The 104,487-nt window shown below is 60.7% G+C and carries 99 protein-coding genes, 5 tRNA genes and 1 pseudogene; 64 read left to right on the top strand and 41 right to left on the bottom strand.

The genetic code is table 11. The features are described from left to right. A pseudogene (locus tag LKD23_RS04220) lies at positions 1 to 435 on the top strand (TPM domain-containing protein); the annotation flags it as partial. A gap of 193 nt (positions 436 to 628) precedes the next feature. Here the strand turns inward: LKD23_RS04220 and LKD23_RS04215 are convergent. The 4 genes from LKD23_RS04215 to LKD23_RS04200 all read right to left on the bottom strand — a co-directional run bounded on the left by LKD23_RS04215 (position 629) and on the right by LKD23_RS04200 (position 4,149). Further along, the gene (locus LKD23_RS04215; protein WP_330221117.1) at positions 629 to 1,393 is read right to left on the bottom strand and encodes an amino acid ABC transporter ATP-binding protein; all 765 of its coding nucleotides are present in this window, start codon (positions 1,391 to 1,393) and stop codon (positions 629 to 631) included. Next, positions 1,383 to 2,147, bottom strand: coding sequence for an amino acid ABC transporter permease (locus LKD23_RS04210; protein WP_227620553.1), 765 nt, complete (start codon positions 2,145 to 2,147; stop codon positions 1,383 to 1,385). The genes LKD23_RS04215 and LKD23_RS04210 overlap by 11 nt, the downstream gene beginning before the upstream one ends. A gap of 108 nt (positions 2,148 to 2,255) precedes the next feature. Further along, positions 2,256 to 3,098 (bottom strand): amino acid ABC transporter substrate-binding protein, encoded by an 843-nt coding sequence (locus LKD23_RS04205; RefSeq protein WP_227620552.1) that lies wholly within the window; start codon positions 3,096 to 3,098, stop codon positions 2,256 to 2,258. 475 nt (positions 3,099 to 3,573) lie between these two features. Further along, the gene (locus tag LKD23_RS04200; RefSeq protein WP_227620551.1) at positions 3,574 to 4,149 is read right to left on the bottom strand and encodes a nitroreductase family protein; all 576 of its coding nucleotides are present in this window, start codon (positions 4,147 to 4,149) and stop codon (positions 3,574 to 3,576) included. Positions 4,150 to 4,454: 305 nt separating this feature from the next. Here LKD23_RS04200 and LKD23_RS04195 point away from each other — a divergent pair, with 305 nt between their 5' ends. Beyond that, on the top strand, positions 4,455 to 4,814 hold the full coding sequence (locus tag LKD23_RS04195; protein ID WP_227620550.1) for a twin-arginine translocation signal domain-containing protein: 360 nt from the start codon (positions 4,455 to 4,457) through the stop codon (positions 4,812 to 4,814). A gap of 102 nt (positions 4,815 to 4,916) precedes the next feature. Here LKD23_RS04195 and LKD23_RS04190 read toward each other — a convergent pair whose 3' ends face one another. Then, complete coding sequence (locus LKD23_RS04190) at positions 4,917 to 5,378, bottom strand: threonine/serine exporter family protein (protein WP_227620555.1); 462 nt, start codon at positions 5,376 to 5,378, stop codon at positions 4,917 to 4,919. Continuing rightward, entirely contained in the window at positions 5,378 to 6,169 is a 792-nt protein-coding gene (locus tag LKD23_RS04185; RefSeq protein ID WP_227620549.1) for a threonine/serine exporter family protein, read from the bottom strand. Before LKD23_RS04185 ends, LKD23_RS04190 begins: the two co-directional genes overlap by 1 nt. Before the next feature lie 183 nt (positions 6,170 to 6,352). Between LKD23_RS04185 and LKD23_RS04180 the strand changes: the two genes are divergently transcribed. The 6 genes from LKD23_RS04180 to rfbB all read left to right on the top strand — a co-directional run bounded on the left by LKD23_RS04180 (position 6,353) and on the right by rfbB (position 14,456). Then, the gene (locus tag LKD23_RS04180; RefSeq protein ID WP_227620548.1) at positions 6,353 to 7,432 is read left to right on the top strand and encodes a SpoIID/LytB domain-containing protein; all 1,080 of its coding nucleotides are present in this window, start codon (positions 6,353 to 6,355) and stop codon (positions 7,430 to 7,432) included. Between the two features lie 149 nt (positions 7,433 to 7,581). Then, positions 7,582 to 10,008, top strand: a complete 2,427-nt coding sequence (locus LKD23_RS04175) for a glycosyltransferase family 2 protein (RefSeq protein WP_227620547.1) — start codon at positions 7,582 to 7,584, stop codon at positions 10,006 to 10,008. A 213-nt stretch (positions 10,009 to 10,221) separates the two neighbouring features. Then, the gene (locus LKD23_RS04170; protein ID WP_227620546.1) at positions 10,222 to 11,013 is read left to right on the top strand and encodes a glycosyltransferase; all 792 of its coding nucleotides are present in this window, start codon (positions 10,222 to 10,224) and stop codon (positions 11,011 to 11,013) included. A gap of 260 nt (positions 11,014 to 11,273) precedes the next feature. Continuing rightward, the gene (gene rfbA, locus LKD23_RS04165) at positions 11,274 to 12,161 is read left to right on the top strand and encodes a glucose-1-phosphate thymidylyltransferase RfbA (RefSeq protein WP_227620545.1); all 888 of its coding nucleotides are present in this window, start codon (positions 11,274 to 11,276) and stop codon (positions 12,159 to 12,161) included. 16 nt (positions 12,162 to 12,177) lie between these two features. Next, positions 12,178 to 13,092: a dTDP-4-dehydrorhamnose reductase gene (rfbD, locus tag LKD23_RS04160; protein ID WP_227620544.1), complete on the top strand. Its 915-nt coding sequence runs from the start codon at positions 12,178 to 12,180 to the stop codon at positions 13,090 to 13,092. Positions 13,093 to 13,391: 299 nt separating this feature from the next. Beyond that, positions 13,392 to 14,456 carry a dTDP-glucose 4,6-dehydratase gene (gene rfbB / locus LKD23_RS04155; RefSeq protein ID WP_158395064.1) on the top strand — a complete coding sequence of 355 codons (1,065 nt, stop codon included), beginning with the start codon at positions 13,392 to 13,394 and terminating at the stop codon, positions 14,454 to 14,456. 87 nt (positions 14,457 to 14,543) lie between these two features. On the opposite strand, the gene LKD23_RS04150 is transcribed toward rfbB, so the two are convergent. Next, entirely contained in the window at positions 14,544 to 14,888 is a 345-nt protein-coding gene (locus LKD23_RS04150; protein ID WP_227620543.1) for a hypothetical protein, read from the bottom strand. A gap of 12 nt (positions 14,889 to 14,900) precedes the next feature. Continuing rightward, positions 14,901 to 15,581, bottom strand: a complete 681-nt coding sequence (locus LKD23_RS04145; RefSeq protein ID WP_227620542.1) for a hypothetical protein — start codon at positions 15,579 to 15,581, stop codon at positions 14,901 to 14,903. A 136-nt stretch (positions 15,582 to 15,717) separates the two neighbouring features. On the opposite strand from LKD23_RS04145, the gene LKD23_RS04140 reads away from it, so the two are divergent. Next, positions 15,718 to 16,038, top strand: a complete 321-nt coding sequence (locus LKD23_RS04140) for a helix-turn-helix domain-containing protein (protein WP_431834209.1) — start codon at positions 15,718 to 15,720, stop codon at positions 16,036 to 16,038. Positions 16,039 to 16,091: 53 nt separating this feature from the next. On the opposite strand, the gene LKD23_RS04135 is transcribed toward LKD23_RS04140, so the two are convergent. Beyond that, positions 16,092 to 16,928 (bottom strand): Rpn family recombination-promoting nuclease/putative transposase, encoded by an 837-nt coding sequence (locus LKD23_RS04135; protein ID WP_227620540.1) that lies wholly within the window; start codon positions 16,926 to 16,928, stop codon positions 16,092 to 16,094. A gap of 134 nt (positions 16,929 to 17,062) precedes the next feature. After that, positions 17,063 to 18,142 carry a 6-phosphofructokinase gene (locus LKD23_RS04130; RefSeq protein ID WP_227620539.1) on the bottom strand — a complete coding sequence of 360 codons (1,080 nt, stop codon included), beginning with the start codon at positions 18,140 to 18,142 and terminating at the stop codon, positions 17,063 to 17,065. A 235-nt stretch (positions 18,143 to 18,377) separates the two neighbouring features. Between LKD23_RS04130 and LKD23_RS04125 the strand changes: the two genes are divergently transcribed. The 3 genes from LKD23_RS04125 (at position 18,378) to LKD23_RS04115 (ending at position 19,682) form a co-directional block, all read left to right on the top strand. Further along, positions 18,378 to 18,451: transfer RNA gene (locus LKD23_RS04125), tRNA-Gln, on the top strand. Positions 18,452 to 18,480: 29 nt separating this feature from the next. Then, positions 18,481 to 18,553 (top strand) — tRNA-Pro (locus LKD23_RS04120). A gap of 283 nt (positions 18,554 to 18,836) precedes the next feature. Continuing rightward, positions 18,837 to 19,682 (top strand): CPBP family intramembrane glutamic endopeptidase, encoded by an 846-nt coding sequence (locus LKD23_RS04115; protein WP_227620538.1) that lies wholly within the window; start codon positions 18,837 to 18,839, stop codon positions 19,680 to 19,682. Positions 19,683 to 19,719: 37 nt separating this feature from the next. Here LKD23_RS04115 and tsaD read toward each other — a convergent pair whose 3' ends face one another. From tsaD to LKD23_RS04100, 3 genes are all read right to left on the bottom strand, one after another. After that, positions 19,720 to 20,727 (bottom strand): tRNA (adenosine(37)-N6)-threonylcarbamoyltransferase complex transferase subunit TsaD, encoded by a 1,008-nt coding sequence (tsaD, locus tag LKD23_RS04110; protein WP_227620537.1) that lies wholly within the window; start codon positions 20,725 to 20,727, stop codon positions 19,720 to 19,722. A 4-nt stretch (positions 20,728 to 20,731) separates the two neighbouring features. Continuing rightward, complete coding sequence (gene polA, locus LKD23_RS04105; protein WP_227620536.1) at positions 20,732 to 23,317, bottom strand: DNA polymerase I; 2,586 nt, start codon at positions 23,315 to 23,317, stop codon at positions 20,732 to 20,734. A 281-nt stretch (positions 23,318 to 23,598) separates the two neighbouring features. Beyond that, positions 23,599 to 23,784, bottom strand: a complete 186-nt coding sequence (locus LKD23_RS04100; protein WP_227620535.1) for a ferredoxin — start codon at positions 23,782 to 23,784, stop codon at positions 23,599 to 23,601. A gap of 137 nt (positions 23,785 to 23,921) precedes the next feature. On the opposite strand from LKD23_RS04100, the gene LKD23_RS04095 reads away from it, so the two are divergent. The 4 genes from LKD23_RS04095 to LKD23_RS04080 all read left to right on the top strand — a co-directional run bounded on the left by LKD23_RS04095 (position 23,922) and on the right by LKD23_RS04080 (position 26,610). After that, positions 23,922 to 24,263, top strand: a complete 342-nt coding sequence (locus LKD23_RS04095; protein WP_227620534.1) for an arsenate reductase family protein — start codon at positions 23,922 to 23,924, stop codon at positions 24,261 to 24,263. Positions 24,264 to 24,532: 269 nt separating this feature from the next. Next, a complete protein-coding gene (locus LKD23_RS04090; protein WP_227620533.1) occupies positions 24,533 to 25,405 on the top strand; it encodes an Ice-structuring protein in 873 nt (290 codons plus the stop codon). Positions 25,406 to 25,625: 220 nt separating this feature from the next. Continuing rightward, positions 25,626 to 25,979, top strand: coding sequence for a dihydropteridine reductase (locus tag LKD23_RS04085; RefSeq protein ID WP_227620532.1), 354 nt, complete (start codon positions 25,626 to 25,628; stop codon positions 25,977 to 25,979). Positions 25,980 to 26,046: 67 nt separating this feature from the next. Next, on the top strand, positions 26,047 to 26,610 hold the full coding sequence (locus tag LKD23_RS04080) for a TetR/AcrR family transcriptional regulator (RefSeq protein WP_227620530.1): 564 nt from the start codon (positions 26,047 to 26,049) through the stop codon (positions 26,608 to 26,610). A 65-nt stretch (positions 26,611 to 26,675) separates the two neighbouring features. On the opposite strand, the gene LKD23_RS04075 is transcribed toward LKD23_RS04080, so the two are convergent. Further along, complete coding sequence (locus LKD23_RS04075) at positions 26,676 to 27,674, bottom strand: glycosyltransferase family 2 protein (RefSeq protein ID WP_227620528.1); 999 nt, start codon at positions 27,672 to 27,674, stop codon at positions 26,676 to 26,678. A 150-nt stretch (positions 27,675 to 27,824) separates the two neighbouring features. On the opposite strand from LKD23_RS04075, the gene LKD23_RS04070 reads away from it, so the two are divergent. From LKD23_RS04070 to LKD23_RS04045, 6 genes are all read left to right on the top strand, one after another. Continuing rightward, the gene (locus LKD23_RS04070; RefSeq protein WP_227620526.1) at positions 27,825 to 28,205 is read left to right on the top strand and encodes a GntR family transcriptional regulator; all 381 of its coding nucleotides are present in this window, start codon (positions 27,825 to 27,827) and stop codon (positions 28,203 to 28,205) included. Then, the gene (locus LKD23_RS04065) at positions 28,198 to 28,899 is read left to right on the top strand and encodes an ABC transporter ATP-binding protein (protein WP_227620525.1); all 702 of its coding nucleotides are present in this window, start codon (positions 28,198 to 28,200) and stop codon (positions 28,897 to 28,899) included. The genes LKD23_RS04070 and LKD23_RS04065 overlap by 8 nt, the downstream gene beginning before the upstream one ends. Further along, a complete protein-coding gene (locus tag LKD23_RS04060) occupies positions 28,893 to 29,726 on the top strand; it encodes a hypothetical protein (protein WP_227620523.1) in 834 nt (277 codons plus the stop codon). The genes LKD23_RS04065 and LKD23_RS04060 overlap by 7 nt, the downstream gene beginning before the upstream one ends. A gap of 449 nt (positions 29,727 to 30,175) precedes the next feature. After that, the gene (locus LKD23_RS04055; RefSeq protein ID WP_227620521.1) at positions 30,176 to 31,273 is read left to right on the top strand and encodes an ABC transporter substrate-binding protein; all 1,098 of its coding nucleotides are present in this window, start codon (positions 30,176 to 30,178) and stop codon (positions 31,271 to 31,273) included. 30 nt (positions 31,274 to 31,303) lie between these two features. After that, positions 31,304 to 32,233, top strand: a complete 930-nt coding sequence (locus LKD23_RS04050) for an ABC transporter permease (protein WP_227620519.1) — start codon at positions 31,304 to 31,306, stop codon at positions 32,231 to 32,233. A 7-nt stretch (positions 32,234 to 32,240) separates the two neighbouring features. Continuing rightward, the gene (locus tag LKD23_RS04045) at positions 32,241 to 33,059 is read left to right on the top strand and encodes an ABC transporter ATP-binding protein (RefSeq protein WP_304999964.1); all 819 of its coding nucleotides are present in this window, start codon (positions 32,241 to 32,243) and stop codon (positions 33,057 to 33,059) included. 51 nt (positions 33,060 to 33,110) lie between these two features. Here the strand turns inward: LKD23_RS04045 and LKD23_RS04040 are convergent, their stop codons facing one another. Both LKD23_RS04040 and LKD23_RS04035 read right to left on the bottom strand, forming a co-directional pair. Beyond that, positions 33,111 to 34,439, bottom strand: coding sequence for an MATE family efflux transporter (locus LKD23_RS04040; protein ID WP_227620515.1), 1,329 nt, complete (start codon positions 34,437 to 34,439; stop codon positions 33,111 to 33,113). Positions 34,440 to 34,471: 32 nt separating this feature from the next. Next, complete coding sequence (locus LKD23_RS04035) at positions 34,472 to 35,380, bottom strand: pyridoxal-phosphate dependent enzyme (RefSeq protein ID WP_227620513.1); 909 nt, start codon at positions 35,378 to 35,380, stop codon at positions 34,472 to 34,474. Positions 35,381 to 35,605: 225 nt separating this feature from the next. Between LKD23_RS04035 and LKD23_RS04030 the strand changes: the two genes are divergently transcribed. The 16 genes from LKD23_RS04030 (at position 35,606) to LKD23_RS03955 (ending at position 50,346) form a co-directional block, all read left to right on the top strand. Then, entirely contained in the window at positions 35,606 to 35,989 is a 384-nt protein-coding gene (locus LKD23_RS04030; RefSeq protein WP_227620511.1) for a sigma factor-like helix-turn-helix DNA-binding protein, read from the top strand. 27 nt (positions 35,990 to 36,016) lie between these two features. Further along, positions 36,017 to 37,372: a signal recognition particle protein gene (gene ffh, locus LKD23_RS04025; RefSeq protein ID WP_227620509.1), complete on the top strand. Its 1,356-nt coding sequence runs from the start codon at positions 36,017 to 36,019 to the stop codon at positions 37,370 to 37,372. An 86-nt stretch (positions 37,373 to 37,458) separates the two neighbouring features. Next, complete coding sequence (rpsP, locus tag LKD23_RS04020; RefSeq protein ID WP_015565585.1) at positions 37,459 to 37,701, top strand: 30S ribosomal protein S16; 243 nt, start codon at positions 37,459 to 37,461, stop codon at positions 37,699 to 37,701. Positions 37,702 to 37,717: 16 nt separating this feature from the next. Next, positions 37,718 to 37,951 (top strand): KH domain-containing protein, encoded by a 234-nt coding sequence (locus LKD23_RS04015; protein ID WP_015565586.1) that lies wholly within the window; start codon positions 37,718 to 37,720, stop codon positions 37,949 to 37,951. A gap of 181 nt (positions 37,952 to 38,132) precedes the next feature. Further along, positions 38,133 to 38,669, top strand: a complete 537-nt coding sequence (rimM, locus tag LKD23_RS04010) for a ribosome maturation factor RimM (RefSeq protein WP_227620507.1) — start codon at positions 38,133 to 38,135, stop codon at positions 38,667 to 38,669. 3 nt (positions 38,670 to 38,672) lie between these two features. After that, positions 38,673 to 39,908, top strand: coding sequence for a tRNA (guanosine(37)-N1)-methyltransferase TrmD (gene trmD / locus LKD23_RS04005; protein ID WP_227620506.1), 1,236 nt, complete (start codon positions 38,673 to 38,675; stop codon positions 39,906 to 39,908). A 282-nt stretch (positions 39,909 to 40,190) separates the two neighbouring features. Continuing rightward, positions 40,191 to 40,454, top strand: a complete 264-nt coding sequence (locus tag LKD23_RS04000) for an HPr family phosphocarrier protein (protein ID WP_005920365.1) — start codon at positions 40,191 to 40,193, stop codon at positions 40,452 to 40,454. An 84-nt stretch (positions 40,455 to 40,538) separates the two neighbouring features. Next, the gene (locus LKD23_RS03995; protein ID WP_227620504.1) at positions 40,539 to 40,781 is read left to right on the top strand and encodes a hypothetical protein; all 243 of its coding nucleotides are present in this window, start codon (positions 40,539 to 40,541) and stop codon (positions 40,779 to 40,781) included. Beyond that, complete coding sequence (gene uvrC / locus LKD23_RS03990) at positions 40,778 to 42,631, top strand: excinuclease ABC subunit UvrC (RefSeq protein WP_227620502.1); 1,854 nt, start codon at positions 40,778 to 40,780, stop codon at positions 42,629 to 42,631. The genes LKD23_RS03995 and uvrC overlap by 4 nt, the downstream gene beginning before the upstream one ends. 64 nt (positions 42,632 to 42,695) lie before the next feature. Next, positions 42,696 to 42,923 (top strand): DUF1653 domain-containing protein, encoded by a 228-nt coding sequence (locus LKD23_RS03985; protein WP_227620500.1) that lies wholly within the window; start codon positions 42,696 to 42,698, stop codon positions 42,921 to 42,923. Positions 42,924 to 43,040: 117 nt separating this feature from the next. After that, positions 43,041 to 44,522 carry a C69 family dipeptidase gene (locus LKD23_RS03980; RefSeq protein ID WP_227620499.1) on the top strand — a complete coding sequence of 494 codons (1,482 nt, stop codon included), beginning with the start codon at positions 43,041 to 43,043 and terminating at the stop codon, positions 44,520 to 44,522. A 419-nt stretch (positions 44,523 to 44,941) separates the two neighbouring features. Next, positions 44,942 to 45,697, top strand: a complete 756-nt coding sequence (locus LKD23_RS03975) for a DeoR/GlpR family DNA-binding transcription regulator (RefSeq protein ID WP_227620497.1) — start codon at positions 44,942 to 44,944, stop codon at positions 45,695 to 45,697. Continuing rightward, on the top strand, positions 45,694 to 46,599 hold the full coding sequence (pfkB, locus tag LKD23_RS03970) for a 1-phosphofructokinase (RefSeq protein ID WP_227620495.1): 906 nt from the start codon (positions 45,694 to 45,696) through the stop codon (positions 46,597 to 46,599). The genes LKD23_RS03975 and pfkB overlap by 4 nt, the downstream gene beginning before the upstream one ends. Before the next feature lie 22 nt (positions 46,600 to 46,621). Further along, on the top strand, positions 46,622 to 48,541 hold the full coding sequence (locus LKD23_RS03965) for a PTS fructose transporter subunit IIABC (RefSeq protein WP_227620493.1): 1,920 nt from the start codon (positions 46,622 to 46,624) through the stop codon (positions 48,539 to 48,541). Positions 48,542 to 49,211: 670 nt separating this feature from the next. Further along, positions 49,212 to 49,652, top strand: coding sequence for an Lrp/AsnC family transcriptional regulator (locus tag LKD23_RS03960; protein ID WP_227620491.1), 441 nt, complete (start codon positions 49,212 to 49,214; stop codon positions 49,650 to 49,652). A 136-nt stretch (positions 49,653 to 49,788) separates the two neighbouring features. Then, positions 49,789 to 50,346, top strand: a complete 558-nt coding sequence (locus LKD23_RS03955) for a DUF4358 domain-containing protein (protein WP_227620489.1) — start codon at positions 49,789 to 49,791, stop codon at positions 50,344 to 50,346. Positions 50,347 to 50,410: 64 nt separating this feature from the next. Here LKD23_RS03955 and LKD23_RS03950 read toward each other — a convergent pair whose 3' ends face one another. From LKD23_RS03950 to glgB, 11 genes are all read right to left on the bottom strand, one after another. Beyond that, positions 50,411 to 51,523 carry an SGNH/GDSL hydrolase family protein gene (locus LKD23_RS03950; protein WP_227620487.1) on the bottom strand — a complete coding sequence of 371 codons (1,113 nt, stop codon included), beginning with the start codon at positions 51,521 to 51,523 and terminating at the stop codon, positions 50,411 to 50,413. A gap of 23 nt (positions 51,524 to 51,546) precedes the next feature. Next, the gene (locus LKD23_RS03945) at positions 51,547 to 53,274 is read right to left on the bottom strand and encodes a class I adenylate-forming enzyme family protein (RefSeq protein ID WP_227620485.1); all 1,728 of its coding nucleotides are present in this window, start codon (positions 53,272 to 53,274) and stop codon (positions 51,547 to 51,549) included. A 144-nt stretch (positions 53,275 to 53,418) separates the two neighbouring features. Next, entirely contained in the window at positions 53,419 to 54,351 is a 933-nt protein-coding gene (locus tag LKD23_RS03940) for an ATP-binding cassette domain-containing protein (protein WP_227620483.1), read from the bottom strand. 1 nt (position 54,352) lies between these two features. Continuing rightward, positions 54,353 to 55,405 (bottom strand): ABC transporter ATP-binding protein, encoded by a 1,053-nt coding sequence (locus LKD23_RS03935; RefSeq protein ID WP_227620481.1) that lies wholly within the window; start codon positions 55,403 to 55,405, stop codon positions 54,353 to 54,355. Between the two features lie 12 nt (positions 55,406 to 55,417). Beyond that, complete coding sequence (locus tag LKD23_RS03930; protein ID WP_368670620.1) at positions 55,418 to 56,437, bottom strand: ABC transporter permease subunit; 1,020 nt, start codon at positions 56,435 to 56,437, stop codon at positions 55,418 to 55,420. An 11-nt stretch (positions 56,438 to 56,448) separates the two neighbouring features. Then, positions 56,449 to 57,390: an ABC transporter permease gene (locus LKD23_RS03925; RefSeq protein WP_227620478.1), complete on the bottom strand. Its 942-nt coding sequence runs from the start codon at positions 57,388 to 57,390 to the stop codon at positions 56,449 to 56,451. A gap of 183 nt (positions 57,391 to 57,573) precedes the next feature. Beyond that, positions 57,574 to 59,604, bottom strand: a complete 2,031-nt coding sequence (locus LKD23_RS03920) for an ABC transporter substrate-binding protein (protein ID WP_227620476.1) — start codon at positions 59,602 to 59,604, stop codon at positions 57,574 to 57,576. A gap of 195 nt (positions 59,605 to 59,799) precedes the next feature. Beyond that, positions 59,800 to 61,083: a 4Fe-4S dicluster domain-containing protein gene (locus LKD23_RS03915; RefSeq protein WP_227620474.1), complete on the bottom strand. Its 1,284-nt coding sequence runs from the start codon at positions 61,081 to 61,083 to the stop codon at positions 59,800 to 59,802. Between the two features lie 7 nt (positions 61,084 to 61,090). Continuing rightward, positions 61,091 to 62,074 carry a trigger factor gene (gene tig / locus LKD23_RS03910; RefSeq protein ID WP_227620472.1) on the bottom strand — a complete coding sequence of 328 codons (984 nt, stop codon included), beginning with the start codon at positions 62,072 to 62,074 and terminating at the stop codon, positions 61,091 to 61,093. Positions 62,075 to 62,173: 99 nt separating this feature from the next. Beyond that, complete coding sequence (locus tag LKD23_RS03905; RefSeq protein ID WP_227620470.1) at positions 62,174 to 64,096, bottom strand: hypothetical protein; 1,923 nt, start codon at positions 64,094 to 64,096, stop codon at positions 62,174 to 62,176. Between the two features lie 161 nt (positions 64,097 to 64,257). Next, positions 64,258 to 66,222 (bottom strand): 1,4-alpha-glucan branching protein GlgB, encoded by a 1,965-nt coding sequence (gene glgB / locus LKD23_RS03900; RefSeq protein WP_227620468.1) that lies wholly within the window; start codon positions 66,220 to 66,222, stop codon positions 64,258 to 64,260. Between the two features lie 174 nt (positions 66,223 to 66,396). Here glgB and LKD23_RS03895 point away from each other — a divergent pair, with 174 nt between their 5' ends. From LKD23_RS03895 to LKD23_RS03885, 3 genes are all read left to right on the top strand, one after another. Continuing rightward, on the top strand, positions 66,397 to 67,752 hold the full coding sequence (locus LKD23_RS03895; protein WP_227620466.1) for an alpha-amylase family glycosyl hydrolase: 1,356 nt from the start codon (positions 66,397 to 66,399) through the stop codon (positions 67,750 to 67,752). Positions 67,753 to 67,770: 18 nt separating this feature from the next. Next, positions 67,771 to 68,292 carry a transcription repressor NadR gene (locus LKD23_RS03890; RefSeq protein WP_227620464.1) on the top strand — a complete coding sequence of 174 codons (522 nt, stop codon included), beginning with the start codon at positions 67,771 to 67,773 and terminating at the stop codon, positions 68,290 to 68,292. A 98-nt stretch (positions 68,293 to 68,390) separates the two neighbouring features. Continuing rightward, positions 68,391 to 68,933, top strand: a complete 543-nt coding sequence (locus LKD23_RS03885) for a TetR/AcrR family transcriptional regulator (protein WP_227620463.1) — start codon at positions 68,391 to 68,393, stop codon at positions 68,931 to 68,933. 77 nt (positions 68,934 to 69,010) lie between these two features. On the opposite strand, the gene LKD23_RS03880 is transcribed toward LKD23_RS03885, so the two are convergent. Then, positions 69,011 to 69,922, bottom strand: coding sequence for a LysR family transcriptional regulator (locus tag LKD23_RS03880; protein WP_227620461.1), 912 nt, complete (start codon positions 69,920 to 69,922; stop codon positions 69,011 to 69,013). A 197-nt stretch (positions 69,923 to 70,119) separates the two neighbouring features. On the opposite strand from LKD23_RS03880, the gene LKD23_RS03875 reads away from it, so the two are divergent. Together LKD23_RS03875 and pyrB are read left to right on the top strand one after the other, a co-directional pair. After that, positions 70,120 to 71,421: an adenylosuccinate synthase gene (locus LKD23_RS03875; protein ID WP_227620459.1), complete on the top strand. Its 1,302-nt coding sequence runs from the start codon at positions 70,120 to 70,122 to the stop codon at positions 71,419 to 71,421. Continuing rightward, positions 71,412 to 72,362 carry an aspartate carbamoyltransferase gene (gene pyrB / locus LKD23_RS03870; protein WP_227620458.1) on the top strand — a complete coding sequence of 317 codons (951 nt, stop codon included), beginning with the start codon at positions 71,412 to 71,414 and terminating at the stop codon, positions 72,360 to 72,362. The genes LKD23_RS03875 and pyrB overlap by 10 nt, the downstream gene beginning before the upstream one ends. 87 nt (positions 72,363 to 72,449) lie before the next feature. On the opposite strand, the gene LKD23_RS12855 is transcribed toward pyrB, so the two are convergent. After that, entirely contained in the window at positions 72,450 to 72,572 is a 123-nt protein-coding gene (locus tag LKD23_RS12855) for a hypothetical protein (RefSeq protein ID WP_255668090.1), read from the bottom strand. 80 nt (positions 72,573 to 72,652) lie between these two features. Here LKD23_RS12855 and LKD23_RS03865 point away from each other — a divergent pair, with 80 nt between their 5' ends. Further along, on the top strand, positions 72,653 to 73,885 hold the full coding sequence (locus LKD23_RS03865; protein WP_227620456.1) for a glycerate kinase type-2 family protein: 1,233 nt from the start codon (positions 72,653 to 72,655) through the stop codon (positions 73,883 to 73,885). 46 nt (positions 73,886 to 73,931) lie between these two features. Here LKD23_RS03865 and LKD23_RS03860 read toward each other — a convergent pair whose 3' ends face one another. From LKD23_RS03860 to LKD23_RS03850, 3 genes are all read right to left on the bottom strand, one after another. After that, positions 73,932 to 74,747 carry a transporter substrate-binding domain-containing protein gene (locus LKD23_RS03860; RefSeq protein ID WP_227620454.1) on the bottom strand — a complete coding sequence of 272 codons (816 nt, stop codon included), beginning with the start codon at positions 74,745 to 74,747 and terminating at the stop codon, positions 73,932 to 73,934. Positions 74,748 to 74,969: 222 nt separating this feature from the next. Next, positions 74,970 to 75,779: an amino acid ABC transporter ATP-binding protein gene (locus tag LKD23_RS03855; RefSeq protein WP_227620452.1), complete on the bottom strand. Its 810-nt coding sequence runs from the start codon at positions 75,777 to 75,779 to the stop codon at positions 74,970 to 74,972. An 18-nt stretch (positions 75,780 to 75,797) separates the two neighbouring features. Then, the gene (locus LKD23_RS03850; protein ID WP_227620451.1) at positions 75,798 to 76,481 is read right to left on the bottom strand and encodes an amino acid ABC transporter permease; all 684 of its coding nucleotides are present in this window, start codon (positions 76,479 to 76,481) and stop codon (positions 75,798 to 75,800) included. Positions 76,482 to 76,870: 389 nt separating this feature from the next. Here LKD23_RS03850 and LKD23_RS03845 point away from each other — a divergent pair, with 389 nt between their 5' ends. The 15 genes from LKD23_RS03845 (at position 76,871) to LKD23_RS03775 (ending at position 93,878) form a co-directional block, all read left to right on the top strand. Further along, positions 76,871 to 77,896 (top strand): NAD(P)H-dependent glycerol-3-phosphate dehydrogenase, encoded by a 1,026-nt coding sequence (locus LKD23_RS03845; protein ID WP_227620449.1) that lies wholly within the window; start codon positions 76,871 to 76,873, stop codon positions 77,894 to 77,896. Positions 77,897 to 77,914: 18 nt separating this feature from the next. Then, positions 77,915 to 78,700, top strand: coding sequence for a zinc dependent phospholipase C family protein (locus tag LKD23_RS03840; protein ID WP_227620447.1), 786 nt, complete (start codon positions 77,915 to 77,917; stop codon positions 78,698 to 78,700). A gap of 12 nt (positions 78,701 to 78,712) precedes the next feature. Continuing rightward, entirely contained in the window at positions 78,713 to 79,966 is a 1,254-nt protein-coding gene (locus tag LKD23_RS03835) for an MFS transporter (RefSeq protein ID WP_227620445.1), read from the top strand. Positions 79,967 to 80,300: 334 nt separating this feature from the next. Further along, entirely contained in the window at positions 80,301 to 80,897 is a 597-nt protein-coding gene (locus LKD23_RS03830; protein ID WP_227620444.1) for a twin-arginine translocation signal domain-containing protein, read from the top strand. A gap of 189 nt (positions 80,898 to 81,086) precedes the next feature. Further along, on the top strand, positions 81,087 to 83,843 hold the full coding sequence (locus tag LKD23_RS03825; protein ID WP_227620442.1) for an insulinase family protein: 2,757 nt from the start codon (positions 81,087 to 81,089) through the stop codon (positions 83,841 to 83,843). Positions 83,844 to 84,101: 258 nt separating this feature from the next. Then, the gene (locus LKD23_RS03820; protein ID WP_227620440.1) at positions 84,102 to 84,353 is read left to right on the top strand and encodes a chemotaxis protein; all 252 of its coding nucleotides are present in this window, start codon (positions 84,102 to 84,104) and stop codon (positions 84,351 to 84,353) included. Next, positions 84,350 to 85,798 carry a phage terminase large subunit gene (locus LKD23_RS03815; protein ID WP_431834208.1) on the top strand — a complete coding sequence of 483 codons (1,449 nt, stop codon included), beginning with the start codon at positions 84,350 to 84,352 and terminating at the stop codon, positions 85,796 to 85,798. The genes LKD23_RS03820 and LKD23_RS03815 overlap by 4 nt, the downstream gene beginning before the upstream one ends. A gap of 113 nt (positions 85,799 to 85,911) precedes the next feature. Beyond that, the gene (locus tag LKD23_RS03810) at positions 85,912 to 87,678 is read left to right on the top strand and encodes a portal protein (protein WP_227620438.1); all 1,767 of its coding nucleotides are present in this window, start codon (positions 85,912 to 85,914) and stop codon (positions 87,676 to 87,678) included. Next, positions 87,675 to 88,610, top strand: a complete 936-nt coding sequence (locus LKD23_RS03805) for a ribosomal-processing cysteine protease Prp (RefSeq protein WP_227620436.1) — start codon at positions 87,675 to 87,677, stop codon at positions 88,608 to 88,610. The genes LKD23_RS03810 and LKD23_RS03805 overlap by 4 nt, the downstream gene beginning before the upstream one ends. A 57-nt stretch (positions 88,611 to 88,667) precedes the next feature. Next, positions 88,668 to 89,687 carry a N4-gp56 family major capsid protein gene (locus LKD23_RS03800; RefSeq protein ID WP_227620434.1) on the top strand — a complete coding sequence of 340 codons (1,020 nt, stop codon included), beginning with the start codon at positions 88,668 to 88,670 and terminating at the stop codon, positions 89,685 to 89,687. A gap of 111 nt (positions 89,688 to 89,798) precedes the next feature. Beyond that, a complete protein-coding gene (locus LKD23_RS03795; protein ID WP_227620432.1) occupies positions 89,799 to 90,014 on the top strand; it encodes a hypothetical protein in 216 nt (71 codons plus the stop codon). Positions 90,015 to 90,094: 80 nt separating this feature from the next. Further along, a complete protein-coding gene (locus LKD23_RS03790; RefSeq protein ID WP_227620430.1) occupies positions 90,095 to 90,478 on the top strand; it encodes a hypothetical protein in 384 nt (127 codons plus the stop codon). Between the two features lie 14 nt (positions 90,479 to 90,492). After that, positions 90,493 to 92,376 carry a hypothetical protein gene (locus LKD23_RS03785; protein ID WP_227620428.1) on the top strand — a complete coding sequence of 628 codons (1,884 nt, stop codon included), beginning with the start codon at positions 90,493 to 90,495 and terminating at the stop codon, positions 92,374 to 92,376. 1 nt (position 92,377) lies between these two features. Next, a complete protein-coding gene (locus LKD23_RS03780; protein WP_227620426.1) occupies positions 92,378 to 92,566 on the top strand; it encodes a hypothetical protein in 189 nt (62 codons plus the stop codon). A gap of 13 nt (positions 92,567 to 92,579) precedes the next feature. Further along, a complete protein-coding gene (locus LKD23_RS03775) occupies positions 92,580 to 93,878 on the top strand; it encodes a cell envelope biogenesis protein TolA (RefSeq protein WP_227620424.1) in 1,299 nt (432 codons plus the stop codon). A gap of 377 nt (positions 93,879 to 94,255) precedes the next feature. On the opposite strand, the gene LKD23_RS03770 is transcribed toward LKD23_RS03775, so the two are convergent. From LKD23_RS03770 to LKD23_RS03755, 4 genes are all read right to left on the bottom strand, one after another. Next, positions 94,256 to 94,332: transfer RNA gene (locus LKD23_RS03770), tRNA-His, on the bottom strand. A gap of 8 nt (positions 94,333 to 94,340) precedes the next feature. Beyond that, a tRNA-Arg gene (locus LKD23_RS03765) sits at positions 94,341 to 94,414 on the bottom strand. A gap of 135 nt (positions 94,415 to 94,549) precedes the next feature. Continuing rightward, positions 94,550 to 95,089 (bottom strand): phosphatase PAP2 family protein, encoded by a 540-nt coding sequence (locus LKD23_RS03760; RefSeq protein ID WP_227620422.1) that lies wholly within the window; start codon positions 95,087 to 95,089, stop codon positions 94,550 to 94,552. A gap of 21 nt (positions 95,090 to 95,110) precedes the next feature. Then, positions 95,111 to 95,677, bottom strand: a complete 567-nt coding sequence (locus tag LKD23_RS03755; RefSeq protein ID WP_227620420.1) for a DUF1643 domain-containing protein — start codon at positions 95,675 to 95,677, stop codon at positions 95,111 to 95,113. Between the two features lie 165 nt (positions 95,678 to 95,842). On the opposite strand from LKD23_RS03755, the gene LKD23_RS03750 reads away from it, so the two are divergent. The 3 genes from LKD23_RS03750 to LKD23_RS03740 are packed head-to-tail and all read left to right on the top strand — an operon-like array spanning position 95,843 to position 99,955. Then, positions 95,843 to 97,765, top strand: coding sequence for a BMP family ABC transporter substrate-binding protein (locus LKD23_RS03750; RefSeq protein WP_227620418.1), 1,923 nt, complete (start codon positions 95,843 to 95,845; stop codon positions 97,763 to 97,765). Between the two features lie 42 nt (positions 97,766 to 97,807). Further along, positions 97,808 to 98,446: a metallophosphoesterase family protein gene (locus tag LKD23_RS03745; RefSeq protein ID WP_227620416.1), complete on the top strand. Its 639-nt coding sequence runs from the start codon at positions 97,808 to 97,810 to the stop codon at positions 98,444 to 98,446. 12 nt (positions 98,447 to 98,458) lie between these two features. Continuing rightward, positions 98,459 to 99,955, top strand: coding sequence for a carboxypeptidase M32 (locus tag LKD23_RS03740; RefSeq protein ID WP_227620414.1), 1,497 nt, complete (start codon positions 98,459 to 98,461; stop codon positions 99,953 to 99,955). Between the two features lie 60 nt (positions 99,956 to 100,015). On the opposite strand, the gene LKD23_RS03735 is transcribed toward LKD23_RS03740, so the two are convergent. After that, positions 100,016 to 100,351 (bottom strand): DUF6465 family protein, encoded by a 336-nt coding sequence (locus LKD23_RS03735; protein ID WP_255668086.1) that lies wholly within the window; start codon positions 100,349 to 100,351, stop codon positions 100,016 to 100,018. Positions 100,352 to 100,364: 13 nt separating this feature from the next. Between LKD23_RS03735 and LKD23_RS03730 the strand changes: the two genes are divergently transcribed. Together LKD23_RS03730 and LKD23_RS03725 are read left to right on the top strand one after the other, a co-directional pair. Next, on the top strand, positions 100,365 to 100,652 hold the full coding sequence (locus LKD23_RS03730) for a hypothetical protein (protein WP_227620412.1): 288 nt from the start codon (positions 100,365 to 100,367) through the stop codon (positions 100,650 to 100,652). Between the two features lie 424 nt (positions 100,653 to 101,076). Beyond that, positions 101,077 to 101,155 (top strand) — tRNA-Leu (locus LKD23_RS03725). A 62-nt stretch (positions 101,156 to 101,217) separates the two neighbouring features. Here the strand turns inward: LKD23_RS03725 and LKD23_RS03720 are convergent. From LKD23_RS03720 to LKD23_RS03705, 4 genes are all read right to left on the bottom strand, one after another. Beyond that, entirely contained in the window at positions 101,218 to 102,714 is a 1,497-nt protein-coding gene (locus tag LKD23_RS03720; RefSeq protein ID WP_097775163.1) for a tyrosine-type recombinase/integrase, read from the bottom strand. 2 nt (positions 102,715 to 102,716) lie between these two features. Then, positions 102,717 to 103,082: a helix-turn-helix domain-containing protein gene (locus tag LKD23_RS03715; RefSeq protein WP_113993110.1), complete on the bottom strand. Its 366-nt coding sequence runs from the start codon at positions 103,080 to 103,082 to the stop codon at positions 102,717 to 102,719. A gap of 113 nt (positions 103,083 to 103,195) precedes the next feature. After that, complete coding sequence (locus tag LKD23_RS03710) at positions 103,196 to 104,005, bottom strand: DUF6551 family protein (protein ID WP_097775162.1); 810 nt, start codon at positions 104,003 to 104,005, stop codon at positions 103,196 to 103,198. Next, on the bottom strand, positions 103,996 to 104,487 hold a 492-nt coding region (locus LKD23_RS03705), incomplete at its 5' end, for a type II toxin-antitoxin system PemK/MazF family toxin (RefSeq protein ID WP_227620410.1). The genes LKD23_RS03705 and LKD23_RS03710, both read right to left, overlap by 10 nt.

Below are 104,487 nucleotides of genomic sequence, written 5' to 3'. Positions count from 1 at the left end.
ACCGCCTTTACCGACTACCGCATCGAGCAGCAGGAGGACGAGATCGTCCCGCTGCTCTCCGATGAGGAGTGGGAGGATGCGGCAGATACCTACATTGAGATGTGCGATGAGGCGCTGGACTACTACGCCGACCATGGCGAACCCATCGACATAGACAATGACGTCGAGCTGGGAGACCTGCTCGTTGCCATGCTCTTTCCCCTCGGCATCTCGGCCATTATTTGCTTTGTCCTGTACAGCCAGATGAAGACGGCCAAGCGGAAGACCCGGGCCGATGAGTATATGCCCGGCTTCGCCCTGCGGGTCAAGCGCGACCGCTACACCCACACCACCCGGGAGCGGGTCTATGACCCGCCCAAGAAGGAGTCAAGCTCCTCCGGCGGCTCGTCCACCGACTCCGATGGCTTCGGCGGCTCGTCGGGAGGGTCGTTCTGAAATAACCTCTCAGTCTCGCATTCGCTCGACAGCTCCCCTACCGAGGGGAGCCTCTGGCGAAGAGATGAAGCTTTCCGCCATGCCAAGGCCTCCCCTCGATAGGGGAGGTGGCACGCCGTCAGGCGTGACGGAGAGGTTTAACAAAAAAGCACCATGCTGCGTCATGCGGCATGGTGCTTTTTCGATCTCGGATTTACAGCATCTTGGAAAGGAATGCCTTCAGGCGGGGATGCTTGGGGTTGGTGAACAGCTCCTGCGGCGGCTCATCCTCCTGAATGCGGCCCTCGTCGATGAAGATGACGCGGTTGGAGACTTCGCGGGCGAAGCCCATCTCGTGGGTGACCACCAGCATGGTGATGCCGGTATGGGCCAGCTCTTTCATCAGCTCGAGAACCTCACCGACCATCTCGGGGTCGAGGGCGCTGGTCGGCTCATCGAAGAGGATGACGTCCGGGTCCATCGCCAGCGCACGGGCGATGGCGATGCGCTGCTGCTGGCCGCCGGACAGGCTCTTGGGGTAGGCGTTGGCCTTGTCGGCCAGACCCACGCGAGCCAGAAGCTCGTCGGCGCGGGCAGAGATGGCCTCTTTGTCCTTGAGCTTGAGCAGGCTGGGGGCCAGCTCGAGGTTCTTCTTGACGGTCAGGTGGGGGAAGAGGTTGAAGTGCTGGAACACCATGCCCATCTTCTGGCGGACGGCGTCGATGTGGTCATCGTCCACCTCCACGCCCTCAAACTTGATGCTGCCGCCGGTGGGGATCTCCAGCCGGTTCAGGCAGCGCAGGAAGGTGGACTTGCCGCAGCCCGAGGGGCCGATGAGGCAGACCACGTCGCCGCGGTAGATGTCGATGTCGATGCCCTTCAGCACGTCGAGGGTGGGGGTGGGCTGCTTTGCGCCCTTCCGCTTTTCGCCGCCGTAGGTCTTGGTCAGACCGCGGACTTCAAGGATCTTATCGGTCACTTTGTGCCAGCCTCCTCTCAAACTTTGCGAGCAGCCATGTGAACAGCATCACCAGCACCAGATAGATGAGGGCGACGCCGCACAGGGGGAACATGGCCTCGTAGGTGCGGTTCATGATGCCCTGTGCCGCATACAGCAGCTCTTTGCCGCCGATGACGGTGATGAGGGACGTATCCTTCAGCAGCATGATGAACTCGTTGCCGAGGGCGGGAAGCACGGCGCGGATGGCCTGCGGGATGATGATGACCACCATCGTGGTTATGTAGTTGAGGCCGAGGCTGCGGCCGGCCTCCATCTGGCCGGGGTCAACGGCCATCAGGCCGCCGCGGATGATCTCGGAGACATAGGCGCCCGAGTTGATGCCCAGCGCCAACGCGCCGACCATCGTGAAGTTGCGGCTGTTGGCAAAGATGACCATGCTCATGATGAGCAGCTGCACCATCATAGGCGTGCCGCGGATGATGGTGGTGTACACCTGACACACCGCGTTGAAGAAGCCCAGCACCGGATTCATGCGGCCGGTGCGCTGCTGGTCGTGGGCCACACGCACCAGCGCCACCACGCTGCCCAGCGCGACGCCCATCGCCAGCGCGATGGCTGTGACCAGCAGGGTGGTGCCCACGCCGTTGATGTACTGGAGCCAGCGGTCCTTCAGGATGAATGCCTGATAAAACTTAAAGAAAATGTTCTGCCCGAAGCTGAGCGGCGTCCCGCTGTTGAGAAGCTCTTTCAGCAGCTCGTATTGTGCGGCCATTCGCATCCTCGCCTTTCTTTTTGTAAAAATTTTGTAACCGGTGGATTTCAAAAAAGGGGAGGAGCCTTTTCAGGCCGCCTCCCCCTGACGCGGAAAGAAACGCGCTGATTATTCAGCGGTGATGTACTTGTCCACGATGGACTGCAGGGTGCCGTCTGCCTTCAGCTCTTCCAGAGCAGCGTTGACAGCGTCTTCCAGAGCGGTGTTGCCCTTGGCCATGCCGATGGCGTAGTCCTCCTCGGCGTAGCTGGTGTCCAGAAGGACCAGACCGGGGTTGGCAGCGACGAACTCCTTGGCGGGGGCATTGTCGATGACGACAGCGTCCACCTGACCGTTGTTCAGAGCCTGCACAGCGGTCAGACCATCGTCGTAAGCCACGACTGCATTGTCGCCGAAGTCATCGGAGCAGTAGATGTAGCCAGTGGTGCCGCGCTGGGTGCCGATCATCTTGCCGGCCAGATCGTCGGGAGAAGCGATGTCAGAACCCTCGGGCACGATGATGGACTGGATGCCGGTAGCGTAGCTGTCGGAGAAATCCATGACGTTCTTGCGCTCGTCGGTGACGGTGACGCCAGCCATGGCGATGTCGGCCTTGCCCTGCTGGACGCTCAGAAGAGCAGCGTCAAAGTCCATGTCGTCGATCTGCAGCTCGAGGCCCAGCTTGTCGGCGATGGCCTGAGCGGTATCGATATCAATGCCCTCAAATGCGCCTGCATCGGTGGTCATCTCGTACGGAGGGAAGGCGGCGTTGGTGGCCATGGTCAGCTTGCCAGCCTCAACGGTGGTCAGCTCAGCAGCGGCAGCGCTGGTGGAAGCAGCCTCGGAAGAAGCAGCCACAGAGCTTGCAGCGGAAGAAGCGGTGGAGGCAGAGCCGCCGCAGGCGGTCAGAGCCAGAGCAGCAATGGTCAGGCCGGAAGCAGCGAGAAAGCTGCGGCGAGAGATCTTTTTCATATTCAAACACTCCTCTTTATGTGCATATCATTTGCAGTTCTCTGCTGCGATGCGATTCATCGAAAAATCAGAGAGCGTGTTTAGTATAGGTTGTACAATTTGAAAAGTCAAGTGTTGTGCAAAAATTCCATCAAATTGAAACCGAATTGCAAACAATTATGCAGAATATTGAGGATGAAGTATGAATATATGCAAAACCTCTCCGTCACGGCTTCGCCGTGCCCCTGCCCGGGTTGCGGCTCCCAGCGTCTGCTTCGCTGCCGCTTGCATCCTGCTGGCCGCTGCCCCAACAGCGATTCCCTGTTTCCGCCACTGGCGGCGGTCGTCGCCGTTGCCTACCGAGGAGAGGCCTTGGCATTCCGTAAAGCTTCATCTCTTCGCCAGAGGCTCCCCTACAAGGGGAGCTGTCTGCGAAGCAGACTGAGAGGTTGTACGAAGGAGCGCCTGCCCTACGCCGTCAGGCGTGACGGAGCGGTTAAATCTCTCGCGCCAGCTCCTCCCTGCTCCGCTTGGGCACACAGTAGTTGCGGTCCTCGTCCAGATAATATTTGATGCCCGTCTCTTCGGTCATGGGCACGACCTTGGCGGTGTGGGCGGGGTAGCCAAGCGCCACCATGAAGGCCAGCTTGTCCGGCTCGGCGATGCCCAACAGCTCGCTCAGGGCAGGCTTGTTGATGGCACCCATGATGCAGCTGCCCACGCCCTTGTCCCACGCGGCAAGGGTGATGTTGGCCAGCGCGATGCCGGTGTCGGTGTTGAGGTCGCCGGGGATGGCGCTGTCCTGCACGACGGCCAGATACATCACCGGCTGCTTGTCGGCTTTGGGCGTGCCCTGCTCCGGCGGCAGATAACCGGCCCACTTGACCAGCGGGTGGACTTTCACCACCATCTCAGGGCTTTGCACCACCACCAGCTTCACGGCCTGACGGTTCGCGCCGCAGGACGAAAGGCGCAAAGCCTCGACCATATCCTCCACCACATCCTGCGGCACCGGCTTCTGGGCGAAGCGGCGGTAGGTGCGGCGGGCGGCAAGCGTTTCCATAATAGACATCAGCGGACACTCCTTTACTATATAAGTACAGCCTGATTATAGCATAGGCGCAGGCGCAGTGCAAGGAATTTGGATGCGGCAGAAAACACGGACAAGACACGTCTGCGAGATGAAGAAATGAGAGAAAAATCCATAAATCTGAGATAAAAAATGATGATATAATGTTAATGAACGCTAACATACTGGAAAAATATTGACAAAAAGCAGGAGATGACCTATCATTAGTTATAGCAAACTAACCTCCTTTTGCGGAGACGCGCAAAGGAAAACAAGAAGAAACAAAACAGTTTATGAGGTGCAAGAAAATGACTAATATGACTCGTCGTAATTTCCTGAAGAGCGCTGGTGTGATGGCTCTGGCCGTGGCAGCAGCGGGTGTTCTCTCTGGCTGCGATAGCAGCAAAAATCCTGTGATGGCAGATGTTGAAGTCCAGTACTGGTATGAAAGCGCTCTTTTTGGTCAGAAGCAGGTTGACGACGGCTCGTATACAGAAACCGTCAGTGTCGTAAAGGGCGGCAATGTCAAGAAGGAGCAGATCGAGGAGACTCTGAAAAAGATTCGTACAAATCAAGGCTTTAAGCTGAAGAACGAGGGGCTGACAGAGTTTGACGTTGACTGGACGGCAGAAAAGCCAGTTGCGAAAATTGAGATGGTCCTTGCATAATTGAAACTGCGCGATAAAACGCATTTTTGAACAAAGAAACACCCGTAGCACGTTTCCATATCATGGGGAAACAGCACTGTGGGTGCTTTTTGTTGTTACAGCTTATTTGCTCTTCCACCCATGCCCCTTTGGCATGGGCAGGCCCAGAACCAGCGCGATGCCCACGGCCAGCGCGACGGCGACCTTGAAGGTAGAGATGCCGTTGGCCAGTGAGAGGGCGTTTTCGCCTTGGATGAAGTAGTAGGCCGTGTAGTAGATGCCTGCGCCGGGCACGAGGGGGAAGATGCCGGTGAGCAGAAAGACCGTTACCGGCGTTTTGAGCAGGATGGCGAAGAGCCGGGACACCAGCGTCAGCGGGATGACCGCGATGAGGGAAGCCGCCGCGGCATCGGCTCCGTATAAGACCGCCAGCTCATAGACGAACCAGCCCGCTGCGCCCACCAGTGCGCAGCAGGGGAGGGTGCGCCGGGGGCAGGCGAAGAGGATGGCGAAGCTCAGCGTCCCCGCCCCGGCCAGAAAGAACTGAGCCACCAGCTGGCCGATCTGGGCATTTGTCAGCGTCATCATACCACCGTCACCCCCGTCAGGATCGAAGTAAGGCTCAGCACGAGACCGGTGCCGATGGCGATGCTGGCTGCGATCAGCAGGGCGTCGATCATCCGGATGGTCCCCGAGAGGTAGTCGCCCTGCACGAAGTCCCGGATGCCCATGGTGAAGGCGATGCCGGGGGTCAGGATCATCAGGGTGCCGATGATGGCATGGCTGGACTCGATGCCCAGCAGGGAGCACCCGACGATGCAGACCAGCGTGATAAGGGCCGCCGCCGAGATCTTGCGGAAGCCGCTGGATAACCCCTTTTTCTCGCAGAGCAGCAGATAGCCGCTGACGAGGAAGCCGGCCACAGCCGCTGCCAGCGCCGAGCGCACCGTGCCGCCGAAGATGAGGGCGAAGCAGGCTGCGCCGCTCATCCCGGCCAGAAGCTGGGTCCGGCCCTTGGGAAAGGGGATGCGCCGGGCCTCGGCCAGACGGCACTCAGCCTCGTCCAGCGTGACGCCCCCGGCGGCGATCTGACGGGAAAGGGCGTTCACCGCCACCACCCGGCCCAAGTGGGTCGTCCGCACCGGTACGTTCCGCACCTCGGCGATCTCCGCCGTGCCTGCGCTGGCGAAGATGCCGTTGGTCAGCACATAGACGTGAAACTCCCGCAGATGGAAGCTGCGGGCCATGATCTCCATCGTCTGCTCCACCCGAAAGACCTCCGCTCCGTTTTCCAGCAGCGTCTCGCCTGCCGCCATGATGAAATCCATGATGCGGCGGCGCTGCTCGTCGGTGGGGTATAACTCTCTGCTGTCCATTCCGGCCCTCCTTGTCCTGCCTGTCAGAGGCGGACCTGTTCTCTCCTGCTATACTTTATCACAATTCCCGGAGCTTGCAAAGGCGTCTTTTCACATTTTCGCACAACTTCCGTCCTTGCCGTCGGGGGCGCAGTGTGTTACACTGATACTGACTATGAAAATGTCGAAAACGACAGGAGGAAAATGACTGTGAAGCAGAGTCTGAGTTTCGCGCGCCGTCTGGCGGCGCTGGTGCTGGCAGCGGTGATGCTGTGTGTGGCTGTCCCGGCGGTGTTTGCCGAGGATGCCGCGCCCGGGGCCACCACCATCGGCGGCGCAAACACCACCCTCGTCCCGGGGGAAGAAGAAAATTGTCTGAGCTGGCTCTTCGGCTCCAAAGATAAGATCACCATGCCCTATCTGAACATCAAGGGCAAGGGCCTGCGCAGGAACGTGACCCTCGACCTCGTGGACTGCCTCGTGGGCATCACCTACACCGAGCTTGGCTCCATCGGCAGCTATGTCAGCGCCAGCGCGGCGCAGGAGGCGTGGAAAGCGCAGGCCGTGGCCATCCACTCCTACCTCGAGTACCACAAGCAGTACGGCTCTTCGGCCAACGCCCTCATCTATACCCCGGTGGAGGACATCCCCGCCTCGGCCCGCTCGGCCATTCGTAAGGCGGTGGAGTCGGTGAAGGATGAGGTGCTGACCTACAACGGCAGCGTCATCGATGCCGTCTGGTCGGCCAGCGCGGGCTATAACACCCAGACCGGCGTTTACGGCACCTGTTCCAGCCTCGATGCGTGGGGTTCGGATGTGCCTTACCTCAAGAGCGTCGAAAGCCCCTACGAGCGCCAGTATCATGAAAAGCTCCGCCGCGTCATCGGCAAGGACTACGACTACATCGAGTACAAGGACAGCCGCACCGGTGAGCCTTACCAGAGCGCCGATACCACCCACAAAGACCTCGGCGGCTTCGTCCAGTACAACACGCTGGTGTCCAACGGCCGCAGCTACCGCTACATCAACCAGTTCGTGTCCTCCCGCTACTGCTTCGATTTCAGCGCAGATGCTGCGGGCGTGCCCTGCATGAACTACTATGGCTTCGGCCACGGCGTGGGCATGAGCCAGTGCGGCGCGGTGGGCTATGCTGCCGAGGAGGGGATGGGCTACCGCGACATCCTCAAGCACTACTACTCCGGCGTTTCCATCCGGACGGTGGGCAGCGGCAGCTCTTCCGGCGGCGGACTGTTCAGCTGGCTGCGCCGCCTGCTCGGGATGTAAAAAACGAAAGGAATTGCGCAAAATACTTCTCAAATGAGGCGCGATTTGGTATACTGTACACGTTTGTACTCAAGAAACGGCTCTTTTGCGCTTCACGTCCCGAAATCGCTGGGACGATACGATAAATGATATTAGGTGGAGAGAACGGAATGCAGTTGGAGAAGGAAAAGAAAGAAAAGCAGGAGCGGGAGCGCTGCCGTGCACTGGCGCAGCGCATCGCGGAGGAGGCGGCTGCCGCCTCGGCGGCCCTGCTGGGAGAGCAGAGCCTTCTGCTGACCAAGGCGCTGCGCCGGGCAGGCGTAGCGGCAGAGGCGTGGGCGGAAGGCTCGGAGGCAGAGCTTCTGGTCGTGGTGGACCCGGCCTATGAGACGCTGCCGGAGAAGCTGCCCGCCCGGGTGCTGCTGGTGAGCAGTGAGAGCACCGTCATGGCGGGCTGGGCCGAGCAGCTGGCGCAGAGGGGATATTTCCGCGACTTCGGCTGGCGCAGCAAGGGCCGCGCCCAGCAGTCCGCCCTCTTCTGTGTCTCCCAGCCCACCGGGTATAAGATGGTGCGGGGCTATGAGCTGGAAATGGACATCCTGCGCGACCGGATGGTGCGCGCCGAGCGCACCTGCGGCGAGGAAGCCGAGCTGATCGCCCGGCTGCGCAGCGACCTTTCCCTCAGCCGCAGCCACGAGCAGCAGCTGGAAAAGACGCTGGCCGAAGTGACCGGCTCGACCTTCTGGAAGATGACATGGCCCATGCGCTACGCCGTCAGCAAGAGCCGCCAGCTCTGGCACACCCTGCCCCTCTTCGTCCTGCTGCGGGAGCTGCGCCGGGGCGGGATCGAGGGCGTGCGGGAGCAGGCCCGTGCCCGCCGCGAGTATGCCGCCCTCTTCCCGGGCAGGGTCATGCGCGCGGACCGCTTCGCCTCGGCGGAGCTGCTGGTGCATCAGGCGGAAGATCAGCCCGCAGGCCCCAAGATCAGCATCGTGGTGCCCCTGTACAACACCCCGCTGGACTTCCTCGAGGAGCTGCTGGACTCGGTCGTGAACCAGACCTACCGGAACTGGGAGCTTTGCTGTGTAGACGCCGGCACCGCCCCGGGCGTGGGGGAGATGGTCCGGCAGCGTGCCGCCGCAGACCCCCGCATCCGCTACCAGAAGCTGGAAAAGAACGAGCTGATCCCCGGCAACACCAATCAGGGCATCGAGATGGCCACCGGCGACTTCATCGCTCTGCTGGACCACGACGACATCCTCCACCCCTGCGCCCTCTGGTATGCCGCCAAGGCCATCGCCGAGCAGGGGGCCGACTTCGTCTATACCGACGAGGCGACCTTCGAGGGCAAGGTGGAGAATGTGGTGCTCTACCACTTCAAGCCCGATTTCATGCTGGACAACCTCCGCTCCAACAACTATATCTGCCACCTGACCCTCTTCAGCCGTCGGCTGATGGACGCCGCAGGCGGCCCCGAGCGGATGGAGTACAACGGCAGTCAGGACTACGAGCTGTTCCTCCGCCTGACGGAAAAGGCGAGGAAGATCGTCCACATCCCCCATGCCCTCTATTACTGGCGCTCCAGCCCCGGCAGCACGGCCAGCGACATCTCCGCCAAGACCTACTGCATCGACGCGGGCATCGCGGCCCTCAAGGCCCATTATGCCCGCTGCGGCGTGGCCGTGGACGATGTCTCCCTCATCCCGGGTACGCCGGGCTATTACAAGACCGACTACACCATCGCCCATCCGGGCCGGGTGAGCATCCTCATCCCTACCTGCGATCATATCCACGATCTGGAGACCTGCGTGGAGTCCATTTATGCCCGCACGACCTATCCGGATCTTGAGATCATCCTCATCGAAAACAACAGCAAGGCCCCCGAGACCTTCCGGGCCTACGAGCGGATGCAGAAAGAACACCCCGACACCCTCAAGGTCGTCACGTGGGAGGGCAAGGGCTTCAATTACAGCGCCCTGAACAACTTCGGCGAGAAGTTCGCCACCGGCGAATATCTGCTGCTCCTCAACAACGACACTGAGGTCATCACGGCCGCATGGCTGGAAGAGATGGTCATGTACGCCCAGCAGAAGCGGGTGGGCTGCGTGGGCGCAAAACTGCTCTACCCGGACGATACCATCCAGCACGCCGGCGTCGGCTTCGGCATCGGCGGCGTGGCGGGCCATCTGCACAAGTATTATCCCGCCAGCTCCGACGGCTATATGGGACGGCTGAACTATGTACAGGACGTCTACGCCGACACTGCCGCCTGTCTGCTCATCCGCAAGGAGATCTACGACGAGGTGGGCGGTCTGGATGAGAGCTATGCCGTGGCCTTCAACGATGTGGACTTCTGCGTCCGCGTTCGTCAGGCAGGCTACACCAACGTCTTCACCCCCTTCGCCCAGCTCTACCACTACGAGAGCAAGAGCCGCGGCGTGGAGGACAACCCCGAAAAGCAGAAGCGCTTTCAGGGCGAGGTGCTGCGTTTTCAGGCCCGCTGGGGCGACCTGCTGGCTGCAGGCGACCCCTGCACCAACCCCAACTTCGACATCCAGCGCGAGGATTTCAGCCTGAAGATCCTGCCGCTGGAATAAACAAAAGAGGAACAACCTCTCAGTCTCACTTCGCTCGCCAAGGCCGGGTTGCGGCTCCCAGCATCCGCGGCGCTTCGCTCGCGTCTTGCTGGCCGCTGCCCCAACAATGACTCCCTGTTTCCGCCACTGGCGGCGGTCGTCATTGTTGCCCCATCGAGGGGGAGCCTTTGGCATGGCGGAAAGGTCTGAGCCATAAAACAAGGAGCATAAAACTTGGAACTCTCTGCTTGCATCGTTGTTTATAACGGCTGCGACGAAGCCCTCCGGGCGGCGCAGACGGTGCTGCAATATACCCGCCGCCACCCGCTGACCCTCTATCTGGTGGACAACGCTAGCCCCGACGGCAGCGGTGCACGGCTGGAAGCCGCCGTCCGGAGCGGCGCTCTGAGCACCCTGCCGGGCCAGCGGGTGGAGGTGCGCTGCCGGAAGGAGAACGGCGGCTTCGGCACCGGCCACAACACCATCCTGCCCGAGCTGACGAGCGATTATCACTTCATCCTGAACCCCGACATCCAGCTCACCGCCGACACCCTCAGCGATCTGGCCGACTGGATGGCCGCCCACCCGGATGCTGTGATGGCCCGGCCGGGGCTGTGCTTCCCGGACGGTCGCACCCAGCATCTGCCCCTGCGGCGCTGCGCCCTCCGGCCGATGGTCTACCGCCAGCTGCCGTTCCTGAAATTCTGGGAGAAATATAACCGCGCCTATCTCATGGAAGGGGAAGACCTGTCAGCCCCTGTGGAGATCGAGTTCTGCACCGGCAGCTTCTCAGCGGTGCGGACGGCAGAGTTCAAGGCCGTGGGCGGCTTTGATGAGCATTACTTCATGTATGTGGAGGATGCGGACCTGACCCAGAAGATGCGCACCAAGGGAAAGGCTTATCTCGTGCCCCAGTACACCGCCATCCATGCGTGGCACCGTGCGGCCCACCGCAGCCTCAGGCCCTTTCTGTGGCAGACCGGGAGCCTGCTGCGGTATTTCTGTAAATGGGGGTTCAAGTTCTGAGTCCCTGCCGCTGCGAAACAAGAGAGCGCCCGCCACAAAATTTTTGAGGCGGGCGCTCTTTCCTTGCTTTTTTTTCGATTTGATAGTAGAATAAGGTGTAATACTATCGCAAGCCTGCACGGTGAGCAGAGTGTATTGCGCAACATTGTTTACAGCGGACGCAGCTCCGCTTTGAATCCATACAGGGCAGGGCGGACACGCCGCCGTGCCTTGTACAAGCTGCACAACTTTTTTATTTCATAATATAAGGAGTGCACAAAATGAAAGGTATCATTCTGGCCGGCGGTGCCGGCACCCGGCTTTATCCGCTTACGATGGTCACCAGCAAGCAGCTGTTGCCCGTCTACGACAAGCCGATGATCTACTATCCTCTGTCCACCCTCATGCTGGCGGGCATTCAGGACATCCTCATCATCTCTACCCCCACCGACACGCCCCGCTTCGAGGCGCTGCTGGGCGATGGCAGCCAGTACGGCATCCATCTGCAATATAAGGTCCAGCCGTCTCCGGACGGTCTGGCGCAGGCCTTTATCCTCGGCGAGGAGTTCATCGGCGACGACTGCTGCGCCATGATCCTCGGTGACAACATCTTCTACGGCAACGGTTTCTCCAAAATCCTGAAGACCGCCGTGGCTAACGCGGAGAACAAGGGCCGCTGCACCGTCTTCGGCTACTATGTGCCGGACCCCGAGCGCTTCGGCATCGTGGAGTTCGACGGAAACGGCAAGGTGCTCAGCGTCGAAGAAAAGCCCCAGCACCCCAAGAGCAACTACGCCATCACCGGCCTGTACTTCTACAACAAGGAAGTCGTCCGGATGGCAAAGCAGGTCAAGCCCTCCGCCCGCGGCGAGCTGGAGATCACGACCCTGAACGATATGTACCTCAAGCAGGATGAGCTGGACGTCCAGCTGCTGGGCCGTGGCTTTGCATGGCTGGACACCGGTACGATGGACAGCCTCGTGGAGGCAGCGGACTTTGTGCGGATGATCGAGAAGCGTCAGGGCATCAAGATCAGCGCCCCCGAGGAGATCGCATTCAAGTACGGCTGGATCGACCGCGACACCCTGCTGGAAAGCGCCGAGCGCTACGGCAAGAGTCCCTACGGCCAGCACCTCAAGAATGTGGCTGACGGCAAACTGAAGTATTAAGAGAGGCGGTATCCGCATGAAAATCATTGTTACCGGCTGCAAGGGCCAGCTTGGCACCGAGATCATCAAGCAGCTCCGGGAGGGCCGCAGTGAGCTTGGCCCTCTCCCCGAGAAGCTGATGAACGCCACGGTCATTCCGGTGGACCTGCCGGAGCTGGACATCACCAACTATAAGATGGTGGACGACTTCATCCGCCGCCAGCGCCCGGATGTCATCATCAACTGCGCCGCCTTCACCAACGTGGACGGCTGCGAGGTGAACCATGACGCCGCCTTCAAGGCCAACGCCATCGGCCCCCGCAATCTGGCACAGGCGGCCACCAAGACCGGCGCACGGCTGGTGCACGTCTCCACCGACTATGTCTTCTCCGGCCGTGAGAACGGCGGCATCCCGCAGGATGAGGCCACCATCCCCGGCCCCATCAGCGCCTACGGCTCCACCAAGCTCATGGGTGAGAAGTACGTCGAGCAGTTCTGCCACCGCCACTTCATCGTCCGCACCGCATGGCTCTACAGCTACTACGGCAAGAACTTCGTCAAGACCATCGTGAACGCGGGCCGAAAGTTCGGCAAGCTGGAGGTCGTCAACGACCAGTGCGGCAACCCCACCAACGCCGTCGATCTGGCCCACGAGATCTTACAGCTCTGCGTCACCCACGAGTACGGCCTGTACCACTGCACCGGCGAGGGCATCTGCTCCTGGTATGATTTCGCGTCTGAGATCATCCGTCTGTCCGGCGTGGACGCCACCGTGGCCCCCTGCACCAGCGAGGAGTACAAGTCGAAGCACCCGGACAGCGCCGACCGCCCCAAGTGGAGCGCTCTGGACAACCGGATGCTCCGCTGCACCGTCGGCAACGACGTCCGCGACTGGAAGGACGCGCTGGCCTGCTTCTTTGAGCACTGGGACGGCGACAACGGAATGAAATAATAGCCCTCTCAGGCCGCTTCGCGTCCAGCTCTCCCAGAGGGAGAGCCACTGGCGTGCCGGGCAGGCAAAGCTGGACGCCGGAGGTCTGATTGGGCAGAAGCTGCCGGGCCTTGCGACAGAGGCCAACTGCTGTAAATCCAGACAGCGGAGCACTGAGGCTTCCGATAGAAAAAACTTTGTTCAGTCAGAAAGGGCTTTGCCGACACGCCAGTGGCTCCCCCTTTGGGGGAGCTGTCACCGAAGGTGACTGAGAGGGCAAGGCCGCTGAAAAAGAAGAGAACACTGAGGAATATATCATTATGAAAAAATATCTTATCACCGGCTGTGCCGGTTTTATCGGTTCCAATTTCGTGCATTATATGCTCAAGAAGTACCCTGAAATTTTGCTGGTCAACCTCGACAAGCTGACCTATGCCGGCAATCTTGAGAACCTGAAGGACGTTGAGGGCGACCCCCGCCACGTCTTTGTGCAGGGCGACATCTGCGACAAGGAGCTGGTCGAGAGCCTGTTCGCAAAGTACGATTTCGACTATGTCATCAACTTCGCCGCCGAGAGCCATGTTGACCGCTCCATCAAGAACCCCGAGATCTTCGTCCAGAGCAACGTGATGGGCACCGTCAACCTGCTGCAGCGTGCCAAGGAGGCTTGGTACGACGCCGACGCTAAGACTTGGAAAGAGGGCAAGAAGTATCTGCAGGTGTCCACCGATGAGGTCTACGGCGCTCTGGGTGCCGAGGGCTTCTTCATGGAGACCACCCCGCTCTGCCCCCACAGCCCCTACTCCTCCTCCAAGGCCAGCGCCGATATGTTCGTTATGGCATTCCACGACACCTATGGTATGCCCATCAACATCACCCGCTGCTCCAACAACTACGGCCCCTACCAGTTCCCCGAGAAGCTCATCCCGCTGATGATCAACAACGTCAAGCACCACAAGCAGCTGCCCGTCTACGGCGACGGTATGCAGATCCGCGACTGGCTGTACGTTGAGGACCACTGCAAGGCCATCGACATGGTCTGCAACGGCGGCAAGGTCGGCGAGGTCTACAACGTCGGCGGCCACAACGAGCGCCCCAACATCTTCATCGTCAAGACCATCATCGAGCAGCTCCACGACCGCCTCAAGGACGACGGCATCAGCGAAGACCTCATCAAGCACGTCGCCGACCGTCTGGGCCACGACCGCCGCTACGGCATCGACCCCACCAAGATCAAGAACGATCTGGGCTGGTACCCCGAGACTCCCTTCGAGAAGGGCATCGTCCTGACCATCGACTGGTACCTCGACCACGAGGAGTGGATGGAGCACATCACCAGCGGCAACTACCAGAAATACTACGAGGAAATGTACAAGAATAAATAATCTCTTGTAAAACTCCAAAAGCAAATGAAACGCCCCTGTCCGGGAGATTTTCCGGACAGGGGCGTTTTTGTGTATCAGATAAAAGTGTCAGAGCAGGTCGGCGGCGAGGAGCAGAAGCGCTGCGGCGGCTACACCGTCCGAGCCATCCTTGTATTCGCCGATGGGAGTAGAACTCCAACCAGTCCCGCGGTAGATGGTGCCATCCTTATATTCACCAACCTCGCGGGAATGCAGGCCGAGACCGGTGTAGATCGTGCCGTTCTTATACTTGCCGATAGCGTCCGAGTGCAGGCCGCAGCCACAATAAATCGTGCCGTCCTTGTACTCGCCGACTTCGCTCGAACTCCAGCCTGTGCCACGGTAGACCGTGCCATTTTTCGTCTCGCCGACACAGTCGGAACTCCAACCAGTTCCGCGATAAATCGTTGCCATAAGATAACCTCCTCAAATTTTATTTAATTCATCTAAGAGAATCTTAGCATAAAAATTTCGTTCGTCTTGAATTGTAGCGGAGCTTTTCATTTCACCACTACGATATTCGTTCCGAAGCCCCGTGTCCAGGAACAGCCTATATGAAAAAGGAATGTCTTCATAATCATCTTCAGAAGGCACATATCTTTTTGGAACACCAAAACCATCGTAAATAAAATCGGAAGTTTTAGTTCCGTAACGCTTTTTATAACTTTCAAAGAGTGAGAAGGCGGAGTCGGTTCTGAAAAGGCTATGGGAAATCGCATTAAGGTTGGCGCGCTGTATTTCATCTTCTTTAATGTCAGCATTGTTCATACAACGAAGATATTCATCTTGGGTCATATTTCTGTGACGAGAAGGGTCGAAATGAAATTTATAAATTTTCTTGACATAAAAATCTTCATAGTAATGATTTAGCAAAACACGAAGATCGGGATTGTGAATATTTGCGGTGATTGTAAAACTAAGAACTGAAACGATATTCTTTACCTCGTTATCATCAAACTGGACGAGCCTTTTCAAAAGAGCGGGGGAAGTAAAGCTTTGGGACATTTGTAGAACGAGATTACGCAAGTCTCTAACCTGAGTGAGGTTGTTTTGGAATTGTTCGGAGTTGAGAATCGCGCGTCTTTTTGAGCCGAAAAGGTCTAACATAGAAAATCCTCCTCAAAATCTCGGATAAATTCTGTTGCCATCTGAATTATAGCAGAAATAAACTGACACAACAAGTGAAACAGAATATAAAAAGTGCCAAAATTTGCAGTATTGTCCGATACAATATGACAAAAGGATGGTGACAGAGTTGTACGAAGAGATGTTTTCCCGGCGGCTGGCACAGCTGAGAATGCAAAAAGGCGTTTCGGCTCGGGATATGAGCTTGTCGCTGGGGCAGAACCATGGATATATCAACAGTATTGAAAACGGAAAAACATTTCCGACTATGACGAACTTCTTCTATATCTGCGAATACCTCCACATTACGCCGCAGGAATTTTTCGAGGACGGCAACGCTGACCCGGAGACGATACGGGGGCTGGTGGAGAACCTGAAAAAGCTGGATGGGGAGCAGGTGGATGCCCTGTCGAAAATCGTGAATGGGCTGGTACGGTGATGGATGCAAAAAGGCCGCTGCGCGAAAAACGCAGCGGCCTTTGCCGTAGAAGCTTATGCGGATTTTGGCTTATCCAGTGCTTTTATTTCCTCAATGGGAAGATTCGTATACCGGGCGATCGTCTCATACGGAAGTCCATCCGCAAGCATCGACTTTGCGCTTTCAACAGACTGTGCGTGGCGTGCCTCGCTTGCAGCCTTTTCGGCGGCCTCCGCTCTCATCTCTTCCATTGCTCTGCACATTGTTGCCACTCCCTTCTTATCTTCTTTAAAATAGCGCACCCTCTGTGCCAGAATGGGATAACTCATATCATCCGGGTCTGTACAAGAGAAATCGTGCATCAGCCTGCCCAACGCCGTCTCATCTTTGATTTGAGAGTTCACATAGATAATATGTGCTTCATCGCCAAAAGACTCGCCGGTTTCCTCAATGATGCGGTTGATGTGATAAATAGGCAGGCTCCGCTTCAATACATCCCGTTCCGTAATAAAAATTACATAGGTTTCATTCAGTGCGTCGTAGGCGTCGCCCGCTTCTGTCAGGTTCGCGTCGAGCAAGCTGCTGTTGTACCGTGCACGCTTGGCTCCTGCACCTCGGTCGCTGCGCTGTACTTCGATATTGTAGACCTGATTGCTCTTATCAATGGCCAGAATGTCCAGCCGGACAGAACGGCCCTGTAGATTTTTTAGGTCATGCTGCCCGTGAACCTCTTGTACGATCAAGTCGTCCCGGTTCAGGATGATCTGGAGCAGAAATTCAGCGCAGGTCTTGTCCTCAAAAACCTTACTCATGAAGTCATCGTCCATGAGGCGGAAATTGCGGATGTATTGCAGATCCTTCTCGTGTTTACGCTCGAAATCGAGCTGCCTTTCTTTTTCGGCTTCTGCCACTGGTTCACCTGCTTTCTGCTTCGGGTCTAAGGTAAGAATACCATAAAATCGTTGTTTTTACAATAGCGGATAAAAATAACGGGCTGTCCGTATAGAACAGTCCGTTATCATAAAAGATTCGATTCAGTGCAAGTTTAGCCGAGGCTCACGCCCATCCGGCGGGCGACGGTGAGCAGCTCGCAGCCTTCGGGGACGTTGCGGGTCTTGCCGGCGATGTCCTCGAGGCGGTTGGCGATGACGCGGTTGTTGACCATGGCGACGGTGACGCCGTAGCGCTCCATCTCCACCAGTTTGGCAGCGTAGCTGCCGAACTGGGTGGCCAGCACGCGGTCGTAGGCGCTGGGGCTGCCGCCGCGCTGCATATGGCCCGGGATGCAGACGCGGGTCTCCATGCCGGTCTTCTTCTGGACGGCGGCGGCGATGCGGTTGGTGGCGGTGGCACCGTAACCGGCCTCCGTGCGCTTGGCCATCCACTCCTTCCGCTTCATACCGGCCTCCTCGGTGTTGATAGCGCCCTCGGCCACGGCGATGATGGAGAAGTTGGAACCCTTGCGGGCGCGGCGCTCGACGGCGCTGCAGACGCGGTCGATGTCATAGGGCATCTCGGGCAGCAGGATGATGTCCGCGCCGCCGGCGATGCCGGAGTAGAGGGTCAGCCAGCCGGCCTTGTTGCCCATGATCTCGATGCACATGACGCGGCTGTGGCTGCCGGCGGTGGTGTGGATGCGGTCGATGACCTCGGTGGCGATGTCCACGGCGGTGTGGAAGCCGAAGGTGACGTCGGTGCCGTAGATGTCGTTGTCGATGGTCTTGGGCAGGCCGATGATGTTCAGGCCCTCCTGCGCGAGAAGGTTGGCCGTCTTGTGGGTGCCGTTGCCGCCGAGGCAGAGCAGGCAGTCGAGCTTGGCGTCCTTATAGGTCTTTTTCATGGCGGCGACCTTGTCGATCTTGTCCTCTTCCACCACGCGCATGAGCTTGAAGGGGGTGCGCTTGGTGCCGAGGATGGTGCCGCCCAGCGTCAGGATACCGCGGAAATCGTCCTCGGTCATCTCCTTGTAATCGCCGGTGATGAGGCCGTGGTAGCCGTTGAGGATGCCCACGATCTCGACGTTCTCGCCGAACCGTGCATACAGGGCCTTTGCCACGCCGCGGATGGTGGCGTTCAGGCCGGGACAGTCGCCGCCGGAGGTCAGGATGCCAACACGTTTTTTCATATTGAATAACCCTCGTTTCTTCCGATTTCAGGAGCAGGTAAATGATACTATAAGAGTATTCCCAAAGGGGGCAGGTGTCAAGAGGCGGGGCTGAAAAAAGCCGTGAAAACGCCGGGGCGGGCGGGGACGAAAAAACATGAGCAAAAAAATCAAAAAAGTGGTTGACAAATGGGAGAAGAGGCTGTATAATATTCCTCGTCAGTAGCGCTTCGGTGCTGAGGGCCGAACCAAATAGTGGGGATTTGCATAGTGGTAGTGCGGTAGACTCTGACTCTACTTGTGGGAGTTCGATTCTCTCATCCCCAACCAGACCGCAGCCCGTTGGGTTGCGGTATTTTCGGGGCATAGCGCAGTTGGTAGCGCGCCTCGTTCGGGACGAGGAGGCCGTGGGTTCAAATCCCGCTGCTCCGACTTAAAAAATCCAGTACACATTTGTGTACTGGATTTTTTATTTAGTTGAGCGCGGGATTTGAACAAGGCGGCCTTGCGCAGCAAGGCAAGCAATCAGCCCAGTGGGCTGTTGCTTAGCCCGCGGGTCCCAACGGCTAGGAATGTCAACAGTTGGTGACTACCGTACACATTTGTGTGCCGGTCTTTTTCTATCTTTGCAGGGCAGTGGGATTTTTAGGTTTCTCTATCTCTTTCCCTGAAAATATGGTAGAATAGTACCACTACGACACAGGGAGGTCTTTCTATGCTCAAACGTCTGCGCAGCGCCCACCCGATGCTCTACTGCCTCGGGGCCGAGGTGCTGTTTCTTGGGATGCTGTTCGTGGCGTCGATGGTGTCGCTTCTGGGGATCTTATTCGTCCTGCGCGACCTCGAGATGGCCGACGACTATCTGCTGACGACCCTGCAGGAGGCGGCGGGCATCCTGACGGCCTGCTTCCTTCTGGCCCGCACCGGGAAGATCGGCCTGCTCCGCCGCCGGGGCAGCGGCTTCTTCAACGGTCTGCTGGTGGGCCTGTACCCCATCGCACTCATCAGCTACAACGCCTACAACACCCTGCTGTTCGGCCGCCCGGAGGGCGATATGCTGCCCGCGTGGCGCATCGTGTGGTTCCTGCTGGGCATGACCAGCGTGGGCGTGGCCGAAGAGTTTCTGTTCCGGGGGGTCATCGCCCAGACCCTGCTTGAGCACTTCGGCACCAGCCGGGGCGGCGTCTGGAAAGCCTGTCTGCTGTCGGGCCTGTACTTTGGCGCGGCCCACCTGACCAACCTCACCGGCAGCGCGCCGCTGGGCGTGCTGATGCAGTGTGTCTTTGCGGCATCGCTGGGCACCCTGCTGGCGGCAGTCTATTTCCGCACCGGCAACATCTGGGTGACGGTGTTCATCCACGCCGCGATGGACATCACCTCCATGCTGGTGGGCGGCTTATACGGCACCCAGTCGGTGGCCGACAGCATCAGCACCTACGACATCACCATGCTGGCGTCGGTGGCGGTCTATCTCATCCCCACAGCGTTCCTGCTGCGGAAAAAGAAGATCGGCGAAGTGGAGCTTTACTTCGGACGGGATGCGGTGTCAGAGAATGCATAAGAAAAAGGAGCCGCGAGGCTCCTTTTTTCGTTATACCTTATTCGTAATCAATAGGCAGCGTGGGCAGGCCGTTCAGCTCCAGCCCGGCGGTATGGCCTGCGATGTACTGGTAATACCCCTGCGCCGCGATCATGGCGCCGTTGTCGCCGCAGAACTTCAGCTCAGGCAGATAGACCTTTGCGCCCAGCTTCTGGGCACCGTCGTTGACCAGCTGGCGCAGACGGCCATTGGCCGCGACGCCGCCTGCGAGGCAGACCTGCTTTGCGCTGGTGTCGGCGGCGGCGAGGAGGAGCTTTTCGGCGAGGATGCCTGCGATGCGCTCCTGAAAGCTGGCCGCAAGGTCGGGCACATGGATCTCAGTGCCCTTCATCTGGGCCTGATTCACCTCGTTCAGCACAGCGGTCTTGAGGCCGGAGAAGCTGACGTTGTATCGGCCCTCGACGTGGGGGACGGGCAGGCGGTAGGCCTTCGGGTCTCCGGTCTTGGCGGCGTTGGCGACGCTGGGGCCGCCGGGATAGGGCAGGCCCAGCGTCCGGGCTACCTTGTCGAAGGCCTCACCGGCGGCATCGTCCACCGTGTGGCCGAGGATGTGGTAGTGGGTGTAGTCCTGCACCTCTACAATGTGGCTGTGTCCGCCGGATGCCACGAGGCAGAGGAAGGGCGGCTTCAGCTCGGGGTGGGTGAGGTAGAGGGCCGCGATGTGGCCCCGCAGGTGGTGGACCGGCACCAGCGGCTTGCCCGCCGAGTAGGCGAGGCCCTTGGCGAAGTTGACGCCCACCAGCACCGCGCCGATGAGTCCGGGCGCGAAGGTGACGGCCACGGCGTCCACGTCGTCGATGGTCTTTCCGGCGTCCAGCAGAGCCTTTTTGACGGTGGCGCTGATGAACTCGCAGTGGCGGCGGCTGGCGATCTCGGGCACGACGCCGCCATAAAGCGCCTGTTCCTTGACGCTGGTGGAGATGACGTTGCTCAGCAGATGCCGTCCATCCTCCACCAGAGATGCGGCGGTCTCGTCGCAGGTGGATTCGATTCCTAGAATGATCATGGTCTTAGTGGGCCTCCAGCCAGTTTTTGCCCTGATGCACCTCGGTGCTCAGGGGCACAGCGTAATTGACACAGCCTTCCATCTCTTCTTGTAAGATAGAAGCGGCCTTTGCGGCCTCCGCCTCCGGGGCCTCCACGATGAGTTCGTCGTGGACGGTCAGGATGAGGCGGCTCTCCATCTTCTCGTCCCGCAGACGCCGCCAGACCCGCACCATCGCCAGCTTGATGACGTCGGCTGCAGTGCCCTGAATGGGGGTGTTGCGGGCCATCCGCTCGCCGCTGGCCCGGATGTTGTGGTTGTTGCTGGTCAGCTCGGGCAGGGAGCGGCGGCGTCCGAAGAGGGTGGACACATAGCCGCAGGCCCGGGCGTCGGAGATGGTCTTGTCCATATAGCCGCTCACCTTCGGGAAGGTGGCCAGATAGTTTTTCAGGAAGGCGTCGGCCTCCTTGACGCTGACGCCGATGTCCTTCGAGAGGCTGTACGCGCCCTTGCCGTACATGATGCCGAAGTTGATGGCTTTGGCAGAGGAGCGGAGGCGGGGCGTGACCTGCTCGAGGGGCAGGTTGTAGATCTTCGCGGCGGTGCTGCGGTGGATGTCCTCGCCGGTCAGGAAGGCCTGCTGCATATGCTCGTCGCCGGTGACGTGGGCGAGGATGCGCAGCTCGATCTGGCTGTAATCGGCGTCCACCAGTACGCAGCCGGGCCGCGCCACAAAGTAGGCGCGGAGCTGGCTGCCCAGCTCGGTGCGGATGGGGATGTTCTGCAGGTTGGGGTTGTCGGAGGAGAGGCGTCCGGTGCGGGCTTCGGTCTGGTTGAAGCGGGTGTGGATGCGGCCATCCTCCGCGATGACTTTCAGAAGACCCTCGACATAGGTGGAGTTGAGCTTCTGGTAGGCGCGGTACTGCAAAATGTCCTCCACCAGCGGGTAGTCCCGCAGGGACTCCAGAGTCTCGGCGTCGGTGGACCAGCCGCGCTGGGTCTTCTTGCCGTGGGGCAGGCCCATGGTGTCGAAGAGCATCTCGCCCAGCTGCTTGGGGCTGTTGGGGTTGAAGCTGGCGCTGCCTGTCTCCATATGGATGCGGGTGAGGACGTCTTCCAGCTCGGCCCGCATTTTCACGCCGAACTTCTCGATGCCCTCCCGGTCCACGAGGATGCCGATGCGGGTCATGTCGGCCAGCACCTGTGCCAGCGGGAACTCGATGTCGTTGTAGAGCGCGTCCTCGCCCAGCGCGGTGATCTCCGCCTTCATCTTGGCGAAGAGGTCGGCCAGAGCACCGGCGTCCGGCCATGCCTCACAGGTGAAGGCAGCGTCGGCGCGGTAGCGGATGATCAGCTCGGAGAGGTTGTACTTCGAGGCCGAAGCGTCCAGCAGATACGCCGCCAGCTTGCCGTCCCAGACGATGCTGCTGCCCCAGCCGCCCGCCGCCATCGCACGGGCGTAGAGAGGGGCGCTGTCGAAGACGTCGAGGGTGACGTCCGCGTTGTCCAGCAGGCGGAGGAGGTCGTCGGCCTCCAGCGGGAAGACGGTCCTGTCCTGCACGGCATACCATGCGGCAGGCTGCAGCTCCACGATGCGGGTGCCCTGCTTTCCCATGACGGCAGGCCGGGCCGCCACGAGGTAATGACCCTTCGGCTCTGCGGGCAGAGCGGCGATCCCGGCCTCCGGCAGCGGCCCGGCGCTGGCCTTGGACGGGTCTGCAGCAGGCGCGACGTCGCTGAGGCCGAAGCGGGTGATGAGGGAGTGCAGCTCCAGCTCCTGCATCAGCCGGACGGCCTCGGCCTTGTTGCCCTCACCCACGACATACGCACCCTCGGCGGTGTCGATGGGGGCGTCAGTGCGGATGGTGCCCAGCGTGTAGCTCAGCTCAGCCATCGCCCGGTCCTCGGCCAGATGCTCCCGCTGCTTGGGCTTGATGGTCTTGTCGGCAGTGTCGTCGAGGTGGGCGTAGACCCCCGCGAGGCTGCCGTATTTCTGGATGAGGGTGACGGCGCTCTTCTCACCGATGCCCTTGACGCCCGGGATGTTGTCGGAGGCGTCGCCCATCAGGCTCTTGATGTCGATGAGCTGGCGGGGGGAGACGCCGTATTTCTCCTTCACGGCTTCCACGTCCATGGTGACGGTCTTGCTGCGGCCCATGGCGGTGGTGGCCAGCAGGACGGTGGTGGTGTCGCTGACCAGCTGCAGGCTGTCCCGGTCTCCGGTGGCGAGGAAGCAGTCGTCGCTGCGGGCGGCGCAGGCGGCGGACAGGGTGCCGAGGATGTCGTCGGCCTCCCAGCCCTCCGCCGTCACCTCGCGGTAGCCCAGCGCAGCCAGAAGCTCTTTCAGCACCGGCATCTGTGCGGTCAGCTCGTCGGGCATCTTGTGGCGGGTGGCCTTGTAGCCGTCGTACATTTTGTGGCGGAAGGTGGGGGCCTTGAGGTCGAAGGCCACGGCCACCTCGTCGGGGTCACATTCCTTGAGCAGGGAGAGCAGGATATTCAGAAAGCCGAAAATGGCGTTGGTGTAGCGGCCGTCCTTGGTGGTCAGCAGCTTGATGCCGTAAAAGGCACGGTTGGCGATGCTGTTGCCGTCGATGACCAGTAAACGCATAGCTTGTGGTCCTCCATTCCATAATTTCACATCTTATAGTATAGCACAAAATAAGGCGGATGGGGGAGGGGTTACGCAAAAAAAGCCTCTCCCTTTGGGAGAGGTGTCACCGAAGGTGACGGAGAGGGCAAGGACGCTGACGGAGAAGAATGGACAGAGTGATAGTTTCGCTCTGACAAAGAATCTGCTTATCGCTGCGCAGTGCTTCTGTCGTAGCAGCTTTGCCCTCTCAGTCATCGCTGCGCGATGCCAGCTCTCCCAAAGGGAGAGCCTTTAAAAGGTCACTCCACCCTTATCGCCCCCACGGGGCAGGCGTTGGCGGCGTCTACGGCCAGCGGGACTTCGTCGGGCGGGATGTCGCCGGGGATGGCGACGGCCAGTGTGCCCTCCATCTGGTACACGCCGGGGCAAAGCCCGGCGCACTGGGTGCAGCCGATGCAGAGTTCAGGGTCTACGAAAGCTTTCATAAAAAGCACCTCCCATACGTTCACGCAGAGCGTGTTGAGAGCAGTTTGGTCCGGACGGGGGCAAAATATGCGCGCAGGTATAGGCTTTTGGGCGCAGATATGCTACAATAGAGCAGAATCAACAGGAGGGTAAGACCATGAACATCCAGATCTTCGGCACCACCAAGTGCTTCGATACCAAAAAGGCGCAGCGCTATTTTAAGGAGCGCGGCATCAAATTCCAGATGATCGACCTGAAAGAAAAAGAGATGAGCCGGGGCGAGTTCGAGAATGTGTCCCGGGCACTGGGAGGCTGGCAGGCGCTGGTAGACCCCAACGCCAAGGACAAGCAGACGCTGGCGCTGCTGGACGCGCTGGTGGACTGGCAGAAGGAAGACAAGCTCTTTGAGAACCAGCAGCTGTTCCGCACCCCCATCGTCCGCAATGGCCGTCAGGCCACCGTGGGCTACCAGCCTGACGTCTGGAAAAGCTGGGATTGAGAAGCTGTTTTCATAACCATTGCGCACCATCTGGGCGGTCTTTTCGCTGGCATACTGCGTTGTTTTCCCTTGCAATCCGCCGAGGATTGCTGCGGAAAATCGCCTTGTCTGCCGGCGAAAAGCTTCGCCCATCTGGCACACTCTGGCTATAAAAACAGCTTCTGAGGCAGTTTCACCAAAATAACACCGGCGGGGTTTTGCACCCTGCCCGGGAATGTGGTATACTGTTTCTATCTGAAAAGTGCAATAACGCAGGAGACGATAATCATATGAAGATGGAAATGACCCCGGAAGAACACGCCCGGCTCCACCGCCGCCGCGGCCGTCAGGCCCTCGGGCTGCTCATCGCCGTGCTGGTGCTCATCGGCACGCTGACGGTGCTGCACGCAGGTGTGAGCGCTGTGGCAAAGCTGTTCGACGACACCGCCCAGCGGCAGGAATACGAAGATAAGCTGGAGGGCCTTGTGCTGTTCGACCCGGTGCCCTTCGACGGCATCGAGAACATCGATGACCTGACCCTCCGCGAAGCCGCAGTCTGGGGCTGTGTGTACAGCATTCAGGAGACGCAGGGCGGCTTCGAGGGCTACAACACCGACCCCGATACCGAGCAGCTGCTCATCCCGTCGGTGGACGTGGACGCCTACCTTGCAAAGCTCGTAGGCCCCAGCTTCCGCATGACCCATAAGACGTTCGAGATGGAGGATATGACCATCGAGTTTGACGACGCCACCCAGTGCTACAAGATCCCCATCACCGGCGGCGTGGGCAGCTACCGCGCCACCGTCACCAAGCTGTTCAAGAAGGGCGGCCTTCTCCACGTCACCGTGGGCTACATCCCCACCCAGAACGCGGACGACAGCATCCTCGTCACAAATTCGGACACGCCGACCAAGTATATGGACTACCTCTTCAGCCGTCAGAGCGGCAGCTGGTATCTCACCGGCCTGACCGAGAGCGAGACGAAGCCGGAGCAGACGGCGGCATCTGCCGCCAGCCAGCCCGCACCGATGGCGGACAGCGATGTGGAGGATGCCATCCTCGCTACCGGCGGCGAGGCCCCGGCAAGCTCCGCAGTGGCCTCTGCGGAGGCCGGTGCCGAAGCCGAGCCGCAGGCTGAGAGCGCAGCCAGCCCGGCGGCGTAAAGACGCAGAAGAAAATCCCATGTCTGTACCATACGGTATCGGACATGGGATTTTTGTGTACAGAAGTATTCTTTTGTCGGAACGTGTGGTATACTCGGCTTAGTTCAACAAATCGGGATTTGCACAATTCTTGAACTCAACACAAACTGCCATCAGTGTTGTTCCGTTGCCCGTTCTTTGCTGGTAGAATAAAACCATCAAATGAAGGAGGCAACAAGCCATGAATACAGATAAAATCTATGCAGAACAACTCGCAAACGAATATGCACTCAAGGACACCTCCAAGGTGATCGCTCTTCGCAAGCTGGATGCAAAAGCCAAGCTTCCTGCAACCGTTTTTACCTACACGTTCGGTATTATCACTGCGATGGTAGCTGGTGTTGGAATGTGCCTTTCCATGAAGGTCATCGGCAGCGGTAGCACCACTATGTTTGTCCTCGGCGTAATTGTCGGCATTATCGGGCTGATGGGTATGGGCGTTAATTACCCCATCTACAAAAAATTGCTGGTTCAGGGCAAGCAGAAATACGCTTTTGAAATCATGGAATTGGCAAAAGAAATCAGCGAGAGGTAAACAACACGAAAGAAGGTGAGAACGATTGAATAGATCGGAAAGCAGATATTTTGCTACCGCAGCCAGAATGGACGAAGCCTTTCTGACACTTCTGGCAAAAAAGGATTTTGAGTATATTACAGTCAAAGAAATCTGTGAAGTAGCAGGGGTCAATCGTTCCACCTTCTACCTGCACTATGAAACGATGTCAGACCTGCTCTCGGAGAGTGTCAGTCGTATGAATGAGCAATTTCTTGCTTGCATGGAGAAAGATTCAGATGCCTTTTCTGCAAAGTTACAGAATTGCCCGAGGGATGAAATATATCTAATTACGCCGGATTATTTAACACCTTACCTCAGCTACATTAAGAACAACAAGCGACTGTTCCGTACAGCAACGGAAAATGCGGCGGTGTTGGGGATGGATAAAAGCTATGATAGGATGTTCCGTCATGTGTTTACGCCGATTCTCGACCGCTACGGTGTACCAGAGCAAGATCGAACTTATATCATGGCATTTTATATTCGGGGACTGATGGCAATTATCTCAGAATGGCTCAAGAACGACTGCAGCGATTCGATTACGTATGTTACAGGTGTGATTCAGCAGTGTGTAAAAATTCCACAAAGCGAAACAATGAACGCTGTTTGACAACTTCCGGTTTGTATGAGTAAGCCCGCCCCTGCTGTGGCTTTCACAGTGGGGCGGGCTTATTGTTATTTCAGATCAAATCTCACGACCACCAGCCGGTACCACAGATAGGGTATCATGTTCCAGATCATCCACAGTTCCATGAGGATGTAGTTGGGCAGGTCACGCAGGCGGAAGGGGCGTTTGCCGAGGCGGCCGCTTCGGAGCAGGTCGAAGGCCTCGTGCATCCCCTTGTCCCATGCTTCGCCGAAGCCCTGTTTGTGGAACTTGTAGCACTTGAGCAGATAGCCCAGCGCCAGCGGGATGAAGTTGAGGAGGAGCATCAGAAGAGGCTCGTTCTTGAGGGGGAGGAGGATGCTGTTCCGACCGCTCTGCTGGCTTTTGAAGGCGTTGTATCGCACTGCGCCGGTGCTGGCCCCGCAGATGTGGTAGCACTTGGCTGTGGGGCAGAGGATGTTTTTGTAGCCCGCGTTGTTGGCCCGCCAACTGAGGTCTACGTCCTCGAAGTAGGCGAAGAAATTTTCATCAAAGACGCCGATCTCGTCGAGGATGCTCTTGCGGTAGAGGGCCGCGCCGCCGCAGGCCGAGAAGATGCGCTTCTGTCTGGTGTACCGGCTGGCCCGGCGTCCGTCGCCGGTCTTGCAGGCAAAGCCCATCCATGTGACGTAGTCGCCGGCGTCGTCGGCCAGCTCCCGGTCGAAGTGGCGGATCATAAGGCTCTGGACGGCAAAGATCTTCTCGTCGCTCTCGGCGGCGCGGAGCAGCTCGGCCAGCCACTGAGGCTCGGCAAAGGCATCGTTGTTGAACAGTACCACGAACTCGCTCTTCGCCCGGGCGATGCCCTGATTCACGGCATGGGAGAAGCCGGTGTTGCAGCCGTTCTCGATGAGGGTGAAGTTGGGCCGGCTGCAATAGCTGCGGGCCTGCTCGAGGCTCTCGTCGGTGGAGCCGTTGTCCACCACGATGAGTTCGAAATCCTGTTCGGTCTGGGCATAGACCGACTCGATGGAGTCTTTGAGCCAGCCTTTGCCGTTGATGTTGGGGATGATGATGGTCGCTTTCATAGTTTTCTGTGCTCCTGCGCGTGTTCCTGTAGCATACAAGAGATAGTATAGCATATTTTGCAGGGATTGGAAATTCCCCTCTTGACAAAAACCCAAAAACGAGTATTATTGTATTAAGCGCTTAGTACAGCGACACAAGGAGATGAGAGGATGGGAGAACGATTCGACACGAGCCGCCCCATTTATGCGCAGATCGTGGAACGTCTCAAGGCAAAGATACTGGCGGGGGTCTATCCGCCCGGCGGGCATCTGGACTCGGTGCGTGATCTGGCGGCGGCAGCGGGGGTCAACCCCAACACCATGCAGCGGGCGCTGGCCCAGCTGGAAGCGGAGGGCCTCGTCCGTACCGAGCGGACAACGGGCCGCTTCGTCACCGAGGACACCGCTTTATTGGAAAAGCTGCGGGACGAGATGGCCCGGGCTGTGACCGCTGAATATCTGGAAAAAATGCGCGGCATCGGCTACGGCCCGGCACAGGCCGCCGCGCTGGTGACGGGCTGGGAAACAAAGGAGAGTGAACGGAATGAGTGAACTTCTGACCTGTGAGGGACTGACGAAATCCTACCAGAAGGGGACGAACGCCCTCGACAGCATCGACCTGCACATCGGCTTTGGCCGCATCGTGGGCCTGCTCGGCCCCAACGGCAGCGGCAAGACCACCCTCATCAAGCTGGCGAACGGCCTTTTGCAGCCCACGGCGGGAAGCATCAAGGTGGCGGGCATGGCTCCCGGCCCGGATACCAAGGCCATCGTCTCCTATCTGCCGGACGCCCAGTGGCTGCCCGACTGGATGCGGGTGGAGCAGCTGGTGGAGATGTTCCGGGATTTTTACGCCGACTTCGACACCGCAAAGGCCAGTGAGATGCTGGAAAAGCTGGAGCTTTCGCCCAAAGCCATCCTCAAGAGCCTCTCGAAGGGAAACAAGGAGAAGGTCCAGCTCATCCTCGCCATGAGCCGGAACGCCCGGCTCTATCTGCTGGATGAACCCATCGGCGGCGTGGACCCGGCGGCACGGGATTACATCCTGAACACCATCCTCACCAACTACAGCCGGGATGCCTCGGTCATCCTCTCCACTCACCTCATCGAGGATGTGGAGCCGGTGCTGGACGAGGCGGTGTTCCTGAAAAACGGAAAAGTCTTCGCCCATCGGTCGGTGGAGGAACTCCGTGAGACTGAGGGCATGAGCGTGGATGCGTATTTCCGGGAGGTATTCAAATGCTGAAAAAATTACTGAAACATGAGTTCCGGGCCACGGCCCGCACCTACGGCGGGCTGTATCTGGCTCTGCTGGCGGTGTCGGTGCTGTTTGGTGCCTCGATCCGGGGCTGGAACGGCACAAACAGCGACGCCTATTCTACCGCCGTGGGCCTGCTGAGTCTTGCGTACACGGCGGTCCTCATCGGCACGGCAGTCGTCACCGTCATGACCATCGTGCAGCGGTTCTACGGCAACTTGCTGGGCCGGGAGGGCTATCTGATGCATACCCTGCCGGTGACGGAGGCTCAGCTCGTGGGGGCAAAGCTCATTTCGGGCACGGTGTGGAGCGTGTGCAGCATCTTTGCGGCGGGCCTCTCCTTCGGCATTCTGGCCATCCTGATGATGGCGGAGATAGACCTGCTCGACCAGCTGCCGTGGATGCTGTCGCAGCTCCGGGAGGCATTTGCGCGGTACGACATGGCGTTCTGGGAGACGATGCTCTTCAGCGGCCTCGTCTGCTTCGTGCGGATGGTCAGTGCCATCGCCTGCATCTATGCCGCCTGCATGGTGGGCCATCAGTTCAAGAGCCACCCTGCGCTGGCGGGCATCCTGAGCTTTTTCGGGATGCAGTACGTTCAGGGCTGGATCGAAAAGCTGCTGCGTGTGGGTGCCAGAGTCTATGAGACGGCCCTCTATACCGTCGTGGGCGATGCCGGAAGCATCCAGACCACCCTCTCTGCGCAGGGCTTCATGGGCTGCGCGGCCCTCACGCTGGGCATCGCGGCAGCGTTCGGGGTGTTCTGGTTCGGGCTGACGGTCTGGCTGATGCGGAACAGGCTCAACATGGAGTGACACAGCGTGAAAAATCTGACGGAAAATTTGAGATTTCCTCTTGACTTTACACGGATAAAGTGTATAATGCAATCAAACCGATGAGGCGGAAGAGAACCTGCACAGCGCATCTTCAGTGAACCCGGACAGTGAAAACGGGTGAGAGCGGGGCAGAGATTCGTGGGCCGCCGAGGGCCGGGCAAATGAGGCAGAGCCTCTAGTAGCTTGGGACGGAAGCCTCCGTTACAGGGCAGGGGAGTGTTGGCTCTCCGTGAGGGGCTTTGCAGCTTCCGGGGGAAGACGGGCAAAGCAAGCAAGGTGGCACCGCAGATTCGAATTTCTCGACTCTGTCCTTGTGGATGAACACACAGGGACAGGGTCGTTTTGTTATACGAGAACAAAAGCCCGTCCCGCAGGTGGAGCGGGTTTTTATTTTATATGCCGCCCGCTCCAAGGAAGGAGCAACCGCTATGAAAACCATGAACATGATCTCCCGCCGCAGTTTTCTGAAGGTGGCAATGGCCGCCGCCACTGTTTCCGCTCTGGGCCTGACCGGCTGCGGCTCTTCGGCCTCGGGCACTGCGTCCGGCACCGCCTCCAGCGCAGCAGCTTCTTCTGCTGCCGCCAGCGAGGCAGGGCAGACCTTTAAGGTCGGCATCGTCAACTATGTGGACCACGCCTCCCTGAACCAGATCGTCGAGTCGGTGGAGAGCCGTCTGGATGAGGTGGCCAAGGAGAAGGGCGTCACCTTCGACTACGCCGACTATTACGCCAACGCACAGGCCGACCAGACCAACCTGAACCAGATCGGCGCCGACCTCGTGGCCGATGGGGTAGACGTCATCGTGGCTGTGGCCACTCCCACCGCCGCCACCATGCTGGCTGCAGTGGAGGACACCGACATCCCCGTGGTCTACTCTGCCGTTACCGACCCCGCCGCCGCCGGCTTCGACACCGAGCCGAACATCACCGGCACCTCCGACGCCCTGAATACGGACGCCATCATGAACCTCATTCTGGCTGTCAACCCCGACATCGACACCATCGGCCTGCTGTACGACCTGAGTCAGGATGCCTCCACTCAGGCCATCGCCGACGCCAAGGCCTTCTGCGACGGCAAGGGCATCAAGTACATCGAAAAGAACGGCACCACCACCGCCGAGGTGCAGATGGCCGCCGAGGCCCTCATCGCTGCCGGTGTCAAGGCCGTCTTTACCCCCACCGACAATACCGTCATGACCGCAGAGCTGTCCATCTACGAGACCTTCATCGAGGCAGGCGTCCAGCACTACACCGGCGCGGACAGCTTCGCACTGAACGGCGCATTCGTGGGCTACGGCGTCGATTATGTCCAGCTGGGCGAGGCCACGGCCGATATGGTGGTGGAGCTGCTCTGCGACGGCAAGACCCCCGCAGACCTGCCCTTCCAGACCTTCGACAACGGCATCGCTACCATCAACACCGAGACCTGTGAGGCTCTGGGCCTCGACCTCGACACCGTGAAAAAGGCCTTCGCGCCCTACTGCACCGAGGTCGTGGAAGTGACCACGGCGGAGAACTTTGGCTGAACTGTACATTAACTGTTAAAGGAGCACACCATGCTGGCGAGTATCTTTTCGCTCAACGTCATCCAGACCGCGCTCGAGCTGGGCTGCATCTACGCCCTCGTTGCGCTGGCTCTGTTTCTGAGCTATTCCATCCTGAATATTGCGGACCTGTCCACCGACGGCTGCTTCACCCTTGGCTGTGCCGTCGCCTGTCAGGTGGCGCTGACCGGCCACCCCTTCCTCGCCTTGCTGGCGGCGATGGCGGCTGGCGTGTGCTCCGGCTTCGTTACGGCTTTTTTGCAGACCCGGCTCGGGGTCGAGAGCATCATGGCCGGCATCATCGTCAACACCGGCCTGTATACGATCAACCTCGCGGTGATGGGCTTCTCCTCCACCATGTCGCTGGTCAAGACCGAGACGGTCTTTTCCATCGCCAAGCGCGCCCTGAGCTTTACGGGCGGCTGGTATAAGCTGGTGCTGGCGGCGGCGGTCATCGCGCTGGCCGGGGCCGCGATGGTGGGCTTTCTCGGCACCCGCCTCGGCCTGTCCATCCGCGCCACCGGCGACAACGCCGCGATGGTGCGGGCTTCCAGCATCAACCCGGCCTTTACCATCACGGTGGGCCTGTGCATCTCGGGCGCACTGACCGCCCTGTCCGGCGGTCTGCTGGCCCAGTACCAGAAGAGCTGCGACATCAACGTGGGCACCGGTATGGTGACCATTGCGCTGGCCTCCCTCATCATTGGCGAAACGCTGGTGGGCAGGCGGACGATGGTGCGCCGGGTGCTGGGCGTCGTCTTTGGCAGCTGCCTCTACCGCTTCATCGTGGCGGTGGCCCTCCGCTTCAACGTCCCGGCGGCTGCGATGAAGCTGGTAAGCGCCATCATCGTGGCTGTGGCCATCTCGATGCCTGCGATCAAAGAAAAAATCGCCTTTGAGAAGCGCCGTAGTGCGGCCCGGACCCGGAAGGAGGGTGTGTGAGATGGAGATGCTTGAGCTTCGCGGTCTGCACAAGACCTTCAACCCCGGCACCGTCAACGAAAAGATCGCCCTGAACGGCGTCAGCCTGACGATGGAGGCGGGAGACTTCGCCACCATCGTCGGCTCCAACGGCGCGGGCAAATCCACCCTCTTCAACGCCATCACCGGCGGTTTCATCGCCGACGAGGGCAGCATCACACTGGGTGATGAAGACATCACCTTTACGCCGGAATACCAGCGCAGCCGGGTCATCGGCCACCTGTTCCAAGACCCCCTCAAGGGCACGGCCCCCAACATGACCATCGAGGAGAATCTGGCGCTGGCCTATCTTCGCGCCGGAACTGCCCCCAACGCCATTTTCTCCCGCATCTCCCGCAAAGACAAGGAGATCTTCCGCGAAAAGCTGGCCCTGCTGGACATGGGCCTCGAAGACCGGATGAAACAGCCGGTGGGTCTGCTGTCGGGAGGTCAGCGTCAGGCGCTGACCCTGCTGATGGCCACCCTCGTCACCCCGAAGCTCCTGCTTCTGGATGAGCACACCGCCGCCCTCGACCCCGCCACGGCGGAAAAGGTGCTGGATCTGACCAAGAGCATCGTGGCCGAGAAGAAGATCACCTGCCTGATGGTCACGCACAATATGCATCAGGCGCTGGAGCTGGGCAACCGCACCCTCATGATGGACGCAGGACGCATCGTTTTCGACGTCAAGGGCGAAGCCCGGAGCCGGATGACGGTGGACGACCTGCTGGAAAAGTTCCGCGAGAACGCAGGCAAGGCCCTCGACAACGACCGCATCCTCCTGAGCAAGGTGGAAAAGGATAACTGAAACCAAAAAAGACCTCTGCACGAGATGGCGTGCAGAGGTCTTTTGCTGTCTTTACAGCTTGTCTTCCTTCAGGTAGCGGATGAGCAGGGGCAGCTCGTAGATCAGCATGGAGAGCCAGCCGATGCCGTAGCTCACGGGCAGGAACCGAAGCTCGACCTTGAGCAGCAGGATCAGAATGGCGGCGGCCAGCACCCGGAAGCCCATGTTGAGCATACTGCTGGTCAGGGTGACCTTCAGGTCGCCCAGACCCCGGAAGCCGCCCTGAATGCCGTTGGTCACACCGGGCATCAGGTAGAAGAGGGAGGCGCACCGCAGGAACCGGACGCCCAGTTCGATGACAGCGGGGTCGTCCACGAAGAGGGAGATGATGGGGCGGGCAAAGAGCAGGCAGACTGCCATCAGGAGCAGGCCGTAGACAAGCTCGATGCGCAGGCCGCAGAAAAAGCCCTGCCGCACCCGCTCTTTTTTGCCTGCGCCGTGGTTCTGGGCCATCAGGGTGGTCATGGCGTGGGCGATGTTCTGCTGGGGCATATAGGTGAAGTCGTCCACCCGGCTGGCGGCGGTGAATGCCGCCATGGCGTTGACGCCAAGCGTGTTGACGATGGCTTGCACGGCGATCTTGCCCAGCTGGACGGTGGCCTGCTGCATGGCGCTGGTCCAGCCATACTGGACGGTGCTGCGCAGCAGCGAGCTGTCAAAGACCAGCCAGCGCCGACCCAGCTGAAGGACAGGGATCCTGCACTGGATGTAAATGACGCAGAGCACGCAGCAGAGGGCCTCGCTGAGGACGGTGGAGAGGGCGCAGCCCTCGCTGCCCCAACCCAGCACCTCGACGAAGAACAGGTCGCCGCCGATGTTCAGCACGGAGCTTATCATCAGGAAGTAGAGGGCGCTCTTGCTGTCGCCCAGCGCCCGCATGGTGGCCGCGAGGAAGTTGTAGAAGAAGGTGAAGATAAGCCCGGCAAACACGATGCGGAGATACTGCACCGCGATGGGCAGGATCTCCGTCGGCACCTGCATCAGCCGCAGCAGGGGCGTCGCCAGCAGGACACAGAGGGCCGAAAAGACCAGCGAGAATACAGTACCCGCGATGGCGGTGGTGGAGACCTGACGCTCCACCCGCTGGGTGTCGCCCGCGCCGTAGGCCGTGCTGACGAGGATGCCCGCACCGAGGCAAAGCCCGTTGATGAAGAGGATGGCCAGCGTCATCAGCGGATTGGAGGTGCCGACGGCGGCGAGGGCGTCCTCGCCCACGAATTTGCCCACGATGATGCTGTCGGCGGCGTTGTAGGTGAGCTGGAACAGGTTGCCCAGTACCAGCGGAACGGTGAAATCGACCAGAAGTGGCGTGATGGCCCCGGTCGTCATGTCTTTTGTCATGCGTCCTTCTCTTTTCCTTTTAATAAATATGCTTATAAGATGCTCTGTCGTCCGCTGAACACCGCCAGCGCCGAGCGGCTGGTGCCGTTGGCGATGAGCTGCGCTGCTGCATGGAGGGCTGCGCCTGCGCTGGGAGAGGCCGGGATGGCGTCGGTGCGCAGGACCCGCTGCGCGGCCCGGGCTGCGTCGGCGGTGGTGACGGCGGCGATGTTGTCTACGACATAGGCGTTGTAGTTGCCGGGCACGAGGCCGAAGCCGATGTCCGGGATGCCGTGAGGCCCGGTGAGTCCGCCGCTGAGGGCCTGACTCTCATACGGCTCCACCGCCACGATGCGGACATCGTTCGTCCACGCCTTGACCGTCTCGCCCACGCCGGTGATGGTGCCGCCGCTGCCCACCCCGATGACGATGCTGTCCACGATGCTCGAGCCTTCCCGGGCGATGGAGCGCACCAGCGCAGGCCCGGTGACCCGGCGGTGGTAGGTGGGGTTGTCGTCGCTGCGCAGCCAGTCCATGTAGAACCAGCCCTTCTCGGCGGCCTTTGCCTCTGCCTCCGCCCGCGCCCCGGCAGGGCCTGCCTGCGCGGGGGTGTGGAGGATCTGTGCCCCGAGGCGGAGCAGGCTTTCCTGCCGCATGGCAGGGGCATCCTCCGGCATGACCAGAACCACCGGGTGGCCCGCCGTCTGCCCCGCCAGCGTCAGCGCCGTGGCAAAGGGGCCTGACACGGCCTCCACGATGGGCTGGCCGGGGGTCAGCGCCCCCCGCGCAAGGGCCAGCGCCAGCATCCCCTCGGCCAGCTCGTCCCGGGCGGTGCCGGTGGGGCCGTTGCAGTTCAGATAGGCGTACAGCCGTCCCCGCAGCCCGCAGGCCGCAAGATAACCCCGCAGCTCGACGATGGGGCCGGGCAGCAGGGTCTGGTAGATGTTGGGGTAGATGGGCACGGGCGGCCTCCTTTCGTCTTCCGGGATACAACAAGGGTCAGCACCTATAACTTTAGCGCAAAGGGCCGGAAGCGTCAAGCGGGATTTGGGCAGAAAAGAGAAAAATGCGGAGAAAATCTGGCAAAATGACGCAAAAAGTTCTTGACAAAGGGGGCGGCGTCTGCTATACTCCGTATGTAAAGCAAAAAACCTTTACAAACAGCGGAGGTCAGAGCAGGACAGAACATGGCAAAAGACTTTGAAATGGGCTATCTGCTCGATTTTTACGGCGAGGTGCTCACGCCCAAACAGCGCGAGATGCTGCGCCAGTATTACAACGACGACCTCTCCCTCAGCGAGATCGGAGAAAACTTCGGCATCACCCGGCAGGGGGCGCGGGACGCCATCAAGCATGGCGAAACGACCCTCAAGGAGCTGGAAGACAAGGTGGGCTTTGCTGCCCGGTACCGCCGGGTGCAGCAGACACTGGAAGAGCTGGAGCAGCTGGTCATCGACGCCCGGTTCGAATGCACCGGCCCCGGTGCCCGGCTGACCACCACCGAGTATGCCGCCACCCTGACCAAGATGCTGAGGCTCATCCGCTCCATCGACGAAGTGAATGAGAGCTGAAAATGGATTTGAGAGGAGCACCGCACAATGGCATTTGAATCTTTGACCGACCGCCTTGCCGGTGTGTTCAAAAAGCTGCGCGGCCACGGCAAGCTGAACGAGGCGGACATCAAGGCTGCTATGCGTGAAGTCCGGATGGCCCTGCTGGAAGCCGACGTCAACTACAAGGTGGCGAAGGACTTCTGCGCAAAGGTCTCGGAGCGTGCGATGGGGCAGGAGGTCATGGAGAGCCTGACCCCCGCCCAGCAGGTGGTCAAGATCGTCAACGAAGAGCTGATCGCTCTGATGGGCGGCGAGGAAGCCCCCCGTCTGGTCATCAAGAACAAGGGCCAGACCATCATCATGCTCTGCGGCCTGCAGGGCAACGGTAAGACGACCCACGCAGCCAAGCTGGCCAAGTATTACATCAAGCAGGGCCGCCGCCCGATGCTGGTGGCCTGCGACATCTACCGCCCCGCTGCGATCGATCAGCTGCAGGTGGTGGGCAAGCAGGCCGGTGCGCCGGTGTTCACCCTGCCGGGTGCCAAGCCCCCGGAGATCGCCCGCAAGGCGCTGGCCCACGCCAAGGACTACGGCAACGACATCGTCATCCTCGATACCGCAGGCCGGCTGCAGATTGACGAAGTGCTGATGCAGGAGCTGGTCCAGATCAAAGAAGCCGTCCCCGTGGACGAGACGCTGCTGGTCGTGGACGCCATGGCTGGTCAGGACGCAGTGAATGTCGCCAAGACCTTCAACGAGACGGTGGGCATCGACGGCATCATCCTCACCAAGACCGACGGCGATACCCGCGGCGGCGCAGCCCTCTCGGTGCTGTCCGTTACCGGCAAGCCCATCAAGTTTCAGGGCACCGGCGAAAAGCTGGACGACCTTGAGGTCTTCCATCCCTCCCGCATGGCAAGCCGCATCCTCGGCATGGGCGATGTGCTGAGCCTCATCGAGCGCGCACAGGACGCTGCCGACGAGAAGCTGGCCGAAGAGACCGCCAAGCGGATGATGGAAAACAAGTTCGATATGAACGATATGCTGGCCCAGTTCGCCCAGATCCGCAAGATGGGCGGCGCAGGTGCTATGCTGAGCATGCTGCCCGGGATGTCCGGCATCGACGCCAGCCAGATCGACGAGAAGGCCTTCGACCGCATCGAGGCCATGATCTACTCGATGACCAAGGCCGAGCGCGAGGACCCCTCCATCATCAACCCCAAGCGCAAGCGCCGCATCGCAGCGGGCAGCGGCACGCAGGTGTCTGACGTCAACAAGCTGCTCAAGCAGTTTGAGATGATGCAGAAGATGATGAAGCAGCTCAAGAAAAGCCCGAAGGGCTTTGCCCGCAAGCTGGGCGGCATGATGGGCAACCCGGGCGCCTTTCGGGGCATGAAATAATTACGGTATACACCCCGGCACGGGGTTGTACAGATAGATTTAACCCCCGCAAGCCGGGGAACAAGAAATTTTTGGAGGATATTACCATGGCAGTTAAGATTCGTCTGCGCCGCGTCGGCGCCAAGAAGGCTCCCTTCTATCGTGTTGTTGTCGCTGACAGCCGCTTCCCCCGCGACGGCCGTTTCATCGAGGAGATCGGCACCTACGATCCCAATCAGGAGCCTTCCGTTGTGAGCATCGACGGTGAGAAGGCCAAGGCTTGGATCGCCAACGGCGCTCAGCCCACCGACACCGTCCGTGTGCTGCTGAAGAAGTCCAACATTCTGTAAGGTGGAGGGCTGACTCATGCAGGAGCTGTTGCTGGCAGTTGCCCGCGGCCTCGTGGAGGATAAGGACGCCGTCAAGGTTACGGTGGACGCCCCCCGCGAGGACGGCACCATCGTCTACCACCTGAGCGTGGCAGAGGGAGATATGGGCCGTGTCATCGGCAAGCAGGGCCGGATCGCAAAAGCCATTCGTGTGGTGATGCGCGCGGCTGCTGTGCGGGTCGATGAAAAGGTCCTTGTTGAGATCGACTAAGCACCCTACAGGCCCTTTGCTGTAATGGCAAAGGGCCTTTTTGATTTATAAACGAGCTTGCCCTCTCAGGCGCTTGCGCGCCAGCTCCCCCAAAGGGGGAGCCAAAAGCCTCTCCCTTTGGGAGAGGTGGCAATGCGAAGCATTGACGGAGAGGGCAAGGACGCTAAACAGGAGCGAATTTATGCAGCAATATCTGGAAGCAGGCAAGGTCGTCACCACCCACGGCGTGCGCGGCGAAATGAAGCTGGAGCTGTGGTGCGACGGCGTGGATTTCCTCAAAAAGACGGGCCGCCTCTATGCCTCGGCAAAGGGCGGCAAGTGCTATAACATCACCTCCATCCGCCCGCAGGGGCAGATGGCGCTGCTCCAGCTGGAGGGCGTGAACGACATGGACGCCGCCCGCGCCCTGCGGGGGCAGGTGTTCTACTTCGACCGCAATGACGCCACCCTGCCGGAGGGCCGGTGGTATGTGGCCGACCTCATCGGCTGCGAGGTGCGGGACGCCGACACCGGCAAAGTGTACGGCGTCGTTACCAGCGTGGACCATCCCGGCGCACAGGACATCTACACGGTCAAAGCCCCCGGCGGAAAAGAATATATGTTCCCCGGCGTGGACGCTTTCCTGAAAGAGCGCAACCCGCCCGAGGGCTATATCCTCGTCACCCCCATCCCGGGCCTGCTGGATGACGACTGTGACAGTGAGCGGGAGGGGGAGTGAGCGATGGGAATGCGCGTGGACATCGTGACCCTTTTCCCCGAAATGTGCCAGCAGGTGCTGGACGCCAGCATCATCGGCCGCGCGGCCAAGCGCGGCTATATCGAGACCCACTGCCATCAGATCCGGGACTACACCCTCAACAAGCAGAAGCAGACCGACGATTACCCCTACGGCGGCGGCTGCGGCATGGTGCTCTACGCCCAGCCCATCGCCGACTGCCTGCGGGCCGTCCAGAAGGAAGTGGCGGAACAGGGGCGTCCTGCCCCGCATATCGTGTTCTTGACGGCGGGTGGTCAGCGCTACACCGAGGAGCACGCCCGCAGACTGGCCGAGTACGACAACCTCACGCTGGTCTGCGGCCACTATGAGGGCATCGATGAGCGGGTCATCGATGCCTTTGCGGACGAAGAGATCTCCATCGGCGACTATATCCTCACCGGCGGCGAGCTGGCCAGCCTCGTGGTGGCCGACAGCGTGCTCCGCCTCAAGCCCGGCGTTCTGGCCGAGCAGAAGGGCTACGAGGAGGAGAGCTACTGGGACGGCCTGCTGGAATATCCCCAGTATACCCGCCCCGAGGTCTGGGAGGGCCGTGCCGTGCCCGACGTCCTGCTGGGCGGCGACCACCAGAAGATCGACGCATGGCGGGGCGAAAAGAGCCGGGAGCGCACCCGTCTGCGCCGCCCGGAGCTGTATGAACAGTGGTGTGAGACCCACCCCATCACCGAGCTGCCCAAGTGGAAACGGGGCGAAAACGTCCGCCTCGTCCGGACAGAGGAACAGTATCAGGCGGCGGCGAAGCTCTTTTGTGAGGGACGCCGCACCATCTGCGCCGGGAACTGGACGGCAGAGTATTGTGCGGGTCTGCGGGAGGAAGCCTTCCTCGCCCAGCTCAAGGCAGAGAAAAAAGAGGGCTGGGCCTGCTATCTCCATACCACGAAGGATGTGCCGGACGGTATGGTGAGCGTAGACCACAAGACGGGCCGCATCGAGCATCTGTTCGTCGCGGCAGACGCCCGGGGAAAGGGCATCGGCCAGAAGATGCTGGACTTTGCCCGCAAAAAGCTGGAAGAGCATGAGCATCCGACCCTGACCGTGCTGGACCAGAACACCCGCGCCATCGCCCTTTACCGCCGGATGGGCTGGAAGCTGACCGGGGAGGCGGCACAGGTCTTTGACCCCGCAGAGGACGGCTTCGTGCAGCGGCGCTGTGAGCTGCTCGTGATGCGCTGGGAGGGCTGAAAAGCCTGTCGGACGCAGTCAGAGGAGCAGGAAGAATGTCATAGTACGGCCTGTGGTCGAAAAAATGTTGAAAACTTTTGTATTGCCTCGCCAACACTCGGGGAATAATTTTGTTGTCTTTGTATAAAAGGTGAAAAATGCCCCCCTCATCCTTGGGAAAACCGCCAAAAATGCGTCCGGGGTCTGTACAACGGTTTCGCTTTGCGCTAAAATAATCACAACGCAACAGGCGCGAAACATAATTACATTCCTTAGAACGATAATAGATAGGAGCGTTTTACTATGTACGTCAAAGAAGTTACCGTTGAAAATCAGGTTGGTCTGCACGCCCGTCCGGCAACCTTCTTTATTCAGAAGGCCAATGAGTTCAAGTCTTCCATCTGGGTCGAGAAGGAAGAGCGCCGCGTGAACGCTAAGAGCCTTCTGGGCGTCCTGTCTCTGGGCATCGTGGGCGGCACCACCATCCGCATCATCGCCGATGGCGCCGACGAGCAGGCTGCTGTCGATGGCCTCATCAAGCTGGTCGAGTCCGGCTTTGCAGAGTAATCCAGTTCCATTCGTGTATGAGCGGCGGGGGTCATCCTTGCCGCTTTTTTGGTATTTCGCATCAGAACAAAGGGAGGCATTTCCATGAAAAGACTGAGTGAAGAGACCCTGCGCAAGTATGTTGATTTCTGCGATTCCGGTCGTCCTTGGTATTTTGCGCTGGGTGTTTTTGTGACCCTGCTCATCGTGCAGACGGCGCTGTGGTTTGCGGCCGATGAGGACGAGAAGCCCAGCCAGTGGGCCACTCTGCCCGCATGGTTCGGCATCTTCCAGTCCATCGGATGCATCCGCAAGGCCCGCGAGAACCGGAAGCAGAGCGCAGAATGACCAAGGCGGAGCTATACCAAAAGGCGTGTATGCTGCCGCTTTTGCCCGGAGTATATATCATCCGGGACAAAAGCGACACCATCATCTATATCGGCAAGGCCAAGCGCCTGCGCATCCGGGTGAGCCAGTATTTCCGGGAGGGCGTGCCCCACGACAACAAGGTCAGCCAGATGATCGCCCACGCCTACGCCTTTGATGTCATCGTCTGCCAGAGCGAGTTTGAGGCGCTGGTGCTGGAAGCCAGCCAGATCAAGGCCCACACCCCCAAGTACAACATCCTGCTCAAGGACGATAAGGGCTACAGCTATATCAAGGTGACGAAGGACGAGTGGCCCCGCCTCTCGTTCACCCTCCAGAAGGAGGACGACGGCGCGGAGTATATCGGCCCCTACACCTCGAGCTTTGCGGCCCGGCAGATGGCCGAGACGGCGATGGACGCTTTCCTGCTGCCCCGGTGCAACCGGCGGTTCCCGCAGGAGATCGGCCGGGGACGCCCCTGTCTGAACGCCCACATCGGAAAATGCATGGCTGTGTGCAGCGGAAAGATCAGCTGCGAGAACTACAACGAGGCCGTCAAAAGCGCCGTCCACCTCATCCGTTACGGCAAGAAGGACATCCTGAAGCTCCTCAGCGAGCGGATGCAGGAGGCCTCTGACCGGCTGGAATTTGAGACAGCGGCCCTCATCCGCGACCAGATCGCCGCCATCACCAAGGTGACGGCGGGGCAGAAGGTCGTGGTGGACCCCGACGTGGAGATGGACGTGGTGGCGCTGGCGGGCACGCCCGGCAGCGTCTGCGCGGCCGTTCTCCGGTTCCGGGAGGGACGGCTGACGGACAAGAGGGAGTTTCTTTTCCACGATACCGCCGACATCCCGGCGGTGCGGGAGGAGTTCCTGCCCCGGTACTACCTTGATGACGAGCAGATCCCGAAGGTCATCGCTGTGGACGAGCTGCCGCCGGACGCCGACGCCCTGCAGCAGGCCCTCAGCGAAAAGCGGGGCAGCGAGGTGCAGCTTTACGTCCCCCAGCGGGGCGATAAGGCGCATCTGGTCGAGATGGCCCACACCAACGCCGTCGAGCGTCTGGCCCGGGAGAGCGGCCGCTATGCCCGGGAGGAAAAGCTTCTGGACGAGATGGCACAGGTGCTGGGCCTGCCGAAGCCTCCCCGCACCATCGAGAGCTACGACATTTCCAACTGGGGCGACGGCACCAGCGTCTGCGGCATGGTCACATTCCGGGACGGCAAGCCCTATAAGGCGGGCTACCGGAAGTTCCGGATGAAGACGGTGGCCGGTACGGACGACTACGCCTCGTTGGCCGAGACCGTCTCCCGCCGTGCGGCTGAATACGAAAAATACTCCGGAATGGCCGCGAACGGCGAACCCAGCAGCAACTATTTCGGCCAGAAGCCGGACCTGCTTCTGATGGACGGCGGCAGAGGACAGGTGGGCGCCGCCAAAGCCGCTCTTGCCGGGACCGCGCTGGCGGATGTGCCGCTCTATGGCATGGTGAAGGACGACCACCACCGCACCCGCGCCATCGTGGACAGCGAGGGCCGGGAGATCGCCATTAACATGAACCGGGGGACGTTTACCTTCATCACGGCCATTCAGGACGAGACGCACCGCTTTGCCAATGCGTACCGCAAACAGCAGATGAACAAAAAGAGCTATTCGTCCACCCTTACCGAGGTGCCGGGCGTCGGCCCCAAGACGGCCAAGGCCCTGATGGCCCAGTTCAAGAGCGTGGGAGCCGTAAAAGAGGCGACCCCCGACCAGCTGGAGAACACCCCCGGCGTGGGGCGGCAGATGGCCCAGACCATTTACGAATATTTCCACCCGCAGGGGTGAAGCAAGTGGAAAAGTCCGGCGCAGACCAGTCTGTGACCGGGCTTTTTGCAGGGAAGGAGTTTTTATGTACCAGTTCCAATACGACATCCGCCCGGGCCGCTACCGGCACTTCAAGGGCAACGAGTATCAGGTCCTCGGGATGGCCCGCCACAGCGAGACCGAGGAGGAGATGGTGGTCTACCGTCCCCTGTACGGCGAGGGCGGGCTTTGGGTGCGCCCGGCGGCTATGTGGGCCGAGGTGGTGGAGCGGGATGGCAGACGTCAGCCGCGCTTTGCCTATATCGGCGAGTGAGGGCTTGCACTGTCTGCCGAAACGCGATACAATGGGTTTTGCAGGGCAAACAGACCTGCGAGACGGGATCCATAAAACTTTGGCATAGAAAAAGAAAAACTTCGGAGGATAAAAGCTATGGCTTGTACTACCATCCTTGTGGGCAAAAAAGCCTCGTATGACGGCTCGACCATGATCGCCCGGAACGACGATTCCGGCTCCGGCCACTTCACGGCGAAAAAGTTCGTCGTCGTCCAGCCGGAGGAGCATCCGGCTGTCTACAGATCCGTCCTCTCCCATGTGGAGATCCCCCTGCCGGGCAATGCTCTGCGGATGACCGCAATGCCCAACGCCGTGGAGGGCAAGGGCATCTGGGCCGCTTCGGGCGTCAACGCCGCCAACGTGGGCATGACGGCCACCGAGACCATCACCTCCAACCCCCGGGTGCTGGGCGCGGACCCGCTGGTGGTCTACCAGCCCGCGCAGGACGGTCAGCCGGAAGTGCCCGGCGGCATCGGCGAGGAGGACATCGTCTACCTCGTCCTGCCCTACATCCACTCTGCCCGGGAGGGCGTGCTTCGTCTGGGCAGACTGCTGGAGGAGTACGGCACCTATGAGATGAACGGCATCGCCTTTCAGGACGTGGACGAGATCTGGTGGCTCGAGACCATCGGCGGCCACCACTGGATGGCCCGCCGGGTGCCGGACGACGCCTATGTGGTCATGCCGAACCAGCTGGGCATCGACGCCTTCGACCTCGAGGACGCTTTTGGCGCACAGGAAAACTATCTCTGCTCGTCCGACCTGCGGGAGTTCATCCGGGACAACCACCTCGACCTTTCGCTGGACGGCTGCCTGAACCCCCGGGACGCTTTCGGCAGCCACGACGATGCCGACCATGTCTACAACACCCCCCGGGCATGGTTCATGCTTCGCCACCTCAACCCGAATACATGGGTCTGGGACGGCCCTGCCGCCGACTACGGCCCCCGGTCGGACGACCTGCCCTGGTGCATGGTGCCGGAGCGGAAGCTGACCCCGGAGGACGTGAAGTATGTGCTGTCCTCCCACTATCAGGGCACTCCCTTCGACCCCTACGCCAGCTATGGCGACAAGAGCATGAAGGGCGCTTACCGCTCCATCGGCATCAACCGCAACGACTTCATGGCCCTCATCCAGATGCGGCCTGACCTGCCCGAGGACATCCGTGCAGTGGAGTGGATCGCCTACGCCTCCAACGCCTTCAACACCATGGTGCCCTTCTACGCCAACGTGGAGCGTACCCCGGCCTACCTCGCCTGCACCACCGGCGAGGTCTCCACCGACAGCTTCTACTGGGTGAGCCGGATGATCGCCGCCATGGCCGATGCCTCCTATGCCAAGAGCCTCATCCATGTGGAGCGGTACGAGGAGGGCGTCCTTTCCGCCAGCCGTGCCCTGCTGAACCAGTACGACAGAAAGATCTCTGCCGCCGAAGAGGGCCAGCGTGCCGCCCTGCGGGAGGAGGCCAACACCGCCATCGCCGCCGAGCTGAAGAAGCGTGCCGCCGATACGCTGGACAAGGTCCTCTTTGAGCTGAGCAGCGGCATGAAGAACGCCTACGCCCGTTCGGACGCTTGAGAAGCCGTTTTTATAAGCATTGCACACCGTCTGAACGGTCTTTTTGCCCGCATACTGCGTTGCTTTCCCTTGTAATCCACCAAGGATTACTGCGGAAAATCGCCTTGCCTGCGGGGCAAAAACTCTCGTCATCCGGCGCACCCTGCTTACGAAAACAGCTTCTAAAACCGTCAAAATCGGTCAGACAGAGTCATGAAATCGCCATCCGCCCCGGGACAGAACGCTCCGGGGCGGATTTTTTGTGCTCTTTTGCGGGTTGTATCCTACTGTTTGTGCAGAGTGACTGATTTTAGGAGATATATTTTGGCAGATGAATTGACGGAAGGTGATTGATTTTGACGGATGATTTGCTATAATACAGACAGAAACAGTCAAAACGATTCAAACACAACCAGAATCGTGCAACAGGAGGGATAAAGATGTTGGCAGAAGAGAGGCTGGCCCGCATCATGAAGCTTCTGAGCCAGCAGCGCACCGCGACGGTGCAGGAGCTTTGCGAGGCGCTGGATGCCAGCGAATCCACCATCCGCCGCGACCTGAACGAACTGGACCGGATGGGCAAGGTGAACAAGGTGCACGGCGGCGCGACGCTGCCCGACAGCCAGTTCCTCGCCGACGAGCCGACGATGGCCGCGAAGGAAGCGCTGGCCGTCGCCCAGAAAAAGTGTATCGCCAAGGCGGCTGCGGCCCTCATCACCGCAGAGGACTTCGTCTTTCTGGATGCAGGCAGCACCACGCTGGCCCTCGTCCGGGAGCTGAATGGCCCGGCGCTGGATGCCCGGTACGTCACCAACGGCGTGGCCCACGCCCGGACGCTGGCCCAGAAGGGCTGCAAGGTCTTTCTGCTGGGCGGGCTGCTGCGGCCCGAGACAGAGGCCATCATCGGCGCTGCGGCCCTTTACAGCCTGCAGCAGTACAACTTCACGAAGGCTTTTCTGGGGGCCAACGGCGTGGCGCTGGACGCCGGATTCACCACCCCCGACCCCGAAGAGGCAGCGGTCAAGGCCACGGCGGTGCGGCGGGCCAAAGAAGCGTGGTTCCTTGTGGATGACTCCAAGTTCGCCCGCGTCTACCCGGCGGTCATCGCCGAGCTTTCCGGCGGTGCGATCCTGACGAACCATTGTCCGAATCCAAAATACAGACAATTCACTCTGATAAAGGAGGCAGCAGAATGATCTACACAGTAACATTCAACCCGGCCATCGACTATGTCGTGCGGCTGGATAGGCCGCTGGAGGTGGGCGAGGTGAACCGCGCCAAGGGCGAGGACTGCGTGCTGGGCGGCAAGGGCATCAATGTGTCCGGCGTGCTGGCCGAGCTGGGATGCCGGAGCACGGCGCTGGGCTTTGTGGCCGGTGAGACGGGGGCATGGCTCGAGCGGGGCTTGGCCGCGCAGGGCATCACCACCGACTTCATCCATCTCGCGCAGGGCATGACGCGCATCAACGTCAAGATCAAGGCCGGGCAGGAGACCGAGCTGAACGGTGCAGGCCCCGACATCCCCGAGAGCGCGATGGGGCAGCTGGAAGCCCAGCTCGACCAGCTGGCAGAGGGAGACATCCTCATTCTGGCGGGCAGCATCCCGTCCAGCCTGCCCCAGACCACCTACGAGCGTCTGCTGGCCCGTCTGGAAGGCCACGGCGTCCACACGGTGGTGGACGCCACCCGCGACCTGCTGGTGAACGTATTGCAGTATCACCCCTTCCTCATCAAGCCCAACAACCACGAGCTGGGCGAGATCGTGGGGCGCACCCTCACTACCGACGCCGACATCACCGCTGCTGCCCGCACCTTACAGGAAAAGGGCGCACGGAACGTGCTGGTGAGCATGGCCGGGGATGGCGCGCTCCTGCTGGACGAGAAGGGCGAAGTCCACCGCATCGGCACCCCCAAGGGCAGGGTGGTCAACAGCGTGGGCGCAGGCGACAGCATGGTGGCCGGCTTTGTGGCGGGCTACCTGCGCAGCGGCAGCTATCGGGAGGCCCTCCGGCTGGGCACTGCCTGCGGCAGCGCCACCGCATTCAGCCTCGGGCTGGCAAAGAAGGAAATGATCGACGCCCTGTTGGCGACGATTTAAGAGATAGAAGGAGGAGAACACTATGCGAATCACGGAATTGTTTACGGAACAGTCCATCGCACTGGACGAGGCCCAGCAGGACCGCAGCCAGATCATCGACCGTCTGGTGGAACTGCAGGCGACCCATGGCAACATCAAGGACAAGGAGGCATACAAAAAGGGCCTCTACGCCCGCGAGGACGAAGGCTCGACCTATGTGGACAACGGCATCACCGTCCCCCACGCCAAGTGCGATTGCGTCACCCGGCCCAGCCTCGCGGCTCTCCGCCTGAGCACCCCGGTGCAGTACAACGCCGAGGACGACGGCAAGACCGACCTGCTGTTCGCCATCGCAGCGCCCCGGAATGGCAGCCTCCACGTCGATATGCTGGCCCGCATGATGCAGATGCTCATGAATGAGGACTTCGTGGAGAAGCTGCGCACCGCCAAGACCCCGGCGGACTTCCTCGCCGCCATCGACGCGCAGGAGGAAGAGCAGTTCGGCGATGAGAGCTTCACCGATCAGGAGGTCAATGTGGGCTACCGGGTGCTGGCTGTCACCGCCTGCGTCAACGGCATCGCCCACACCTACATGGCCGCTGAGGCCCTGAACAAGGCCGGTGCAAAGATGGGTGTGCCCATCAAGGTGGAGACCAACGGCTCCGACGGCGCAAAGAACATCCTGACCAAGGACGAGATCGCCAACTGCGACGGCATCATCGTGGCGGCGGAAAAGAAGATCGAGACGGCCCGCTTCGACGGCAAGCCTGTCCTCTTCACCCGGGTGGACGACGGCATCCACAAGCCCGAGGAGCTTATCCGGAAGATCACCTCCGGCGAAGTCCCCGCTTTCCACGCAGAGGGCGGCGCACAGGCCGCAGAGGACGCCTCTGCCACCGACAGCTTCGGCCGCAGCCTCTACAAGAACCTGATGAACGGCGTCTCCCATATGCTGCCCTTCGTGGTGGGCGGCGGTATCATGATCGCGCTGGCCTTCCTACTGGACGATTACAGCATCGACCCCGCAAACTTCGGCATGAATACCCCGCTGGCCGCCTTCTTCAAGACGGTGGGCAGCGCAGCCTTCAGCTATATGCTTCCCATTCTGGCGGGCTTCATCGCCATGTCCATCGCTGACCGTCCGGGTCTGGCCGTCGGCTTCGCAGGCGGCGTGCTGGCCATGAACGGCACCAACTTCGCCGGCATTGCTGCCGGTGAGACCACCGGCGTCTCCGGCGGCTTCCTCGCCGCCCTGTTGGCCGGCTTCGTGGCCGGTTATGTGGTGGAGTTCCTCAAGAAGATCACCGAGAAGCTCCCCGCCAGCCTCAACGGCATCCGTCCCATGCTCATCTACCCGCTGGGCGGCATCCTCATCGTGGGCGCGGTCATGTGCGGCATCAACCCCGTCATGGGCATGATCAACACCGCTGTGACCAACTGGCTGAACGCCATGGGCGGCACCTCCAAGGTCCTGCTGGGTGCGATCGTGGCCGGTATGATGAGCATCGACATGGGCGGCCCCTTCAACAAGGCAGCTTACGTCTTCGGCACCGCAGCCCTCGCCTCCGGCAACTATGAGGTCATGGCCGCTGTTATGGTGGGCGGCATGGTGCCTCCTATCGCCATCGCCCTCTCCACCACCTTCTGCCCCAAGAAGTGGACGGCCGATGAGCGCCGCAACGGCATCGTGAACTACGTCATGGGCCTCTGCTTCGTCACGGAGGGTGCGATCCCCTACGCCGCTGCCGACCCGCTGCGCGTCCTGCCCAGCTGCGTCATCGGTGCAGCCCTCTCCGGTGCTCTGTCCATGACCTTCGGCTGCGCCCTCCGCGCTCCTCATGGCGGCATCTTCGTCTTCCCGGTGGTGGACCATGCGGTGATGTACTGTGTGGCTCTGGCCATCGGCAGCGTCGTGGGCGCGGTCATCCTGAGCCTGCTCAAGAAAAACCGCACCGAGGAGTAACGAAAAGCCATCCTCTTCTTTTTCAGGTATCAATCGCCAAAGGCCCCCACCCGGCAGCACCGGGTGGGGGCCTTTGGTATGGGAGATGCAGTTGATACGGCTCTCCCCTTGGGAGAGCTGGCGCGCAGCGCCTGAGAGGGCAAGGGCGCTGACAAAGGGCACAAAGGCGACGATGGCATCGCTCTTGCAAAGAGTCTGCCCATCGCTATGCAGCGGCTTTTTCATACCGGGCCTGCCCTCTCCGTCTGCTTCGCAGCCACCTCTCCCAAAGGGAGAGGCTTTGGCAGGGAGGAAAAAGGCATAGAAAACACAAAAACCCGCCTGGCAGCGGGTTTTTGTGTATAGAGGGGTGGGAAAGTATATAAAGTGGTGAATCGCATCATTGGACGGCAGCGTGTCGTGCCCGAACACCGGAAGACCGGCGGCACAGCGGAAACTCTGAGGCGTTGCCTTGCAGTATGTATTATACCCGAATTTATTTTCTTGTCAAATGCAAAATTTTGGTTTTGCTTTAATTTAACACTTTACTTTTTGACCAAAACTTTATATAATTAAAGGCGGCAAAACGAAAACTGACTTTTGCACGGGTTGTGCTATTGCTACAACAATAAAACTTTACTTTCGAAAAATTTTGGATAATGTAACATATTTCAAAAGGAGTACTTTTTCCATGGACGATTTGGACCGCAAGATTCTCGCCCTCCTCGCAAAGAATGCCCGTATGCCGGTGAAGGAGATCGCCGAAAAGGTGGCACTGACCAGCCCCGCCGTCTCCAGCCGCATCCATAAGCTGGAAACCGACGGCATCATCAGCGGCTACACCGTGATGCTCAACCGCCCCGCCGACCGGGTCTATGTGGACGCCCTCATCAGCCTGTCGGTGGCCCCGTCCCAGCGCGACGAACTGGTGGAGCTGATGCAGAACAGCAAGGAGGTGCTGCAGTGCTACCACGTCACGGGCGCTTACACCTTCCTCATCAAGGTGAGCTGCGGCAGTATGCCCCAGCTGGAGCACCTGATCTTGCAGTTCCAGAAACTGGGAACGACCAGCACCCAGATCATCCTCTCGACGCCCGTGAACCACGGTGACCTTGAGGCCATGATGCTCTGAGTTCACAGAACTGTTACATCTGCGGTGCAATTTTCGCCCGCTGTGGGACGTTTATCGAATAGCAGCGCTGAAACATCAAATACTATCGCTGTGTACCGAAAAATTCCACCCTGCGAACGAAAGGATAAAACTGAATATGAAACGTATCATTGCTTGTCTGATGGCCGGTATCCTGATGCTGGCTCTGGTGGGCTGCGGCACGTCCGGCAGCTCTTCTGCGGCCGCAAAGAAGGACTATACCCAGATCCTCCACGACGCCCGCAGTGATGAGGACAACGAGTATCTGATGATCTTCACCAAGGGAGAAGACGGCAAGTTCACCGCCCAGTACGGCTACAGCGCCGAATACGAGGCTGACCAGCTCTCCGATGAGGTGGCCAACATGATGATGCCCCTGCTGGGCCTCGAGGACGGTATGTACGACGACTTTGCCGCCTCCGTCTCCGGCATGATGGTCAGCGTCTACGGCGTGGCCATCGTCAAGCCCGCAGAGGGCAGGACGCAGGATGTCGTCGATGCGATGGATGCCTACGTCCAGAGCCAGCAGAAGGCGATGGAGCGGTATCTGGAGGACCAGTACGAGATCGCCTGCGCAGCCCGGGTCGTGACCGTCCCCACCGGCGAGGTGGTCATGGTCTGCTGCGAGGACAGCGACACCGTCCTCGAAAATATCAAAAAAGCTCTGGCTGCATAATCCCCCTGTGCACCAAAAAAGCCCCCGCTTCCGGCTGGAAGCGGGGGCTTTGCGTTATCGGTCGTTACGGATTCTCGATGGCGTTCACGAGCTTGTTTGCGATGTAGGCATGGCCCTTGATGGTGGGATGCACGTCAAGGGTGGTCTCGGTGTTGGGGATGGCCACATAGGTCAGGTCGTAAGTCTTTGCGATCTGCTTCTCAAACTTGTTCAGCTTGTTGAAGTAGCTGCGCCAGCAGGGGATGAGAGGCACGGGGTTGGTGTAGCCGATGAGAATGATCTGCGCGTCCGGGTTCAGCTTGCGGATCTCCTGCACGATGGAGATGAGGGCGGCGGAGGTCTTGGGGTAAGTCTCGTCGCAGATCTTGCTCATGCCGGAGAAGAAGAGGTTCCATGTGGCGTCCGTCTCTGCCTTGGTCAGCTTCATGTCCTTGATGCTGCGGTAGATGGTGGACATGGTGGAACCGGAGCCTTCGCTGCGCAGATCACCGGCCAGAATGGTGGCGGCCAGCTTCTCGCTCTTCCAGTTGGTGGCGTTGCCCAGACCCACGATGCAGGGGACGAAGGCGTCGTTGGAGCCGATCTGGACCGAGATGACGTCGGCCTTGCGGATGTAATCCTGAAACTCCGGGTAGTTGTACTCGCAGCCGGAGGCCATATTCATCTGAGGCATCTTGCCATACTGGATCATATCCGCGAGGTCGGGGGCCGTCAGGGCCGGCAGACCGAGGTTGATGGCGTGGTCACGGTCGAGGCCGAGCGTCTCCGCCACCTTGCCGACGTAGCAGTTGGGGGAGTAGCCTTTGAAGTTGGGGGCCATATCGACGCTGTAGCCAGCGCGTGCGCTGTACTGGACATCGGCCAGACCGACGCCGGCGCAGATGCTGTCGCCCAGTGCGACGTAGGTGAGCTGCTTATCCTCTTTTTCTTCAGAGACCGCAGCTTCGGCTGCAGAGGGGTCCGGGTCGGCCTTGGCCGTCTCGGTGGCAGAGGCCTCGGCGTCTGCCGGGGTCTCGGGCTGCAGGGCAGCTTCCGGATTCAGGGTAACGATAACGTGGTCATCGCTGGCGGCAGCGGTATCGGCGGCTGTGTCAGCGCCCTCAGCCAGTGCGGGGACGCTGAACATCGACACCAGCAGCAGGGCGGAGACGGCCAGACTTGCAAAACGCTTGTTCATGGCAGAAAAATCCTTTCGTGAGATCAATAGTCGCGGGGAGAGATGTCGGCCTCGAGCTGACGGTAATCGATCTTGCCCACAGGGGTCATCGGCATCTCAGGGATGAACTTGTAGGCCACGGGCTGGACATATTCGGGCAGCTCCTCGGCGCACATCCGCTCCAGCTCCCGCACCACCTGCTTTTTCTTGGCCGTGGTGTCAGGCTTGAGCACGACGTAGACGAAGGGCAGACGGCCCTGCACATGATCCTTGTCGGCGCAGCCCACCACAGAGCACTGATGGACAGCCGGGTGGCGGCTGATGACGTTTTCGATCATAGAGGGGAAGACCTTGAAGCCGTCGTGGCGGATGATGAGGCGCTTGATGCGGGAGTCGAGGAAGACGAAGCCGTCCTCATCCAGATAGCCGATGTCGCCGGTGTGCACCCAGATGCGGCCATCGGGGTGGCGGCGGAGGATCATGTCCGTCTCGTCGGGCTTGTTGTAGTAGCCCTTCATGGTGGTGGGGCCGGAGATGCACAGCTCACCCCGCTCGCCGATGGGCAGCTCCTTGTCCGTGCCCGGCTCGAAGGCGGCGACGAGGGTGTTGACCATCGGGATGCCGACGCTGCCCAGCTTGTTGTTCGTGCCGGCGGCGACGGTGGCAGCGGAGGCCACCTCGGTCATGCCGTAGCCCTTGGCGATCGGGTAGCGGACGCCATGGGCGGCGAGGAAGTCGTTGACGGTCTGCTCTGCGCCCCGGGCGATGGCGTCGCCGCCGGCGGCGTAGTTGAGGATGAAGGAGAGGTCCTTATCCCGCAGCTTGGGGTCAGCGGCCAGCTGCTGGTAGTGGGCGGGCACGCCGAACATATGCTCGGGCTTGTACTTGAGCACCAGACTGCCCAGCTTGGCCGGGTCGAGGTTGGGGATGATGATGACCGTGAAGCCCAGCACCAGCGGCAGATGGACGCCGCAGGCGTAGCCGTAGGCAATGAAGGGGGGCATGATATTCATGAGCTTCTGGCCCCGGTGGAACAGCTTATCGTAGGCACGGAACTGCTGCGCGATGGCGTTGAAGCTGTTGTCGGTGAGCATGACGCCCTTGGGAGAGCCGGTGGTGCCGCCGGTGTGGACCACGACACAGGCATGGTCGGGGTCGTAAGGCTCGGCAGCGGTGCTCTGGTTCTTGCCGTTTGCGATGAACTGCTTCCAGCGGATGGCGTTGGAGGCGTACTTGTTCTTGTCGGGGGTGGTCAGCCTATAGCCCACGGCCATCACCGGGGGCAGGGAGTCGGCCGGAGAGAGGACGATGACCTTTTCCACGTTGGTGCGCTTGGCGGCCTGACGGCAGCGCTCGTACACGACGTTCAGGCAGACCAGAAGATGGGAGTCCACCTCCTCGATGTACTCGTGGATGCCCTCGACGCTGTAGCGGGGGTCTACGAGGTTCAGGGTGGCGCCGATCATGTCTGCTGCATAGAACAGGGCGATGACCTCGGGGGTCATGACGCTCACGACCGTTATGATGTCGCCCTTCTGGACGCCGACGCCCCGCAGGGCGGCGGCAGTCTTCTTGACGTTGACGATGAGGTCAGCATAGGTGAACTTCCGGCCGTAGTAATCCAGCGCGGTGTCGTTCAGATGGTTTTTGTTCCGCTGGCAGACATATTCGAATGCCGAGACGGTGGGAATGGTCTGCTCAATGTACTTCTGATCGTAATATTTGAGCCAAGGCCGAGCCTGAGATGCGTAAATGGGATCCTGCGTCATCATCGATTCCTCATTCCTTTATGTTTGTAGGCCCCGGAAGGGGCGGGTCTTCTGTTTTGTTCCAATGCCACTCCTGCTATTGTAGTAGAGCGGGGGACAAAAGTCAATAAACAGGGGAAGAACAATGAGGAAAACGCAAGAAAAAGTTTACAATTCGCGGCACCATGCCTCGGCCTCGGCGGCACTGCAGAGCACCCAGTGGCGGGGCCGCAGCTCCCGCCACTGGGGAGCCTCGGCGGAGTAGTCGTGGATGGCGGGGTCGTAGACCAGCAGCTTTTTCTGCCGCTCGCGGCGGGGGCTGGGCATCGGGATGGCCGACAGCAGGCTCCGGGTATAGGGGTGGATGGCGTGCGTCACCAGCTCTTCGGCGTCGGCCAGCTCCACGATGTCACCCTTGTGGATGACGGCGATGCGGTCGGAGATGTACCGCATGACCGAGAGGTCGTGGGCGATGAAGAGGTAGGTGATGCCGCGCTCTTTTTGCAGGTGGCGCAGCAGGTTGAGCACCTGTGCGCGGATGGACATATCCAGCGCCGAGATCGGCTCGTCGGCGATGATGAACTCCGGCTCCACGATGAGGGCGCGGGCGATGCCGATGCGCTGCCGCTGGCCGCCCGAGAACTCGTGGGGGAAGCGGGAGGCGAACTCCGGCAGCAGGCCCACATCCAGCAGCGCCTGCCGGACTTTTTCGTCCCGCTCGGCGGCGGAGAGGTCGGGCCGGACGTTCATCAGGCCCTCGCCCACGATGTAGCTCACCTTGGCGCGCTCGTTCAGGGAGGATTGGGGGTCTTGGAAGATCATCTGCATCTCCTTGATGACCTGCCTGTCCAGTGCGTGGGAAATTTTGCCGTTGATCTGCTGGCCCTTGTAGAGCACCTGACCGCCGGAGGTGGGCAGGATGCGCATGATGGCCCGGCCGATGGTGGTCTTGCCCGAGCCGGACTCGCCCACCAGACCGAAGGTCTCGCCCTTATAGATGGTAAAGTTTGCGTTCTTGACGGCCTTGTAGGCTTTGCGGCCGGAGCCGTAAGTCACCTCGAGGTCTTTCACCTCGAGCAATACTTCGCGTTCGTCTGCCATGTTACTTGACCTCCTCTTGCAGCATCCGCACAGCGGCGGGCGGCTCTATCTTGGGTGCGCGGGGGTCGAGCAGCCACGTCTTGGCCCGGTGGGTCGCGCTGACGTCGAAGTAGGGGGGACGCTTGACGAAGTCAATCTTCAGGGCCAGCGGGTTGCGGGGCGCAAAGGCGTCGCCGCGGATCTCCGTAAAGAGGTTCGGGGGCGTGCCCTGAATGTTGAACAGGTCCTCGCCCTTCACGCCCATCTGGGGCATACTGGACAGCAGCGCCCATGTATAGGGGTGGCGGGGGTCGTAGTAGATCTCGTCGGAGGTGCCGATCTCCACGATGTCGCCTGCGTACATGACGGCCACCCGGTCGGCGATGTTGGCCACGACGCCGAGGTCGTGGGTGATGAGGATGATGGTCAGATTGTACTTGACCCGCATCTCCTTCAGCAGCTCGAGGATCTGGGCCTGAATGGTCACGTCCAGAGCCGTCGTCGGCTCGTCGCAGATCAAAATCTGGGGGTTGCAGGCCACGGCGATGGCGATGACGACGCGCTGGCGCATACCGCCCGAAAACTCATGGGGATACTGCTTGAAGCGGACCTCCGGGTCGGCGATGCCGACATCCCGCAGGTATTCCAGCGTCTTCTCCTTGGCCGCAGCGCCTTTGAGGCCCTGATGCAGCTCCACGGCTTCCATGATCTGGTCGCCGATGGTCTTCAGGGGGTTCAGGCTGGTCATGGGGTCCTGCATGATCATGGCGATCTCATGGCCCCGGACCTTCAGCCAGTCCTTCTCCTTTTTCAGCGCGGAGAGGCGGATGGGCTGGTGGTCGTCGGCTCCGAAGTAGTCGATGGTGCCCGAGGTGATGGAGCCGTTGGAGTCCAGCAGGCCCATGAAGGACTTGGTGAACACGCTCTTGCCCGAGCCGGACTCGCCCACGATGGCGAGGACCTCGCCGTGGTAGACGTCGAGGTCGATGCCGCGGATGGCGTGGAGGATCTTTCCACGCAGATTGAATTTGATGTTGAGATCCCGCACCGAGAGGATCAGTTCGTTCTTTTTCATCCCTGTGCCTCCTTACTGCAGATGGTTCTTCGGGTCGGCTGCGTCGGAGAAGGCGTTGCCGATGAGATAGAACGCGATGGTGACGAAGCTGAGGATGATGGTGGGGTAGAGCAGCTGATAGCGCAGTCCGGCCTGCATCATGACCTTGCGGCCATCGTTGATGAGGTTGCCCAGCGAGGGAGTCTCCACCGAGAGGCCGAGGCCGATGTAGGTGATGAACACCTCACTGCCGATGGCGGCGGGGATGGTCAGGGCCATCCGCAGCATGATGACCGACACGAGGTAGGGCAGCAGGTTGCGCAGCACGATGCGGGCGGTGGGGGTGCCGATGCAGCGGGATGCCACGTTGTAGTCACGGTCGCGGATGATGAGGATCTGGTTGCGGATGAAGCGCGCCATGGCGATCCAGCCTGTGATGGACATACCGAGGATGAGGGTCTTGACGCTGGGGCTGGCGACGTAAGAGATCAGGATGAGGATGATGGTGGAGGGCACATTGTCACAGATGTTGTACAGCTCGGTGAAGAAGAAGTCCAGCTGGCGGACATAGCCCCAGAGCACGCCCACCGTGATGCCCACGACGGCCTCGATGAGGGCCACGAAGAAGGCGATGGTCAGGCTGGTGCGTGCGCCGGCCCAGATGCGTGCCCACAGGTCCTGTCCGATGGCGTTGGAACCCCAGATGAAGCCATCCTCACCGGGGGCAATGTTGCGGTACTGGACGCCGGTGAGGGGGTCCACGGCGCAGAAGTTGGGGTCTGCCTGCCCGGGCAGATAGGGCTGGAGGAATGCGAAGGCCACCACGGCGATGAGGGCGGCGAGGAGGATGACCGCGATGCGGTTCTTGAAGAATGCACGGAAGGTGCTGCCCCAGTAGCTGTAATTGGAGTAGGAGGTGGCCTCGGCCCGCTCCTCGCTGAACCCGGCGGGGGTGAACAGCTCTTCTTCGGGCAGCTCTGCCCATGCGGCGGGGCCGTCCGCCTGCAGTTTGTCCAGCTGTGCTTCCAGCTGGTGCGCTTTTTCATCTTTCATACGGAAAAGCATTATCGGCCACCTTCTTTCTTGCCAAAGCTGATGCGGGGATCGATGAGCACCATGAGCAGGTCGCCCAGAATGAGGCCGATGATGCCCACGCAGGCGTAGAGCAGGACGATGCCCTGCACCATCGTGTTGTCGTGGCGCTGGACGCAGGTGACCAGCAGACCGCCCATGCCGGGGATGCTGTAGAGGCTCTCGATGTAGATGGAGCCGACTACCGTGTTGAGGAAGGCGGAGGGAATGTACTGCACCAGCGGAACCATCGCGTTGCGGAAGATGTGGCGGAGGGCGATGTTGTTCTCGCTGACGCCCTTGGCCCGGGCGAGGCGGACGTAATCCTTGTTGCTCTCGTCCACCATGTACCGGCGCAGCCACATGGCGTAGAACGCCACATTGCCGAGGCTCATGGAGCAGACGGGCAGCACCCAGTACTTCCAGTTGGAGGTGTCGAAGAGCAGGCCCACGCCCAGCGCGGTAGTGCCGTACATCTGGATGTAGAGGTAATACACCGCCGCAGGCACGGCCTGAATGAGCACGATGATGGCCGTGCCCAGCTTGTCGGGCCAGCGGCTCTTGAACCGGCCCATGAACAGGCCCATCGGAATGCCGATGACGAGGCTCAGCAGCATGGCGAAGACGCCCATCTGGATGGAGATGGGCAGCTTCTTGGCAAGGATGCTGGTGACGGAGGCGTTGACCTTATAGATGTGGCTCACGCCGAGGTCGCCGTGGAGGGCATTCACCCAGAAGCGGCCGACCTGCACCGGCAGCGGGTCCAGCAGGCCCATCGACTGCAGGCCGGCCTGAATCTGGGCCTCGGTCATTTTTTCGTAGTTTGCAAAATAGCCTTCCACCGGCATCAGCCGCAAAAGGCAGAATACGAGCGTGACGATGACAAACAGGGTCAGGATCGAGCGCCCGATGCGTTTCGCCAGATATTTGAGCATATCTGTGCGCACCCCTCTCTTTTATTTAATGAATGTCGGATAGGAATAGAATACAACAAAAAACTACTTTTGGAAAGTGATTTGGCAAAGTTTGCTCTAAAAATTCATCTGAGAGCCTTCAGAAATAAAAAGCCCTCCGCTTTCCCGGGGGAAAACGGAGGGCGGCAGAACGGTCAGAAAAGCTTAGCGGGCGTCGCGGTTGGCCTCGTACTCGCTCATGGAGACATAGTGGTCGAGGACGTGGATGCCCTTCAGGCGCTTGTTGGAGAAGCCGGTGGAAGCATACTGGCCCTCCCAGTAGTTCAGGCGGGTGGCGATGTAGGCCGGGACGCTCATGCCCATGGGGACGACGAGGGCGTTGTTGATGAGGGAAGCCTCGGCGTTGGCGAAGGCATCGTAGCGGGCGTTGATGTCATCGGTGATCTCCACAGCGGCTTCGATGGCCTTCATGTAGTTCATGACGGCGTCAGCGGTGTCGCCGGTGATGAAGCCGTCCTCGACGCCGGTGCGCAGGAAGGCGTAGCGGCTGCCGCGTGCGCCCTCGGCCTGATAGAAGGGGTCGGTCTCGGTCTGGGGGTCGGAGTAGTCTGCGCCCCAGTTGCACAGCAGGAAAGCGAACTTGCCGTTGCGGCGGACGCTGGACAGGAAGCTGTCGGAGGGGCCGGCGGTGATGACGATATTGATGAAGTCAAAGCCGTCGTTCAGCACGCCCTCGAGCTGCTGCTTGAGCACCTGACACTGCTTGTCCCAGTCGGTGGAGGAGGGGTTGTAGGGCAGCTGCACCTTGATGGGGAAGGTGACGCCTGCGGCGGTCAGCTCGGGGATGGCGGCGTCGCGGTACTCCTTGGCCTTGGCCTCGTCGAAGAACTCGGTGATGTTGGCGAGGTCGCCGCACTTCAGGTAGTCCACGCCGTCAGCGTTGGCGCAGAAGCTGGGGGGCGTGATGGTGTTCAGCTTGTAGTTGTCGTAGCCCTCGGGTGCCTTGACGGCCAGCGTGACGGAGTTGTTGATGCCATAGAGGAAGGACTTACGGAAGTTGGTGTTGTTGATGGCCTTGGCCCAGTTCTCCGGCTCATACTCGGCGTCCATGCCCTCCACGCTCCAGTTGGAGAACTCGTGGGAGAAGGGCATGAAGTTGAACATATAGAAGTAGGTGTAGTTGGTGTTGGGGCGGTCCATGGACACCATATCCTTGGTGGTGTCGTCGGCCAGCCAGCTGTCGAGGATGTCGGAGCCGATGGTGGCCTCATCGATCTCGCCGCGCTTGATCATCTCGGGGCCGTTGACGCTGGCCTCGGCGTTGTAGATGCGGCTGATGGTGTCGATGAAGACGTTGGCGGCGTCGTAGTTCTCGGGGTTCTTCTTCATGACCCAGGTCTCCAGAGACTCATAGGCGGCCAGATAGAATGCGCCGCAGCTGTAGGTGGTCTCTGCGCTGGTGGCGAACTGGTCGCCGGTCTCCTCCAGCAGCGGGCCGTAGGCCGGCTCATAGGGCAGGTAGCACAGCAGGCTCAGGAAGCCCGGGAAATCATAGGTCAGGGTGTAGGTCAGGGTGTGCTCGTCCACAGCGGTGACGCCCACGGCTTCGAAATCCACGGGTGCATAGGTGGCGGGGTCTGCGCCGGGGGCGGCGACGGTGACGACGCCGTCGGCATCCACGGTGTAGGTGGTGCCGTCCTCGTCCACGACGCCGGTGTTGGCGTTGTTCAGGTAGACGTGGTAGCTGTAGTAGTCGTCAGCGCCTGCGATGTAGCCGGTGACGAGGCCCACGTTGGAGGCGGCGTAATCCGGGGTCAGGACGTACTTCAGGGCGTCCACGAAGTCCTGCGCCGTGACGGGAGCGACGACCTCGCCGTTGCAGTCCACCCAGTTCTCCTCCCGCAGATGGAACGTCCAAGTCAGAGTGTCGGCATCCCAGTCCCAGCTGGTGGCCAGACCCTCGCGCATGACGCCCTTGTTGTCGTACTCGACCAGAGTGTCCACGCAGTTTGCGCCGACGACCATCTCAAGGTCGGTGCCGGTGGTCAGGTAGTTCAGGGTGGCAGGCTGGCTGTCGTACAGGATGGTGTAGCTGGAGCCGGAGGAGGCTGCGCCGGAGGCGCTGCCGGAAGAAGAGCCGCCGCAGCCGGTCAGCAGGCCGGCTGCGCAGGCACCGGCGGCTGCCAGACCGCTGGCCTTCAGGAACTGACGGCGGGAGATGGAAGTGTTCATCATAAATTCCCTCTTTTCTTGTTGTTGCTGTACAGGGACAGCATTCGCGTTGCGCGGTGCCCGCTGTTTCCCGTCAGCGGACAGTTGGGCTGTTTTTATGAAAAAAGAGCAACGGAAAACCATCCGTTACTCCTTTGTAACAGTCCCGGCCATCAAATAAGTGGTCAAGACTGAGTATAGCATTGATTTGCGGCCGCGTCAATCCTTTTTGGCAAGAGCGGCTGCTTCTGCTGCGGCAACAGTTGTCTCCGCAACGGCGGCAGGCGCTGCGACGGCCGGGGCAGCGGCTTCTGCGGCAGCTGCATTCTCCGCGGCCAGCTCTGCGGCAGCGGCCTTGGCGGCTTCTTCCGCAGCCTTGCGGGCCTCCCGCTCGGCGATCCGCTCTTTGGCGCGGGCAGCGGCCTCCTCCTGACGCTGCTTGGTGCGGCGCTTGATGCGGCAGACCGAGCAGATGCCCTCGGCGCTGTTCGGCGCGATGGGCTTGCCGCAGTCGGCACAGAGAGTCTTGCTGCATTTGTAGACGCTCACCGGGCCGAGGGTGGTCAGCTGGCGCAGCTTCATGCCGTCGATGCCGCTGTTCGAGCAGGCTGCGACACAGACGCCGCACTCGCTGCACTTCCACGGCGTGACGACCACGCGGGTCTGCCCGTCGGGCAGGTCCTCCAGCTTGAGCGCACCGGAGCGGCAGGCCTTTTCACACTTGCCGCAGCCGAAGCACTTCTGGGTGAAATTGGGCAGATACCAGCCGTAGCGCAGCGGCGTCTCGGAGGCAGCCTTGAGCTGCTTGGTCCGCTGGTGGAGCATGAGGCGGAAGTCGGCGGCGCTGTCCTCCTCGCTGCGCAGGCCGGGCAGCATCTGCAGCAGCTTCTTGGTGCCGGCGCGGGAGCCTTCGGTCATGTGGGAGAACATCTCCCGGCGGCTCAGCTCCTGCACATGGTAGGGGGCGTCCTCCTGCTGGTAGGCCAGCGTGACCCGGCTCTCGAAGAGCTGGGGGCCGAGGAACTCCACGAGGCGGGTCAGCTCCTTGCGCAGCTGGGCAGCGCAGGCGTCGTTCTCGCACTCGCCGCAGGGGGTCAGATCCAGCACGAGCTTCTTGTTCAGGGCGAGATAGGCCAGCGTCTCCCATGAGAAGGCGGCCACGCAGGCGCGGACGGCGGTATTCTTCCGGCTGCTCTTCTCGCAGCCCAGCCAGAGGGTGTCATTGTCGGTGTCGGCCAGCGAGGTGTCCCGCTGCACCTGTTCGGGCGAGGGCACGATGCAGCCCGAGCGGCAGACCGAGACGCAGAGGCCGCAGTCGGTGCAGGGGTCCCAGTCCTTGACGAGGTTGGGGCGGGTGAAGATGGCGTCGCCGTAGGGGCAGATGTCCTTGCAGTCGGTGCAGGGGGTGCGGTGGGGGTGGAGGTTCCAGCACTGACGGCGGACCACCTCGGGATGGGAGGTCTTCATCAGGGCATCCATGGCATAGCGGGTAAACAGACCCATAGCGGTATCACTCCTTTTCGGGGGCATCGGTCACGGTGGTGACCTGAGCGTTATCCAGCAGGAAGCGCTGCACCTTCTTTGCGGCCAGCGCAGCGGCCACAGCGTCCTCGGCCAGTGCCTTGCGGATCTCGGCCTCGGGGGTATCCTGCAGCTGGGAGAGGCGGCGGTACTCCGCGTTGACCTCCTCGGGGTGGACGACGATGCCCTCGGCCTCGGCGATGGCCCGGGCTGCCAGCACGAAGCGGATGCGGCTCTCGGCCTGTGCGCGGTAGTCCTTCTCGAGGGCTTCCGGGGTGGTGTGGCTGTTCTTGCAGTGCTGCTCGAGGGTGATGCCGCTGCGGGAGAGGCGCTCGGTCAGCAGCTTCATCTCGTTCCGGGCCGTGCGGTCAAGGATCTCAGCGGGCAGGTCTACGGTCATGTTGGCACCGGCCATGTCCAGAAGCTGTTTTCCGGCGGCGCGGTCGGCGCCCTCCTCGTGGATCTTCTGCTTCTTGGCGCGGAGGTCGGCCTTCAGCGCGTCGAGGGAGCCGAAGCCCAGACTCTTGGCAAAGGCCTCATCGGGGGCGGGAGTGACCTTCTCGGCCAGAGAGCGGAGGTTGATCTCGAACTGCGCGGTCTTGCCGGACAGCTCGGGCAGGCGGAAATCCTGCGGGTAGGTGAAGTCGAAGCGGAACACCTCACCGGCACAGTGGCCGTAGATGGCCTGCTCGGCGGCGGGCATCAGCTTGCCGTCGCCCAGCACCACCATGACATTCTCCATCCGGCTGTCGGGGATCTCCTTGCCGTCCATGTAGCCGACAAAATCCAGCAGGGCACGGAAGCCGCGCTTGGCCGGGGCGGTGGTGGGGTGGTAGACGGCGTGCATCCGGGTCTGATGCAGCACCTCGATGTCCACGGTCTTGTCGGTGACAGGGCGGACGTGGCGGGTGACGGCGAGGCCCTTGTACTGGCCCAGCTTTACTTCGGGCAGATTCTTTTTCTTCTGTTCCATAGCGGCATACTCCTTATGACGTAAGCAGCCCGGCGTGCGGCGCTGCGAGTCTTATAACAATACGTTGAATTATACACGTTTTCAGTAAAAAGGGCAAGGTCACAGCCCGTGAGCGGTGAGCCACGCTTCGGCCACCTGCGAGAACATCTCGGGATACTGGGCATCCTCTGCGGCAAAGGCGCTCAGGTAATACTCCACCTCTGCGCGGGTGGGGGCGGCGGTGCGCCGCCAGATGGTGAAGGTGGTGCCGTTGCCCATGTCGAAGCTCTGCTCAAAGGTGAAGGCGTTGTCCTTTGCGGCGAGGAAGCGCTCGTTGAGCTTGATGGACATCTCCCCGCTGCCCGCATAGGTCTGGGGGAAGGGGTCGCAGGTGATGACGTACTTCGCCTCGAAGAACTGCATGGGGAAGTTGTGGGTGCCGGGCACCGAGAAGCCGAAGGCCAGCTTGTCGTTGATAGGGGCGTCGGGCAGGCGGCAGTTCTTGAAGTGGTCGGGGTTGTAGAGCATATCGTGGGGGATCATGTAGCTGATCTCGCCCGCGTCGCAGTGGGCGTCGATCCAGTCGGCGATGGCCTGGATCTGGCCGATGTCCTTCCGGTCGTAGATGAGCTTGTCCAGCGAGATGAAATACCGGGTGGCGGGGATCTGGATGGGAAAGTGCTCGATGACGAAGCCCGGCATGGCCAGCGTGGTCAGGGGTGAGCAGCGCACCGACATGGACAGCATCAGCACGAAGGCCCAGCAGCCCAGTTTGAGGGTGCGATGGCGCTGGATGCCCTCGGCCAGTGCGGCTGCACCCAGCAGGAAGAGGAGGAAATACCCCGGCAGGAAGAGCAGGAACTGATGGGAGCCGGTGTTCTGGACCCGGGTGAAGAGCAGCAGGCTCACGACCAGCTCGCACCCTGCCAGACAGGGCAGAGCGGGCAGCTTTCGCTTTGCTGCAAAGACGAGGCCCAGCGCGATAAGGATGAGATTGAACAGGCCCAGCCGTCCGAGGTGGTAGAATGCCTCGAGGGCCAGACCGCCGCCGTTATAGTAGGAATAGCGGCCCGCGTAGTTATAGGTGAGGATGTGGGATACCATGGGCCAGAGCAGGATGACCATGGCGGCGACGGACGCAAGGCCGAAGAGGACAAGGTTCTTCCCCCGGCGGAGGGCGGCAGAGACCGCGCCGCCCTTCGCCAGCCGCACACAGCCTGCGACGAGCAGCAACACATAGGCGAAATAGTAGCCCACCACGAAATAGAGGAACCACCGGCGGGCGAGGATGATGGCGGCAGTGGCGAGGAAGATAAGGCCGAACCGGGCCGGTTCGAGGGTGTCAAAACGGAAGTCCAGCGTCAGCAGCAGGATGGCGAAGGCGAAGATGAGGCCGAACCAGTCCGGCTGTGCCAGCACGGCGCTCATCCGCAGGAAGGGATAAGCCGCCGTCAGGGTCATGCCGAAGAGGAAGTAATACATCCGGTTCTTCACGTTCAGGAGCTGGCCGACCTTCACCACGAGGCCTGCCAGAAGCACCAGCAGGGTCGGCAGGATGCAGAACACCTGACTGAAGGAGTAGGCGTCGCCGGTGTGGTCGGTCAGGCAGAAGGGAAACTCGGTGAAGAGGGTGATGAAGTTGGTGTAATCGTCGGCCATCGAGCCGAAGAGATAACGGAGGCCCCCACCGGTGCTCTGGGCAAAAGCGGCTTCGGCGTCATATTGCTTGAGCAGGTAGTTGGCGTAGTCCCAGACGTAGATAAAGCTCCGGCTCGATAACGTCCAGTAGAAATAGACGACGGCCACGGCCCAGATGCCGAAGACGACGGCCCAGTGGAAGAAAACCAGCTCGACGCCCGCCGTGCGGAGGACGCAGACCGCCAGCATGAAGAGGACGAGACAGGCCCAGAGACTGAGCAGCGGAAAAAAGAACGGGCTGGCCGGGACACCGACCCCCAAAAGGAGGAGCGCCACGGCACAGAGGCCGAGGTCCAGCCCTGCCCATTGCAGGGGCGAGAGCCGACGGAGAGCAGCAGATGGCATAGAAGGACGGTTCCTTTCGTTCAGCTTGTAAAAAGGGTGAAACACACAACTTTCCATCTAACAGTATAATGGCTGCGTCAAGGCTTGTCCAGCTGCAGAGGGCGCTGAAACGCAGAATATCCCGCCACATTCTCAGCAGACGGGATATTCTTTACCAAATATTACTTTTTGGAGTTGTGCGCTGCGGCGTCAGCCTTGGCGTTCTGGGTGCGTGCGGCCTTGCGGCGTGCGGCAGCGGCCCGCCGTGCACTGGCCTGTGCAGCCTCGGGGCGGGGCGCTTCGGGGGTGAGCCGGAACATCCGGCTGCCCATGGCAGGCAGGTCCACCGTGAGGGTGTAGTCCCGGCCATAGACGCCGCCGTCGGTGGTGTGGAGCGCCTTGGGCTTCGACTTGTCCGCACCGCCCCAGCAGGGGGCTTCGGTGTTCAGCAGCTCTTCGGCCCCGGCGGGGAAGCGCAGGTAGAGGGGGAACTTCTTGTGGGCGGTGTTCTGGGTGTTCATGACGCAGAGGATGGTCTGGCCTGCGCCCTTGCGCAGCCATGCATACACGCCCTCGTCCCGGCTCTCGCTGGCGACCCACTCAAAGCACCGGGGGTCATATTCGCCCGCATAAAGGGCAGGCTGGGTGGCGTAGAGGCGGCTGAGGGAGGCGAAATACTTCTGGAAAGCGTCGTGGAAGGGATACTGGAGCAGGCCCCAGTCCAGCTCCCGCTTTTCGTCCCACTCCCGGAAATGGGCGATCTCGTTGCCCATGAAGTTGAGCTTTTTGCCCGGGTGAGCATACATATAGAAATAAAGGGTGCGCAGCTGGGCGCATTTTTCCTCGTAGGTGCCCCAGAGCTTGTCGATGATGGTCTTTTTGCCATGGACGACTTCGTCGTGGCTCAGAGCCAGCAGGTACAGCTCATTGTAGAAATAGTGCATACTGAAGATGATCTTTCCGTATGCATTGGGCCGCTCGCCGAAGGGGGTGGCAAAGTAGTCCAGCGTGTCGTGCATCCAGCCCATGTCCCACTTGTAGTCGAAGCCGATGCCGTCGTAGCGGGTGGGGGCCGTCACCTTGAGGAAGTTGGTGGAGTCCTCAGCCATGTAGATGCCGGTGGGCCAGCGCTCGTTCAGGCCGTGGTTGAGATTCCGCAGGAAGGTGACTGCGCCCTCGTTGACGCCCCGGGCGGGGTCGCCCTGCCAGTAGAGGGCGCGGGAGATGGCGTCCATCCGGATGCCGTCGCAATGGTAGACCTCCATCCAGAGGGCGGCGGCGCTGCTGAGGAAGCTGCACACCTCCCGGCGGTAGTAGTTGAAATTGCAGGTGCCCCACTCGCTGTGGCCCACGTCGCTGTCGTACTCGTAGAGGTGGGTGCCGTCGAAGTTGGCCAGCGCGTCGGCGTTGGCGGCAAAGTGGACGGGGACGAAGTCCATGATGACGCCGATGCCCATCCGGTGGCAGGCGTTGACGAAGGCGGCGAACTGGGCTGGGGTGCCGTACCGGCTGGTGACGGCGAAGTAGCCGGTGGTCTGGTAGCCCCAGCTGCCGTCGAAGGGGTGCTCGGCCAGCGGCAGCAGCTCCACATGGGTGAAGTGGTGCTCCAGCAGCCACGGGATCAGCTCCCGGGTCAGCTCTTCGTAGTCGTACCAGCCGTCCGAGCCGTCGGGCCGGGTAGAGCCGGGCTTATGCTTCCAGCTGCCGACGTGCAGCTCGTAGATGTTCATGGGCAGGTTGCGGCACTTGTCCCGCCGCTCCATCCACGCGCTGTCGTCAAAGGCGAAATCCAGCTTGGTCAGGCGGCTGGCGTTGGCGGGGCGGACTTCGGAGGCAAAGGCGTAGGGGTCGGCCCGCATAACGACGCTGCCGTCGGCGCCGTGGATGCGGTATTTGTAGAGGTCGCCCTCGCACAGCCCGGCCACAAAGCCGCTCCATACGCCGGTGTCGGCCTTCTGAAGAGAGATGCCGGCACCCCAGCCGTCAAAGCCGCCGCAGACCTCCACGGCGGTCGCGCCGGGTGCCCAGACGGCAAAGCGCCAGCCCTCTTCGCCGCGATCGCCCTGCCAAGGGTGTGCGCCGAGGACGTGGTAGGCGTCGAAGCAGTCGCCGCTGAAGAAGGAACGGGGGATAGAGGGAAGATTCATACGAAAGACTCCTTTTATCGCAATTTTTACAGAGAGTACCGGTTCGGGAGGGAATAATGTGAGAAATATACAACACTATTTCCACACTTTTGTCGGAAAATGTGCTATACTGAATACAACACCGGGGCTTCGAGAAGCCCGGCAGAACTTTTGAAAACAGGAGCGGTACAGACAATGGCTTGGTATGACAATGCGGTATTCTATCACATCTATCCTCTGGGACTGTGCGGCTGCGCGCATGAAAATGACGGGCAGCCTGTCCCCGGGGCATTCAAGAAGCTGGATGCGTGGGCAGAGCACGCGGCGGAGCTTGGCTGTACGGCGATCTATATCGGTCCTCTGTTCGAGAGCGGCTCCCACGGCTATGACACCATCGACTACCGGCAGGTAGACCGGCGGCTGGGCACCAATGAGGAGTTCAAAAAATTCGTCGCCGACTGCCATGCGCGGGGCCAGCGGGTCATCGTGGACGGCGTGTTCAACCATGTGGGCCGCGATTTCTTCGCCTTCCGGGAGCTGAAGGAGCACCGCGAGAATGCCCGCTATAAGGACTGGTTCTGCGATGTGAATTTCTGGGGCAACAACGAGTACAACGACGGCTTCTCCTACGGCAACTGGGGCGGCTTCAACCTGCTGGTCAAGCTGAACCAGCGCAACCCCGAGGTGCAGGACTACCACTTCGATACCGTCCGTTTCTGGGTGGAGGAGTTCGACATCGACGGCATCCGTCTGGACGCTGCCGACGTGCTGGACTTTGACTTCATGAAGGGACTGCGCCGCCTTGCCAACGAAGTGAAGCCGGAGTTCTGGCTGATGGGCGAGGTCATCCACGGGGACTACAGCCGCTGGGCCAACCCCGAGATGCTCCACTCCGTCACCAACTACGAGCTGCACAAGGGCCTGTGGAGCGGCCACAACGACCACAACTATTTTGAGATCGCCCACACCATGCGGCGGCTGCAGGGCCTCTGCCATGACACCCGGCTCTACAACTTCTCGGACAACCACGATGTGGAGCGTCTGCCCAACAAGCTGCGCAACCGCGACCACATCCGGCATATTGCTCTTCTAGTATATACGCTTTGGGGCATTCCGTCCATCTATTACGGCTCAGAATTTGGGATCGAGGGCAAAAAAGAGTGGGGCAGCGACTGGCCGCTCCGCCCCTGCCTCGAGCTGGCCGACTATGCCGACGCCGAAAAGACGAATCCTGTCACCAGCGTCTACGCTGCACTGGGCAGGCTGAAGGCCGAGTGCCCTGCGCTGAGCTGGGGCGAGGTCAAGGAACTGACCCTGACCACCCAGAGCTACGCCTACGCCCGGGTGCTGGACGGCGAGGCCGTCGTGGCCGTCTACAACAACGGCGACAGCCCGGTGTCGATGGAGCTCCAGCTGCCGGTGGAAGCCGCGGGTGTGAAAGACCTGCTGGCCGGCTGCGTGGGCAGCCAGCCCATCCTGACGCAGGTGGAGTGGGGGAAACTGAAGGTCCAGCTGCCCTCCAACTATGCCACCCTGCTGCAGCTGGTGTAAAAAGGAGGAACGCGGAAGATGAATGCTGCGCAGCGCAGAAAAGCGATTTTAGAGCGGCTGACGGAGGCCAGCGCCCCCCTGAGCGCCAGCGTGCTGGCAGGTGCGCTGGGAGTGTCCCGGCAGATCGTGGTGGGCGATGTGGCCCTGCTGCGGGCCGCAGGCACCCAGATCGACGCCACGCCCCGAGGCTATCAGCTCCACCCGGCGGCACGGGGCTGTACGGGCATCCTCGCCTGTGTCCACAGCACCGCCGACCAGATGCGGGAAGAGCTGTATACGGTGGTGGATCAGGGCGGCGTCGTGGTGGATGTGGCCGTGGAGAACCCGCTTTACGGCGAGCTGCGCGGCAATCTCAACCTCGCCAGCCGGTACGATGTGGACCATTTTATCCAGCAGGCGGCGGATACGCCTGAGTGCCTGCTGAGCCGGATGACCGGCGGTGTGCACCTGCACACCCTGAGCTGCCCCACGGAGGAGGCGTTCCACCGCATCGAAGCGGCACTGGACGCCAAGGGGCTGCTCTATAAAAAAGAGGAATAAGGGACTGCTTTCATTGTAAAAAATCCACGGGGGCTTGTCCATCGACGAAAGACGAAAACCGTTGGATAATCAACTAAAACACGGAAGAGGTGGATTTTGTGGACATCCGTATCGCGCGCACCGACCGGGCCATCGAACAGGCATTCATGGAGCTGCGGGAGAAGAACCCTCTGGAACGGATCAAAATAAAGGACCTGTGTGCACTGGCCTGCATCAACAAATCGACGTTCTACGCCCACTATGAGGACATCTATGCGCTGGCGAACGCGCTGGAAAACAAGCTCGTCGAGTCGATCCTCGCCAGCGTGCCCCACACCCATGACGATGAGGCACTGCATCAGACCGATGCACTGACAAGGGAGCTGTTTCAGGCCTTCGTGCAGAACCAGCGGGCCATGAATATCCTGTTTTCAGGCAACCGGCAGGGCATCTTCGCCAACAGCATCGAAAAGGGCCTGCGCCAGCGGTTCGAGGAGGCAGACCCGACCTTTGCGGCCGACCTGAACCGGGGCATCCTGCTTTCGTTCTGCGTGCAGGGCTGCTTCTACGCATTCACCAACAACAGCGGCCGGATGGACGAAAGCAAGCTGGTGGCTCTGCTGGGGGCCATCGCCAAGGCGGCACAGAAGATCGAATTATAGCAGAGGGGCTGGATAAGCCCGGACAAAAAGACCAGAGCTGCTCGGCCGAAAAGGCTTTGCAGCTCTGGTCTTTTGCGTTATTTCTGCGTTCTGGGCGGGGTGGTCCGCTCGGTCAGCAGCTGCTGGAACTTCCGGGCTGCTGTGTTCAGCGGGCGGTGGTGGTCGTAGACGAGGCAGATGCTGCGCTGGGGGATGATCTCCTGCAGGTGCAGCTGGACGAGCTCGCCGCGTTCCAGCGCAGCTTTCGCCATCGGTTCCGGCACGAAAGCAAGGCCCAGCTCGCTTTTTACAAGGGTCAGCATCTGGTCGGTGGTGGCGGCCTCGGTGTCGGGCCGGAGGACGGCATCGTGGTCAAGGAAGAACTGCCGGTAGAAGCTGCGGGTCATGCTCTCGTCGCTGAGGGAGATGAGGGGGTAGTTGACCAGTTCTTTCAGGGTCAGGTTCTGACTTGCCAGTGCGGTGAAGGTCCGGCCGCCCACCAGAACCTCGTAAAAGGGCATCAAATCCACCATTTTCAGCCCCGGATCAAGCTCTGCGGGGGTCGAGATGACGGCAAAGTCCACCTCGCCGTTCTTCACGGCCTGCACGGCCTGCGGGGTGGAGTGGTTGGAGATGCGCAGCCGGATGCCGGGATATTCGGTGTGGAAGGCCCGCAGCTTTTCGGACAGATAGATGTTCAGCGCCGTTTCCGTTGCGCTGATGCTGATCGCGCCGTGCTCCAGCGTGGCGCTGGCACTCAGCTCCTCCTCGGCGTCTTGAATCTGCACCGCCGCCGACGCAATGCGGGAATAGAGCATCTCGCCCTCCGGTGTCAGGGTGACGCCCCGGTTGGAGCGGATGAAGAGCACACAGTTCAGCTGGCTTTCCAGCCGGTTCATCGAGTGGGTGATATTGGGCTGGTTGTTGCCCAGCACCCGTGCCGCCTTGGTAAAGTTCTGATACTTCGCCACATAATAGAAGATCTTATAATATTCCCAGTCCACATACATGATGCTTTTCCGCCTTTCATATAAAAATTACATCGCTGCCATACACAGGATACTTTTTACACATTCTTTCTCTGCTCGTATAATAGCAATTGCGACTGGAAATTGCAAGAGGAAAATCGAAGGATGAGGCCCTGCGGCGGCGCAACAGCCTTTGCCGCAGGCCATCGCAAAATGTGAAAAGAAGGAAATTGAAGTTTATGCTGACTGCTGTTACTGGAATCAACTGGGGCGATGAGGGCAAGGGCCGCGTCATCGACCTGCTGGCCGAAAACGCCGATGTGGTCGCCCGCTATCAGGGCGGCAACAACGCCGGCCATACCGTCGTGACCGAAAAGGGAAAGTTTATCCTGAACCTGCTGCCCTCCGGCATCCTGCACCCGGACGTCACCTGTGTGCTGGGAACGGGAATGGTCATCGATCTTGACCATCTTGCAGGCGAGATGCAGGCCATCGAGGCCCGCGGCGTGGAGATCAGCCCCAAGAACCTGAAGCTCTCCGACAAAGCTACCATCTCCATGCCGTGGCATAAGGTGCAGGACGGGCTGGAAGAAGACCGCCTTGCCCAAAAGGGCAGTGCCTTCGGCTCCACCCGGCGCGGCATTGCCTACGCTTACAGCGACAAATACCGCAAAAAGACCCTGCGTTTGGGCGACCTGCTCCATCTGGACGAGGAGCGCACCCAGAACCGTCTGCACATGATTTTGGACTCCAAGAACATGGAGCTGGCGGGCTGCTACCATCAGGAAAAGATGTCCTACGATGCGCTGCTGAGCTGGTGCAGAGCACAGGCGGAGCAGTTTGCACCGTACATCTGCGATGTGGGGGCCTTTTTGCAGGAAGCTCACGACAGCGGCAAGCGCATCGTGCTGGAAGCCCAGCTGGGTGCTATGCGGGATATTGATTACGGCATCTTCCCGTTTACATCCAGCTCCAACACGCTGGCAGCTTACGCACCGCTGGGGGCCGGCATCCCCAACTGCCGCCTCGACCATGTGGTGGGCGTGCTGAAAGCGTATTCCACCTGCGTAGGTGCCGGTCCTTTTGCCGCTGAGAACGCCATGGGCGAGGACTGGAACGAGAAGCTGCGCAAGGCAGGCGGGGAATACGGTGCGGCCACAGGCCGTCCCCGCCGGGTCGGCCCCTTTGATTGCGTGGCCAGTCGGTACGGTCTGGCCTGTCAGGGGGCGGATAAGATCGCCCTCACCAAGCTGGATGTCCTCAGCAGCATGAAGGAGATCCCGGTCATCACCGGTTACAAGCTGGATGGTGTGGAAGTCCCCCGCTTCGATACCCTGTCCGACCTCGACCGGATGGAGCCGGTGGTCACGATGCTGCCCGGCTGGAACAGGGATATTTCCGGCTGCAAGAGCTGGGACGACCTGCCCAAGGAAGCGAAGGGCTATGTGGAATTCCTCGAACAGCAGCTGGGCCATGCGATCCAGTTCATCTCCACGGGCGCGGAGCGCGAGAGGTTTGTGCTGAAAGGAGAATGGCTGTGAGACATTTTATTGAGCCGAACAGCTTTTCTCTGGACGAGCAGCTGGCCCTTCTCGACCTTGCAGACCGGATGGAGGCAGACCCCGCGCCCTATGCGCATCTCTGCGATGGGCGCATTCTGGCAACGCTGTTCTACGAGCCGTCCACCCGCACCCGGCTTTCCTTCGAATCGGCCATGCTGCGGCTGGGCGGCAAGACGCTGGGCTTTGCCGGGGCACAGCTGTCCAGTGCCAGCAAGGGTGAGACGGTGGCAGATACGGCCCGCGTCGTGAGCAATTATGCCGATGTCATCGCCATGCGCCACCCGAAAGAGGGCGCACCGCTCCGGGCGTCCCTGTATGCACGGGTGCCTGTCATCAATGCAGGCGACGGCGGGCACGCCCACCCCTCCCAGACCATGATCGACCTGATGACCATCCGCCAGCGCAAAGGGCGGCTGGATCACCTGACGGTGGGCTTCTGCGGCGACCTCAAATTTGGCCGGACGGTCCACTCCCTGACCGCAGCCCTCAGCCAGTTCGAGGGGAATCGCTTCGTGTTCATCTCGCCGGAGGAGCTGCGCATCCCCCAGTACGTCAAGGACGAGACCCTGACGCCGCTCCATCAGACCTACAAGGAGACGGTAGACCTCGAAGCCGAGCTGCCGCACCTGGACGTGCTCTATATGACCCGCATCCAGCAGGAGCGCTTTTTCAACGAAGAGGACTACCTCCGGTTGAAAGGCTGCTACTCCCTGAACGCCAAGCTCTTGGAGCTGGCCCCATCGGATATGCCGGTGCTGCACCCGCTGCCCCGCATCGACGAGATCAAGCTGGACGTGGACAGCGACCCTCGTGCCGCCTACTTCGACCAAGTCCACAACGGCGTTTATATCCGGATGGCCATTATTCTGGCCCTGCTGGGCATCCCCGACCCTGTGACCGGAAATAAAGTGCTGAAATAAGCTCTGACCGGAAAAACAATGCCGCCCGCCTGCGCTGTTGTCACGCAGGTGAGCGGCATTTTATGTTATTGGCCCGGAAAGCACCGTTCAGACAAGGCTTTCCATGATCTTGGCACACGTTTCGATGCCGATGACCCCGCTGTCCAGCGCGATATGATAGTTGGCGGCGCTGCCCCATGGAGCAAAGTGAAGGAGCAAAAAATTCCCCACAGACCGGCAGATCCGTGCTATAATCAGAGCAAAAGGGCCTGCGCCGGAAGCGGGGCCCCGCAAAAATGGAGGACATGAGGATGAACGAAACGCTGCGAAGGGATGCCGACGCCATCATTGAGGCCAGCCTGAGCGCTGTCCTGCCGGACGAGGCTGTCCGCCGTGCACTGAAAGCCTTTCAGCCCAAGGGCGGCAAGGTGATGCTGGTGGCAGCGGGCAAGGCCGGATGGCAGATGGCCCGCGCCGCCGTGGAAGCACTGGGCCGGGTGGACGGCGGCGTGGTCGTGACCAAGTATGGCCACGTCAAAGGCCAGATCTCCGGGGTGGACTGTTATGAAGCAGGCCATCCCGTCCCGGACGAAAACGGCTTTGCGGCCACCGAAAAGGCGCTGGAGCTGGTGCAGGGGCTGACCGCAGAGGACACGGTACTGTTTCTGCTCTCGGGCGGCGGCAGCGCGTTGTTTGAAAAGCCACTGCTCCCCGGCGGGGAATTGCAGGACATCACCCATCAGCTCCTTGCCAGCGGGGCCGACATCGTGGAGATGAACACCATCCGCAAGCGGCTTTCCGGGGTCAAGGGCGGGCGGTTCGCACAGCGCTGCGCTCCGGCAAACGTATTCAGCATCGTCCTCAGTGATATTCTGGGCGACCCGCTGGATATGATCGCCAGCGGCCCGGCGGTGCCGGACTCCTCCACCTGCGCGCAGGCGCTTGCCATTGCGGAAAAGTATCGGCTGAACCTGTCGGAACAGGCGAAAGAGCTTCTGGCACAGGAAACGCCGAAAGCGCTCGACAACGTGACGACCCGGATCACCGGCAGCGTCCGGGAACTGTGTGCAGCTGCGGCCAGTGCCTGCCGGGCGCGGGGCTATGAGCCAGTCGTCCTCACCGATCGGCTCTGCTGCGAGGCCCGGGAGGCGGGCAGCTTCCTTGGCTCCATCGTCCGCACTCACGCGGGGCAGGGCCGGAAGCTGGCCTTTATCGCAGGCGGCGAGACTGTGGTGCACCTGACCGGGAAGGGTCTCGGCGGCCGCAATCAGGAGATCGCCCTTGCGGCGGCTCCGGCTCTTGCCGGGCTGGACGCGGCAGTCTTCTCAGTGGGCAGCGACGGCACCGACGGCCCCACCGACGCCGCTGGCGGCTATGTGGACGGCGATACCGCCGCCGCTCTGGCGGCAAAGGGCTGGAACGTGTTTGACACTCTGAAAAATAACGATGCCTACCACGCCTTACAGGCGGCAGAGGGGCTGATCATCACCGGGGCCACCGGAACAAACGTCAATGACGTGGCGGTGGCACTGATCACAGGATAAAGAGAGACTGCTGCGCAGGTCGTAATGTGCCTCCGGTGGGCCGGGATCAGTTCTCGGAAGAGATGTCCTCGCCGAAGTACTTTTCGCTCAGCTCCTTGAGGGTGCCGTCGGCACGCAGTGCCTCGATGGCGCTGTTGAGGGCGTCGAGGAAGGAGGTATCATCACTCTTGAGCACGGGGATGGCGACATGGGAGGCCTCCTCGGTCTGGGCCACCAGCTTGAAGTTGGCGTCCGGATGGACATTCAGGTAGTCGTAGAAGGAGACGTCGGCGTTCAGGGTGGCGTCGATGCGGCCGGCAGTCAGCAGCTGGATGGTCTCCTCCAGCGTGTCGATGCCCTGCACGGTAGCGCCGTAGCTCTCGGCCAGCTCCATATAGGTGGAGGCCGGGCTGTTGGCCGTGGTCTTGCCTGCGAGGTCCTCAAAGCTCTTGATGTCCTCGTTGTCCTTGCGGACGGCGAGGGCGGTGTGGATGTAGCCGTAGGGGGTGGTGAAGTCGTAGGTCTTGGCGCGCTCCTCCGTGACCTCGACGCCGTTGCAGACGAGGTCATAGCGGCCGGCGTCCAGACCGGCGAAGAGGCTGTCCCAGTCGCTCTCGACATACTCCGGCTCGACGCCCAGCTTTTCGGCGATGGCGCGGGAGACCTCGACGTCGTAGCCGACGAGGGTGTCGCTCCCATCGTGGAAGCTCCAGGGCTGCCATGCGCCTTCCAGCGCGACGACCAGCTTGCCGTTGGACTGGACGGCCTCCAGCTTGTTGGCAGCGGCGGAGGAAGCGGACTTGCTGGAAGAGCAGCCAGCCAGCGAGAGGGCACCGGCGGCAGCCATGACGCTCATCAGGGAGATAAAGGTTCTGCGTTTCATAATAATTGATCCTTTCTGTAGTAAGACAAACTTGAGAAAAGCGGGATAAGGCTCTCCCTTTGGGAGAGCTGGCGCGTAAGCGCCTGAGAGGGCAAGGAAGCTGACACAAAGGCGGAAACACCGCGATCGTATCGCGCTGACCAAGAGCCTGCTTATCGCTGTGCGGCGGCTTGCCCTCTCCGTCATTGCTTCGCAATGCCACCTCTCCCAAGGGGAGAGGCTTCAGGCTTCGGTATGCGAGATCTTTTGCAGGAACTCGCGGGTCCGGGCCTCTTTGGGGTGGGCGAAGAACTCCTGCGAAGGGGCTTCCTCCACCACGACGCCGTTCTCCATGAAGACGGTGCGGGAGGAGACGTTGCGGGCAAAGCCCATCTCATGGGTGACGACCAGCATGGTCATCCCCTCCTGCGCCAGCTGCCGCATGACAGCCAGCACCTCGCCGGTCAGCTCGGGGTCGAGGGCGCTGGTCGGCTCGTCGAAATAGATGATCTCGGGGTCGGAAGCGAGGGCGCGGGCGATGGCCACACGCTGCTGCTGACCGCCCGAGAGCTGGCGGGGGTAGTAGTCGGCCCGGTCGGCGAGGCCGACCTTTTCCAGCATCTTCATGCCGATGGCGTTGGCCTCGTTTTTGGGCATTTTCCGGGCAACGATGAGGCCCTCGGTGACGTTCTGGAGGGCCGTCTTGTTGCGGAAGAGGTTATAGTTCTGGAAAACGAAGGCCGTCTTCCGACGCAGCCGTGCGATGGTGGCCCGGTCGGCGCGGGCAAGGTCGAAGGCCTCACCGTCGAAGGTGAGGGTGCCTGCGTCGGCGGTCTCGAGGAAGTTGAGACAGCGCAGCAGGGTGGTCTTGCCGGAGCCGGAGGGGCCGAGGATGGCGACGACATCGCCCTTTTCCACCGTCAGATCGACGCCGCGCAGCACATCAAGGCTGCTGACCGGCTTCGGGGCACGGCCAAAGATGCCGGGACGGACACCGGGCTTTGCATATGTATGGAAGGATTTGCGGACGCCGCGGATCTCTAACATTGCCATAACAGCCATACTCCTTTCTTACTGGAAGCCGTGGGCGTTGAGCTGGCGCTCCAGCAGCCCCTGCAGCTTGGTGATGACGGTACAGAACAGCAGATACACCACCGCCACCTCGCAGTAGATGGGCAGGAAGATGTAGGTGCGGGCGGCGACCCGCTGGCCGGCCATGAACAGCTCCGCCACGGTGATGTTGGAGGCCAGAGAGGTGTCCTTGATCATGCCGATGAGGGAGTTGGAGAGGGCGGGCACGGCGGTGCGCAGGGCCTGCGGCAGCACGATGCGGCGCATGATCTGCCACCAGCTCATGCCCACGCAGCAGCCGGCCTCCAGCTGGCCCTGCGGCACGCTTTCCAGCGCACCGCGCATGGTCTCGGCACAGTAAGCGCCCTCGTTGAAGGCGAAGGCGATGACCGCCGCCGGAAAGGCGTCCAGCATGATGCCCACGCTGGGCAGGCCATAGAAGATGATGAAGAGCTGCACCAGAAGTGGTGTGCCCCGGATGACCCAGATGTAGAACCGGGCCAGCTGACTCAGCACCGGCACCCGGGCGTACTGTACCAGAGCCACGGCTACGGCCAGCACCATCGCCAGAGTGAACGAGACAAGGGTGAGGGGGATGGTCATGGTGAGGCCCGCCGACAGGATGCGGGGCAGGGCCTCCCAGAGCACGCTGACGGTGCGGTTGGATAACAAAGATTCCAGCATGGATGATGTCCTTCTTCAAAATGAAAAATAGAGCAGTTTGACTTTTTATCGCACTTTTTGAAAAATGCGATAAACCGATGGAACAGCAGGAAAGCTCATGATACACCTTAAACCATACTTTCAGTCAAGGGTCTGAGCAGAAAATCCTACAAATCCTACCAGAATACTATAGCATGATTCCCGGGGGAACGCAAATGGTTTCGAAAAATTGCATGGTATGGATGAAATGAATGAAAAAGATGCATGAACTTTGTGCACAACGGCGGAACAGTTGACGCGGCAGGGGCTTTCGGGTACAATAGAATCGAATAGACCTGTGCGGTGGCACGGGCAGAACAGGCCGCACGCCCCGGCAGATGGGAGCGCGGCGGATACGGAGGGCAAACGTGATGAAACGTATTGGTATTCTGGGCGCTGGAACTTGGGGCATGGCCCTTGCACGGATGCTGACGGTGAGCGGGAACGATGTGCTGGTCTGGTCGGCCATCGAGAAGGAGATCGATGACCTTTCGACGACCCGCGTCCACCCCAACCTGCCGCAGATGAAGATCCCGGAGGAGCTGCGGTTCACCAAGAGCATCGAGGAGGTCTGCAAGGACAAGGACATCCTGCTGTTCGCGGTGCCGTCGGTCTTCGTCCGCTCCACGGCAGCAAAGGCCCGGCCCTATGTGGCCGACGGCCAGATCATCGTGGACGTGGCAAAGGGCATCGAGCCGGACACGCTGTACACCATGACGGAGATCCTTGCCGATGAGCTGGGCCGGGAGGGCGGCCCGAAGAATGTCCGCCTTGTGGCCCTGTCCGGCCCCACCCACGCAGAGGAGGTGGCCATCGACCTGCCCACCACCATCGTGTCGGCCAGCAAGGACGCCGAGGCTGCGGCCTTCGTGCAGGAGGTCTTTACCAACAACGTCATGCGCGTCTACACCAATGACGACATCAAGGGCGTGGAGCTGAGCGGTGCCATGAAGAACGTCATCGCGCTGGGCGTCGGCATCTCCACCGGCCTCGGCTACGGCGACAACGCCCGTGCCGCCCTCATCACCCGGGGCATCGCCGAGATCGCCCGTCTGGGCGTGGCGATGGGCTGCAACATCCACACCTTTGCGGGTCTGGCCGGCATCGGCGACCTCATCGTGACGGCCACCAGTATGCACAGCCGCAACAACCGCGCCGGTATCCTTATCGGTAAGGGCGAGACCCCGGAGCACGCCGTCAAGGAAGTGGGCATGGTGGTGGAGGGCATGAACGCCCTGCCCGCCGCGCTGGAGCTGGCCGAGCGGTATCAGGTGGAAATGCCCATCGTCCAGACCGTCAACGCCATCGTCAACAAGGGGATGAGCGCGGCGGAGGCCGTCAAGTCCCTGATGGAGCGCGGCCTGAAGAACGAGCTGCCGCAGGAATACGAAAAATAAACGAAAAGGGGCGGTATCATGCCTTCTACCTACGCACACCGCCGCTTTGGCGCGGATGTTCTGGCCCTGCTTCCGGACGGGCTGCGCCAGACGCTGGAGCAGCACCGGGAGCTCTACGATATGGGCCTCCACGGGCCGGACCTGATGTTTTATTACAAGGCATTGCAGACGAACCCGGTGAACCGTTTGGGGAATGCCATGCACGAGGAAAAGGGCGAGGTATTTTTCACCCGCGCCCGGGCCGTGGTGGAACACGCGGCGGATAAGGACGCTGCGCTGGCCTACGCGCTGGGCTTCGTCTGCCATTTTGCGCTGGACAGCACCTGTCACCCCTATGTGGAGGCCTATGTCCGGGAGAGCGGCGTGAGCCACTGTGAGATCGAGACAGAGTTCGACAACGCCTTGCTGCGGGAGGACGGCTATGACCCCATGAAGTTCTTCACGGCCAGCCACATCAAGCCCAGCCGCCAGCGGGCGGAGGTCGTCGCGCCTTTTTATGAGGGCATCACGGTGGACGAGACGCTGGCGGCGATGAAGGGGATGATCTCGGTGCACCATATGCTGCAGGCGGCGAACCCCGTCAAACGCTGGGTGGTGCTGGCCGGGATGCGCGCCGCCGGGAAGTATGAGTTTATGCACGGCCTTGTGGCGAACCCGCAGCCCAACCCCAAGTGTGTCCAGAGCAGCCGGAAGCTCGAGGAGCTGTACAAAACGGCTGTGCCGCTGGCGGTGCGGCTCATCGGCGAGTATGCCGGAGGAAAGCCGCTGGGGCCGGAATATCAGCACACGTTCGGGGAAGACTGAGAGGAGCACTGGATGGGAAAGAATGGCAATTTTCGCCTGACGAGGCTGGAGCGGAACTGGATCCTGTACGACGTGGGAAACTCGGCCTTTGTGCTGATGGTGGCGACCCTTATCCCCATTTTCTTCAACGCACTGGCAGAGAGCGGCGGCCTGACCTCGGTGGAGTATCTGGCCTACTGGGGCTATGCCAGCTCGGTCGTGACCATCATCACGGCCATCCTCAGCCCGATCCTCGGCACAGTGGCGGACACCAGAGGCTTCAAGAAGCCCATCTTCATGCTCTGCGTCGGCGTGGGCATCGTGGGATGCTGCGCCATGGGCGCGGCGTCGGCGTGGCTGCCCTTCCTCGTCATCTTCGTCATTGCGAAGGTGGGATTTTCGGGCAGTCTGGTGTTCTACGACTCCATGCTCGGGGATGTGACCACGCCGGAGCGGATGGATGAGGTGTCCAGCCGGGGCTATGCGTGGGGCTACATCGGCAGCTGCGTGCCCTTCGTGGTCTGTCTCGGCCTTGTGCTGGGGGCGGGGGCCATTGGCCTCAGCCAGATGACGGCGCTGAACATCGCGCTTATCCTGACGGCGGTGTGGTGGCTCGTGACCACCCTGCCGCTGCTGAAAAGCTACCGACAGCTCCACTATGTGGAGGTGGAAGAGCACGCAGTGCGCCAGAGTTTCGCCCGCATCGGCCAGACCCTGCGGCATCTGCCGGAGGACAAACAGGTGTTCTGGTTCCTGCTGGCGTTCTTCTGCTACATCGACGGCGTGTATACCATCATCGACATGGCCACGGCCTACGGCACGGCGCTGGGGCTGGACACCACCGGGCTGCTGCTGGCGCTGCTGGTGACGCAGATCGTGGCGTTCCCGTCGGCCCTCATCTTCGGGCGGCTGTCCAACGAGTATCCCTCGTCGAAGCTCATCCCGGTCTGCATCGCGGCCTATGCGGGCATCGCGGTGTTTGCGTTCTTTCTGACCCGGCAGTGGCAGTTCTGGGTGCTGGCCGTCATCGTGGGGATGTTCCAAGGCGGCGTGCAGGCCCTCAGCCGCTCCCACTTTGCAAAGATCATCCCGCCGGAGAAGTCGGGCGAGTACTTTGGGCTTTTCGACATCTGCGGCAAGGGGGCATCCTTCCTCGGGACGATGATCGTCAGCGTGGGGAGCCAGCTGACCGGCAGCGCCAATGTGGGCGTCGGCTCCCTCATCGTGCTGTTCGTCGTGGGATTCGTGCTGTTCCGAGTGTCCTGCCGTCAGGGAGAAACGGCATAAATTTCATAAAAAGCGGAAACGGAGAGAGCTGTCCTGTACAGCTCTCTTTTTATTGTGACTTTCAAAAATAGTGCCTATCAAAACGGCATAGTTGCGATACGCAGCTTGCGGATGGTGCTTGTGCATTCAAAACACAAACTGCTATATTTTGTGGAAAACGCAGAAAAGCCGGGCGATTTTTTATGCAGAAAGCCGCCACAAAAATACTGAAACCTCTTGACAAATATAATCGGGGGGGGGGGTATAATGAATCAGAACAGAGGTTTGCCTTACGCCCGGAAGGAAGAAAATGCGAGCGGGGAAAGACCTCTAAAACAATGTGGAGGTTTTAATTATGAGACTGGATATGATTTCCCGCCGCCGTTTCCTCAAGAGCGCTGGTGTTGCGGCTCTGGCTGTTGCCGCAGCAGGTGTGCTGGCAGGCTGTGATGGCGGCGACAGCAGCAGTAAGGTCCCCGGTACGGAAGTTCCGGATGTGCCTGGCACGACGAGCAAGTCGGTAAAGATTATCTTTGCTGATGTTGACAATGGCGGCGCAGGCGTTGGAAATGGCGGCGATGATTATGAGCATCCTGTTCTGAAGGATGCTACCGTCGTTGACCCCAAGAGCATTCCTGCGGACAAGTTCCCGCAGGGCTATGAGCTGGCCGACACTACTCCGGTTGAGATCATTGACAATGGTAACACGCTTTTGGCTATCGTTAAGGTGAAAAAGACGGTCGATACTTCGATCAACGTCAGAGTTACTTTGCAGCTCATCAACGGTACTGCTGCTGACAACCAGCGCGAGCTGGTTGTTAAGATGCCCGGTGATGCAGCATATATCTCTACGGACGACATCACTCTGCCTGAGGATTTGATTTGGGCACCCGGTATGGAAGGCGAAAAGCGTCCGATTGGCAGAGCTATCTTCCTGGTTAAGAAGGTTTGATTTCCAAATTTGCATCTCATAGAGCAACGAAAATTCCTTCAATAATTCCCGATATATGCAGAGAGGCTTCCCCTTCGAGGGGAGGCCTTTTTGCGTCCGGGAAGTTATGATTCACAAACCGTTCATTGTGTTTTGGCGGGCAGGATGATACAATAGAGGAAAATCCAGAAAACGCAAAGGAGCAAGACCATGAAACAATATCCCGGCTATACCCTCGTCAAGCGCGAGGAGTGCCCCGAACAGCACGGGACGCTGACCGTGCTGACCCACGACGTCAGCGGGGCGGCTGTCCTGCTGGTGGAGAACGACGACGACAACAAGGCCTTCGGCATCGGATTCGGCACCTTTCCCTCCGACGATACCGGCGTGTTCCACATCCTCGAGCACTCGGTGCTGGCGGGCAGCGAGAAATACCCGGTGAAGTCGCCGTTTTTGCAGCTGCTCAAGAGCAGCATGGCCTCCTTCCTGAATGCCATGACCTTCCCGGACAAGACGGTCTACCCCTTCGCAACGCCCAACGAGACGGACTTCAAGAACCTGATGGACGTCTACCTCAACGCGGTGTTCTGCCCGCTGGCGATGGTGGACCGGGGCGTGTTCGAGCAGGAGGGCTGGCACCGGGACGAGGACGGCACGGTGAGCGGCGTCGTCTACAACGAGATGCAGGGCGCACTGGCGACGCCGGATGCCCAGCTGCAGAACGCCCTGAGCCGGGCGATGTTCCCGGACACGGCCTACGGCTTCGTCTCCGGAGGTGACCCGGCTTCCATCCCGGCGCTGACCTATGAGAAGTATGTCCGGGTCTACCGCCGTCATTACAGTGCGGACAACTGCTGCATCACCCTCTACGGTAAGATGGACATGGCCGAGAAGCTGGCCTTCCTCGATGAGCAGTATCTGAGCCATATGCCCAAGAGTGTCAGCCGCCCCCGGCTGACGGTACAGGACGAGCAGGCCGGTGTGCGGCTGCACATCCCCTACTACACCGAAAAGCCCGAGCCGGACGAGGCACAGTGCGCGCTGGCGTGGTACACCGGCGCGTTCGCGGACCGGGAGCGCCAGCTGGGTGTGGAGATCCTGCTGGACGCCCTGCTGGGCAACAACCAGTCGCCCCTGAAAGCCGCCCTGCTGGAAGAAAAGCTGGGGGCGGACATTGATGTAGGCTTCGATGACAGCACCTTGCAGCCGACGCTGGAGCTGGTACTGCGGGGGGCCACCGAGGCGTCGGCAGGGAAATTCGCTGCCGCTGTCCGGAATGCTGTGGACGGCATCCTCGAAAAGGGCATCCCCGAAGAGCTGCTGATGGCAAGCCTCAACTCCACCGAGTTCGCTTCCCTTGAGCGTCCGGGCAGCATCCCGGACGGTGTGCTGGACGCCATCCATGCATCCACCGGCTGGCTCCACACCGGCGACCCGGCCCTGCTGCTGCATACCAACGGGCTGTTCGCCTCGCTGCGGGAGAAGCTGGAAAAGGGGTGGTTCAACGAGCTGCTGCGGGAGCTGTTCGCGCCCGCGCCGGTGGAGGTCATCCAAGTGCCCGCCCTGCCCAAGAAGGAGGAAGAGGGCCGGGCCGCCCGCACCGACGGCAAGCTGGTGCTGGACCATCCGTTGACCGCTGCCGACCTCGGCGAGGGCAAGAAGCTGACCCCGGGCCGGGGCGGGATGCTGGCCGGGGCCGAGCTGCTGCATCACCCTTCGGCGGGCAGCACCTACCTGAACTTCTACTACGACATCGGCAATGCAGCGCCGGAGGAGATGCCCTATCTGAACCTGCTGACCGATGTGGTGGACGAGCTGGACACCGGGAAGCACACGGCACAGGAGCTGAACACCCTGCGGAACACATGGCTGGGCCGCAGCGGTGCATGGGTGGACGGCTGGACCGGCCGCCAGCCGGGCCGACCGGTCCATGCAAAGCTGGTGGCAGGGATGAGCCTGCTGGAACGCAGCCTCGAAAAGGCTGTGGAGCTGGGCGGCGAGTGGCTGTATGAAACGAAGCTCACCGGCCCGCAGGCGGAAGCCGCGATGGAGCGGGTGGTCAGCCAGCAGAAGCTGATGATGGAGCAGAGATTCCTGCGGGAGGGCCATGCCTTTGCGTCGATGCGTGCGGCGGCCCACTTCTCGGTGGAGGCCGCCATGAACGAGCGGTGCAGCGGCGTGAGCTACTACCACTTCCTCTGCGGGCTGCAGGAAGAAGCCGACTGGGCCGGACTGGGCCGGAGGCTGGAAGCGCTGCGGGAGAAGGTGCTGGGCGGGAACGCCCTGACGGTCAGCCTCCACGGCAGCGATGCAGCACTGGACACCCTGAAAAAGCTGCTGCCCGGCAGTGCTTTTGCGGCCGGAGAGCGCCGCGCAGCGGTGCCCTACCGGGAAGCGCTGGCCCCGGCGGTGAACGAGGCCTTCGTCATCGACGGCGGCGTGAACTATGACGTGCTGGCGTGGCCGATGGAGCGGCGCTTGGAGCGGAAGGTGCTGGCCCGGGTGATGAGCTACGAGTATCTGTGGCACAGCATCCGGGAGGTGGGCGGCGCTTACGGCACCGGCATGGTGACCCAGAACGACGATGTGGAGTACCTCTACACCTACCGTGACCCCCATCTGGCGGAGAGCTACGAGGCCTTCGCCGCCGGGCCGGCAGAGCTGGCGGGGCGCGATTACACCGAAAACGATATGAACGAATTCATTGTGGGCGCTGCGGCTAAGCTGGACACCCCGCGCAAGCCCCGGGACGAGGCTGCGGCTACCGACTGCAAGTATTTCTGCGGCATCACCGACGAGATGAACGCCGCCGAGCGGAAGAGCCTGTGCAGTGTGGATGCTGCCGCCCTCAAGGCTGAGGCGGCGGACCTGTCTGTCCGGATGGAGAAGGGCGTTCGGGTGGCGTTCGGCAGCAAGGAGGCCGTGGAAGCCGCGAAAGCGCTGTTTGACCGGGTGGAAACGCTGTAAAAGGAGCGGAGCGCCTCCCGGAGACTTTGCGCAGAAAATCGTGTAAAAATCCCCTGTCTGTGGAAAAGAACACAGGCAGGGGATTTTTCTTGTCTAAAAATATTACTGTAGGGATAAAACACAGCGAAAGATACAAAAGCGAATCAAAAAGTATGTACTCCTGCGGAGGGAAAAAGCGTGGTATCCTTTTGCCAACGAAAGAACGAAAGGATGTGAGAACACAGGATGGGGCAGGAAAAGCAGGAGGCGTCCAATGGGATGAAAAATCTTCAGAAGGCCGCAGACACCCTGAGCACCATGCTGGTGCAGGAGATCAAGGGCCTGAATGCCCGCCAGCGTGCGGCCCGGAAGGAAAAAAGCACCGACACTGGCCTCATGAAGGATCTCAAGGAGGCCACCGCCGTGCTGAAAGACCTGACAGGCGTGACGAAGACCCTGAACGACCAAGGAATGGAGGAAGAAGGGCGGGAATGCGGCGTGGTGCTGCTGCCGCCGGTGGAGGAGGTATGATGGAAGAAAACAAGGAGCGGAACATCGTCTGGAAGCCCCAGCCGAGGCAGCTGGAATTTATGCGGCGGCCTGAGCCGGAGGCGCTTTACGGCGGCGCGGCAGGCGGTGGAAAGAGCGACGCCCTCGTCATCGAGGCGCTGCGGCAGGTGCACATCCCCCACTACCGGGCGCTCATCCTCCGCAAGACCTACCCGCAGCTGTCCGACCTCGTGGACAAGAGCCAGCGCTACTATCTCCGGGCTTTCCCGGAGGCGCAGTACAACGCCACGAGTCATGTGTGGGTCTTCCCCAGCGGGGCGAAGATCTACTTCGGCTCGATGCAGCACACGAAAGACCGGACGAACTATCAGGGCAAAGCCTTCGACTTCATCGGCTTCGATGAGCTGACCCACTTCGAGTGGGAGGAGTACAGCTATATGATGAGCCGCAACCGTCCCACCGGCCCCGGCACACGGGTGTACCTGCGGGCCACCACCAACCCCGGCGGGGTGGGCCACGGCTGGGTCAAGGCAAGGTTCATCACTCCCGCCCCGCCCGGAACCCCCATTGAGGAGGAGTGCACGGTGCAGATGCCGGACGGTACGGAAAAGATGCTCCGGCGGGCAAGGGTATTCATCCCGTCCAGCGTCTTTGACAACCCCGCTCTGCTGAAGAACGACCCGGGTTATCTGGCCAGCCTCGCAGCCATGCCGGAGGCGGAAAAGCAGGCGCTGCTCTATGGCAGCTGGGACAGCTTTTCCGGGCAGGTGTTCACCGAGTGGCGGAACGACCCGAAGCATTACGAGGACCAGCGCTGGACTCATGTCATCGCGCCCTTTGCCATCCCGAAGCACTGGAAGATCTACCGGGGGTATGACTTCGGCTATTCGAAGCCGTTCTCGGTGGGGTGGTACGCGGCGGACGAGGAGGGGCGGCTCTACCGCATCAAGGAGCTTTACGGCTGCACGGGCCGACCCGACGAGGGAACGCACCTCGACCCGGTGGAACAGGCCCGGCGCATCCGGGAGGCCGAGCAGAACGACCCGATGCTCCGGGGGCGGGTGATCACAGGCATCGCCGACCCGGCCATCTTCGACCAGAGCCGGGGCGAGAGCGTCGCGGATATGCAGGAGAAAAGCCCGAACTTCCTGCATTGGAGGCCCGGAGACCACACCCGTCTGGCGGGCAAGATGCAGTTCCACTACCGGCTGCATTTCGACGAGGAGGGCAGGCCGATGCTGCAGGTGTTCCATACCTGCAAACACTTCATCCGTACCATCCCGAACCTCGTGTACGACGAGAGCAATGTGGAGGACATCGACACCCGGCAGGAGGATCATATCTACGACGAGTGCCGCTATGTGCTGATGGAGAACCCCATCTCGCCGCCCCGGCAGATCGCCGGGCCGACGGTGCGGGATGACCCGCTGGAGCTGCATGGGAGGGCGAGATTTCTGAGGGTGTGAAGGGGAGAAGCGTTGGCAGGCCGGGCAGGTCTGAGATGGACGAGCAAAGCCCGCCAGCGGCAGAAACGGAAATGCCCTGCGACAGAGGGCAGAAAGGAGTTACATTGGACGAGATGAGAGAAAAGCTGCCCATCGGGCCGGAGGAGGTGGGCGAGGCGGCACAGATCTTGCAGCGGTACAAGGCAGGCAAGGCGGCGCTGGACAAGCGCTTGGTGGATAACGAGCTGTGGTTCCGGATGGGGCACTGGAAGAACTACCAGAACCCCATGATGGAGGGCAAGCCCCAGCCGTCCAGCGGGTGGCTGTTCAACTCCATCGCCAACAAGCACGCCGACGCGATGGACAACTACCCCAGCCCCAACGTCCTGCCCCGGGCCGAGGACGATGAGGCTGCGGCACAGGCGCTTTCCAGCGTTTTGCCCGTAGTGCTGGAACAGGCCGACTACGAGCAGGTGTACAGCGACACATGGTGGCGCAAGCTCAAGCAGGGCACCGGTGTCAAGGGGGTGTTCTGGGACCCGGAGCAGCGGGGCGGCGTGGGCGAGATCAGCATCCGGCCCATGAACCTGCTGATGCTCTACTGGGAGCCGGGCGTGGACGACATTCAGGCGTCGCCCCATTTCTTCTCGCTGAGTCTGGCGGACTCGAACCAGCTGGAAGAGCGCTGGCCTCAGCTGGCAGGGCACACCGCCAGCGTCCTCGATGTGCCCCGCTACATCCACGACGGAGGCCTCGACACCAGCAGCAAGAGCGTCGTGGTGGACTGGTACTACAAAAAGCTCTCGCCGGAGGGCCGGAGCGTGCTGCACTACTGCAAGTTCTGCAACGGCGTGGTGCTCTACGCCAGCGAGAACGACCCGGCACTGGCCGAACGGGGATTCTACGACCACGGCAGGTATCCTTTTGTGTTCGACCCGCTGTTCATGGAGGAGGACAGCCCGGCTGGCTTCGGGTACATCGACGTGATGAAGGAATGCCAGACCGCCATCGACCGGATGAACCACGCCATGGATGAGAACGTCCTGCTCTCGGCCCGGCAGCGGTATGTCCTGAGCGACACAGCAGGGGTCAACGAGGAGGAGCTGACCGACCTGTCCCGAGACATCATCCATGTGGCGGGGCGGCTGAACGACGACAGCTTCCGGCCGATGCAGACGGCGGGACTGCAGGGCAACAGCCTGAGCTACCGCAACAGCCGCATCGAGGAGCTGAAGGAAATCAGCGGCAACCGCGACATGACGCAGGGCGGCACTGCCGGAGGCGTCACGGCGGCTTCGGCCATCGCTGCTTTGCAGGAGGCGGGCAGCAAGCTCAGCCGGGATATGCTCAAGAGCGCTTACCGGGCATTTGCCAAGGAGTGCTACCTCATCATCGAGCTGATGCGGCAGTTCTACGACGAGGAGCGCATCTTCCGCATCACGGGAAAGGGCGGCGAGAGCGAGTTTGTCCGGTTTTCGGGCGAGGTGCTCCGCGCCCGGCCGGCGAAGGTCGTGGGCGGTGTGGAGCTGGGCAGCCGTGAGCCGGTGTTCGACATCGTGGTGAGCGCGGAGAAGAAGTCTACCTTCAGCCGTCTTTCCCAGAATGAGACGGCCAAGGAGTGCTATCAGCTGGGCTTTTTTGCCCCGGCCAACGCCGATGCGGCGCTGGCGGCGCTGGAAATGATGGACTTCGAGGGCATTGAGAAGGTACGCCAGAGGGTGCGGCAGAACGGCACCCTCGCCCGGCAGCTGGCACAGATGCAGGCCCAGATGGCCCGGCTGACGGGCCTGCTGGAAGCGCAGGAACAGCCTGCCCCGCCCAAGCTGAGCGGCCCGGCGGAGGAACTGAGCACGGCGGCGATGGCGAGGGCGATGAAGATGCAGAAAGGAGAAATGAGATGATAAAAGTGAACTATACCGAGCTGGACGGCCCGGCAGGCCCCACCTGCCGGTTAGAGGCCTCGGGCCACGCGGGCTATGCCCCCGCCGGGCAGGACATCGTGTGTGCGGGAGCAAGCACCCTGATGCAGACCCTCTGCGCCCTGCTGGCGGGCGAGGAGGGCGCCAAGAGCGGCGCATGGGACGAGCCGGACGGCCCGCGTCTGGCGGTGACGGCGGCTGCGCCCCAGAAGCCGTGGGTGGAGGGGGCCTTCGAGTTCGCCAAGGCAGGCTTTGCCCTGCTGGCAGAGCGTTACCCGGACCATGTCCGCTTTGCCGACCTGAGCGGCCGGGGCGAACAGTCGATGGTGGACTTGCAGATGTTTGCAGAGGGCGGTGAAGGTGCCCCCGCCCTCAGCCACGCACAGGCTCAGCAGGCCATCGCCTCCGGCACCATGAGGGCCGACGAGGGCAGCGGGGAGACTCCGGAGGTGCCGGCGCAGACTGCACCGGAAAAGCCGGAAGAGCCGCCTGCACCGCAGGAACGTCCTGCGCCGCTCCCGCCTGTCCCGGGCCTGCAGGCGGGAGAGAATGCCGTCCGTGCCCTCCACGCCCGCTGGGCCGCAGAGGAGGCGATGATCCGCCGGGACGTCCCGGGCTTCTCGCTCCGGCAGGAGCTTGCGAACCCCGAAATGCGCCGTCTGATGGAGCTGCCCGGGATGCGGATGGGGGACGCCTACCGTCTGGCCCATTACAGTGATGCGCTGCAGCAGACCGCCCGGACTGTGGAGCAGGGCGTCGTGGAGCGCATCCGCCAGCGCTCGGCCCGCCCGGCGGAAAACGGCACCAGCCCCGGCGGCGCAGCCGTCACCCGCGCCGATGTGGCCAGCATGACCCGCGCCCAGCGCGAGGCACTGGAACGCCGTGCGATGCACGGAGTGAAGATCAGTTTCTGAAAAAACCTCTCCGATGCAGGAGGGGTCAAAAAGCAAGGAAAAGAAAGGACGAATGACATGAAAAACGACAATATGAAGATGGATCTCCAGCTCTTTGCCGACGCTTCTGCAAGCCTGCAGAACACCACCGGCACCATGACCAAGGAAATGAAGACCTTCTACGAAAAGCGCCTCATTGATCAGGCCGAGCCGCGTCTGGTGCACGATCAGTTCGCGGACTACTACCCCGTGCCCCAGAACGGCGGCAAGACCATCGAGTTCCGCAAGTACGACAGCCTGCCCAAGGCCGACACCCCGCTGACCGAGGGCGTGACCCCCAACGGTCAGGCCCTGAACGTCACCACCATCACCAGCGACCTCCACCAGTATGGCGGCTGGACCCCGCTGACCGATGTTTTGCAGATGACCGCCATCGACAACAATGTGGTGCAGGCGACCCGTGTGCTGGCCAGTCAGGCCGGCCGCACCATGGACAGCATCACCCGCGATGTGCTGGCCGGCGGCACCAATGTCATCTATGCGCCGAAGCTGGGGGAGGACGGCACCGAGACGGCTGTCACCAGCCGCAAAGCGCTGGACAAGAGCTGCACCCTGACCCCGAAGCTGTTCTTTCAGGCGGCGGCGCAGCTGGGCGCGATGAATGCTGACCCCATCGGTGACAGCTACATCGCCATCATCCACCCCTATGCGGCCTACGACCTCAAGACCTGCAAGGAGTTCATCGAGGCCCACAAGTACGCCGACCCCGAGACCATGTACCGCGGCGAGATCGGCAAGCTGGGCAACATCCGCTTTATCGAGACCAGCGAGGCGAAGATCTGGAAGGACGGCACCTGCCCGACGGGTCTGGCGGTGTTCGGCACTCTGGTGCTGGGCGCTCACGCCTACGGTGTCACCGAGCTGGAAGGCGGCGGTCTGGAGCACATCGTCAAGCAGCTGGGCTACGGCGACGACCCGCTGAACCAGCGCGCTTCCGTGGGCTGGAAGGGGATGCGTGCGGCGGAACGTCTGGTGGAACAGTATATGGTGCGTATTGAGAGCGTGTCCAGCTACTCGGGTACTGCGGCGGCGAATTAAGCCCTCTCAGTCACCTGCGGTGACAGCTCTGCGCTGGACGAGAAAGGCCCGGTAAAAAACAGAAAGGGCGGGCCTCGCTTACAAGGGCAGGCCCGTGGAAAGGAGAAAGCCATGGAAGAAAAGAAGAATGTCCGCATCCGGCTGTTCAAGGACAACAGCCGCTACAAGGGCGACCTGTTCGTCAGCGTCAACGGCGTGAACTACAAGATCCGCCGGGGCGTGGAGGTGGAGGTGCCGCCTGAGGTGGCTGAGGTGCTGGAGCACAGCCAGCAGCAGGATGAGTACACCGCCGCCCGCATCGCTGCAGCAGAGACTGCGGCCCAGTAAGAGAAACGCGGCCCGGCAGAAACGGCAGAGAAAGGCCGCCGCTGCCGGGCTTTTTTGGAAAAAGCGAAAGGAGGCTTTTTATGACGGTAGGAGAAGCGATGGAGCGGGCTGAGGAACTGCGCCCGGGCAGCCGTGTCGCGGCCCGGACCCGGCAGCGGTGGCTATGCGAGGTGGACGGGATGCTGCGGGAGCGGTTCTTCCGCCCCAGCGGTGCCGACAGCCGGGAGGGCGTGGGGGCGGATCTCGCGTGGGACGACGGCCTGCGGGACGACGATGTGCTGCTGGTGCCGCCGCCCTTTGACAGTCTGTACCCCCACTACCTGTGCGCCATGACCGACGCCGCTCTGGGAGAGAACGACCGCTACGCCGGGGAGCAGGCTCAATATAACAGCATTCTGGCCGAGCTGGCCGGGTGGCTGAGGCGGAACTACCGGCCCGTACGGGGCAGTAGGTGGCGCTGGTGAAGGAGGAATGACAGATGATCCTTGCGAACCGGAACGGCCTGAAGAACACCCGGAATATGCTGCGGGTGTTCGGCGGGCTGAACGAGACGTACAGCTGCACCGAGGCGGAGTACAGCGCGGGCATCAACTTTTCGGCCCGGAACTTCCCGGCCCTGAGCACCCGTCTGCCCCGCCGGAAGCTGCGGGAGACGGCAGAGCTGAACGGGATGTATCACCTGAACGGCCTGCTGATGGTCTGCGGCACCAGACTCGTCTACACCCCGGACGACCCCGACGAGCTGGAAGTGACCCTGGAGAACGCGGTGGAGGACGGAAAAAAGACGCTGGTGGGCATCGGGACAAAAATTCTGATCTTCCCGGACAAGCTGGCCTTCGACACCGTCAGCCGGGAGGTGAGCGCACTGGGGGCGGTGTGGTCGGGGGCGAACGCCAGCATGGAGTTTGCCCCCTGCGACGCCGAGGGCAGGGTCTACGAGGTGAGCGGCAGCGGCCCTTCGGAGCCGGAAAATCCGAAGGATGGGCAGCTCTTCCTCCGGGTGGAGGACCCGGAGAAGCCATGGAGCAGCGAGAGCACGCTGGAGGTGTACAGCGAGGCGTCGGGCAACTGGTCGGCGGTGGTGCTGGATTGCTGCCGCATTTCAGCCAAGGGCGTCGGCGCAAATTTCCGGGCCGAGGACACCGTAGCCCTCAGCGGCTCGGGCGCAGAGCAGGCCGGGCAGTGGAGCGGGCTGGACGGTGACCGCATCGTCCGCGACGCCAGCGAGGACGCCCTGCGGGTCAGGGCCGACCCCGGCGGCGAGTGGTTCTATGGCCGTCTGACCCGCACCGGCGCAGCGGTGCGGTGGGTAAGTCTGGACGGCAGCGTCAGACGGGAGTTTGTCTCGGCGGAGACGGTGAGGCTGGAGCGCCGGGTGCCGGACATGGACTATCTGACCGAGTGCGACAACCGGATATGGGGCTGTTCCAGCAAGGAGAACGTCATCTACGCCTGCAAGCTGGGCGACCCGTCCAACTGGTTCTCTTACCGGGGCATCGCCGCCGACAGCTATGCTGTGACCGTGGGCAGCGACGGGGCGTTCACCGGCGCGGCCACCTGCATGGGATATGCACTTTTCTTCAAGGAGAATACCCTCCACAAGCTCTATGGCTCCAAGCCCTCGGATTTCCAGCTGAGCAGTCTGCGCTGCCGGGGCGTGGCAAAGGGCGCGGCACGGAGCCTCTGCGTCATCAACGAGACGCTCTACTATCTCTCGCCCGACGGCGTGATGGCGTGGGATGGAAGCATCCCCACCAAGGTCTCGACGGCCCTCGACCCGGCCCGGCTGCGGAACGTGAAGTCAGCTCTGGGCGGTGCGCTGGACGGGCGGTATTACCTGCATCTCGTGCGGGGCAGCGGCGAAGCCCAGACCGTCCGGCTGCTGGTCTACGACACCGAGCGGGGCTTGTGGCAGGAGGAGGACGTCTGCTCCTACGAGATGACCGGCAGCGGCGGACAGCTCTACCTCTGGGATGGCAAGGCGGTCTGGGCGGCGGATGCGGAGCGGGAAGAGAACTGGCAGCGGGCCGATGGCCTCGAAGAGGGGGTGCGGTTCGAGCTGGTCAGCGGGGACATCGGGCTGGACCGCCCGGAAGAACAGTATCTTTCCCGGCTGACCCTCCGGCTCGAGGCCGAGGCGAAGAGCCGCTTCGAGCTGGCGGTGAGCTATGACGGCGGGGCGTGGGAGACACTGGCCCAGAGGACGGCCGACGGGCGGCGCTGCTTCGACATCCCCTTCGTTCCCCGGCGGTGCGGGAGCCTGCGGCTGCGGCTGAAGGGCCGGGGGCAGATCACCCTGCGCAGCCTGACCCGGACGAGCGCCGCCGCGAGAGGCGGCATTCTGGCACAGGAGGTGAACTGATATGGCAAGTGTCACAGGGCTTTCGAAGATCGGCCTGCCCCATCTGAGCGAGAACATGGACGCAGAGGATGCCCGTGCCATCCGCAACTACTTATACCAGATGCAGGAGCAGCTGCAATATGTGCTCTGCAATCTGGACGTGGAAAATATGTCGGAATCGCTGCGCACCCGGCTGAACAGCATCCAGTGAGAAAGGAGAAGCTATGAGTACCGAGAAGAAGAAAGAACAGCAGCTTTTGGAGGAGCTGAGCGCCCAGCCTGCGGCCCGGTCTTCCTACAGTACGGCAGGCCTGAGCAGCCGCAGGGAGGTGGAGAATGCGCTGGCAAAGGCGGAGTACAGCCCCAGCCAGAGTGTGACCGACGCGGCGGCCGACCTGAAGAACTGGCAGCAGAACCGTCCGGGCCAGTACGAGAGCGCCTATCAGGGCCGGATCGAAGACCTCATCGGTCAGCTGCTGGGGCGGGACAGCTTCCAGTACAGCTATGCACAGGACCCGCTCTACCGCCAGTATGCCCGGCAGTACACCCAGAACGCCCGCAATGCCAGCGCAGATGCCGCCGCACAGGCAGCGGCCCTGACCGGCGGCTACGGTTCGAGCTATGCGGTCAGCGCGGCGCAGCAGGCGTATCAGCAGCAGATGGGTGCCCTGAACGACGCTTTGCCCTCCCTCTACCGGCTGGCGCTGGACACCTACAACAGCGAGGGCGACGATGTCGTGACCCGCATCGACCAGCTCAATGCGCAGGAACAGAACGCACAGGCGCGGTATAATGCGGAGCTGTCGGACTACTATAGTCAGCTCGACCGGAAGGGCAGCGCCTACAACGCCGCCTATGAGCAGGACTATGGCCGCTATCAGGACTATCTGGGTCGGCTGGACACCCTCTACGGCTATTACTCCGCGCAGGAACAGCAGGCGCGTGCCAAACGTCAGCAGGCATTCAGCAATGTGCTGAGTGTCCTGGGCGTCATCGGCGACGCGGTGCAGCTGGCCATCACCGGCACCACCGGCATCGGCTCGCTGATGGGTAGTCTGGCGAATACCGGCTACAATATGTATGCCAAGGATCGCGCCTATGAGGCCGAGCGTGCTGATGCTGCGTGGAGCCAGCAGATGCAGGAGAACCAGCGGCAGGACAGTCTGGCCCAGCAGAAGTACAAGAACGAGCTGGCCGAGCGGCAGTATCAGGACACCCTGCGTCAGCAGGAGTTCAACAACAATGTCACCAGCGAGAAGCTGAACATTGCCAAGGGCGAGTGGGCGCTCAAGCAGTCCAAGGCGGCCCAGAGCGCCCAGCAGGCCGCGGCAAATGCCGGGGCAAAGAGTGCGGGTGTCTCGGGCGGGGAGCCGGTGCTGACTTTGGGCGGCACGGTCGTGCCCTACAGCGCCGCACGCCTCTACCGTCAGGGCAGGAGCGATACAGCCATCCGGAGCGAGCTGCTGAAGGAGGGCTACTCCAACGAAGAGATCCAGAATATCCTGAAGCAGCTGGGAAGCTGAGAAAACGGAAAAAGGCCGCAGCACGGAACACGGAAGGGTGTTCTGGGCTGCGGCCTTGGTCTGGTTTGAGATGTTTTGGAGCTGTTTATAAAGTGGAGGAGGGAAGCGGCCTACGAGTTGCGGCACCCGGCATCCGCTGCACGGGACGCCCCACGGAGTTACCACGGTAGACATTCCTACAGGTTGGTTCGAGTTCCACTGGACGCCCCACGGAGCTGCCACAGTAGACATTCCTACAGATTGGAACCCGCGGGCTAAGCGACAGCCCACTGGGCTGATCGCTTACCTCGCCTGCGGCGAGGCCGCCCTGTTCTCGTCCCACTGGACGCCCCACGACAGAAAAAGACCCGCAAGCATATGCTCGCGGGTCTTTTTAGTGGGGTGCCCAGTGGGACTCGAACCCACGGTCTCCAGATCCACAATCTGGCGCGTTAACCGACTACGCTATGGGCACCACATCAATGCGCCCGAAGGGACTCGAACCCCCGGCCCACTGCTTAGAAGGCAGTTGCTCTATCCACCTGAGCTACGGGCGCACGTTGTTATCCCATTGGGTTCTGATATGGTTCGCAGCTGTGAGTCGAAGCACGCTGCGAGAAGTATAATACCATAGCCCCGGGGTTCTGTCAAGGGAAAATCAAAACTTTTTTGCACTTTCTGCAAAAACTGCCTCACAGCAGCCACATCCCTGCGAAGCCAAAGACCAGCCCGAAGGCTGCACCGGCCAGCACATCCCGGATGAAATGCACCCCGGACAGCACCCGCAGCAGACAGATGAGGGCGGCGATGGTCAGCATCCCGACGCCGACGGCGGGGTAGAAGTAGAGCCACACCATCCCAAGGACGGCGGCGCTCAGAGCGTGGCGGGAGGGGCAGGAATTGCCGCGGGTGCTTTTCGGGACGAGGGGGACAAAGCCCGGCTGCTCATAAGGGCGGGGAAAGTTGAGTCTGGCCCGCAGGAGGGTGCCCATCCAGAACGCCAGCCCCGGCACAAGGATGGCCCGGGCGATGACCTGCATAAAATCAAGAGCGCCGCCGCCCCGCCCGACACGAAGCATCGCAAACCACCGGAGGTTGAGCAGCAGAAGGAGCGCCGGATAACAGACGAAGGGCACGAGGGGGAGCCAGCGGTTGAGCAGGATGATGCCCTCCCGGAGGGCAGGATGCCCCTCGAGCCAGTCGGTCAGCTTCTTGTATCGTTCCGGTGTCATGGTGCTTCCTCCCTGAGAAGATCAGTCAAAGCAGGTGTTGAGGTAGTTTTCCACATCAAAAGGCTCAGGCGTGGAGTCCTTGCGCAGGTAGAGGGGGTGATGGGGGTGGCCCTTCTTGCTGCGGGGGCCGAAGGTCACCCACGGAATGTCGCGCTCCCGCGTCAGGGCCACCATCTCCCGCATCAGGCCGGGCAGATAGGCCCGCTTTTCGATGAGGGTGCCCCATGCAGCCCACATGGTGGGCTCGGTCTGGGCCAGCACGGCCCGCAGCCAGCGGAGGTTCTCGTCGCAGAGGGCGCGGTCGGGGGTCTTGTCCATATCGTTGGGGTTCGTGGCCCGCTGGGGGTAGACGTTGAACATGATCCAGCTGTCGAAGCCGTTGGCACTGGCCAGACGCTCCACGCTCTTCAGGGTGGGGTCCAGCGCGCCGGGCTGGGCGGTGCTGGGGTTGATGCCGATGCAGACCAGCGGGCGGCGGCCCACCCGGCCCAGCACATAGCGGTAAGGCTGGTAGGTGTGCGGCTCGTAGTACCAGATGCCGCCGGGGTATTCGCCGGCTTCCAGCCGGGGGAGAGCGTCACAAAGCATAGATTACCTCGCAAAAAATGGATGTTTCCCTTATCGTACCTTAAAATTTGCGGGAAAGCAACACCTTGCGGCGAGAAAGTCTCCCATATTTTTGATTTTCATGCTATACTAATCCTGTGAAGCTATCCCTCTTCATTTGCTGAAAAAGCAGAAGGAGTTTTATCTATGATGGAAGATTACCGCAGCGCCCTGCGTGCAGGCCAGCGTGCCTACCGGGCCAGTGTGGCCCGGGGCCAGTCGCCCTATCTTGCGGTGCTGGACGAGATCATTGCCGACGCAGACATCGTGGCGCAGGAGCCTCTGGGGCTGGTGGACATCCCGGCCGAGAGCATCGTGGGCACCAAGACCGCCGGACGCCACACCGCCTTTGCCTCCAACTTTATGCCCCTCCTCGAGGACGACACCGAGTTTGCCGTCAAGTGGTCGAACCTCTGTGAAGCCCATCTGGAAGAGGGCATCCATACCCCCATCATTGCCTTCGAGTACATGAACCGGTTCTATGTACAGGAGGGCAACAAGCGGGTCTCTGTCCTCAAGTATTATGAGGCCGTCAAGATCCCCGGCACCGTCACCCGGCTCATCCCGGCCAGAAACGACACGCTGGAAAACAAGCTCTACTATGAGTTCCTCGATTTCTATAAGCTCTCCCGCATCAACAACGTCAGCTTCTCCCGGCTGGGCGGCTATGCGAAATTGCAGACGCTGGCCTGCAAGGCCACGGGTGAGGCGTGGACGGAGGACGACCGGCTGAATTTCTCGGCCCTCTACACCATGTTCAGCCAGCAGTTCTATGCGCTGGGCGGCGGCTCGCTGGGGCTGACGCCGGGAGATGCTCTGCTGGTGTATCTGTCGGTGTACCGCTATGCCGACGCCTGCCAGTCCACCCCCACGAAGGTGCGGGAGAATCTGGCCCGGCTCTGGGACGAGGTGAAGATCCTTGCCGAACCCCACGCCGTGGAGCTGCTGCTGGAGCCGAAGCGCAGCGCAGAGCCGCTGCTGAGCAAGCTGAACATCTTCAGCTCCCGGCCCAGCGAACTGCGGGTGGTCTTCCTCCACGAGCACAATGCCCAGACCAGCGCGTGGGTGCGTGGACAGGACAAGGGCCGTGCTGCGCTGGTGAAGGCGTTCCCTGACAAGCTCTTCGTCAGCTGCCGGGAGAACATCAACCCCGAGGTGGATGCCGAGCAGGTGCTGGAAGAGGTGGCCCACGACCATGCGGACATCGTCTTTACCACCAGCGCCCGGATGCACACCGCCTGTCTGAAGGTGGCGGCCCAGCACCCCAAGACCCGCTTCCTCAACTGCTCCCTCAACGCGCCCCATCCGCTGGTGCGCACCTACTACCCCCGCACCTACGAGGTGACGTATCTGCTGGGGATGCTGGCGGGCATCGTTTCCCGCAGCGACCGGGTGGGCTATGTGGCCGCGAACCCGGTGTACGGCGTACCGGCGGCCATCAACGCCTTTGCACAGGGCGTGCGGGCTGTCCGGCCCGAGAGCCGGGTGGTGCTGCGGTGGGCCTGCCTGTCGGATGAGAGCCATCCGCAGGACTTCTCCGACCGGAAGGACATCGAGGTCTTCTACAGTCAGGACTTCCGGGAGCCGGAAGGGACCTACCGGGATTACGGACTCTGCCGCCGCCTGCCCGACGGCGTATTGCAGCCGCTGGGCCTGCCGGAGTGGCGGTGGGATGTCTTCTTCACCGAGATCGTCCGGTCGGTGTTTGCCGGGACGTGGGACAGTGCCCCCGGCGGCAGGGCCATCAACTACTGGTGGGGCCTCAAGAGCGGGGCCGAGCGGGTGGAGTACCCCATCCGGCTGGGCAGCGGCACGGTGCAGCTGCTCAGGATGGCCGAGCGTCAGCTCTGCGAGGGAGAGCTTCAGGTCTTCCCCACCGAGAGCTACAGCCAGAGCCATGTCCTCCACCATGCGGCTTCCGGCATCTATACGCCCAAGGAGCTGATGGAGATGGACTGGCTGGACGAGTGCGTGGAGGGCGAGCTGCCCAGCTACGATGCACTGGACGCCAAGACCCGGGGACTTCTGGACATCAACGGTCTGGACATCGTGAAAGGGACGCCGCAGTAACAGGCGATGCCTCAAGGATAGAAAAGAATGGAGCAAAGCAGCGTGAAAATACTTGCGATCTCGGATGTCCCGTCCGAACTGCTCTGGGACGAGAGCGTCCGCAGGCGGCTGGAGGGCATCGACCTCATCCTCTCCTGCGGCGACCTGCCGAAAAAATATCTGGAATATCTTACAAACTTTACCGCCGCCCCCATCCTGTACGTCCACGGCAACCACGACGGCAGCTACAAAGGGGCAGAACCCGGGGGCTGCATCTGTGTGGACGATGCAGTCTATGTCTGGAAGGGACTGCGCATCATGGGGCTGGGCGGATGCAGCCGATACAACAAGGAAGACACCTTCCAGTACACAGAGGGCGAGATGCGGCGGCGTGCCCGGCGGCTCTGGCTGGCGGCCCGGCGGGCCGGGGGAGTTGACATCCTGCTGACCCACGCCCCCGCCAGCGGACTCAACGACGGCACCGACCGGGCGCACAAGGGCTTTCAGGTGTTCAACGACCTGATGGACCTGTATCAGCCCAAGTGGTTCATCCATGGGCATATGCACCTGAATTATGGGGCGAATCTGCCCCGGGTCTGCACCCGGGGCGGCACCACCGTCATCAACGCCACCGAGCGGTATGAGTTTGAGATCCCCGACCCGGTGCAGATACCGAAGCGGAAGCTCTTCGGGAGAGAGTGAGGAGACAAAACAATGGAGACAGAACGCGCATTGCAGCAGCTGGAATTGCTGCAGAAAAAATTGTACGCCTATCACTGTGCAGACAGCTCCCTCTATCTGGATGCTGTGACCACCGCGCCCAGCGGCACCGCCGAGGGACGGGGCGTGGCCATGAGCATTCTGGCCGGTGAGAGCCAGAAGCTGATGACCTGCCCAGAGACGAAGGCACTGCTGGACGAGCTGAACGCCCGCGCCGACGAGCTTGACCTTGTCCACCGCCGGGAGGTGGAAGAGCTTCGCCGCAGCTGTGAGCAGCTGACCCGCATCCCGGCCGAGGAATATATGGCCTATAAGGAGCTGTGCAACCGGGCGGACGATGTCTGGCACAAGGCCAAGGCGCAGGACGATTTTGCCCTGTTCTGCCCGGTCTTACAGGAGCTGGTGGACTACAACCGCCGCTTCGCCGGGTATTATGACGCCTCGAAGGCTCCCTATGACGCCCTGCTGAACGAGTACGAGCGCGGCGTGGATATGGAGAAGCTGGACCGCTTTTTTGAGACGCTGCGGGAAGGGCTTGTGCCGCTCATCCGGAAGATCGGCGAAAAGCCGCAGATCGACGACAGTTTCTTGTATCAGGAGTACCCGGTGGCACAGCAGAAAGCCTTTGCCGACTATCTGATGGAGGTGATGGGACTCGACCGCCGTCACTGTGGTCTGGGCGAGACCGAGCACCCCTTCACGCTGGAATTCAATAATAAGGACGTCCGCATCACCACCAACTACGACGAGCACAACGTGGCGTCCTCCATGTACTCCGTCCTCCATGAGGGCGGCCACGCCCTGTATGAGCTGGGCATCCGGGACGATCTGCAATATACCTGCCTCGCGGGCGGCGTCTCCATGGGCGTCCACGAGAGCCAGTCCCGGTTCTACGAGAACCTCATCGGCCGGTCGCGGCCCTTTGTGGAGGCGGTCTATCCCAAGATGCAGGCGTTCTTCCCCCGGCAGCTGGGCGGCGTCAGCGCGGAGCAGTTCTACCGCGCGGTCAACAAAGCCCAGCCCAGTCTTATCCGCATCGAGGCCGACGAGCTGACCTACTGCCTCCACGTCATGGTGCGGTATGAGATCGAAAAGCAGCTCATCGGCGGCACGCTGGAAGCCAAGGATGTGCCTGCCGTCTGGGCAAAGCTCTACAAGGAGTATCTGGGCGTTGAGGTGCCCAATGACCGGGATGGCTGCTTACAGGACAGCCACTGGTCGGGCGGCTCCTTCGGCTATTTCCCGTCCTATGCGCTGGGCAGTGCCTACGGTGCCCAGATGCTGCGACGGATGGAGCAGGATGTGGATGTCTGGGGGGCGGCTGCGCGGGGCGACCTTGCGCCCATCACCGGCTGGCTGCGGGAAAAAGTCCACCAGTACGGCGGGCTGATGGAGCCTGCCGATGTGGTGAAGAACGCCTGCGGAGACTTCAGCCCCGAGGATTATATCCAGTATCTCACCCGGAAGTACACTGAGCTGTACGGCTTATAAAAACAGGAAAAGGCGTCTGCACAAACGGATGTGCAGACGCCTTTTTTGCAGTGGAAAGCATCACAGCTCCAGCTTGCCGGAGACCTTGTTGATGACATAGTAGGCAGCGCCCTCTTCGGGCTTGACGTAGACCTTGCAGGACTGGACGCCCACCTTGTGGGTGGTGCGGTAGTCGGCCTTGGCGCGCTCGACGACATCGGTGATGTTGTACTGACTGGTGCCGAACTCGACGTAGACCTCCGGGGTGAGCGGGGGACGGCCGCGGCGCTGTGCGGTATCGGAAGCCTTGCGCTTCTTCGGCTCTGCCGCAGGAGTTTCGGGAGCAGCGGCCGCTGCGGGGACAGCAGACTTTTTCTCAGACATAGCGTATACCTTCTTTCCTGTATTCCTCTGCAAATGGAAAACGCGGATGATTTCCGGGCCGGAAGCTGTAGCTCGGTCTGCCCGGCCATTTTCTGAATGTGCCAACGATTCAGGGCACTATACTTATATAATAGTTATTTCTTTGACGTTTGTAAAGTGTTTTTTGGAAAAATCATCCGCTTTGCCCGGTCAAATAGGGGCCAAATTCCGACAAAACGAGGAAGATACAGAGGGAAAAAAGAAACTGGCGGGATTTGTGCGAGTCTCGAAGGACTATCCGGAAGAACAGCGGCGGGAAAAGCAGAAATTTGCCGAGTTGCAAGCTGCATCTTGATTTTAGGCGAAGAATCCGCTATAATATCTATGTTATCCATACAACAGAATGCGCCGGTGTGTCGGAATGGCAGACGAGGGGGACTCAAAATCCGCTTCGTGATTTTTCGTGTCTGTGCAGGAAATCCACGAGTATTCGTTGAATTTTGAAAGTTTGTCGAAGCAGGATTTCTTACATCCCTCCTGAACATCCCTCCAATCTTCGGAAACCGGTACTAATGTCCCAAAATTGAATATAAGCCGATGTGGCGGAATGGCAGACGCAAACGACTCAAAATCCGCTTCGTGATTTTCTGTGTCTGTGCGAGAAATTCACGAGTGTCCGTTGAATTTTGAAGGTTTGTCGAAGCAGGATTTCTTACATCCCTCCTGAACATCCCTCCAATCCTCAGAAACCGGTACTAATGTCCCAAAATTGAATATAAGCCGATGTGGCGGAATGGCAGACGCAAACGACTCAAAATCGTTCGGGAAACCATGTGGGTTCGAGTCCCACCATCGGCACTTCATCATAAAACGGCTTAGGATCGAAAGATTTTAGGCTGTTTTTCTTTTTTGCCCATTTTTTATACTTTGGCGTTTTCTGGGAAGATATTGACGATTGCATTCGCCGAAGATACCTTACTGGAGAAATCCAGATGTGTATAAATGTTGCTTGTCGTGCTGATGTCGCTGTGCCCCAGCCACTCCTGAATCTCCTTCAGGCTCACGCCATTGGCATAGAGCAGACTGGCGCAGCTATGGCGCAGATCGTGAAAGCGGATACGCTTCATCTGGTGTGCGACCAGAAAATCCGGGAAATGTTGGCTCAGGAAATCGGGCCGAATCCGTTTTCCCATCGGGTCTACATAGATATAGTCAAGATAATCGGTGCAATAGCTTTTGCCGCAGACCTTCCGATTCTGCTCCTGCTCCTTTTTCATTTTATTGAGCATCTGCTCACAGGCAGGGATTAGGGGAAGTGTCCGGCAGCTCGACTTTGTTTTTGTCTTATCTCGTGCGATTTCTGTTAGCGTTCCGTTGACCTTTGCGGTCACAACCGTATGCTGAATGCTGATTTTCTTGTTTTCAAAGTCAATGGCATCCCATTTCAAGCCAACAACTTCACTGCGCCGCAGGCCGTAGAATGCAGCCATGATAACGCCAAACTCCGAAGGGTCACCTTGAATCGCTTTGAAAAGCTGCTCCAGTTCTTCACCGCTGTAAATCTCCGACTTGAACTTTTCCTTACGAGGACGTTCAACGCGATCTGCCGGGTTGGAACGGATCATGCCGATTTGAAAAGCGTACTGCAAGCATTTGCGGATGTTGGCGTGATAGTGAATGACGGTGTTTGCCGTAAGGCCACGATCCAACTCATGCTGGTAGAAGTCTTGGATGTATTTGGGATGCTGTTCCATATCCTGCAATGTATAGTGGAGCGGTTCAAAATATGGGACGATCTTGTGAACGATTGCTCTTTCATAGCTGGTATAGGTTGTGATTTCCACTCGTGACTTCATCATTTTCAACCAGTCCGTGATGAAGTCGGTGAAAAGTACCGGGGAGTTATCAAGGCAGGGGTCAACTTCTTTGATGGGGCTGACCTTCAGCCAATTATTGTCAACGGCATATTGTAGGGCATCGGTCAACTCCTTGTGCCAATCCAGAAGCTGCTGTACACTGGCCTCCTCCTGCTGACGCTCATAGCGGAAGAACGTTTCCAGATCGCGCGGAGAGAGTGCTTTCAAAGACAGCCGCTTCTTTTCAAAGTATGGGACAACTACTCTTCCCAGATCATAAGCATATCTGCCATAGGTTTCGGGCGGAAGGTTCATCACGCTTTCCCGAAGCCAGCGGTTCAGATATTCCGATACCGGCAGGTCGGAAACCTGCTGCATCGTTTCAGGGTTAAACTCTTTTTGTGTTTTACGCAACAGAGATTCAGCTCTTTTTTTGTTTCCTTTAACAGGAAGTCCTGTGCTGATGGATTTGGTTCTGCGCTTTCCATCTGTGTCTTTCCAGCTCAGAATCATCTGATACATACCGTTTTGTTCTCTTAAATGTCCGGCCACATTTGTCATAGTTATGCTCCTTTCTGTTCGCAGCCAAACGTCCTTTGCTTAGGCATCATAAGTTTAGAAGATTCTGGAGTGTTTTGCAAGGATGGCACAAGGGAGTTTGAAAGGTGCATCCCTCCAAGTTGCCGATCCTGATCGAGCAGGTACTCTACCACGCAGAGTTTTGGTATCTTATAGCTGCGTCCTACACGCGCCGAGTGGATCTTATTCTGCTTGACCAACAGATACGCATTCTTCCGGCAGATGCCAAGCATTTCCTGAAGATGCTCCACCGTCACCACATCCGGGTAGTCCTTGAACATCGTCAGATACCTCTCCGTCTTTCGGTCAGGCTCTTCCTGAATCAAAGTGCAGGCTGCGATCTCGCTCATTCCTGTCCTCTCTTTCTAGTTCAATATGTCGATTATTCAGCAAAAAATACTATATGTAAAGTGTGATGGTCTTTTTCGGGGACCATCTCACTTGCCAAAGGAGATATTTGAGCTTAGAACTTCATCGGCAGTGCGTCTTTCCTGCACTTGCCGTTGTAGGTGGTGTAGATGGGGTAAACGTACCGCCGCCAGCCCGGAAGCTTGGCGGGGTTATCCCGGCTGACACGGTAGAGCTCCATGGGATGGACGCCGCTCAGCGCACGGACAAGCCGCTCCTCGCTGTACTGCCCATGATACAGCTGCACAAAGTACATCACGCCCCGCAGGACAGCCGCCCGGAAGGAATCCGGTTTGCCCTCCCACGCTTCCACGATGTGCCGCAGAGCTTCGCAGTAGATCTCTTCGCCCAGCTGGTCGTACAGCTTCAGCGCCGTGCCCACGCAGCCGATGCGGTAGTCGCTCAGCTGCATACTGTCGTAGTTGAGGGAAAGCCCCGCCCGGTTAGTGGCTGCGACAAACGCCTTGGAAGGCGCATCGCCGCCCACCACCTTGGCGCGCAGCTTGATGCCCGCCGACAGGGGTGCGGCGTGACCGTTCTGCTCGGCAAAGAGCAGGGCTTCCTGCTCCATCGTCAGACCGGTGTAGACCTTGCAGAGGATCGGGCGGTCCTCGCCGCCGTTGAGGAGGATGCAGCCCTCGATGGTGTGCTGCCCATCCATTACATAGTACCTGCCGTTGCGGAAGCTGACCTTCGGCTCGTTAACGATGTACTCGTTGAAGTCCCTTGCAATCAGCTCCACCCTCTTGCGCTCTACGCCCCGCTGGTAGATCTCGCGGGGATAGATCAGCTTGCTGCTGTGGATGACCGAAAGCTGGTACGGCGGGTTGATACCAATGAAAGTATTGTTGTCGTTCAGGCGCATCGCATTTCCTCCTTGATTCTCCAAATGTACTTCTCGGCTTCCTCTAAGATCTCAGTCACCTGCTGCTTCCGCTTCGGGCTGGTGAGCAGGCTGGGATTGAAGGTGAAGCTATATTCGAGCCGCTGGATCATGGCATGAACCGCGGATTGCAGTTCGGTGTACAGCATCATTTCCTCGATGCTTCCGGCGTTCTCAAAGGACGACCGGATGGGCGTATAGGGGTAGACAGGCGGTTTGCCATCCACCACCTCAGGCGGCGCATAAACCGCCGTAGAGCGCCGGATAGGCTCTATCTGCTGGATGCTGCCCATAGGGTTCAGCGCAAGGCTGATGCGAACCGCATCATCCACCCGGCGCATCTCCTCTGGGGTCAGATGCCCCAGATACTTCAGTGCCCGGCTTTTGTCGATGGTGAAGATCTGCTCTGCCTGCACAACGGACGGCATATTCAACCCTGCGTTTTCCAACAGGCAGTGGGTCGG

The sequence above is a fragment of the Faecalibacterium butyricigenerans genome, from assembly GCF_020687345.1.
GTDB classification, from domain to species: Bacteria; Bacillota; Clostridia; order Oscillospirales; family Ruminococcaceae; genus Faecalibacterium; species Faecalibacterium butyricigenerans.
The sequence above is the reverse complement of the archived record's forward strand: the minus strand, read 5'-3'. Positions and strand labels throughout refer to the sequence as shown.

What these genes read in the sequence shown, in the direction of transcription:
- LKD23_RS04210 (WP_227620553.1), bottom strand. Translation starts at nt 2,147, where the DNA reads ATGGCCGCACAATACGAGCTGCTGAAAGAGCTTCTCAACAGCGGGACG.
- LKD23_RS04205 (WP_227620552.1), bottom strand. Translation starts at nt 3,098, where the DNA reads ATGAAAAAGATCTCTCGCCGCAGCTTTCTCGCTGCTTCCGGCCTGACC.
- LKD23_RS04200 (WP_227620551.1), bottom strand. Translation starts at nt 4,149, where the DNA reads ATGTCTATTATGGAAACGCTTGCCGCCCGCCGCACCTACCGCCGCTTC.
- LKD23_RS04195 (WP_227620550.1), top strand. Translation starts at nt 4,455, where the DNA reads ATGACTAATATGACTCGTCGTAATTTCCTGAAGAGCGCTGGTGTGATG.
- LKD23_RS04190 (WP_227620555.1), bottom strand. Translation starts at nt 5,378, where the DNA reads ATGACGCTGACAAATGCCCAGATCGGCCAGCTGGTGGCTCAGTTCTTT.
- LKD23_RS04185 (WP_227620549.1), bottom strand. Translation starts at nt 6,169, where the DNA reads ATGGACAGCAGAGAGTTATACCCCACCGACGAGCAGCGCCGCCGCATC.
- LKD23_RS04180 (WP_227620548.1), top strand. Translation starts at nt 6,353, where the DNA reads ATGACTGTGAAGCAGAGTCTGAGTTTCGCGCGCCGTCTGGCGGCGCTG.
- LKD23_RS04175 (WP_227620547.1), top strand. Translation starts at nt 7,582, where the DNA reads ATGCAGTTGGAGAAGGAAAAGAAAGAAAAGCAGGAGCGGGAGCGCTGC.
- rfbA (WP_227620545.1), top strand. Translation starts at nt 11,274, where the DNA reads ATGAAAGGTATCATTCTGGCCGGCGGTGCCGGCACCCGGCTTTATCCG.
- rfbD (WP_227620544.1), top strand. Translation starts at nt 12,178, where the DNA reads ATGAAAATCATTGTTACCGGCTGCAAGGGCCAGCTTGGCACCGAGATC.
- rfbB (WP_158395064.1), top strand. Translation starts at nt 13,392, where the DNA reads ATGAAAAAATATCTTATCACCGGCTGTGCCGGTTTTATCGGTTCCAAT.
- LKD23_RS04150 (WP_227620543.1), bottom strand. Translation starts at nt 14,888, where the DNA reads ATGGCAACGATTTATCGCGGAACTGGTTGGAGTTCCGACTGTGTCGGC.
- LKD23_RS04145 (WP_227620542.1), bottom strand. Translation starts at nt 15,581, where the DNA reads ATGTTAGACCTTTTCGGCTCAAAAAGACGCGCGATTCTCAACTCCGAA.
- LKD23_RS04140 (WP_431834209.1), top strand. Translation starts at nt 15,718, where the DNA reads ATGGTGACAGAGTTGTACGAAGAGATGTTTTCCCGGCGGCTGGCACAG.
- LKD23_RS04130 (WP_227620539.1), bottom strand. Translation starts at nt 18,142, where the DNA reads ATGAAAAAACGTGTTGGCATCCTGACCTCCGGCGGCGACTGTCCCGGC.
- LKD23_RS04115 (WP_227620538.1), top strand. Translation starts at nt 18,837, where the DNA reads ATGCTCAAACGTCTGCGCAGCGCCCACCCGATGCTCTACTGCCTCGGG.
- tsaD (WP_227620537.1), bottom strand. Translation starts at nt 20,727, where the DNA reads ATGATCATTCTAGGAATCGAATCCACCTGCGACGAGACCGCCGCATCT.
- polA (WP_227620536.1), bottom strand. Translation starts at nt 23,317, where the DNA reads ATGCGTTTACTGGTCATCGACGGCAACAGCATCGCCAACCGTGCCTTT.
- LKD23_RS04100 (WP_227620535.1), bottom strand. Translation starts at nt 23,784, where the DNA reads ATGAAAGCTTTCGTAGACCCTGAACTCTGCATCGGCTGCACCCAGTGC.
- LKD23_RS04095 (WP_227620534.1), top strand. Translation starts at nt 23,922, where the DNA reads ATGAACATCCAGATCTTCGGCACCACCAAGTGCTTCGATACCAAAAAG.
- LKD23_RS04090 (WP_227620533.1), top strand. Translation starts at nt 24,533, where the DNA reads ATGAAGATGGAAATGACCCCGGAAGAACACGCCCGGCTCCACCGCCGC.
- LKD23_RS04085 (WP_227620532.1), top strand. Translation starts at nt 25,626, where the DNA reads ATGAATACAGATAAAATCTATGCAGAACAACTCGCAAACGAATATGCA.
- LKD23_RS04080 (WP_227620530.1), top strand. Translation starts at nt 26,047, where the DNA reads ATGGACGAAGCCTTTCTGACACTTCTGGCAAAAAAGGATTTTGAGTAT.
- LKD23_RS04075 (WP_227620528.1), bottom strand. Translation starts at nt 27,674, where the DNA reads ATGAAAGCGACCATCATCATCCCCAACATCAACGGCAAAGGCTGGCTC.
- LKD23_RS04070 (WP_227620526.1), top strand. Translation starts at nt 27,825, where the DNA reads ATGGGAGAACGATTCGACACGAGCCGCCCCATTTATGCGCAGATCGTG.
- LKD23_RS04065 (WP_227620525.1), top strand. Translation starts at nt 28,198, where the DNA reads ATGAGTGAACTTCTGACCTGTGAGGGACTGACGAAATCCTACCAGAAG.
- LKD23_RS04060 (WP_227620523.1), top strand. Translation starts at nt 28,893, where the DNA reads ATGCTGAAAAAATTACTGAAACATGAGTTCCGGGCCACGGCCCGCACC.
- LKD23_RS04055 (WP_227620521.1), top strand. Translation starts at nt 30,176, where the DNA reads ATGAAAACCATGAACATGATCTCCCGCCGCAGTTTTCTGAAGGTGGCA.
- LKD23_RS04050 (WP_227620519.1), top strand. Translation starts at nt 31,304, where the DNA reads ATGCTGGCGAGTATCTTTTCGCTCAACGTCATCCAGACCGCGCTCGAG.
- LKD23_RS04045 (WP_304999964.1), top strand. Translation starts at nt 32,241, where the DNA reads ATGCTTGAGCTTCGCGGTCTGCACAAGACCTTCAACCCCGGCACCGTC.
- LKD23_RS04040 (WP_227620515.1), bottom strand. Translation starts at nt 34,439, where the DNA reads ATGACAAAAGACATGACGACCGGGGCCATCACGCCACTTCTGGTCGAT.
- LKD23_RS04030 (WP_227620511.1), top strand. Translation starts at nt 35,606, where the DNA reads ATGGCAAAAGACTTTGAAATGGGCTATCTGCTCGATTTTTACGGCGAG.
- ffh (WP_227620509.1), top strand. Translation starts at nt 36,017, where the DNA reads ATGGCATTTGAATCTTTGACCGACCGCCTTGCCGGTGTGTTCAAAAAG.
- rpsP (WP_015565585.1), top strand. Translation starts at nt 37,459, where the DNA reads ATGGCAGTTAAGATTCGTCTGCGCCGCGTCGGCGCCAAGAAGGCTCCC.
- LKD23_RS04015 (WP_015565586.1), top strand. Translation starts at nt 37,718, where the DNA reads ATGCAGGAGCTGTTGCTGGCAGTTGCCCGCGGCCTCGTGGAGGATAAG.
- rimM (WP_227620507.1), top strand. Translation starts at nt 38,133, where the DNA reads ATGCAGCAATATCTGGAAGCAGGCAAGGTCGTCACCACCCACGGCGTG.
- trmD (WP_227620506.1), top strand. Translation starts at nt 38,673, where the DNA reads ATGGGAATGCGCGTGGACATCGTGACCCTTTTCCCCGAAATGTGCCAG.
- LKD23_RS04000 (WP_005920365.1), top strand. Translation starts at nt 40,191, where the DNA reads ATGTACGTCAAAGAAGTTACCGTTGAAAATCAGGTTGGTCTGCACGCC.
- LKD23_RS03995 (WP_227620504.1), top strand. Translation starts at nt 40,539, where the DNA reads ATGAAAAGACTGAGTGAAGAGACCCTGCGCAAGTATGTTGATTTCTGC.
- uvrC (WP_227620502.1), top strand. Translation starts at nt 40,778, where the DNA reads ATGACCAAGGCGGAGCTATACCAAAAGGCGTGTATGCTGCCGCTTTTG.
- LKD23_RS03985 (WP_227620500.1), top strand. Translation starts at nt 42,696, where the DNA reads ATGTACCAGTTCCAATACGACATCCGCCCGGGCCGCTACCGGCACTTC.
- LKD23_RS03980 (WP_227620499.1), top strand. Translation starts at nt 43,041, where the DNA reads ATGGCTTGTACTACCATCCTTGTGGGCAAAAAAGCCTCGTATGACGGC.
- LKD23_RS03975 (WP_227620497.1), top strand. Translation starts at nt 44,942, where the DNA reads ATGTTGGCAGAAGAGAGGCTGGCCCGCATCATGAAGCTTCTGAGCCAG.
- pfkB (WP_227620495.1), top strand. Translation starts at nt 45,694, where the DNA reads ATGATCTACACAGTAACATTCAACCCGGCCATCGACTATGTCGTGCGG.
- LKD23_RS03965 (WP_227620493.1), top strand. Translation starts at nt 46,622, where the DNA reads ATGCGAATCACGGAATTGTTTACGGAACAGTCCATCGCACTGGACGAG.
- LKD23_RS03960 (WP_227620491.1), top strand. Translation starts at nt 49,212, where the DNA reads ATGGACGATTTGGACCGCAAGATTCTCGCCCTCCTCGCAAAGAATGCC.
- LKD23_RS03955 (WP_227620489.1), top strand. Translation starts at nt 49,789, where the DNA reads ATGAAACGTATCATTGCTTGTCTGATGGCCGGTATCCTGATGCTGGCT.
- LKD23_RS03950 (WP_227620487.1), bottom strand. Translation starts at nt 51,523, where the DNA reads ATGAACAAGCGTTTTGCAAGTCTGGCCGTCTCCGCCCTGCTGCTGGTG.
- LKD23_RS03945 (WP_227620485.1), bottom strand. Translation starts at nt 53,274, where the DNA reads ATGATGACGCAGGATCCCATTTACGCATCTCAGGCTCGGCCTTGGCTC.
- LKD23_RS03940 (WP_227620483.1), bottom strand. Translation starts at nt 54,351, where the DNA reads ATGGCAGACGAACGCGAAGTATTGCTCGAGGTGAAAGACCTCGAGGTG.
- LKD23_RS03935 (WP_227620481.1), bottom strand. Translation starts at nt 55,405, where the DNA reads ATGAAAAAGAACGAACTGATCCTCTCGGTGCGGGATCTCAACATCAAA.
- LKD23_RS03930 (WP_368670620.1), bottom strand. Translation starts at nt 56,437, where the DNA reads ATGAAAGATGAAAAAGCGCACCAGCTGGAAGCACAGCTGGACAAACTG.
- LKD23_RS03925 (WP_227620478.1), bottom strand. Translation starts at nt 57,390, where the DNA reads ATGCTCAAATATCTGGCGAAACGCATCGGGCGCTCGATCCTGACCCTG.
- LKD23_RS03920 (WP_227620476.1), bottom strand. Translation starts at nt 59,604, where the DNA reads ATGATGAACACTTCCATCTCCCGCCGTCAGTTCCTGAAGGCCAGCGGT.
- LKD23_RS03915 (WP_227620474.1), bottom strand. Translation starts at nt 61,083, where the DNA reads ATGGGTCTGTTTACCCGCTATGCCATGGATGCCCTGATGAAGACCTCC.
- tig (WP_227620472.1), bottom strand. Translation starts at nt 62,074, where the DNA reads ATGGAACAGAAGAAAAAGAATCTGCCCGAAGTAAAGCTGGGCCAGTAC.
- LKD23_RS03905 (WP_227620470.1), bottom strand. Translation starts at nt 64,096, where the DNA reads ATGCCATCTGCTGCTCTCCGTCGGCTCTCGCCCCTGCAATGGGCAGGG.
- glgB (WP_227620468.1), bottom strand. Translation starts at nt 66,222, where the DNA reads ATGAATCTTCCCTCTATCCCCCGTTCCTTCTTCAGCGGCGACTGCTTC.
- LKD23_RS03895 (WP_227620466.1), top strand. Translation starts at nt 66,397, where the DNA reads ATGGCTTGGTATGACAATGCGGTATTCTATCACATCTATCCTCTGGGA.
- LKD23_RS03890 (WP_227620464.1), top strand. Translation starts at nt 67,771, where the DNA reads ATGAATGCTGCGCAGCGCAGAAAAGCGATTTTAGAGCGGCTGACGGAG.
- LKD23_RS03880 (WP_227620461.1), bottom strand. Translation starts at nt 69,922, where the DNA reads ATGTATGTGGACTGGGAATATTATAAGATCTTCTATTATGTGGCGAAG.
- LKD23_RS03875 (WP_227620459.1), top strand. Translation starts at nt 70,120, where the DNA reads ATGCTGACTGCTGTTACTGGAATCAACTGGGGCGATGAGGGCAAGGGC.
- pyrB (WP_227620458.1), top strand. Translation starts at nt 71,412, where the DNA reads ATGGCTGTGAGACATTTTATTGAGCCGAACAGCTTTTCTCTGGACGAG.
- LKD23_RS03865 (WP_227620456.1), top strand. Translation starts at nt 72,653, where the DNA reads ATGAACGAAACGCTGCGAAGGGATGCCGACGCCATCATTGAGGCCAGC.
- LKD23_RS03860 (WP_227620454.1), bottom strand. Translation starts at nt 74,747, where the DNA reads ATGAAACGCAGAACCTTTATCTCCCTGATGAGCGTCATGGCTGCCGCC.
- LKD23_RS03855 (WP_227620452.1), bottom strand. Translation starts at nt 75,779, where the DNA reads ATGGCAATGTTAGAGATCCGCGGCGTCCGCAAATCCTTCCATACATAT.
- LKD23_RS03850 (WP_227620451.1), bottom strand. Translation starts at nt 76,481, where the DNA reads ATGCTGGAATCTTTGTTATCCAACCGCACCGTCAGCGTGCTCTGGGAG.
- LKD23_RS03845 (WP_227620449.1), top strand. Translation starts at nt 76,871, where the DNA reads ATGAAACGTATTGGTATTCTGGGCGCTGGAACTTGGGGCATGGCCCTT.
- LKD23_RS03840 (WP_227620447.1), top strand. Translation starts at nt 77,915, where the DNA reads ATGCCTTCTACCTACGCACACCGCCGCTTTGGCGCGGATGTTCTGGCC.
- LKD23_RS03835 (WP_227620445.1), top strand. Translation starts at nt 78,713, where the DNA reads ATGGGAAAGAATGGCAATTTTCGCCTGACGAGGCTGGAGCGGAACTGG.
- LKD23_RS03830 (WP_227620444.1), top strand. Translation starts at nt 80,301, where the DNA reads ATGAGACTGGATATGATTTCCCGCCGCCGTTTCCTCAAGAGCGCTGGT.
- LKD23_RS03825 (WP_227620442.1), top strand. Translation starts at nt 81,087, where the DNA reads ATGAAACAATATCCCGGCTATACCCTCGTCAAGCGCGAGGAGTGCCCC.
- LKD23_RS03820 (WP_227620440.1), top strand. Translation starts at nt 84,102, where the DNA reads ATGAAAAATCTTCAGAAGGCCGCAGACACCCTGAGCACCATGCTGGTG.
- LKD23_RS03815 (WP_431834208.1), top strand. Translation starts at nt 84,350, where the DNA reads ATGATGGAAGAAAACAAGGAGCGGAACATCGTCTGGAAGCCCCAGCCG.
- LKD23_RS03810 (WP_227620438.1), top strand. Translation starts at nt 85,912, where the DNA reads ATGAGAGAAAAGCTGCCCATCGGGCCGGAGGAGGTGGGCGAGGCGGCA.
- LKD23_RS03805 (WP_227620436.1), top strand. Translation starts at nt 87,675, where the DNA reads ATGATAAAAGTGAACTATACCGAGCTGGACGGCCCGGCAGGCCCCACC.
- LKD23_RS03800 (WP_227620434.1), top strand. Translation starts at nt 88,668, where the DNA reads ATGAAAAACGACAATATGAAGATGGATCTCCAGCTCTTTGCCGACGCT.
- LKD23_RS03795 (WP_227620432.1), top strand. Translation starts at nt 89,799, where the DNA reads ATGGAAGAAAAGAAGAATGTCCGCATCCGGCTGTTCAAGGACAACAGC.
- LKD23_RS03790 (WP_227620430.1), top strand. Translation starts at nt 90,095, where the DNA reads ATGACGGTAGGAGAAGCGATGGAGCGGGCTGAGGAACTGCGCCCGGGC.
- LKD23_RS03785 (WP_227620428.1), top strand. Translation starts at nt 90,493, where the DNA reads ATGATCCTTGCGAACCGGAACGGCCTGAAGAACACCCGGAATATGCTG.
- LKD23_RS03780 (WP_227620426.1), top strand. Translation starts at nt 92,378, where the DNA reads ATGGCAAGTGTCACAGGGCTTTCGAAGATCGGCCTGCCCCATCTGAGC.
- LKD23_RS03775 (WP_227620424.1), top strand. Translation starts at nt 92,580, where the DNA reads ATGAGTACCGAGAAGAAGAAAGAACAGCAGCTTTTGGAGGAGCTGAGC.
- LKD23_RS03760 (WP_227620422.1), bottom strand. Translation starts at nt 95,089, where the DNA reads ATGACACCGGAACGATACAAGAAGCTGACCGACTGGCTCGAGGGGCAT.
- LKD23_RS03755 (WP_227620420.1), bottom strand. Translation starts at nt 95,677, where the DNA reads ATGCTTTGTGACGCTCTCCCCCGGCTGGAAGCCGGCGAATACCCCGGC.
- LKD23_RS03750 (WP_227620418.1), top strand. Translation starts at nt 95,843, where the DNA reads ATGATGGAAGATTACCGCAGCGCCCTGCGTGCAGGCCAGCGTGCCTAC.
- LKD23_RS03740 (WP_227620414.1), top strand. Translation starts at nt 98,459, where the DNA reads ATGGAGACAGAACGCGCATTGCAGCAGCTGGAATTGCTGCAGAAAAAA.
- LKD23_RS03730 (WP_227620412.1), top strand. Translation starts at nt 100,365, where the DNA reads ATGATTTCCGGGCCGGAAGCTGTAGCTCGGTCTGCCCGGCCATTTTCT.
- LKD23_RS03720 (WP_097775163.1), bottom strand. Translation starts at nt 102,714, where the DNA reads ATGACAAATGTGGCCGGACATTTAAGAGAACAAAACGGTATGTATCAG.
- LKD23_RS03715 (WP_113993110.1), bottom strand. Translation starts at nt 103,082, where the DNA reads ATGAGCGAGATCGCAGCCTGCACTTTGATTCAGGAAGAGCCTGACCGA.
- LKD23_RS03710 (WP_097775162.1), bottom strand. Translation starts at nt 104,005, where the DNA reads ATGCGCCTGAACGACAACAATACTTTCATTGGTATCAACCCGCCGTAC.